The sequence below is a fragment of the Micromonospora fulviviridis genome (assembly GCF_014648395.1).
Classification (GTDB): domain Bacteria; phylum Actinomycetota; class Actinomycetes; order Mycobacteriales; family Micromonosporaceae; genus Micromonospora; species Micromonospora fulviviridis.
Window position 1 is genome coordinate 282,555 of record NZ_BMRA01000001.1, and the last position, 111,142, is coordinate 393,696.

The following is a 111,142-nucleotide window of genomic DNA, read 5'->3' on the forward strand; positions in this document are numbered from 1 at the left end:
TGCACGGGGTGGGCGCCGCGGTGCTGACCGCCGCGTTCGCCCGGGCCGGTTTCGCGACGCCCGGTGTGGTGCCCGAGCAGGCCGAGCCGGACCCGGCCTTCCCGACGGTCAACTTCCCCAACCCGGAGGAGCCGGGCGCGGTGGACAAGCTGGTGGCGCTGGCCGGCAGCACCGGCGCGGACATCGCCATCGCCAACGACCCGGACGCGGACCGGTGCGCGGTGGCCGTGCCGGCGGACGGGACCTGGCGGATGCTGCGCGGGGACGAGGTGGGCGCGCTGCTCGCCGACCACCTGATGCGGCGCGGGGTGACCGGCCTGTACGCCACCACGATCGTCTCCTCGTCCCTGCTCCGGGCCATGGCCGCGGCGCGGGGCCTGCCCTACGACGAGACGCTGACCGGGTTCAAGTGGATCGTCCGGGCCGGCGGCGGCCGGGAGCCGCTGGTCTTCGGCTACGAGGAGGCGCTCGGCTACTGCGTCGCGCCGGAGCACGTCCGGGACAAGGACGGCATCACGGCCGCGCTGACCGTGGCCGAGCTGGCCGCCGGCCTCAAGGCCGAGGGCCGGACGCTGACCGACCGGCTGGACGAGCTGGCCGCCGAGTTCGGCGTGCACCACACCGACCAGCTCTCGGTCCGGGTCGAGGACCTGCGGGTGATCTCCGACGCGATGGCCCGGATCCGGTCGGCCACCCCGACCGCCCTGCTCGGGCACCCGGTCACCGAGACGTCCGACCTGCTTCCCGAGGCGGACGTGGTGATCCTGCGCACCGACGCCGCCCGGGTGGTGATCCGCCCCTCCGGCACCGAGCCGAAGCTGAAGGCGTACCTGGAGGTGGTGGAGCCGGTGACGAACGGCGACGTCCCGTCGGCCCGCCGCCAAGCCCACGCCGCGGTGACGGAACTCCGCGGCGAGATCGCGGCGGCCCTCGGCCTCTGACCCCGGCGTCGATCAAGAGGTTTGCGTCTGGGCAACCGCTCGCCAAGACGCAAACCTCTTGATCAACCAGCCGGTCAGGGGCGCTTGCCGAGGGCGGCGTCCACCGCTTGGGCCAGAGCGGCGATCACCAGGCTGACCGAGGGGCGGACGACGCTGTCGTCCAGGCTCACCGTGCCGGAGAAGCCGGCGCCGTTGGCGATCTCCTCCAGGCGCTTGCCGGCCTCGTCGGCGGCCGTGCCGGTCAGGCCGAGCGCCGGCTCCATCCGCAGCACCGCGACCAGGGTGGCGAGCGCGGCGGTCCGCTCGTCGGGGACCTGCCCGACGGTCAGCGCGTCGGCCAGACGCTGCCGGATGTCGGCCTCCACCGAGGCGTCCGCCACGGGGTAGCGGTGCACGTGGATGAAGCCCAACTCGGTCTCGTCGACGTCCCGCACCACGCCCCGGCCGCAGAGGTCGCCGAGGATCCGGTCGCGCAGGCCGTGCCGCAGCCGCTGCACCCACGAGGACGGGGTGTGCGGGGTGTCGGCGGCGATCCGGGCGAGGACCTCGTCGGCGATCGGCTCGCCCGTCGGCGCCGGGTCGAGGACCGTCAGGTTCCCGTCGGCGTACGCGATCCGCCCGGCCAGGGCCAGCTCGACCAGCACCGCGGCGGCCATGCCGAGGTCCAGGCTGATCCGCGGCATGGTGGCCTTGCCGGTTTCGTCGTCATAGGCGAGGAGCAGCAGCTCTTCGGCGAGCGCAACACCAGTCATGGCCCGAGACGGTAGCGGCTGGGCGCACCCCGCGCACGGACTCGCCGGACGGGAGATCCGGGCGGCCCGCCGGCGCTGCCGGCGGGCCGGTCCGCGGGGTCAGAAGCGGGGCATGCCGCCGAACTGGCGGTCCCCGGCGTCGCCGAGGCCCGGGACGATGAACATCCGGTCGTTGAGCCCCTCGTCGATCGCGGCGGTGACCAGGCGCAACGGCAGGCCGGAGCGCTCCAGCCGCTCGATGCCGACCGGCGCGGCGAGGACGCAGAGCACCGTGATGTCGGTGCAGCCGCGGTCGGCGAGCAGCCGGCAGCAGTGCTCCAGGGAGCCGCCGGTGGCCAGCATCGGGTCGAGCACCAGCACCGGCAGGCCGGCGAGGTCCCGGGGCAGCGACTCCATGTACGCGCGCGGCTCGTACGTCTGCTCGTCGCGGGCCAGGCCGACGAAGCCCATCGACGACTCGGGCAGCAGGCCGAGCGCGGCGTCGGCCATGCCGAGACCGGCCCGCAGCACCGGCACCAGCAGCGGCGGGTTCGCCAGCCGGGTGCCCTCGGTGGCGGTGACCGGGGTCTGCACCGGGTACTTCTCGACGGGGAACGAGCGCGCGGCCTCGTACACCAGCATGGTGGTGAGTTCGTGCAGCGCGGCCCGGAACGACGCCGAGTCGGTCCGGGCGTCCCGCATGGCGGTCAGCCGCGCCTGGGCGAGCGGGTGGTCAATGACGTGTACGTCCACGATCGCTCAACCTACCGGTCCCGGCGCGGGCGCACCGCAGGTGCGGGCGGACCAGCGACGCCGCTCACGTGTGAGCGCCGCCGGCCGGGTCGGCGTGACCAAGATCACTCGCCCCTCGGGTGCGTAGTATTCGGGGCATGACGGCGACAGCGACGTCGGCCCGGTCGGAGCTCTCCGAGCTGGGACGATCCGAGACCGCTCTGCGGACCTTCCTGCACGGCCTGCCCGGCGTGGACCAGGTCGGCGCGGAGCAGCGGGCGGCACAGCTCGGCACCCGCTCCATCAAGACCACCGCCAAGGCCGAGGCCATCGACCTGGCGATCCGGATGGTCGACCTGACCACCCTGGAAGGGGCCGACACCCCAGGCAAGGTACGGGCGCTCGCCGCCAAGGCGCTGCGCCCCGACCCGGCCGACCCGTCCTGCCCGCACGTCGGCGCGGTCTGCGTCTACCCGGCGATGGTCCCGTACGTGGCGGAGGTGCTGCGCGGGTCCGGCGTGCACCTGGCCAGCGTGGCGACGGCCTTCCCGTCCGGCCAGGCCCCGCTGGAGATCAAGCTCGCCGACACCCGGGCGGCCGTCGAGGCCGGCGCGGACGAGATCGACATGGTGATCAACCGGGGCGCCTTCCTGGCCGGCCGCTACAAGGAGGTCTACGACGAGATCGTGGCCACCAAGGAGGCCTGCGGGGACGCCCACCTCAAGGTGATCCTGGAGACCGGCGAGCTGGCCACCTACGACAACGTGCGGCGGGCTTCCTGGCTGGCCATGCTGGCCGGCGGCGACTTCATCAAGACCTCCACCGGCAAGGTCCCGGTCGCGGCCACCCCGCCGGTGACCCTGGTGATGCTGGAGGCGGTCCGCGACTTCCGGGCCGCCACCGGGCGGCAGGTCGGCGTGAAGCCGGCCGGCGGCATCAAGACCACCAAGGACGCGATCAAGTACCTGGTCATGGTCAACGAGACCGTCGGCCCCGACTGGCTGGACCCGGACTGGTTCCGGTTCGGCGCGTCGAGCCTCCTCAACGACCTGCTCATGCAGCGCACCAAGCTGACGACCGGCGTCTACGCCGGCCCCGACTACTTCACCCTGGACTGAGCGCGATGTTCGAATACGCACCCGCCCCCGAGTCGCGCTCGGTGGTGGACATCAAGCCCTCGTACGGGCTCTTCGTCGACGGGAAGTTCGTCGACCCGACCGACGGCGGCAGCTTCAAGTCGATCAACCCGGCCTCCGAGGAGGTGCTGGCCGAGATCGCCGAGGCCGGCAGCCAGGACGTGGACCGCGCGGTCCGCGCCGCCCGCGAGGCGTACGAGAAGGTCTGGGGTCCGATGCCGGGCCGGGACCGGGCCAAGTACCTGTTCCGGATCGCCCGGATCATCCAGGAGCGCTCCCGCGAGCTGGCCGTGCTGGAGTCGCTGGACAACGGCAAGCCGATCAAGGAGTCGCGCGACGTCGACGTGCCCCTGGTCGCCGCGCACTTCTTCTACTACGCCGGCTGGGCCGACAAGCTGGAGCACGCCGGCTTCGGCGCGAACCCGCGCCCCCTCGGCGTGGCCGCGCAGGTCATCCCGTGGAACTTCCCGCTGCTCATGCTGGCCTGGAAGATCGCTCCGGCGCTCGCGGCCGGCAACACGGTGGTGCTCAAGCCGGCCGAGACCACCCCGCTGACCGCGCTGCTCTTCGCCGAGATCTGCCAGCAGGCCGACCTGCCGGCCGGCGTGGTCAACATCGTGACCGGCGCCGGCGAGACCGGCCGGGCGCTGGTCGAGCACCCGGGCGTGGACAAGGTCGCCTTCACCGGCTCCACCGAGGTGGGCAAGGCCATCGCCCGGGCCGTCGCCGGCACCCGCAAGAAGCTGACCCTGGAGCTGGGCGGCAAGGCCGCCAACATCGTCTTCGACGACGCCCCGGTCGACCAGGCCGTCGAGGGCATCGTCAACGGCATCTTCTTCAACCAGGGGCACGTCTGCTGCGCCGGCTCCCGGCTGCTGGTCCAGGAGTCGGTCGCCGACCGGGTGCTGGAGTCGCTGAAGCGCCGGATGGCCCAGCTCCGGGTCGGCGACCCGCTGGACAAGAACACCGACATCGGCGCGATCAACTCGGCCGCGCAGCTGGCCCGGATCCGCGAGCTCTCCGACGCCGGCGCCGCCGAGGGCGCCGAGCGCTGGTCGCCGCCGTGCGAGCTGCCGGACCGCGGCTTCTGGTTCGCGCCGACCATCTTCACCGGGGTCACCCAGGCGCACCGGATCGCCCGCGAGGAGATCTTCGGCCCGGTGCTGTCCGTGCTGACCTTCCGCACCCCGGCCGAGGCCGTGGAGAAGGCCAACAACACGCCGTACGGGCTGTCGGCCGGGATCTGGACCGACAAGGGGTCCCGGATCCTGTGGATGGCCGACCGGCTGCGCGCCGGCGTGGTCTGGGCCAACACGTTCAACAAGTTCGACCCCACCTCGCCCTTCGGCGGCTACAAGGAGTCGGGCTACGGTCGCGAGGGCGGCCGGCACGGGCTGGAGGCGTACCTCAATGTCTGAGCGGGTCGCGGTACGCAAGACGTACAAGCTCTTCATCGGCGGGAAGTTCCCGCGCAGCGAGTCGGGACGGTCGTATCTCGTGCAGGACTCCAACGTGTCGCTGGCCTCCCGCAAGGACGCGCGGGACGCGGTGGTCGCCGCCCGGGCCGCCGTGAAGGGTTGGGCCGGGGCGACCGCGTACAACCGCGGTCAGATCCTCTACCGGGTCGCCGAGATGCTGGAGGGCCGGCGGGACCAGTTCGTCGCCCTGGGCTCGTCCGTCGACGAGGTCGACGCGGCCATCGACCGCTGGGTCTGGTACGCGGGCTGGTCCGACAAGCTCCCCCAGGTCTACGGCGGGGCGAACCCGGTGGCCGGGCCGTACTTCAACCTCTCCGCGCCGGAGCCGACCGGAGTGGTGGCCGTGGTGGCCCCGGAGTCCCCGGCGCTGCTCGGCCTGGTCAGCGTGATCGCCCCGGCGATCGTCACCGGCAACACCGTGGTGGTGGCCGCCTCCCCGTCGGCGCCGCTCGCGGCCGTGACCCTGGCCGAGGTGCTGGCCACCTCCGACCTGCCGGGCGGGGTGGTCAACATCCTCACCGGCCGGCTGTCGGAGACCGTGCCGACGCTGGCCGCGCACATGGACGTCAACGCCATCGACCTGACCGGGGTCGCCGACGCCGACCTGGCCGCCGAGCTGGAGGTCAAGGCCGCGGAGAACCTGAAGCGGGTGCTCCGCCCGGCCCCGGCCGACCACGACTGGTCCGCCGACCCGGGCCTCGCCCGGATGACCACGCTCCTCGAGACCAAGACGGTCTGGCACCCCAAGGGCGTCTGACCGCCGTCGCCGCGGGCAGGAGTGGCCTCCGGGTCTCGGACGGCCACTCCTGCACTTTCCGGCCCTCGCGGGCGGCGCGACCGCGCCGAGCCGGTGCCGATCATGTCCCGGCACCGGCCGGGTGCGGGCCTGCCCTACCCTCCTGGGCGTGATCAACCCCTTCCCGGCCAGCGAGAGCCGGGCCGCGCGCGTCGCGCTGAGCCTGCTGGCCCTCGCGGTCGCCGTCGCCGGCACGGTCTGGCTGGTCGACCTCTCCGGCGCCGTCGCCGGGGCCCGGGCGGCGCAGCGGCACTGGCACCCGCACGGCTACGCCCAGCTCCTGTTCTTCCTGCTCGCGGTGCCGATCGGCACGCTCCTGCACACGGCGCCGGCCGCCGCGGCCGGGCTGCCGGTCCGGCGGGCGTGGGCCACCGTCGGGGCGCTCCTGGGGTACGGGGTGCTGGTCGCCGCGGTGGCCTGGGCGGTCGCCCCGCTCGCGCCGGCCCACGTCGGCGGCGGCCGGGGCGACCCGTCGGGCCTCTACCCCGCCTGGCTCGCCTGCGTGCTGCTGTCCGTGGCCGTGCTCGCCTGCGCCGGCGGGCTCTTCGTTCGGCCCACCCGGCGCGAGGACCCGCTCGACTTCCGCCCGCCCTCGGTCCGCCGCCGGGCCGGTACGGAGGCCCGCACCGACCGGGCCACCGAGCCGCGCCGCCGGGTCGGCGGGGCGCTGTTCACCACGGGCGTTCTCGGCTGGGTGATCGGAACTCCGCTGCTGATCCTGCTTCTGCTCCGCGGGCTGGCCGGCTGGGCGATGGGCTGACCCACGCCGGCCGGGGAGCCACCTACTACGCGAGGTAGGATTGTCGGGTGACTCGGCTCGGTGATCTCGAACGTGCGGTGATGGACGTGCTGTGGGACTCGGTCCCCGCCACGTCGGACGGCGTGACCGTACGCGAGGTCGCCGACGCCCTCGACGGGCGTGAGCTGGCCTACACGACGGTGATGACCGTGCTCGACCGGCTCGCCGGCAAGGGCATGGTGCAGCGCGAGCGGGAGGGGCGGGCCTGGCGTTACCGGCCCGCCGCCACCCGGGAGGCGCACATCGCCCAGCTCATGCTCGACGCCCTCGACCTCGGCGGCAGCCGGGACGCCGCGCTGGTGCGCTTCGCCCGCTCGGTGACCGGCACCGAGGCGGAGGTGCTGCGTGCGGCGCTCAGCGCCGAGGCGGGCCTGCCCGGCTCCGGGCTGACCGACCGGGTCGAGGACCCGCGGGCCGGCGGCCCGGCGCTCGACGAGGCGACGGACCGGTAGGGCGGCCGCCGTGGCGTACGCCCTGCACTTCGCCGCGACCATCCTGGCCTGCTGGCTGACCGCGCAGGTCCTCGCGGCCGCGCGGTGGACCTGGCGGGCCCCGCGGGTGGCGATCGTCTGCTGGCAGGCGGTCGGGCTGGCGCTCGGTCTCTCCGCCATGGGGCTGCCCATGGCGCTCGGCCTGGCCGCGTACGACCTGCCGACCGGGAGCGCGCTGCTGACGCTCGCCGACGATCTGGCCCACGGCACGCTGCCGGCCGGGCTGGGCGCGCCGCACCTGGGCCTCGTGGGGGTCGGTTTCGGCATCGGCGCGGTGCTGCTCACCACGACGGTGCGCAGCATCCACGGCACGGTACGGGCCCAGCGCCGGCACCGGGAGCTGCTCAGCCTGGTCGCCCGCCGGGACCCGACGGTGCCCGGGGCGCTGGTGCTCGACCACCCGAGCGCGGCCGCCTACTGCCTGCCCGGGGTGAAGCCCCGCGTGGTGGTCAGCGCCGGCACGCTGAGCCTGCTCGACCGGGCCGAGCTGGCCGCGGTGCTCACCCACGAGCGGGCGCACGCCCAGGAGCGGCACGACCTGGTGCTGCTGCCGTTCACCGCGCTCTGCCGGGCACTGCCCTGGTTCCGCTGGGTGCGGGACGCCCACGAGCGGGTGGCCCTGCTGGTCGAGATGCGCGCCGACGACAAGGCGCGCGAGCTGCACGCCGAGGAGCCCCTGGCCGGGGCGCTGCGCCGGTTCGCCGCCGCCGGGCACCGGGTCACCCCGGCCGGCACGCTCGGCCTCGGCGACCGCGACCTCGACGTGCGGGTGCAGCGGCTCATGGTCCCGGACCGGCCGCCGCGGGTGCTCGGCGCCACCGCGCTCTCCGTCGCGACCCTGCTCGTCACCCTGCCGATCTCCCTCTTCCTGAGCTGAGGGGCGGGATGCCCTCCCGGCGGGGCCACCGGACGGCATACGTAGCGAGGCTACGTGTAGGCTCGCTATGACAAGCGAGCCAACCCGTGGGAGTCGGTCATGGATCCCCTGCTCATCGCCCGCCTGCAGTTCGCCACGACCACCTCGATCCACTTCCTCTTCGTGGTGGTCACGCTCGGCCTCGTCACCCTGCTGGTCGGCCTGCAGACCGCCGGCTTCGTCACCGGCAAGCCGGTGTACGAGCGGCTGACCCGCTTCTGGGGCCAGCTCTACGTGATCAACTACGTGCTGGGCATCGCCACGGGGATCGTGATGGAGTTCCAGTTCGGGCTGAACTGGAGCGGCCTGTCGCGCTACGTGGGCAACGTGTTCGGGGCGCCGCTGGCCATCGAGACGCTGGTCGCCTTCTTCCTGGAGTCCACGTTCCTCGGGATGTGGATCTTCGGCTGGCACCGGCTGCGGCGCGGCGTCCACCTGGCCCTGCTCTGGGGCGTCGCGCTCACCGCGTACGCCTCGGCTTTCTGGATCATGGTGGCCAACGCGTGGCTCCAGCACCCGGTCGGCTACGAGGTCCGCGACGGCGTCGCCCACCTCACCGACTTCGGCGCGCTGCTCACCAACCCCACCCTCGGCTTCGCCTTCGGCCACGTGGTCTCGGCCGGCCTGGTCACCGGCGGGGTGCTGATGGCCGCGGTCAGCGCCTGGCACCTGCTCCGGCGTACACCGGACTTCCTGCTCTTCCGGAAGTCGCTGCGGCTCGGCCTGGTCACCGCGGCGCTCGCCGTGACCACGCTCCAGGGCTTCGGCTTCGCGCAGTTCGGCCCGGTCGGGGAACTCCAGCCGACCAAGTTCGGCGGCGGGGCCGACCGCGACGCGCTGGTCGCCGAGTGGACGGCGAAGTTCGGCCCGGGCGACTACACCCCGCCGGTCCTGTCCAGCGTCGGCCTCGGCTTCATGATCCTGATCGGCTTCACCCTGGGCTGCGTCTGGCTCCTGCTGCCGCTGCTCTGGCGGGACTGGATCATCCGGTGGAAGTTCCCGCTCTGGCTGGTGCTGCTCGGCGTGCCGCTGCCCTTCGTCGCGGTGATCCTCGGCTGGATCGCCCGCGAGGTGGGCCGCCAGCCCTGGGTCGCGTACGGGCTGCTGCCGACCGGGCAGGCCGTCTCGCCGGTGAGCGCCGGGTTGATGCTCACCTCGCTGATCGTCTTCACCCTGCTGCTCGGCACCCTCGCCGTCACCAACTGGGTGCTGCTGGCCCGGCACGCCGCCCGGGGCGCGCACGACCCCGCGCTCGGCCGCCCGCCCACGCCGGACACCGACCACCACCCCGACCCCGTGTTCGCCTGAGGGAGCCCGCCGTGGAACTCGCCTGGTACGCCCTGCTCGGCCTCTTCTTCGCCACCTACCTCGTGCTCGGCGGCTACGACTACGGCGTCGGCCTGCTGCTGGCCCGGGGTGCGACACCGCAGGCTCGCCGGGCCACGCTGAACGCGGTCGGGCCGTTCTTCCTCGGCAACGAGGTCTGGCTGGTGGCCGCGGTCGGCATCCTGTTCGGCGCCTTCCCCACCCTGGAGGGCGAACTGCTCTCCGGCCTCTATCCGGCCGTGCTCGGCGCGCTCATCGGGGTGGTGCTGGTGACGGCCGGGGTGCAACTGCGCAGCCGGCCGCGGGCCGGGGCGGCCCGGACGGGCTGGGACCGGGTGGTGGTGGCCGGCAGCGTCCTCGCCGCGCTCGGCTGGGGCGCGCTGCTCGGCGGGCTGCTCCAGGGCGTGCCGCTGTCCGGCGACGGCCACGTGGCCGGGGTCGGCCACCTGCTCACCCCGTTCGTGGCCGCCGCCGCGCTGGCGCTGCTCGCGCTGGTCGCCGTGCAGGGTGCGACCTTCCTCACGCTCCGGCTGCCGGCCGCCGACGTACCGTCGGTCGCCCGGCTGGCCCGCGGCCTGGTGCCGGTCGCGCTCGCCGCGGTCGCCGCCGCCACCGTCCTGGGCCTGCTCTCCGATCGGGTACGCGCCGCCGTGGGGCGCCCGGCGGTCGCCGTACTCCTGCCGTTGGCGCTGGTGGCGGCCCTGCTGGTGGCCCGCGCGGCGCTGCGCCGGGGCCGGGCCGGGGTGGCCTTCGCGGCGACCAGCGTGGCGCTGGCCCTGCCGGTGCCGCTGGTCGGCGCGGCGCTCTGGCCCCGCGTGCTGGTCTCCACCACCGACCCGGCGGCCTCGCTGACCGTGGCCGACGCGGCCGCGAGCGGGCCGACCCTGGCCCTGCTGGGCTGGCTGGCGCTGCCGCTCGTGCCGGCCCTACTAGGCTTTCAGGCGATGTGCTGGTGGGTGTTCCGGGGACGGACCGACGGTAGGGCACCGGTGTACTGGTGAACCGCCGCCCGTTCGACCCGCGTCTGCTGCGCCGGGTCCCCGCGGCCCGGCGCGACCTCGCCGTGCTCGCGGTTCTCGGCGGGCTGACCGCGCTGCTGGTGGTCGCCCAGGCCACCGCGCTGGCCACCCTGCTGGCCACCGCGATCGACGGGCGGCTGCACCGGCCGGCGCTGGCCGGTCTCCTGGCGGCCGTCGCCGCCCGGGCGCTGGTGAGCTGGGCGCAGGGCACGGTCGCGGCCCGGGCGGCGGCGACGGTCAAGGCGGCGCTGCGCGCGGACCTGCTGCGCGCGGTCGGCCGGCACGGCCCCACCTGGGTCGCCGGCCGGCGGGCCGGGCAGCTCGCCACCCTCGCCGGGCGCGGGCTGGACGCACTCGACCCCTACTTCACCGGCTACCTGCCGCAGCTCGTGCTGAGCGTGACCGTGCCGCTGGCCGTGCTGGCCCGGATCGTGCTCGCCGACTGGAGCTCGGCGCTGATCATCGCGCTGACCATCCCGCTCATCCCGATCTTCGGGGCGCTGCTCGGCTGGCAGGCGCAGGCCGCCACCGAGCGGCAGTGGCGGCGGCTGTCGCTGCTCGGCGGCCACTTCCTCGACATGGTGGCCGGGCTGCCCACGCTGCGCGCGTTCGGCCGGGCCCGCGCCCAGGTCGACGTCGTACGCCGGATGGCCGACGGGCACCGCCAGGCGACCATGAGGACGCTGCGGATCGCCTTCCTGTCGGCGCTGGTCCTCGAACTGGTCGCCACCCTCTCGGTGGCGCTGGTCGCCGTACCGGTCGGCATCCGGCTGCTCGGCGGCGGGATCACCCTCTCCACCGCGCTGCTGGTGCTGCTGCTCACCCCGGAGGCGTACCTGCCGCTGCGGGCGGCCGGCAGCCGGTTCCACGCCAGCATGGAGGGGCTGACCGCGCTGGACGAGGCGCTCACCCTCTCCGCGACCCCCGAGGCCGCCGGTCCGCACGGTGCCCGGCCGGCGCCGGACGGCCGGGGCGAGATCCGCTTCGAGGGCGTGACCGTCGCGTACGAGCGGACCACGGCGCTGCGGGACGTCACGCTCACCATCCGCCCCGGCGAGCGGGTCGCCGTCATCGGGCCCAGCGGAGCCGGCAAGACCACCCTGCTCAACCTGCTGCTCGGCTTCGTCACCCCGACCGCCGGCCGGGTCACCGTGGACGGGGTGGACCTCGCCGGGGTCGACCTCGACGCCTGGCGGCGCGAGCTGGCCTGGGTGCCGCAGCGCGCCCACCTCTTCGCCGGCTCGCTCGCCGACAACATCCGTCTCGGCGCCCCCGACACCCCGGACGCCGCGCTCGCCGGCGCGGTCACCGACGCCGCGCTGGACGAGGTGGTCGCCGCCCTGCCCGACGGGCTCGGCACCACGCTCGGCGAGCGCGGGCACGGCCTGTCCAGCGGGCAGCGGCAGCGGGTCGCGCTGGCCCGGGCGTTCCTCCGGGGCGCCCCGCTGGTGCTCCTCGACGAACCGACCGCCCGGCTCGACAGCGCCAGCGAGGCGGTCGTGCTGGCGGCCACCCGGCGGCTGGTCGCCGGGCGTACCGCGCTGCTGGTCGCGCACCGGCCCGCGCTGCTGGAGGACGCCGACCGGATCCTCCGCGTCGAGGACGGCCGGGTCACCGAGCTGAGCCGGGTACCGGCCGCGGAGGTGACGCCATGACCGACCGACCCGAGCGGGCCGTGCTGCGGCTGGCCCGGCCCTACCTGAGCCGCCTGCTGGGCGCCGGGCTGCTCGCGGCGGCCACCGAGTTCGCCGGGCTGGCCCTGATGGCCACCGCCACCTGGCTGCTCATGAGCGCCGCCGGCCGGCCGCCGCTGGACCGGCTGACCGTGGCGATCGTCGCGGTCCGCGCGCTCGCGGTCAGCCGCGGCGTGTTCCGCTACACCGAACGGCTCGCCGGGCACGACGCGGTCCTCCGCATGATCACCGACGTCCGGACCCGGGTCTTCGCCACCCTGACCGCCCGGCGGGACGCCGCCCCGCGCACCGGTGACGCCCTGAGCCGGCTGGTCTCCGACGTGGAAGCGGTGCAGGACCTGCTGCTGCGGGTGCTGGTGCCGGGGGCGGCGGCCGCCCTGGTGAGCCTCCTCGCCGTCGGCAGCGCCGCGCTGATCTCGCCGCCGGCCGCCGGCGTGCTCGCGGTCGGCCTGCTGGTGGCCGGGGTGGCGCTGCCCGTACTGGCCGCCCGGCTGACCCGGCGGGCCGCCGACGAGGTGGCCCCGCTGCGTGGCGCGCTCGCGGTGGACGCGGTCGACCTGACCCACGGCGCCGCCGACCTGGCCGCCTTCGGTGCGACCGGCGCGGCGCTCGCCGCCGCCGAGACCCGGGGCGGCCGCCTGGCCCGGCTGGAGCGCCGGCTCGCCGCGACCGGCTTCGCGGTGGACGCGGCCGGGGTGCTGGTCGGCGGGCTCACCGCCGCCGCCGTGGTGGTGGTGGCGCTGCGCGCCGGTGTCGGCGGGGTGCTGGTCGGCGTCCTGGCGGTGGGCTCGCTGGCCACCGTCGAGGTCGCCCTCGCGCTGGTCGGGGCGGCCCGGCAGCACACCCAGCTCCGCGCCGGCCTGGCCCGGGTTGCCGACCTGCTCACCGATGCCGGGGAGCCGGCGCCCACCGCCCCCGCCGCACCGGCGCCGGGCGGGCACGACGTCCGGTTCGAGGGCGTGACCGTCCGGTACCGGGAGGGAGCGGCGCCCGCCCTGGCCGGCGTCGACATCGACCTGCCGGCCGGCCGCCGGGTGGCCGTGGTCGGGCCGAGCGGCGCCGGCAAGAGCACCCTGGCCGCCGTGCTCACCGGCGCGGTACGCCCCGACGCCGGCCGGGTCACCGTCGACGGCGTGGACGTGTCCGGGTACCCGGACGAGGAGCTGCCCCGCGTGGTCGGCGGCCTGCTCGCCGAGGCGTACGTCTTCCACGCCACAGTGCGGGAGAACCTGCTGCTCGGTCGGCCCCGCGCCGACGAGGCCGAGCTGACCGCCGCCACCCGGGCGGCCGGCCTGCTGGACTGGGTGGGCGCCCAGCCGCAGGGCTGGGACACCGTGGTGGGCGAGCAGGGCGGGCAGCTCTCCGGCGGGCAGCGGCAGCGCCTCGCCCTGGCCCGGGCGCTGCTGGCCGCCCCGCCGGTGCTGGTGCTGGACGAGCCGACCGAGGGGCTCGACCCGGCGGCCGCCGACGCCGTGCTCGCCTCGGCGCTGGCCGCCACCCCGACCGGGCACTCGGTGCTGCTCATCAGCCACCGGCTCAGCGGCCTCGCCGGGCTGGACGAGATCGTGGTGCTCGACGCCGGTCGGGTGGCGCAGCGCGGCCGGCACGAGGAACTGGTGGCCCGCCCGGGCTGGTACCGGGAGCAGTGGCTGCTCCAGGAGGCCGCCGAACGCGGCTACCTCGCCCTGGCCCCCTGAGCGCTTTCCGGGGTTTTCCCCGACGCGCCCGGCCGTCCGCGGTGGCAGGGTGGTCCCATGCGGGGGTACGAGGAGATCCGCGTCGACGAGCGGCTGCGCGAGCTGGCCGGGCAGCTGCACGGCCCGGCCCGACTCAAGGCGGACCTGCTGACCGAGGCGCGGCACGCGCTGGAGGACGCCGTCGAGGCGTACCGGGAGGGTGGCCTGCCGGTCGCGGAGGCGGAGCGGCGGGCGGTGGCCGAGTTCGGCACCCCGGCCCAGCTCGCTCCCGGCTACCAGGCCGAGCTGGCCGCCGGGGCGCTGCGCGGGCTGGCGCTTCGGGCGCTGGCCGTGACGGCGGTGCTGATGGCCGGTGGCGACCTGACCTGGCGGGGGTCGAGCTGGAGCGACGGGCCCCGGCCGCCGGAGGGCTACCTGCTGCTCTCCGCGTCGCTGAACGGGATCTGGGGCGTGGTCGCCGGGCTGGCCCTGGCCGGGCTGCTGCTGGGCGGCCTCGCCGCCCGGCACGCATCGCCCCGGCTCGGCCGGCTGGCCCGCGCGGTGGGCTTCGGGCTGACCGGTGGGCTGGCGCTCGGCGCGCTCGCCGGCAGTGCCCTGTTCGGCTGGTCGGTCCAGCTCTGGGACGCCGCGCTGACCTGGCCGCCGATGATCATCGGGGCGGTGCTGGTCGGCGCCGGCTGGTTCGCCCTGGCCCGGGCCGCCCGCTGCTGGCTGCGGACCACCCTCGGACCGCGCGTCGCCGGCTGACGGCGGGGCGCGGCTCAGGCCGGGGTGGCGGGCGGCTCGTCGGCGCCGAGGAAACGGCCCACCGTGGCGCTGAACTCGCGCCACCCGGCGCGCTCCCCGGCGAGTGCCCGGCCGCCGGCCTCGGTGAGCTGGTAGGTGCGCCGCTCCCGGCCGTTGACGGTGCTCCAGTCGCTGGCCACGTAGCCGGCCCGCTCCAGGCGGCGCAGCGCCGGATAGATGGTGCCGGTGGGCAGGTCCAGCGTGCCGCCGCTGCGGGCCCGGAGCGCCTCGATGATCGCGTAGCCGTGCAGGGCGCCCTGCTCCAGCACCGCGAGCAGCAGCGCGTCCAGGTGTCCGTGCAGCGCCTGGGCCTTCATGTGTAGTAAGACTACTTGTCCGCGGGTCGGGACGCCACCGGGGTGCGGCTCCCGGCCACCCCGGGACGCCCACTAGGGTATGTGCGCAGAGTCACTCGGCGGTCGAGCATCGCCGGGTGGGCAACCCGAAAGCACACGGAGGTCAGCGTGGCCCGCCAGTCGCCCCAACGGCCCGACGCCGACGAGCCCGAGCTCGACGACACCACGGAGTCGGCCGAAGCAGACGAGGTCGAGGTCGACCGCCCGGCGGCGGACCGCGCGCTCTGGGACGAGCTGCGGATCGACCCGGTGGAGATCGCCCTGCCCGCCGGCACCGGCTTCACGCTGCGGGCCTACCGGCCGGCGCGAGAGCTGACCCCGACCGACGTCGCCGAGCGCGACCAGGACGACCCCTTCCTGGCCCGCCGCCAGGTCGTCGAGACCGAGGACGACGAGGAGGTGGTGATCCTCGACGAGGAGTTCGCCGCCCTCTCCGCCGAGGAGGACGACGAAGAGGACGCCGAGAAGCGGGCCGACCGCCGGCGCGGCAGGACCGAGGCGGCCGCGGCCGAGGACGCCGACGAGGACGAAGCCGACGAGGACGAGGACGAGGCGGACGCCGCCGGCGACGAGGAGGTGCCCGTCTTCCTCACCCACCGCGGCAAGCTGCTGCTGTTCAAGACCCCGGAGTCGCTGGTCAGTTTCATCCGTTCCGGCGCGCCCAACGACCTGTCCCAACTGGACAGCTGGAATGAACTGTCCGAACGGGTGGAACCGGCCGACATCGCCCCGTTGGACGAGGACACCTACGAGCTCGACCTGGTAGTGGAGAACCTCCGCGGCGGCCACGACGCGTGGGACCCCACGCTGTTGATCGAAGCCGGCGAGATCGCCCGTGACCTGGCGTACGCGCTGCGCCTACCGGCCGTGCTCGACATGCTCTCCGCCGGCTCCAGCCTGGACGACCTGGACGAGGCGCTGCGCGCTTCTGTCAACGGCGGAATCGGTGGATTCATGGGTCGGCGCCGGCTGAAGAAAATCGGGGCACAAACCGCAAGTTTGGGTTGGCGCACCATTGTCGGCAAGATCTCTGCTGTTGTGGACTGGCGCGACTGACCCGGAGCGGGGAGCATCAGTCTCTGGCAGAGCAAGGACCTGTGTCCCGGGAGGAGGACGACGCCGTGGCGCTCGTGCGCGTGTACTGCGGTCTGGCCTCGGCGGATCCGGCCGACCGGTCGGCTTCGGCCGGATCGGCGCTGACGTCCGCTGTGGTCGACGACGCAGGCCGTCTGCTGCATGTCTGCGAGATCGGTGACGACCCGGCTGGCTACGCCCAGCTGGTCGCGCTGCTCGTGGAGCGGTCGGGCGGGCCGAGCGGTGCGGCCATCGCGGCCGACAGCGACGACCACACGGTCACTTCGCTGCTCATCGCGGCGGGTCGGCCACTGGCGATCGCGGACGACGACTCGGTCGACGACTTCGCCGAGCGCTTCGCCGACGACGACTCGCTGGAGGAGATGCAGTCCCCGCCGGCCGAACGCCGGGCGGTCGGGCTGGCCCGGGCGCTCCAGGCCGGCGCGCTCTCCGCGGTGACCCTCCCGGCGCCGCGCGACCTCGCCAACTACAAGCAGGTCCTCGCCGCGCACGCGGCTCTGGCCAGCGGCCGGCACTCCGCCGCCGTGGCGCTGCGCGAGGTTCTCCGCGAGCTCTACCCGGCCGCGCTGCGCGCGTACCCCGACCCGGCTGAGCCGGTCTCCCTGGCCGTCCTCGACGCGCTGCCCGAGCCGGGCATGCTCGCCGGCACGGTGGCCCGGGGCCGCGAGGTCGCCGTCGCGGCGGACGCCGTCGCCGCGCACCTGGCCGCCGAGGGCGTGGCGGACGCCGACAGCATCAGCGACGCGGTGACCGCACTGCGGGTCGCCATCTCCGAGACGCCCCGGCGGGCCGCCGTCAACCGGGCGCTCACCGCCGCCGTCGCCGAGACCGTGCGGCAGGCGGTCGCCTCCGTGCGGGCCTGCGACGCCGGCTGCGACGCGCTGGTCGGCGCGCTCACCGCCCGGGTCACCACGCCCGCCCCGGCACCCGGTCGCCGGGCCGCCGCCCGCCGCGGCGAGCAGGTCGAGGAGCTGGCCCCGTCGACGCCCGCCGGGCTGCGCCCGGTGCGCCCGACCGAGCCCGAACCGGTCCTGGAGCCGGCCGCCCGGCGCGGCCGCTCCGAGCCGGCCCCGGGGCTGGTGGGTCGGCGCAGCCGCCCCGAGCCGGTCTCCGGTCCGGCCGCACCGGCCTCGCCCCGGCCGCTCGGTCCACCACCGGTGGCCCCCGCGCCGGTCGCGCCGCCGCCCGTCGCCCCCGCCCCGGTCACCCCGGCCGCCAGCCTGGGCCGGCCGACCTCCGCCCCACCCGCCCGTCCCGAGCCGACCGGCGCGCCGCTGCCGTCGCGGGTGGACGGGCCGACCAACCGGCCGATCTCCGCGCCGCCACCGCCGCCGCCCGGGATCACCCCGATCGCGCCGGCGCAGCGCGGCGCCGTGCCGCCGGCCGAGGCCGGGGAGCCGTTCCGCCCGACGCTGACCACCGCGGCGATCAACAAGGCCCGGGCCGAGCGGCAGCGCACGGTCATCCCGCCGCGGCCCAAGACCAACCAGGAGCCGCCGACCGGTGGCTTCAGCGCCACCGACCTCACCATCCCGGTGCCGACGCCCCGCCCCGGCCAGGAGTCCGCTCCCCCGGGCTCGCGGGCCAACTGGCCGCTGGTCAACACCGGCGAGGACCAGGACGACCGGGCCAAGGAGACGACCTACCCGTACGGGCGCGGCGTGGACGCGCCGAGCGACCCGGGCCGGGTCACCCCGCCCTGGCTCGCCGACGACCTGCCGCAGGAGCCGCCGATGCTGCGGCTGGTGGAGCCGCCGCCGCTGGCCGACCGGGCGCTGCGCAACGAACTGAACCCGCCGACCGACCCTGGGCTGGACACGCCGCCGCTTCGGCTGGTCGACCGCACGGAGGCCAACCGGCCGAACCGGCCGGCGCCCCGCGCCGAACTGCCCACCCCGCTGGAGCGGCGCCCCGCGCCGAAGGAGCACCGGCCACCGCCGGTCTCCGACGAGGGCGACGGCGACCTGCTGATCTTCGCGCAGGCGAAGTCCGCCTGGTTCGTCGGGCACGGCGACGAGGCCGACCTGGACTGGTCGACCACCGCGGACACCGGCTGGCAGGCGGCCGAGCAGGCGGCCCGCCCGGCCGTGGGCTCGGAGACCAAGGCCGGCCTGCCCAAGCGCGTCCCGCAGGCCAACCTGGTGCCCGGCTCGCCGCTGCGCGAGGAGCGTCCACTGCGGATCGTCCGGAACGCGGCCAGCCTCGCCGAGAACACCACCGGTTACTTCCGGGGTTGGCGGCGCGGTCAGGAGATCGGCGGCTTCGCGGTCGGCGGCCGCCCTGGCCGTGAGGCGGCCGGCGGCTGGGACTTCAGCCGGGACACCGGCGACCGCGACGACGACCGGGAGTACGAGTACCGGTCCGCGGGCTATCGGTCCTGATCGGAGTCTCGTCCCGCCCCATCTGCGTGTTCCTGCCCACACCTGGATGATTTGACGCCGGATCCGGCCGGCCGGGAGCATACCCGGCGGGCCGGCCGGCGGCGGGCGTTCGCCGGGGGCGGGAATGGCGGCTCGAATGGCGACACCGGCATTCGACTCCTCGCTACTCACCCGGCGGGGCATCCTCGCCGCGGCGGCCGGCAGCCTGCTGCTCGCCGGTTGCGGACAGCAGGGCGAGCGCCCGGCGACGAGTCCTCGGCCAGCAGTGCCCCCGGCAACCAGGACCTGGTTGTCGGCGCCAGCCTGGAACTGACCGGCCGTGGCGCCGCGCTCGGCGTGCCTCAGCAGCGGGCCCTGGAGATCAGCGCGGACGCGCTGAACAAGGTCGGCATTCCGGTCGGCAACCTGCGGCGTTCGGTCCGGGTGGAGATCCGGGACAACCGCAGCGACCCGCGGGAGGCAGCCCGGCAGGCCGCCGAGCTGACCCGCAAGGGCGCACAGGTCCTGGTCGGCGGCGCCCTGGCGGAGACCTCGACGGCCATCGCCGAGGCCGCCCAGAAGGTCAAGACGCCGTTCCTCTCGGTGGCTTCGGAGACGGCATCGTGCTGCCGCTCGCCGCGCGCACCTTCAGTTACAAGCTCACCCCGGACGCCGTCGACGTGGCCCGCCGGCTGGCGGACCTCGCCGCGTCGCAGCGGGTACGGCGGGTCGCCCTGCTGGCCGCCGACGGGCTGCACGGCGACTCCGGCGTACGGGCGGTGCGCAGCGCGCTGCGCGACGCCGGGGTGGACCTGGTCCGCACCGTCCGACTGCCCGCCACCGGACGGAGCTTCGCCGGCGCGGCCCGGCGGATCGCCACAGTGGACCCGGACGGGGTCATCGTCTGGGGCACCGCCCCGGACTCCGGCACGGCGGCCCGGGAGCTGCGCCGCGCCGACTACACGGGACCGCTCTACTTCGACGCCGGCGCGGTGGCCGCGGACACGCTCGCCGACGCCAACGCGGGCGCGGTCGAGGGCGCGTACGCCGTGCACCCGGCCTGCCTGGACACCTCCGCGCTGAGCGCGACCAGCACGACCGCCCTGGAACGGCGGACTTCAACTACCGCCACAGCCAGCGGTACGGCAGCTCCAACATCTCCGCCCCGTACGCGTCGGACGCGCTCCAGCTCATCGCCGCGTCGGCCCGGATGGCCGCGAGCCTCGACCGTGGACGGCTGCGGGCGTTCCTGCAGACCCAGTTGGCCGAGGGCATCGCCGGCGCGTACGCCTTCACGCCGAACCGCCACGGCGGCATGGAGCCCGACTCACTGGCCGTCTACGTGGTCGCGCAGGGCGCCTGGCGGTTGTACGCCTGACCGTACGACCCGGTGACCGCCCCCGCGGGACGGTCACCGGCCGGCTGCGCAGCGTACCGACCGGCGAACAGCGAGAAGCGCCCGGTGGCCGAGGGCCGCCGGGCGCTTCGTCACCTGGGTCAGGCGGGGGTGACGGCCCGCGAGCGCCGCATGGTGAGCACGTACTCGACCAGCGAGATCAGCACGTGCTTCGTCGACTCCCGGTTGCGGGCGTCGCAGGCCACCACCGGCACGTCCGGGGAGATCGCGAGCGCGTCCCGGACGTCCTGCGGGTCGTGGTACTGCATCCCGTCGAAGCAGTTGATGGCCACCAGGTACGGCAGCCGCCGGTGCTCGAAGAAGTCGATCGCGGCGAAGCAGTCGGCCAGTCGACGGGTGTCGACCAGCACCACGGCGCCGATCGCGCCCCGGACCAGTTCATCCCACATGAACCAGAACCGGGTCTGACCCGGCGTACCGAACAGGTACAGGATCAGATCGCGGTCGATCGAGATACGGCCGAAGTCCATCGCCACCGTGGTCGTCGTCTTGCCCGGCACCTGCCGGGTGTCGTCGACGCCCACGCCGGCGGAGGTCATGATCGCCTCGGTGGTCAGCGGCGTGATCTCCGAGACCGAGCCGACCAGCGTCGTCTTGCCGACGCCGAATCCACCGGCGATAACGATCTTCGCCGACGTCACGCGCCCGCTCGGGGCCGGCGGCCGGTGCGACATGTCAGAGCCTGCGAAGTCCACTCAGCACCCTCTCCAGCAGTTCAGTGCCCACCGCGTCGTCGGAGTCTTCCAAAATGGTCGGCTCGTGGACCGCGACCAGGCCGTCCGTCGCCATGTCGGCGATGAGCACCCGGGCCACGCCGAGCGGAAGCTGCATCCGCGCCGCGATCTCGGCGAGCGACTGCACGCGTCCGTCACACAGCGCGGCGATGTACTGGTGCTCACGGCCCTGGCCACCGTTGCCAGTGGCAACCGACCGGCCGCGCACCGTCGTCTCGACGAGCGCCTCCAGGGCGATCTCGAGCCGGGGGCGGGTACGACCGCGGGTCACGGCGTATGGACGGACCAACGCTCCGGTCGGCTCGTCACGATCGACCATGTCGCCGCTCACCTCCTTCGTACCCGGCACCGGCTCGCCCCGGTGGTGTTCGTCCTTGTCGTAGTTGTTGCCGCTTCTGACCCACCGGTCAGCGCGTCGTTCAGCCCATCATCCCGACAGCCGTGCGCGGCTGCGGGGTCAGAGCGTCGCCCACCCGGTCGACGAGCAGGGCCATCTCGTAACCGACCTGCCCGACGTCGCAGCTGCGCGCGGCGAGCACGGCGAAGGACGAGCCGTCCGAGATGGACATCAGGAACAGGAAGCCGTTGTCCATCTCGACGACGGTCTGCAGCACCGCCCCGCCCTCGAAGCAGCGCGCCGCGCCCTGGGTCAGGCTGACCAGGCCGGACGCGATCGCCGCGAGCTGGTCCGCGCGGTCCCGCGGAAGGTCACGGGACGAAGCGAGGAGCAGGCCGTCGGCGGAGACCGCGACCGCGTGCGCCACACCGGGCACCCGGTCGGCGAAGTTGGCGAGCAGCCATCCGAGATCCTGCGTAGTTGTCATCCTTGTTGCTCCTTCTGCCCGCTCCCGGCCACTGGGCCTGAGCCAGACTGCGAGGACTGCTGCCCGCCCGGAGTCCCCTCCGGGCCGGTGGAGTTGCTGTCGGTCGGGTTGTTACGCCCCCGCTGCACGCCCCGATGGTAGGCCGAGAGCAGACCGCGTACGCCTTCCGGCGTGCGGCGCTGCACCGACGCGGACGGCTTCTCGATGCCACCGGGCACGAGCTGCGCCATCGGCTTCCGCTTCGGCAGGCCCTTCTGAGTGGTCTCCGCGACCGGGACCTCGGTGGCCGCCGAGGCGGCCCGCCAACCGTCGTCGGCCGCGGTCTGCCAACCGGGCTGCGGCGGGGCGGCGGGCTGCCGCGTGGGCAGCGCACCGGCGTAACCCGGACGGGTTCCCCCGTTCGCCGAGCCGTTGTCGTTCGGCGCTCCGCCGGCTGTCGGAGTCTGTGCCATCGGCGTGTTACCTGTCGTCCCGGGTGGTGTCTGCTGGACGGCCCGACCGGCGGCGTCGACCTTGGCGAACTGCTGGGTCGCGGCGCCGTTGGTGGCCGCGGCCGGTGCCGCAGCCGGTGCCGTGGCCGCCTCCTCGTTGGGCCCCGGCTTGCGGGTGCGGAACCAGGCCGACTCGAGCTCCCGGAAGATCGGCAGCTCCATCGTCTCGTCCGCGTACCGCTGGCGGTTGCCCGGCTGCTGCGGCGTGGTCGGCCGCGGCGCGGGGGCCGGCGCCGGCGTCGGCGCGTTGACGGCCGGCGGCGTCTCCGGGCGGGTGACCCGGGGAAGCTCCGTCGTCATGTCCAGGCCGGCGGCGAGCCGCTCCGGCACCGCCGGGGCCGCGGCCTGGTCGGGCGCGGCGACCGGCGGCCACACCGGCGGGGCGCCGACGTGCGGCGCGGGAGCCGGCGGGGCGGGACGCGGCGGCACCTGGTTCACCGGCGGCACCGAGACCGGCTGGCCCGCGGCCGGCGCGCCCGACACCGGGTAGCCCGACGCCGGCGAGCCGGACACGGGGTAACCCGAGGCTGGCGCTCCCGACACCGGGTATCCGGAGGCCGGGGCCCCCGACACGGGGTAACCGGAGGCCGGGGCCCCCGACACGGGGTAACCGGAGGCCGGCGAGCCGGACACGGGGTAGCCGGAGACCGGGACACCGGAGACCGGCGGCAGCGGCGGCGCCGACACCGGCGGGACCGGCGGAGCGGAGACCGGCGGCGGGTTGTACGGCCGGGTCTCCGGGCTGCTCGGCAGCTGCCGCGGGATGGCCGGCTGCTGACCGGTGGAGGCCGGGTCGGCCTCGGCCGGGTTGCGCCGCTGGGGCAGCGGGTCGATCGGCTGGCCGTTCGAGCTGCGCGGGGCGAAGCCGTCACCGCCGGCAAGGGGGCCGGCGCCCGTCAGGTCGGACCAGGCCGGCATCGAGCGGCCGCCACCGGCGTTGGCCGGGGTGCCGGAGCCGTTGCGCGGCGCCGGGTCGAAGGACCGCCCGCCCAGGGTGACCTGGTTGCCGGAGGTGCCGGGGTGCCCGACCGGCGGCGGGGTGTGCGGGGCGTTGCCCAGCGCGGCCAGGGCGCCGAACGCCGGGGCGGGGCCGCCCTGCTGCGGGCCGGTGGCGACCGGGAGGGCCGGCGCCTGCTGGCCGCGGCCGGAGAGGGCGCGCGGCACCAGCACCGAGGTGGGCAGCGTGACGTCGGCGACGGTGCCCCGGTCGGCGCCGGGCCGCAGCTCGACCTTGACGCCGTGCCGGGAGGCCAGCCGGGCGACCACGACCAGGCCCATCATCCGGGAGACCGCCACGTCCACCTGCGGCGGCGTGGCCAGCCGCTCGTTCAGCTCGCGGAGCTGCTCGTGGCTGATGCCGATACCCCGGTCCTCCACGTAGAGGGAGGCGCGGTCACCCACCCGCCGGGCCTCCACCATGACGTGCGAGTCCGGCGGGGAGAAGGCGGTGGCGTTGTCGAACAGCTCGGCGACCAGGTGCACCAGGTCGTTGACCGCGTGCGCGGCGACCTCGATATCCCGGTCGATCACGCCGAACTCGATCCGGGTGTAGTGCTCGACCTCGGACTGGGCTGCGCGGAGCACGTCGATGAGGGCGGCCGGCTCGCGTTGCACACGGGTGGAGTCGGCGCCGGCGAGGACCAGCAGGTTCTCGTCGTTACGGCGCATCCGGGTGGCCAGGTGGTCGAGCTGGAACAGCTCGGCCAGCCGGTCCGGGTCCTCCTCACCGCGCTCCAGCCGGTCGAGGTGGCCGATCAGCCGGTCGACCAGGATCTGCGAGCGGCGGGCCAGGTTGACGAACATGGTCGCGACGGACGCCCGCAGGGCGGCTTGCTCGGCCGCCGTCCGGACGGCCTCCAGGTGGACGGCGTTGAACGCCTCGGTCACCTGGCCGAACTCGTCCTTGCTGCGTACCGGCAGCGGCTCGGCGATCTGGTTGGCCAGCTGCACCGGGGAGAGCTGCCCGGTGACCTGGGGGTCACGCAGCCGGGCCACCGCCTGCGGCAGGCCGTACTGGGCCACCGAGAGGGCGCCCTGGCGCAGGTCGCGCAGCGAGCGGGCCATCGAGCGGGCCACCAGGTAGGCGAAGAGGATCGCCAGCAGCAGCATGCTCAGCAGCAGGCCTGTCTGCAGGAAGACCTGGCGCTGCACGTCGGAACGAAGTTTGTCGGCCTGCTTGACCACGTCGCCGTCGAGCTTCGACTCGACGGTACGGACCAGCTTGCCCTTGCCGACCATCGCGGTGTCCCACTGGTCCGAACCGAAGGAAACGCCCGTCAGTGCCCCGGACTCGTTGGCGCTGATCTGGCCCTGGTAGGAGGACACCTCGCGCTGGTCGCCGCCGGCGACGGTCTGCTGGTAGAGCTCCTTCTCGGACTCGTTGCCGACGGCGCTGAAGGACTCGATCGCCTGCTGCTCGGCGGTGACGGTGGAGATGTAGTCCGTGCGCAGGGTCTGGTCGAGCCGGCCTCGGTCCAGCGCGAGGTGCACGACCACCCGACGCTCGGAGAGGAACTCCTTGCTGCGGGCGACGGCGGCGGCGGCGCGCATCCGGTCGCTCAGGTCGCTGTCGCCGGCGAGCTGGGTGCTCGAGTCACGGACCGCAAGCAGCTCGCCGATCAAGCCGTCGTACCCCTTGACCGCGAAGCTGCTCGACATCTTGCCGTTGAAGACCTGACTGCGGGTGCCGGACAGGTCTTCGAGGTCCTGGTCGATCCCGTCGAGGATCTTCTCCAGCGCGGGGGGCAGCTCCTCCAGCACGACGCGCTGCTGCGAGTACTGCCCCTGCGCCTTGTCGACCTTCTTGCCCGCCTGGGTGTAGACGTCGATGTGGCGGTCCTTGGCCTTCGGGTCGTCGTCGGTCAGCAGCAGCACGGCGGCGGTCCGCTCGTCCTGCAGCTTGTCGACCAGATCACCTGAGTAGGCGACCAGGTTGGCCAGGTTACCGGCCCGATTGGCATTGTTGAGCGTCTCCAGATGGTCGACCAGACCGCTGGTGCCCACGACGACTGTGGCGATCGTCGGCACGATCATGATCAGGCCGAGCTTGGACCAGATCGGCATGTCGCGGAGCCGGCTGGCCGGCCGGCGCAGACGCGACAGGAAGGAGCCCGCCGTCGTTGGCCGTTTGCTCACGTCACCGCCCTCGCATTACCGCGTCCGGCGTGCCCTGTGGGCAACGCCGAGCGACCGACCCGGCGGGTCGGACCTCCGAGATTCCATCACGCCGCCCCGCAAAGAGAAAGCCCAGGTTGTCCCTCGCCGGAGGTGTGATGAGATGTTGATGCAATTTGATAGCAATCCGTCTGGCCGGAGTCACTCAAGGTAATGGAACACCCTCACCGCGTCGTCCTGCTCGCCGGGCCCTCCGGCTCCGGAAAGTCATACATTGCCCAACGAACCGGACTTCCCGTCCTCTGCCTGGACGACTTCTACAAGGACGGCGATGACCCTACGTTGCCGCGTCGGAACGGAGAGGTGGACTGGGAGTCCCCGCTGTCCTGGGACGCGGACACGGCGGTGGAAACAATCGCCCGACTGGCCCGGGACGGCAAGGCCGAAGTGCCGGTTTATGCGATCGGCGCGGACCGGCGGGTGGCCACCCGGCCATTCGACGTCGACGGATCGCCACTTTTCGTGGCCGAAGGGATCTTCGCCGCCGAGATCGTCGCGGAGTGCCGCCGCCGGGGCCTGCTCGCCGGGGCGTACGCGCTGCGCCGTCCGCGCGGCGCGACCTTCGTCCGCCGGCTCGCCCGCGACCTGGCCGAGCAGCGCAAGGCTCCCCGGGTGCTGATCCGGCGCGGGGTGGCGCTGCTGCGCGCGGAGCCGGCGGTGCTGCGCCGGCAGACCGGGCTGGGCGCCGAGGCGGCCCGGGCCGGGCAGGTGCTGCGCCGGGTGGCCGGCCTGCTCGCCGGCCACCCGCGACAGCCGTGATCAGCCGATCAGCTTGGCGTACGCCGGCTTGATCACCTCGTCGATGATCTTCAGTCGCTCGTCGAACGGGATGAAGGCGCTCTTCATCGCGTTGATGGTGAACCACTGGAGTTCCTTCCAGCCGTAGCCGAAGGCGTCCACCAGCAGGGCCATCTCCCGGGACATCGAGGTGCCGCTCATCAGCCGGTTGTCGGTGTTCACCGTCACCCGGAAGCGCAGGTCGCGCAGCAGCCCGATCGGGTGGTCGGCGATCGACGCGGCCGCCCCGGTCTGCACGTTCGAGGAGGGGCACAGCTCCAGCGGGATGCGCTTGTCCCGGACGTACGCGGCCAGCCGGCCCAGCACCGGCGGGTTCCCGGGCGTGATGTCGTCGACGATCCGGACGCCGTGCCCCAGCCGGTCCGCGCCGCACCACTGGATCGCCTGCCAGATCGACGGCAGCCCGAACGCCTCGCCGGCGTGGATGGTGAAGTGGAAGTTCTCCCGCTGGAGGTACTCGAACGCGTCCAGGTGCCGGGTGGGCGGGAAGCCCGCCTCCGCGCCGGCGATGTCGAAGCCGACCACCCCGGTGTCCCGGTGCCGCACGGCCAGCTCGGCGATCTCCTGCGAGCGGGCCGCGTGCCGCATCGCGGTGAGCAGCGTGCCGACCCGGATGGGCGTACCCGCCTCGGCGGCCAGGGCGCTGCCCTCCCGGAAGCCGGTGACCACCGCGTCGACCACCTCGTCCAGGGTCAGGTTCTGCTCCAGGTGCTGCTCGGGAGCGAACCGCACCTCGGCGTAGACCACCCCGTCGGCGGCCAGGTCGAGCGCGCACTCGCGGGCCACCCGGCGCAGCGCGGGTCCGGTCTGCATGACCGCCACGGTGTGCGCGAAGGTCTCCAGGTAGCGCTCCAGCGAACCGGAGTTCGCCGCCTCGGCGAACCAGCGGCCCAGCGCCTCGGAGTCGGTGGTGGGCAGCTCGTGGCCGGCGTCGGCGGCCAGCTCGACGATCGTCGCGGGCCGCAGACCGCCGTCGAGGTGGTCGTGCAGCAGCGCCTTCGGGACCTTGACGATGTCCTCGTACGAGATTGCCATGCACCGACCCTAGTCACCGACCGCCGGGGCGCGGCACCGGACCGGGGCGGCTCACGGCCGCCAGCCGTACACCCGCTCGACCGTGAGGCGGAGCACCAGCCGGCCGTCGGCCACCATGGCCGCCCGGTAGTCCGCCCAGTCCGGGTGCTCGCCCCGGATCCGCCGGTAGACCTCGACCAGCTCCTCGACCCTGGCGTCGTCGTCCGCGGCGGCCGGCGGGGTGAGGTCCACACGCCCCTCGGCCACCGCGTACGCCCCGCCGTCGGGCGTGCTGACGTGGAAGCTGGCCCGCGGGTCGCGCCGCAGGTTGCGCACCTTCGCCCGGTCGCCCGTGGTGGAGCAGCGGATCAGCCCCGGCTCGGCCAGGTAGTCGAGGTTGGAGAGCTGCGGCCGCCCGTCCCGGCGCAGGGTGACCAGCACCCCGCGCCCCCGCTCGCCGAACAGCTCCCACAGCCGGGCGGTCACGCCGGCACCCGCAGCGGCGCGAGCGCGACGGCCAGCCGGGCCAGCTGGTCGAGCACCTGGTCCGCGGCCGCCTCCCGGTCCGGATCCGGCCGCAGGTCGCCGGCCTCGTCCAGCGCCTGCCGCAGGAAGACGGTCACCGCCTCGTTGACCGGCACCATGTTCAGCGTGGTCACCACCTGCTTGATCATCTGGACCGCCCGCAGGCCGCCGGAGGTCATGCCGTAGCTGACGAAGCCCACGGGCTTGTGCCGCCACTCGTGGTAGAGGTAGTCGATCGCGTTCTTCAGCGGCGCGCTGAAGCCGTAGTTGTACTCCGGCATCACCAGCACGAAGGCGTCGGCGGCGTCGGTGGTCGCGCTCCAGGACCGGGTGTGCTCGTGCAGGTAGATCCCCTCGGAGGGGTGGTGCGGCTCGTCGTGGAACGGCAGCCCGACCTCGGCGAGGTCGACCAGGCGTACCTCGTCGAAGGCGCCGTGGCGGACGGCGGCCGCGGTGAACCAGTCACCGATCCGCCGGCCGACCCGGCCGGGTCGGGTGCTGGCGACGATCACGTTCAGGCGGGGCATGGCGAGGTCACTCCTGTCGGGACGGGCCGGACCGGGGCCGGCACGGTGAGTCGGGGGACGAGGTACTGGACGAGCGGCCCGATGGCGACCGCGAAGAGCACGGTGCCGGGGCCCACGGCGCCGCCGAGCAGCCAGCCGGCGGCCAGCACGGCGAGTTCGATGCCGGCACGGGCCCGGCCGAGCGGCAGGCCGCGCGCGGCCAGGCCGGTCATCAGGCCGTCCCGCGGGCCGGGGCCCAGCCGGGCTCCGAGGTAGAGCGCGGTGGCGACGCCGTTGAGCAGGATCCCCGCGGCCAGCAGGGCGATCCGGCCGGCGAGCGACCCGACCGGTGGCAGCAGCGCCAGCGTCGCGTCCAGCGCCGGGCCGACCAGCGCGACGTTGGCCACGGTGCCGGCGCCGGGGCGCTGCCGCAACGGGATCCAGAGCAGCAGGACGACCAGGGCGACGGCGTTGACCAGCACGCCCATCGGCAGGTCGGTGCGGGCGGCGAGGCCCTGGTGGAGCACGTCCCACGAGGAGAGGCCGAATCCCGCGCGGACCATCAGCGCGACGCTCACCCCGAAGAGGACGAGCCCGGCCAGGAGCCGGACCAGCCGACCCGGCAGTTTGGTTGACATGTCATCGACCGTAGGCAGGCTTTGATGACATGTCAACAACTGGGCTATGATCGGCGCATGGACGCACCACGGTGGTTGGACGAGCGGGAGGACCGGGCCTGGCGCGGCTACCGCCGGATGCGCCGCCTGCTCGACCTGGAGCTGGCCCGGGAGCTGATGCAGGACGCGGGGCTCTCCGAGCCGGACTACGACGTCCTCTCCGACCTCTCCGAGACGCCCGACCAGCGGCTGCGGCTCAGCGAACTGGCCGACCGGATGCTCTGGTCGCGCAGCCGGCTCTCCCACCACATCTCCCGGATGCAGCAGCGCGGCCTGGTCACCCGGGAGGAGTGCGCGACCGACGGCCGCGGCTCGGTCGTGGCGCTCACCCCGGCCGGCCGGCAGGCCATCGAGGCGGCCGCCCCGGGGCACGTGGCCGCCGTCCGACGGCATCTCATCGACCTGCTCACCCCTGAGGAGATCGCGGCGCTGGGCGCGCTCACCCACCGGGTGGTCGACCACCTCGCCGGCCGTTCGACCCCGGAGGCCTGAGCGTGGACGACCGGATCCTGGCCCGGCTGCGCTGCCCGGTCTGCGCCGAGCCGCTGGCGGAGACCACCGCCGGCACCGCCCGGGCGCTCCGCTGCCCGCGCCGGCACAGCTTCGACGTCGCCCGCCAGGGGTACGTCAACCTGCTCGCCGGCCGCGCCCCGCACACCGGGGACAGCGCCGAGATGGTCGCCGCCCGCGCCGACTTCCTCGCGGCCGGCCACTACGACCCGGTGGCCGCCGCCCTGGCCGCGAAGGCCCGGGAGATCGTGTCCGGCTCGTCCCGCCCTTGCTCTGCATCCACGGACGCGGCACCGGGCGACGAGGGGTGCTGCGCCGATGGCTGCAGAGCAAAGGACGCCGCGCGGGCCCCGTCGGTCGCGGGTCCGAGCCCGACGGGCGACGGCGACGGCGAGGCGTACCCCCTGGTGGTGGACGCCGGTGCCGGCACCGGCTGGTACCTCGCGGCGGTGCTGGCGGCGCTGCCCGACGCGGTCGGCCTGGCCCTCGACGTCGCCAAGCCGGCGCTGCGCCGCGCGGCCCGGGCCCACCCGCGCGCCGCCGCCGCGCTCGCCGACACCTGGCAGCGGCTGCCGCTGGCCGACCGGTCGGCGGCCGTGCTGCTCAACGTCTTCGCGCCGCGCAACGGCGCCGAGTTCCACCGGGTGCTCGACCCGACCGGCGCGCTGCTGGTGGTCACCCCGGCCGGGGACCATCTCGCCGAACTGGTCGACGCGCTCGACCTGCTCCGGGTGGACCCGGCCAAGTCCGACCGGGTCGCCGGCAGCCTCAGCGGGCAGTTCACCGAGGAGTCGGCCGCCGAGCACCGGGCCCGGCTGGAGCTGAGCCGCACCGAGGTGGCCACCCTGGTCGGGATGGGTCCCAGCGCCTGGCACGCCGACCCGTCCCGGCTCGCCGAGCGGATCGCCGCGCTGCCCGAGCCGGTGCCGGTGACCCTCGCCGTCCGGCTCGCCGTGCACCGGCCGCGCTGACCGCCGCCGCCTCAGGTGGAGAGGTCGACCTCTTCCCAGCCCGGCGGCTCGTCGTGGTACGGCCCGCGCAGCACCACCGCCCACTCCAGCGCCCACCGGCGCTGCCCGATGGCGTTCGCGTCCACCAGCCCGGGCAGCGCCAGCCCGGCCTCCTCCGACTCCAGGTACGCCCAGTCCAGGCAGTAGTGCAGGTCGAGCAGGGCGGCCGCGTCGGCGGGGTGCTGCGGGGCGGCGAGGATCCGGGCCCGCCACTGGCCGAAGGTCTCCCCGGCCACCAGGTTCGGCATCCGCTCGACCAGCCGCTCGTCCACCGGCACCGTCGGGTCCAGCTCCTTGGCCAGCCCGAGCACCCAGGCCAGCGAGAAGAGCGCGTCGTGGTGCAGCACGAACGACCGGTGGTCGCCCTTGCCGCCCATCACGAACTGCCACTCCGGCGGGGTCACCATCTCGACGAGGTGCGACTCCAGCAGCCAGCTCATGGCCGCCTGCGCGGGCATCCCGAAGCAGCGGGCCAGGATCACGTGCAGCACCGCGATCCGGGCCTCTATCTCCCGGGTGGAACGCAGCTCGATCTCGTCCCCCGGCTCCCACACCAGCGGGAACTGCGGGGGCGGCAGCGGGAGGCCCAGCCGCGACAGCTCGTCGAGGCTCGCCTCACGAACGGCCCGGGGGTCGGGGGCGGATACGCGCACGGCTCAGGTCCCTGTCTGCTCGCAACGGCTCATCGCCGGTCGGTGGTCCCCCTTGGCCTGCGAGAATAGCGGCTCGGCGGGCACCGCACCATGACCGTAAAGGATCAGCCGATCCGCTCGATCACCAGCGGCGTCGCGGCAGGGGCGTCCGGCGCGATCCGCACCGCCCGCTCCGCCTCGGCCAGTGCGGCCGGGATCCGCTCGGCGTGCTCGGCCCGCAGCTCGTACAGGGTCTCGCCGACGCGTACCCGGTCGCCGGGGCGCTTGTGCAGCACCACCCCGGCCGGGATGCTCACCGGGTCCTCCTTGCGGGCCCGGCCGGCGCCGAGCCGCCAGGCGGCCACGCCCATCGCGTACGCGTCGATCCCCGCGACGTAGCCGTCGTCGGTCGCGGTGACCACCTCGACCTCGCGGGCCGTGGGCATCGGGGCGTCCGGGTCGCCGCCCTGCGCCCGGATCATCGTGCGCCAGGCGTCCATGGCCCGGCCGTCCCGCAGCGCCGCCTCGGGGTCGGCGTCCGGCAGACCGGCCGCGGCCAGCATCTCCCGGGCCAGCGCCAGGGTCAGCTCCACCACGTCGGCCGGGCCGCCGCCGGCCAGCACCTCGACCGACTCGGTCACCTCGACCGCGTTGCCGATGGCCAGGCCGAGCGGGGTGGACATGTCGGTGAGCAGGGCGACCGTCCGCACCCCGTGCGCGCCGCCCAGCTCCACCATGGTGCGGGCCAGCTCGCGGGCGTCGTCGACGTTCTTCATGAAGGCGCCGGAGCCGACCTTCACGTCGAGCACCAGCGCCCCGGTCCCCTCGGCGATCTTCTTGCTCATGATCGAGCTGGCGATCAGCGGGATGGCCTCGACGGTGCCGGTGACGTCGCGCAGCGCGTACAGCTTGCGGTCGGCCGGGGCCAGCCCGTCGCCGGCCGCGCAGATCACCGCGCCGACGTCGCGGAGCTGGGCGATGAACTCCTCGTTGGTCAGCGCGGCCCGCCAGCCGGGGATCGACTCCAGCTTGTCCAGGGTGCCACCGGTGTGGCCGAGGCCCCGGCCGCTGAGCTGCGGCACGGCCGCGCCACAGGCGGCGACCAGCGGGGTCAGCGGCAGGGTGATCTTGTCGCCGACACCGCCGGTGGAGTGCTTGTCCACGGTCGGCCGGGCCACCGGAGACAGGTCCAGGCGCTCGCCGCTGGCGATCATCGCGGCGGTCCACCGGGCGATCTCCGGCCCGGTCATGCCGCGCAGCAGGATCGCCATGGCCAGCGCCGACATCTGCTCGTCGGCCACCAACCCCTTGGTGTACGCGTCGACGACCCAGTCGATCTGGCCGTCGCTCAGCACGCCCCCGTCCCGCTTGGCCCGGATGACGTCAACCGCCGTGAATGCACTCATCAGATGATCTTTCCTCGTCGCTCAGGAACCGGTCCCGCCGCTCAGGCAGGGGACCAGCGGACCGGGATCTCCAGGGGCGGCTCGCCCTCGCCGGCCCAGAAGATGGTGCCGGACGCGTCCACCACGACGACGCGCGGCGTCCGGGCCAGCCCCCAGGTGATCGCCTCCGCCGGGTCGTCCCAGGTCGGGCCCTCCTCCAGCACGCCGGTCTCGGCGCCCTCGGTGTCCCCGGACGACCGCTCCCAGTACGCCGTCCAGACCTGCTGACCGGCGGAGAGGTCGGGGTGCACGAAGACCGTGCCCCGGCCCCGCCAGGCGGCCAGCCGCTCCGGCACCACCGGCAGCGGGGTCTCGCCGACCACGGCCTCGAGGTCCTCGACGCCGAACGCGTGCGGTAGCAGCTCGGCCATCCGCAGCGGCCGGCCCTTCGTCTCGATCAGGCACTCCGGGCCGCCGTTCTCCCAGAGCAGCTGCCGGCAGCGCCCGCAGGGCATGAGCGGCTCGCCGGTGGCGTCGACGCAGGACAGCGCCACGATCCGGCCACCGCCGGTGGCGTGCAGCGAGGAGACCACCCCGCACTCGGCGCAGAGCACCACGCCGTACGCGGCGTTCTCCACGTTGCAGCCGACCACCACCCGACCGTCGTCGACCAGGGCGGCCGCCCCGACCGGGAACTTCGAGTAGGGCGCGTACGCGTGCCGCATGACCTCGGTGGCGGCGGCCCGCAGCCGCTCCCAGTCGATCTCCATCACGACTCCCATTCTGCCCAATTCACGCTGATCGGTCGCGGTGGCGGCCGGAGACGACGGTGCCCGGCGGGTCTCCCCCGCCGGGCACGGTGCGTCGCGGGCGGTCAGCCCTTGATGTACGGCTTGCCGTCGGCGGCCGGCGCCCGGACCTTGCCGACCAGCCCGGCCACCGCCAGGATCGTCGCCAGGTAGGGCAGCATCGCCAGGAACTGGCTCGGGATGCTGCTGCCGATCGCGCCCAGGTAGGTGGCGAGCTGGTCGGCGAAGCCGAAGAAGAGCGCCGCGAGCAGCGCGCCGGTCGGGCTCCACCGGCCGAAGATCAGGGCGGCCAGGGCGATGAAGCCCTTACCGCCGATCATGTTCTTGGTGAACGAGTAGAGCGCCAGGGTGTAGGAGGCGCCACCCACGCCGGCCACCAACCCGGCCATGAGCACGTTGCGGTAGCGCAGCCGCAGCACCTTCACGCCGAGCGTGTCGGCGGCGGTCGGGTGCTCACCCACCGACCGGGTCCGCAGGCCCCACCGGGTACGGAACAGCGCGATGTGGATGACCAGCACCAGCAGCAACCCGACGTACAGGAAGATGTTGCCCCGGAACAGCGCCGGACCCAGCAGCGGGATGTCCTTGAGCAGCGGGATCTCCCAGTTGCTGAACCGAGGCGCGCTGTTGTACTTCGTCGCGTCGGTCTGCATCAGCCGCTCGTAGAGGAAGCCGGTGACGCCGACCGCCAGCAGGTTGAGCACGATGCCCATGACCACCTGGTCGACCAGGTAGCGGATGGCGAAGACGGCGAGCAGCAGGGAGATCAGCGCGCCGCCGATCGCGGCGGCCACCAGGCCCACCCAGACGCTGCCGGAGATGCTGCCGAACAGCGCGCCGGAGAAGGCGCCCATCAGCAACTGGCCCTCGATCGCCACGTTCACCACGCCGGACCGCTCGCAGAGCACGCCGGCCAGCGCGCCGAAGATCAGCGGCAGGGCCAGGATGAACGTGCCCCGGATGACGTTGACCAGCGGCATGAAGTTGCGGCCCTCGGGGGCGGCGGAGACCTGCCAGCACAGGAAGCTCAGCACGAAGGCGACCAGCCCGACGCCGAGCACCAGGGTGAACCAGCGCTTCGGCACCCCGGCGAGCAGGGCGGCACCGGCCGCGGCAGCGATGATCCCGAAGAGGATGGCGCCGACCGTGCCGTTGATCTCCAGGGCGGCACCGCCCTCGGTCTCGCTGAGCGTGAAGCGGGCCTGCTGGCCGGTGGCCAGCGCGCCGAACAGCACCGTGGCGAGCACGCCCAGCGCCAGCAGGACGGCGCCGGTCTTGCGGGCGCGCGTCCAGAAGCCCTCGTCGACCGCGGTCACGGCGACCTCGGGGACAGCGGTGGTGGACATGCTCACCAGCCCTTCGCGAGGCTCGTCTGCAGCCGGGCCGCGCGGGCCGCCCGGAGCTGGAAGATCGCCTTCACCATGGCCGGCGCGGCGATGAAGATGACGATGAGCGCCTGGAGCACGGTGACCAGCTCCAGCGAGATCCCGGAGTACGACTGCATCCGGTTGCCCCCGGCCTGGAGCGCGCCGAACAGCAGCGCGGCCAGCAGCACGCCCCACGGCTTCACCCGGCCGAGGAGGGCGACCAGGATGCCGTCGAAGCCGATCTGCGCGATCACCAGCGGGGTCAGCGCGTTCGCGGTCGAGCCGAGCACCATGTTCGACCCGCCGAGACCGGCCAGCAGACCCGAGATCACCATGACCAGCACGTACGTCTTGGTGACGCTGATGCCGGCGGTCCGGGCGGCGTCCGGGTTCTCGCCGACCGCGCGCAGCTCGAAGCCGAGCGTCGAGCGGTTCAGCAGCCAGGCGATGAACCAGGTGGCCAGCACCGCGACCAGGATGCCGGCGTGCACCCGCAGGTCGGAGCCGAGCAGCCGGGGCAGCTGGGCGGAGGACTCGACCGGCTTGCTGATCGCGTCCGACCGGTTCGGGTTCTGCACCCCGCTCTGGACGATGATCCAGGACAGGAAGTAGACCGCCACGTAGTTGAGCATGATCGTGTTGATCACCTCGTGGGCGCCGGTGCGCGCCTTGAGGATGCCCGGGATGAAGCCCCAGAGCGCGCCGCCGAGCGCGCCGGCGATCAGCGCGACGAGCAGGTGCACCCCGGGCGGCAGCGGCAGCGCGAAGCCGGCGACGGCGGACAGGATGACGCCGATGGTCGCCTGGCCCTGGGCGCCGATGTTGAACAGGCCGCCGCGGAAGGCGAGCGCGACCGCCAGGCCGGTGAAGACCAGCGGCGCGGTGTAGGTGAGCGTCTCCGAGATCGGGCCCATCGCGGCGGTGAAGCCGACCGCGTCCGGGTCGAAGATCGCACCCTTGAACAGGTTCGCGTACGCCTCGCTGACCACGGTCCAGCTGGCGTTGAGCGCGTCCGCCGGGCGGGCGGTGATGTAGCCGTAGGTGGCCAGCACCTCCGGGTCGGAGACGATGATCAGCACCGCGCCGACCAGCATGGCCAGAAGCACCGCGAGCACGGTCACGGTGACCGTGTTGGCCGCCCAGAGGTTGTCCAGGAAGAGCCGGCCCAGCGTGGGGCGGGGCCCCTCGGTCGGGGGCTGCTTCGTCGCGGTGGCGGGCACCGCCCGCTCGGTGTCGCCGGCGGGCGCGGACGGCGTCGCCCGGGCCTCGCTCCGCGTCTCCTGCGCCTCGGTCGCGGGCTCCTTGTCCGGGGAGCCCGACACCGGGTTCGGGTTGGTCATGCCTCGTCCTCGTTGCCAGGGCCGTCAGCGGTCGTGGTGGCGGTGTCCGGCGTGATGCCGGCCATCAGCAGGCCGATCTCCTCGCGCGGGGTGTCCGGGCCGACCACGCCGATGATCCGGCCGCGGTACATCACCGCGATCCGGTCGGCCAGGCCGATCACCTCGTCCAGTTCGCTGGAGACCACCATGACGGCGGTGCCGATGTCCCGCTCGCGGATGACCCGGCTGTGGATGAACTCGATCGAGCCGACGTCCACGCCCCGGGTGGGCTGGGCGGCGATGAAGAGCTTCAGCGGCCGGGACAGCTCCCGGGCCACGATCACCTTCTGCTGGTTGCCGCCGGAGAGGGTGCCGACCGCCGCGTCGGCCGAGGAGGTGCGGATGTCGAACTGCTCGACCCGCTCCTTCGCCGACTTCGCGATGGCGTCCGGCTTGAGCGAGAGGCCCTTGCCGAAGGGCGGCTGGTCGTAGATGTCGAGCACCAGGTTCTCCGCGACGGAGAACTCCTTGACCAGGCCGTCGACGCTGCGGTCCTCCGGGACGTACCCGACGCCGGCGCGGAGCACCTTCTTGGTCGACCAGCCGTGCACGGCCTGGCCGTCCAGGGTGACCGAGCCGGCCAGCACCGGGCGCAGCCCCATGATCGCCTCGATCAGCTCGGTCTGCCCGTTGCCCTGCACGCCCGCGATGCCGAGCACCTCACCGGCGTGCACGGTCAGGTCGATGCCGTCGACCGCGCGTACCTGCCGGTCGTCGTCGACGACCAGGCCGGCGACCTCGAGGATCGGCTTGCCCGGCTGGGCCGGCTTCTTGTCGACGGTCAGCCGGACGCTGCGGCCCACCATGAGCGCGGCCAGCTCGTCGCGGCTGGCGCTCGGCTCGGCGGTGCCGACCGTCTTCCCGCGCCGGATCACCGTGATCCGGTCGGCGATCGCCTTGACCTCGCCCAGCTTGTGGGTGATGAACACGATCGACTTGCCGGCCTCCTTGAGCGACCGCATGACCGTGAGCAGTTCCTCGGTCTCCTGCGGGGTCAGCACGGCGGTGGGCTCGTCGAGGATGAGCAGGTCGACGTCGCGGGTCAGGGCCTTGACGATCTCCACCCGCTGCTGGATGCCGACCGGCAGGTCCTCGATCACCGCGTCGGGGTCGACCCGGAGGTTGTACCGCTCGGAGACCTCGGCGACCTCGCGGCGGGCGCGCCTGCGGTCGAGGAAGCCGGTGAAGCCCCCCTTGACCTGTTCCGCGCCCAGCATCACGTTCTCGGCCACCGTGAAGACCGGCACCAGCATGAAGTGCTGGTGCACCATGCCGATCCCGGCGGCGATCGCGTCGGACGGGCCCTTCAGCTTCAGCGGCTTGCCGTCGACCAGGATCTCGCCCTCGTCGGGCTGGTAGAGCCCGTAGAGCACGTTCATCAGGGTCGACTTGCCGGCGCCGTTCTCGCCGAGCAGGGCGTGGATCTCTCCAGGCTCCACCGTCAGGTCGATGTGGTCGTTGGCGACCAGATCACCGAACCGCTTGGTGATGCCGCGCAGTTCGAGTCTCAGCGCAACCTCCTGGAGTGCGAGCGATGGTGCAGCGTAGCGGCTACGCGCCGGTCACCGCGCCGGGTGGGGGTCAGTGGGGGTGAAGGTGACCGGCCGCCCCGACGTCCCGCGGGGTCTTCCCCGCGTACGCCGAGGCGGCCGGATCGTCAATCCTGGTGCCCGCCGGCCCCGCTGCCGATGATCTCATCGCGGCGGCCGGCGGAGCGGTCACTTGGTCGGCTGGGCCTTCGAGGTGACCGTGATGGTGCCGGCGGCGATGTCCGCCTTGATCTTGTCGACCTCGGCCTTCAGGTCCGCGGGGACCTTGCTGTCGAAGTCGTGGTACGGCGCGATCGAGACGCCGTTGTTGGCCAGGGTGCCCACGAAGCCCGGCTTGGCCTGGAGCCTCTCGCCGTTGGCGGCCTTCAGCACGGCGTCCTTGACGGCGTCCGGGATGTTCTTGACGACCGTGGTGACCAGCGCCGCGCAGTTCGGGGTGCTCTCGCAGCCGTCGACGTCGACCCAGACGACCGAGTACTTGCCGCCCGAGGCCTGCGCCGCGGCGGTGGTGCCGAGGCCGGCACCGCCGGCGACCGGCATGATGATGTCGGCGCCCTGGGCGACCAGCGCGTCGGAGACCTTCTTGCCCTCGTCCTGCTTGACGAAGTCGTTGGTGAAGGAGCCCTTCTGGGCGGCCTTGTCCCAGCCGATGACCTGGACGTTCTTGCCCTTGGCCTTGTTGTAGTACGCCACGCCGTCGGCGAAGCCGTCCATGAAGATGGTGACCGGCGGGATCGGCAGACCACCGTAGGTGCCCACCTTGCCGGTCTTGCTCATCCCGGCGGCCAGGTAACCGGCCTGGAAGGCGGCCTGCGCGGTGTCGAACTGCATCGGGTAGATGTTGTCCACACCCGGGTTCGCGTCCACGATGGCGAACTGCTGGTTCTTGTTCGCCTCGGCGGCCTTCTTGGTGGCGTCCGACATCAGGCCACCGACGGCCAGGATGAAGTCGCACTTCTGGTTGACGAACCCGGTCAGGTTGACCTCGTAGTCCGCCTCGGCCTTCGACTGGACGTTCTTGATGTCGATCTTGTCGTTCTCCTTCTTCGCCTCCTGGAGGCCCTTCCAGGCCGAGGTGTTGAAGGACTTGTCATCGATGCCGCCGACGTCGGTCACCATGCAGGCGCTGAACTTCTTGCCACCGTTGCCGCCGGCGTTGTTGTCGTCCTTGGGGGCCTCACCACACGCGGCGGCGCCCAGCACGAGGCCACCCGCCACGATGGCGGAGGCGATCCGCATCCCACGCACAGAGCGCAAGACGTCTCCTTCCCATTGCACACCGCGTCGTGCGCGGTGGCAGCCCTTGCGCCGGCCTGCGGTGTGCCGCCGGCGTCCCACGTTACGGACGGGAGCGTACGCCCGCGCCCACCCACCGGCCGACAATCGTGCACGACTGTTGAACGGTCGTTACCCCTACGTAACCCTTGCGTGGGGCACGTCACGTTTGGTGCCGGTCACCCTCCGGAGAGGTGTCGCGAACGTCCGTTTCCCGAGGTCTTCCCGCTGTGCCGGAGGGCTAACGCCAGAAGACCGCCACCGCCGCGTTGACCAGCGTCAACCCGATGATCGCCAGGAAGTGCCCGCGGTTCACGGACTCCCGCTTACGGGAGAAGAAGACCATGACAAAGATCAGCAGCGCGAGCACCAACTTGGTAACAAGCTTGGCCGGTGCCGGCTCGTCGCCGTCGCGCAGCGGGGCGGCCAGACCGATTCCGGTCAGCAGCCCGATCACCGAGCCCCAGAGCATGGCCGCGTTGATCCGCAGCCGGCCGCTGACGAACTGGGCGATCGAACCGCCGAGCAGCAGCGCGAACCCGATGAGATGGACGTAGAGAAGGATCAGTCGAAGTGCTTCCACGCGGGCCATCCTCCCCCATCAACGACGCTTTGTAGTAGCCGGCCCGCCGAGGTGCCGTCATACCGTGACCTCGGCGGGCCGCCCTGCCGGCGTCGGGCTGTCCGCACCCAGCCGGGGGCTTCGGCCGCCGACGAGGACCAGGGCGAGGCCGACCAGCGCGTAGCCGGCCAGCACGGCCAGCGACCGGCCGGCGCCCGCCCCGTCGAAGAACGCGGCCGAGCGCAGCAGCGTGCCGCCCGCCCCGACCGGCAGGAGCTGCCCGACCGCGCCCCAGGGCTGCGGCAGCAGTTCGGGTGCGGCGGCGACCGCGGAGAGCGGGTTGCCGACCAGGAAGACGAGCAGCGCGCCGAGCCCGAGCCCGGCCCGGCCGAGCAGCGCGCCGAGGCCCGCCACGGTGGCCGCCGTGGCCAGCGCGAACAGCCCGATGGCGGCCGCCTCGCGCCACGCGTCGCCGGCCAGGACGCCGAGCCAGCCGTGCAGCACCGCGGTCCCGGCCAGGCCGGCCAGGCCGGCGTAGCCGAGCAGGCCGGCCAGCCGCACGGCACGGCGGGCGACGAGCACGGTGAGCAGCGCCCCGGCCAGCATGCCGGTCAGCGCCAGCGGCAGGAACCCGGCGGCGAAGCCGGCCCCGCGCGGGTCGTCCGGGTCGGCCGGCACGACCTGCACCACCGGCACGGGACGGCCGGCGGAGAGTTGCCCGGCGGCCTCGGTGAGCAGCGCGGCCACGGTCGGGCTCGCGGCCGGAGCGGTGTGCAGGGCGACCCCGTCCGGGCCGACCACGAAGGCGGCGTACACCTCCCGGTCGCGCAGCGCCCGGTCGGCCGCCGCCGCGTCCGGCAGCGTGGTCACGGCGAAGCCGCCGGGGCGGGCGGCTTCGAGCCGGGCGGCCAGGTCCGCGGTGGCGGGCGGCGGCCCGGCGACGGCGACCGGCAGGTCGCGCGGCGCGAGGTGCGCCGCGGGGGCCGCGAAGAGGGGTACGAGCAGCGCCTGCACCACCACAACGAGGCTGACGAGCAGCGCGGCGAGCGTCCAGGGCGAGCGGGACCGAAGCATCGTCATCTCCTAAAAACGAATGTTCGTTCTCTTGGGTTGAGAGTGCGCCACCGCAGCGAGATTCGTCAAGAACGAACGTTCGATTTAGAATGTGGGTCGTGCCACGCGTCTCCGAGCAGCATCTCGCCGCCCGCCGCCAGCAGATCCTCGACGCGGCCCGGCGCTGCTTCGTACGCGACGGCTTCCACAACACCTCGATGCAGGACGTGATCAAGGAAGCCGGTCTTTCGGTCGGCGCGGTCTACCGCTACTTCCCGAGCAAGAACGACCTGATCACGGCCATCGCCCAGGCGGTGATCGGCACCGCCGACGCGACCTTCGCCGACCTGTCCACGGCCGACCCGCCGCTGCCCCTGACCGGGGTGCTGGAGCGGGCGCTGACCTTCGTCGACACCCAGCTCGGCCCGGACGGCGTGCTGCCGCTGGCGCTCCAGGTGTGGAGTGAGGCGCAGCGGGACCCGGTGCTGGCCGAGTTCGTCGGGGCCACGTACACCCGGCTGCGTGGCCACTTCGTGGCCGCCGCCGGACGCGCGCGCGACGCCGGCGAGCTGCCCGCGGACGCCGACCCGGAGGCCGTCGGCACTGCGCTGTTCGGCCTGGTCCCCGGCTACTTCACCCAGCGCATCCTGACCGGCTCCCCGGACCGCACCACCTACCTCGCGGGCGTCCGCGCCCTGGTCCGGGCCACCCCCCGTCCCTGAGCCACCGCGATCTTGCAGTTCGCGCCCCGGCAGGAGGGGCGGAAGCCGCGGAACGCGGACCCGAACTGCAAGATCGCGGAGGCGAGGGGGTGCGGAGTCAGGCGAGGCGCCAGACCTGGAAGGTCGGGCCGTCGCCGGGGAGGGTCACCGCGCCATCGGCGTCCGGGCGCAGGGCGGGGGCGCCGCCGTAGACGTTCTCGGCGGCCGGGAGGCCGGACAGGCGGACCGGGGTGCCGGGGGCGCGGCGGGCCAGCATCAGCACCGCGCCGGTCGGCGCCTCGCGGAGGAAGACGAGGGTGTCCGCGTCGGCGTGCACCCAGCGCAGGCCGCCGTGCCGCAGCGCCGGCTCGTTCCGGCGCAGCGCCAGCAGCGACCGGTACGCCTCGAAGGTGCGCCGGTCCCAGCTCTCCGGCCGGTGCCACGGCATCGGGGTACGCGACCCCTCCCCGTTGCCACCGGTCAGGCCCAGCTCGTCGCCCGCGAAGACCACCGGGGTGCCCGGCATGGTGGCGAGCAGGCCGGCGGCCACCTCCTGCCGGGCCGCGTCGCCGACCACGGTCCGGATCCGGGCCGAGTCGTGCGAGCCGAGCAGCTGCCACGAGTGCGTGTACGACCGCCAGGAGATCAGCGACCGGTAGGTGTTCATGGTGGCCAGCACCGCGTCCGCGTCCCGCCGCCGCACCCCGCCGGGCGTGCCGAGGAAGTTCGGCAGCGAGCCGTCGCCCCGGCGCAGCCACGACCAGACCGGATCGGTGAAGCCGACGTAGTTCATGGTGCCGTGCCAGCCGTCCCGGTCCAGGTCACCGGTGTGGTCGTGGCCGTGCTCGGCGAGCAGCAGCCCGTCGGCCCGGGTCTCGGCGACCACCTCCCGCAGCAGCCGCGCCACCTCGTGGGTGTACGCGTCCGCGCCCCGCCGGCCGGTCATGTTCGCCACGTCCACCCGCCAGCCGTCCAGCGCGTACGGCGGGCGCAGCCAGCGGCGCAGCAGCGAGTCCTCGGCGGTGGCGAAGCGCCGGCGCAGCTCGGCGCTGCCCCAGTTGAGCTTCGGCAGCGACTTGACCCCGTTCCAGGACTCGTAGTCGGAGCCGCCGGCCACGTCGAAGTAGTACAGCTCCCGCTCGGGCGCGTGCACGTCGGAGACCGCCGCGGTGAACCACTGGTGGGCGTCGCCGGTGTGGTTGCTCGTGATGTCGCCGAGCAGCCGCCAGCCCCGGGCGTGCACCGCGTCGGCCAGCCGGGCCAGGGCTGCGTCCCCGCCGAGCAGCGGGTCGACGGTGTCGAAGCTCGCCGCGTCGTACCGGTGGTTGGAGCGGGCCGGGAAGATCGGCGTGAGGTAGACGGTGTTCACCCCGAGCCGGTCCAGGTGGTCCAGCCGCTCGGTGATCCCGTCGAGGTCGCCGCCGTAGAACTGGCGGGGCGTCTCCGGGCCGCGCCCGATCACCGGCGTGTCCCAGTCGCACGGGATCGCCCAGTCCGGCGCGGTCCGGCCGGCCGCGGCGGCCGAGCGGGCGAACCGGTCCGGGAAGATCTGGTAGATCACCGCGTCCCGGGCCCAGGCCGGCGGCGGCGCGTGGCTGACCAGCTTGAAGTCGCCGTTGTCCGGCACGTCGTGGTCGACCAGGCCGGCCGCGTTCAGCCAGCGGGCGCCCCGCGCGCCGTCGAGCAGGAAGCGGTAGTTGCTGACCGGGTTTCGGACCTCGACGTCGGCCCGCCACCACACGTCACCGCCCTCGGTGCGGTCGACCACCGCCTCGGCGAAGCGCGGCTCGCCGTCGCCGGTGGTCCGGACGTGCACCTGGCGGACGTCGGCGCCGGCCGGCACCCGGACGAAGACCGGGACGGTCTGCCCGAGCGCCGGCTCCTGCTCGGGCACGTAGGTGGCGGATCCGTCGTGGTGCGGCTGGAGGGACATGGGGATGCCTTTCGCGTCGTTGGCGACAGGGAGTGGGGCGGGCACCCGCCGCGATCGGTCACCCGACCGCGGCGGTCCGCCCGAGAACCGCTCCGGTGTACGTCAAAGACGCCCTTGCCGCAGCGTGCGCAATGGGTACGGAGTGGCACCACTCGCCTCGCCCACGACGGCGAGCGACCACCCCTCCGGCTTATCCCTTGACCGCGCCGGCCGTGAGGCCGGAGACGATGTAACGCTGGAGCAGTTGGAACACCAGCACCGTCGGGATGGCGGTGAGCAGGGTGCCCGCCGCGAACATCCCGAAGTTGTTGTTGCGCTCGCCCGCCACCAGGCCGAACATGCCGACCGCCAGGGTCTTCGACTCGGTGTTGGTGAGGAACACGTTGGCGATCATGAACTCGTTGATCGTGCCGATGAACGACAGCAGCGCGGTCACCGCCAGGATCGGCGCCACCAGCGGCAGCATGATCCGGAAGAAGACCTGGGCGTGCGTGGCGCCGTCCATGGTCGCCGACTCGTCCAGCTCGCGCGGCAGGGTGTCGAAGAAGCCCTTCATGAGCCAGGTGTTCACGCCCAGCGCGCCACCCATGTAGAGCAGGAACAGGCCCCACGGGGTGTTGAAGCCGAGCACCGGCCACAGGTCGGTGACCGTCGTGAAGATCAGGAAGATCGCCACGATGGCCAGGAACTGCGGGAACATCTGGATCAGCAGGAGCGTGAGCAGGCCGATCCGGCGACCGGCGAACCGCATCCGGGAGAACGCGTACGCCGCCAGCGAGGACAGGAAGATCGACACGAAGCTGGCCGTGCCGGCGATCAGCAGCGAGTTGAGGAACCAGTGCCCGAAGGCGGTCCGGGAGAACAGGTTGCTGAAGTTCTCGAAGGACGCGCCGGTGGGCAGCAGCTCGGTCGAGGAGAGCGTGCCCAGCGGGTTGAGCGCCGCGGAGAGCACGAACAGGATCGGGAAGAGGCTGAACACCACCGCCAGCACCCCGACGAGGTGCCGCCAGCCCACCTGGGCGAACCAGCGGTTCTTCGACCTCCCCTTCGCGTTCCGGTTGGCGACCGGGGCGTCCGCGTAGGTCGTCACGAGTACACCTCCTCCTGCTTGCGGGTACGCCGGAAGCTGATCGCCGACACCGTCGCCACGATCGCGAAGATGAAGATCGAGACCGCGGCGGCCATGCCGAACTCGGCGCCCTGGGCGCCGAAGGCCAGCCGGTAGGTGTAGGTGATGAGCAGGTCGGTGGCGCCGTTGGTCGGGTTGTCCGGCGCGAACGGCCCGCCCTCGGTGGTCAGCCAGATCGCGTTGATGTTGTTGAAGTTGTACGCGAACGACGCGATCAGCAGCGGCGAGAGCGCGACCAGCAGCAGCGGCAGGGTGACCGCCCGGAAGGACTGCCACGGGCTCGCGCCGTCGACCGAGGTGGCCTCGGTCAGCTCGCGCGGGATCGCCTGGAGCGCGCCGGTGGCCACCAGGAACATGTACGGGTAGCCCAGCCAGAGCTGCACCAGCAGCACCGCGGCCCGGGCCGACCAGCTCTGGCCGAACCAGTCGACGTCCAGCCCGAACAGGTTGTTGACCAGGCCGAAGTCGGTGTTGAACATGTCCCGCCAGACCAGCAGCATGGCGAACGACGGCATGGCGTACGGCAGGATCAGCAGCACCCGGTAGAGGTTGGTCCCGCGCATCCGGGGCGAGTGCAGCGCGAGCGCGATGGCCATGCCGAGCAGGAAGGTGAGCCCGGTCGAGCCGATCGCGAAGGCGAAGTTCCACAGCAGCGTGCCGAAGAACGGCCCGGAGATGTTCGGGTCGGTGAGCACCCGGCTGAAGTTCTTCAGCCCGACGTTCACCTTCCAGCCCTGGGTGAGCCGCTCGCCGTCGGCGGCCACGAAGGCGCCGGTCGCCGGGTCGGCGGTCCAGGTCTTGCCGGTCTCGCTGTCCTTGACGCAGTCACAGCCCGCGTCGTACGCCCGGACGGCCTTGCCCTCGTAGGCGCGGGTGAGGCCGTTGGACCGGATGGCGCCGCCGGAGGTCGGCACCACCAGGTCGGTGATCTCCTTGCTCCGGACGCTGGCCTGCCCGATGTTCAGCACGGTGTAGCCGTCGGCGGCGGTGACCTTGCCGGTGAGGCTGCTGGCCTCCACGTCGCCGGCGTCGAGCTTGCGCAGCCCGCCCGCGTCGCCCGCGAAGACCTCCTTGGTCTTCGGGTCGCTGAGCAGGAAGACCAGCGGGCCGGTGGCCGGGTCGCCCTTGGTGGCGATGGAGAGGGAGTACTCGGTGGAGCCGGGGACCTGCTTCACCGAGGAGGTCTGGATGGCGACGATCGCGTCGTCCTTGCTGCCGCGGTGGCCGTCGCCGAAGTTCGTGAACGCGGTGCTCGCCGTGTAGAGCACCGGGAAGACCTGGAAGGCGATGAGGAAGATCGTGCCGGGGACCAGGTACTTGGCCGGGATGTGCCGGCGGCCCAGGTAGAGGTAGAACAGGCCCGCGGTGGTGGCGGCGAGGATCGCCAGCCCGATCCAGTGCTCGGCCTTGATGAGCGGGAACGCCGCCCAGATCGCGATCCCGGCCACCAGGCCGAGCAGGACCACCTTGACGACGAGGCCGGTCGCGGTGATCGGCGCGTGGTTCCGCGCGGTACGGGACTTGCGCGGGAGCCCGCGGCGAACGGGCTCCCGGCCCGGGGCCTGCTGAGCAGACCCCGGGCCGGACAGCGACGTGCTCATTACTTGATCTGACCCGCGATGGTCTTGCCCGCGGCGGTGATCGTCTTGGCCGGGTCGGCGCCGCCGATGATGGCGGCCTCCGCCTTGCCGAAGGGGTCCCAGATCGCGGCCATGGCCGGGATCGCCGGGAGCACCTGGCCGTTCTTGCCGGCCTCCTGGAACTTGGCCAGGTCCGGGTCCTCGCCCTTGACCTGGTCGAAGGCGGCGGTCAGCGCCGGCGGGCGCGGCTCGGCCTTGTACAGCGCGACGGCCAGCTCGGGCTTGGTCACGTAGTTGGTGACGAACTCCTGGGCCAGGGCCTTGTTCTTGCCCTTGGCGGCGACGTAGAACGCCTGGACGCCCACGAACGGCTGGGCCTCCTTGCCACCGGCGAAGCCGGGGACCGCGGAGATGTCGTACTTGATGTTGGCCTTCTTGGCGTCGGCGATGGCCCACGGGCCGGAGACCAGGAAGGCGCACTTCTTGCCGGTGAAGGTGGCGATGGAGTTCTCGCCGGTGATGGAGCGCTTCAGCGCGCCGTCGCCCTTCTCACCGAGCTTCGCGATCTTCTGGAAGGCCGCGATCGACTCCGGCTTGCCCACGCCCAGGTCCTTCGGGTCGTAGTCGCCGTTGGCCGCGGTGCCGAACAGGTAGCCGCCGCCCGAGGTGTACAGCGGGTAGACGTGGTACGCGTCGCCGTTCTGGCCGGACTGGAGGCAGAGGATCTCGCTGGCCTTCTTCTCGGCCTTGAGCTTCTTGCCGGTGGTGACCAGTTCCTCGATGGTCTTCGGCGCCTCGGGGGCCAGCTCGGTGTTGCGGATCAGCGCGACGTTCTCGGTGGCGTAGGGGACGCCGTAGAGCTGGCCGTTGAAGGTGACGGCCTTGACGGCGGTCTCGTTGAACGCGCTCTTCTGCTCGGCGGCGAGCTGCACCGGGTCGATGGCGCCGTTCTGGACCAGGTTGCCGATCCAGTCGTGCGCGCCGACCACGACGTCCGGGCCGCTGCCCTGCTGCGAGGCGGTGACGAAGTTGGTCTGCAGGTCCTTGGAGACGGCCTGGACCTCGACGGTCACGCCGTTCTCCTTGCCGAACTCCTCGGCGAACGGCTTCAGGGCCGCGGTTCGCTTGTCGTCGGCCCAGATGACCAGCTTGCCACCGGTGGCCTTGGCGGACTCCTTGGCGGCCGGCTTGTCGCTGTCACTGCCGCCGCAGCCGGACGCGGCGAGCGCCAGGCCGAGGACAGCGACCACACCCGCGGTACGGATGCGCATCGGTACTCCTGTCGTCATGGCGGCCCGCCGGGGGAAGGGCGGTCCGCCAGTGGAAACCTCGGTAATTTCTTGCTGACCGGCGCGGGGGGTGCTGCGCCGCTGCTCTCGCATGTTGCGGGGACGTTAGCAAGAGGTTGCAGAGAATGGAAGGGCTTGCAGGAGTGTACGCAAGAACTTGCCCGTGAGCTAAAGTGCCGCCATGCGCGCTCGACTGTCCGACATCGCCCAACAGGCCGAAGTCAGCGAGGCCACGGTGTCGCGGGTGCTCAACGACCGCCCCGGAGTGGCCCCGGAGACCCGGCAGGCCGTCCTCACCGCCCTCGACGTGCTCGGCTACGAGCGCCCCGCCCGGCTGCGCAAGCGCAGCGCCGGGCTGGTCGGCCTGGTCGTGCCCGAGCTGGACAACCCGATCTTCCCGGCCTTCGCCCAGGTCATCGAGTCGACGCTGGCGCAGAGCGGGTTCACCCCGGTGCTCTGCACGCAGACCCCCGGCGGGGTGACCGAGGACGAGTACGTCGAGATGCTGCTCGACCGGCAGGTCTCCGGGATCGTCTTCGTCTCCGGCCTGCACGCCGACACCGCCGCCAACCACGACCGGTACCGGGCGCTGATCGCCCGCCCCCTTCCGATCGTCATGATCAACGGGTACGCGCCCGGCATCGCGGCGCCGTTCGTCTCCTGCGACGACGGCGAGGCCACCGAGCTGGCCGTCGCGCACCTGGTCGCGCTCGGCCACCGGCGGATCGGCCTGATCACCGGCCCGGACCGGTTCGTGCCCGTGCAGCGCCGGGTGGCCGGCTTCCGCTCCGCGATGAAGCGGCTGGTCGGCACGACCGAGGCGGAGGTCGGCGAGCTGGCCGAGCTCTCCCTGTTCGGCGTCGAGGGCGGCGAGGCCGCCGCGGGCCGGCTCATCGAGCGCGGCGTGACCGGCCTGGTCTGCGGCTCGGACCTGATGGCTCTGGGCGCGATCCGGGCCGCCCGGCAGCGCGGCCTCGCCGTCCCCGACGACGTCTCGGTGGTCGGCTACGACGACTCCCCGCTGATGGCCTTCACCGACCCGCCGCTGACCACCATGCGCCAGCCGGTCGCCGCCATGGCGGTGGCCGCCGTCCGGGCCCTGGTCGACGAGATCAACGGCCACGCCGCCCCGCACTCCGAGTACGTGTTCCGCCCGGAGCTGGTGGTGCGCGGCTCGACCGCGGTGGCCCGCCCGGCCGAGGCCGGCGGCAGCCCGAAGCGGCAGCGCGCCACCCCGTCCACCCTCGCCGTCCCCGCCTGAGCCCGTCCCGAGCCGGCGGCCCCGCCCGGTCCCCGTCATTTCTTGCGCAAGGAATGCTTGACTCTTGCAGCAGTCGGGCGGCATTCTGCTCAGACACCCTGCGCCCATCACCCACGCCCGCGCCGGGCGTCACCGTCCCGCGCCAGAGAACGGGGATCTGAACCGATGACCTCCGCCCCCCACCCCACGCCGCTGACCGCCGACGACGACTGGTGGCGGTCCGCCGTCGTCTACCAGGTCTACGTCCGCAGCTTCGCGGACTCGAACTCCGACGGCGTCGGTGACCTGGAGGGCATCCGGCAGCGCCTGCCGTACCTGCGTGACCTCGGGGTGGACGCGCTCTGGCTGACGCCGTTCTACACCTCGCCCCAGATCGACGCCGGCTATGACGTGGCCGACTACCGGGACGTGGACCCGATCTTCGGCAACCTCGGCGACTTCGACGCGATGATCACCGACGCGCACGCCCTGGGCCTGCGGATCATCGTGGACCTGGTCCCCAACCACACCTCCAGCGCGCACCCGTGGTTCACCGCGGCCCTCGCCGCCGGCCCTGGCTCCCCCGAACGCGAGCGCTACCTCTTCGCCGAGGGCAAGGGCGAGCAGGGCGAGCTGCCGCCGAACGACTGGGAGAGCATCTTCGGCGGCCCCGCCTGGACCCGCGTCCCCGACGGCCAGTGGTACCTGCACCTGTTCGACCCGGCCCAGCCCGACCTCAACTGGCGGCACCCGGAGGTGCGCGCCGAGTTCGAGGACGTGCTGCGGTTCTGGCTCGACCGGGGCGTGGACGGCTTCCGGATCGACGTGGCGCACGGAATGATCAAGGCCGAAGGGCTGCCGGACGTCGGCTTCAACTCGATGACCACCGGCCAGCGCCAGTCCGAGCTGCTGGGCAAGGGCCGGCTCCCCTACTTCGACCAGGACGAGGTGCACGACATCTACCGCGCCTGGCGACCGATCCTGGACAGCTACCCGGGCGGCCGGATGGCCGTGGCCGAGGCGTGGGCGGAGACCCCGCAGCGGCTGGCCCGCTACATCGGCCCGGACGAGCTGCACCAGGCGTTCAGCTTCGACTTCCTCGACGCCACCTGGTCGGCCGACTCGTTCCGCAAGGTGATCGACACGGCACTCGCCGAGTCGGCCATCGTCGGCGCGCCGACCACCTGGGTGCTCTCCAACCACGACCGGCAGCGGCACGTCACCCGGTACGGCGACGGCGAGGTCGGCCTGCGCCGCGCCGGGGCCGCCGCCCTGCTGATGTTCTCCCTGCCCGGCTGCGCGTACGTCTACCAGGGCGAGGAGCTGGGCCTGCCCGAGGTGCTGGACCTCCCCGACGAGCTGCGCCAGGACCCGGCGTTCCTGCGCACCGGGGAGAGCCGGGACGGCTGCCGGGTGCCGATCCCGTGGAGCGGCGAGCTGGCCCCGTACGGCTTCGGCCCGGAGGGCAGCGAGCTGAGCTGGCTGCCGGCCCCGGCGACCTGGCGTGCCCTCTCGGTGGCCGCCCAGGCCGGGGTGACCGGCTCGACGCTGGAGCTCTACCGGGCCGCGTTGCGGATCCGGCGCGAGCACCCGGCGCTGGCCGGCACCGACGGGATCACCTGGCTGGAGACCGAGCCCGGGGTGCTGGCGTTCCGCCGCACCGCCGGGGACGCGGAGCTGACCTGCGTGGTCAACATCAGCGGCGCGGAGGTGACCGTCGCCGGACACGGCCGGCCGGTCGTCGCCAGCGCCGATCTCACCGAGCGGGGCGACGGGCACGTCCTGCCGGTGGACGCAGCTGCGTGGTTCGAACGGCGCTGAGCCGGGTAACCCGCCATTGACCTGGTCGTCCGTTGTGCCCCGCGCCGACGGGCGGCTGGGCTACCGACCCCTTGTGGTGGGGGGTGAGGTGGCGCCGGCCCCTCGGGACCTCGTTCCCGAGGGGTCGGCGTCCATCTGGGACGCCGGGGTACCACAGGGTGATGACCGCACACGTGGCGCAGTACACCCTCGACATCGGTGACCTCAACCGTATGGTCGACTTCTGGTCGGCCGCCCTCGGCTACACCGTCCGCCGGGGCGACGACGGCAGCGCGAAGCTCTACCCGCCGCCCGGCCGGCCCGGCCCCACCGTCTGGTTGCAGGGCAGCGGGACCCCGAAGAACGGCAAGAACCGGCTCCACCTGGACCTGGTCTCGGACGGCGACGCGGCGGCCGAGGTCGACCGGCTGATCGGGCTCGGCGCCCGGCGCGTCGACGTCGGGCAGACCGGCACGGAGGGCTTCGTGGTGCTCGCCGACCCGGAGGACAACGAGTTCTGCGTGCTCGACGGGCCGCCGAGCTGAGCCTCAGTCCCCCCTGGCGGTGAGCAGCGCGGCGATCCGGGCGAGCCCGGCCCGCACCTCGTCCCGGCTGGGCGCGGTCACCGGCTCCGGCTCCGGCTGCCGCTCGGCGGCCAGCTCCAGCTCCTCGTCGATGACGTCCTCGAAGTCGCCGTAGAGATCGGCCTCGTCGACCCGGGCCGCCTCGTCCTCGGCGGCGATCTGCGCGGCGGCGATCTCGCCGCGGATCTCCTCGGGGGTCAGCGCCGGCAGCAGCGGCTCCACCACCGCCATCAGCTGCTCCTCGGCCACCACCGCCTCGGCCAGGGCGAGCGCGTGCGGGCGCTCGTACGGGCCGCAGACCACCGGCTCCCACTCGTCCTCGTCGCCGAGCGGGCCGAAGGTGATGATCCACGGCAGGCCCAGCATCGGCGAGTCGTCCGGCAGGTCCAGTGTCACGAGTGCGCCCACCGGCCCATCATGGTCGGTGGCGACGCGGACGTGCGCCTCATTCACGCCAACTCCCCCCTCTCCGGCGGTCCCTCTCACCCGTGCGTACCGGCGTCCAGAGCCGCACGGACCAGGGCGATCGCACGCTCCGGCGGGACGCCCAGGCGCAGCGCCTCGGCGGCGTACGCCACGGCGGCCCGGTGCAGGCGGTCGGTGGCGTCGTCGCGCCCGGGAGCCACCACGGTGCCGTGCCGGCCGCGCGTCTCCACCAGCCCGGCGGACTCCAGCTCCCGGTACGCCCGGGCCACGGTGTTCACGGCCAGGCCCAGCTCGGCGGCGAGCTGCCGGACGGCGGGCAGCCGGGTGCCGACCGCCAGCCGGCCGTCACCGATCAGCGCGGCGAGCCGCCCGCGCACCTGCTCGTACGGGGGCACCGGCGAGTCCGGGTCGATGCGGATCCGGGTGCTCATCCCGCCCCTCCCGGCGTACCCGGGTCGGTCTCCTCGTCGACCTCCACGTCCACCTCCCGCGCGGCGCCCCCCTCGGCCAGGTCCACCACCCGGCCGTAGCGGCTGGTGGCGGCCAGCGCGGCGCCGAAGAGCACCATCTGGTTGAGCAGGTAGAGATAGAGCAGCAGCCCCACGGCCGTGGCCACCACGGTGTAGGCCGGGTTCCGCTCGGTACGCACCACGTAGTAGCGCCCGACGGTGTTGAGCAGCGTGATGCCGACGGCGACCGCCAGCACGGCGGGGCGCAGCCGGCGCCGGCTCATCCGCAGCCGGGGCACCGCCACCAGCAGCGCGGTGGCCAGCACCGCGTTGACCAGCACGCTGAGCACCGCGCTGACCGTGGTCAGCCCGACCGACCCGGTGCTGCGCAGCAGGAAGCGCAGCAGCGACTCCAGCGCATCGACGGCGGCCACCGAGACGCCCAGCAGCACGAAGACCGCGACCAGCACCCCCAGGTCGACCAGGCGGCGGACCACGAGATTGCCGGGCTGCTGGTTGAACCCGTACATGAGCCGCTGCGAGGAGCGGATGGCCTCGACCCAGCCGATCCCGGTGAAGACCAGGATGACCAGACCGATCACCCCGACGGTGTTGCTGCTCTGCGCAATCTGCTGCGGGTCGAGGAAGGGCAGGTTCTCGTCCAGGAAGTCGGCCGCCGCCCTGCTGACCTCGCGGTTGTCCTGAAGGATCGTGCCGAAGATCCAGTAGCCGACCAGGGCCAACGCGAACACGGCGAAGAAGCCGTAGTAGGCGATCGCGGCGGCCAGCCGGCCGGCGAGCAGGTCGGCGTAGAGCGTCCCGGCCCGCCACACGTGGTCGAAGACCGACGACCGGTCGCGGGCCGCGTCGATGCGGCGCCCCAGCGCGGCCTCGATCCGACCGATGACGTTCACCTCGCCATCCTCGCCGAATCCCCGGCCCGGTGGAGGCAGGCCGGCCGCGTGCTCAGCTCAGCCGCCGAGGCGGAAGTCGCGGCGGGGCTGCCACCGGGTGGCCCCGCTGTGCGAGAACAGGGTGAACGCCTCCACCTCGAAGAGCGCGGAGAAGTCGGCCAGGTCCTCGTACGCCTTGTCGAGCACCTCGGGCGGCACGTCCTGGGCCACCGTGACGTGCGGGTGGTACGGGAAGCGCGCCTCGCGGTGCAGCTCGGGGGCCGCGTTGATGGCGGCGGCGAGCAGCTCGCACTCGCTGATGCCGGCGGCCACCGCCACGAAGACCACCTGGGTGACCGGCCGGAACGTGCCGGTGCCCCGCAGGTGCAGGGTGAACGGCAGGTGGGTGGCGGCCACCCGGGCCAGGTGCGCCTCGACGGCGGGCAGCGCGCGCACCGGGATCTCGGTGGGCCCGAGCAGGGTGACGTGCGCCGGGACGGCCTGCGGGTCGCCCGCCTCGATCCGCCGGCGGGTGAGCATCCCGCCCCACGGCTCGGGGATGTCGACCGCGATCCCGATCTGGATGGTGTCACCGGCGTCCGGCGACCCGTCCCTGCCATCCACGCTGCGCGCCACCCCTCCGGCCACCGACCGTCTCACCCGTTCCCGCCGTGCCCCGGGCCGCTACTCGAACCGGACCGGCGGGAAGAAGCCGATCCGCTCGTACGCGGTGCGCAGCGTCGCGGCGGCCACGGCGCGGGCCTTCTCCGCGCCCTGCGCGAGCAGCTTGTCGAGCTGTGCCGGGTCGTCCAGGTAGGCGCGGGTGCGCTCCTGGATCGGGGTGACGAACTCCCGGACCACCTCGGCGAGGTCCTTCTTCAGGTCGCCGTAGCCCTTGCCGTCGTAGGCGGCGACGAGGTCGTCGATGCTGCGGCCGGAGAGCGCCGAGTAGATGGTGAGCAGGTTGGAGATGCCCGGCTTGCCCTCGGCGTCGAAGACGATCTCGCGGCCGGTGTCGGTGACCGCCGAGCGGATCTTCTTGGCCGAGCGGGCCGGCTCCTCCAGCAGGTCGATGATGCCGGCCGGCGAGGAGGACGACTTCGACATCTTGGCCGTCGGGTCCTGCAGGTCGGTGATCTTCGCGGTGTCCTTGACGATGTGCGGGGCGGGCACCGTGAAGGTCGGGCCGAACAGCGAGTTGAACCGCTGGGCCAGGTCGCGGGAGAGCTCCAGGTGCTGCCGCTGGTCCTCGCCGACCGGCACCGCGTGGGCCTGGTAGAGCAGGATGTCGGCGGCCTGCAGGATCGGGTAAGTGAACAGGCCGACGCTGGCCCGCTCGCTGCCCTGCTTCTGCGACTTGTCCTTGAACTGGGTCATCCGGCTCGCCTCGCCGAAACCGGTGATGCAGCCGAGCACCCAGGCCAGCTGCGGGTGCTCGGGCACCTGCGACTGGACGAAGAGGGTGCTGCGCTCCGGGTCCAGGCCGACCGCGAAGAGCTGCGCGGCGGCGATCCGGCTGCGCTGCTTGAGCACCTTCGGGTCGTGCCCGGCCGTGATCGCGTGCAGGTCCACCACGCAGTAGAACGCGTCGTGGCTCTCCTGGAGGGCCACCCAGTGTCGTACCGCGCCCAGGTAGTTGCCGAGGTGGAACGAGTCGGCCGTCGGCTGGATGCCGGAGAAGACGCGCGGGCGGGCGGGTACGTCGGACATGACGGCAATTCTGTCAGCAAGCCCCGGCGGCCGTCATGACGGGCCGGCCGGTCGGGTGGGCACGGGCGGGAGCGGCGCGGTGACCTCGCGCCGGGGCTCGGGAAGGCGCGCCGTGGAGACCGCGAGGCGGGACACCCGCCGCCCGTCGAGCGCCACCACCCGCAGCAGCCAGCCGCCGGGCGGGTCGTCCGGGTCGGGTCCGCCGGCCTCGTCCGGGTCGCCGGCCACCGGCACCTCGTCGCCGGCGACCGGCAGCCGGCCGAGGGCGGCCATCACGAAGCCGCCGACCGTCTCGTACGGTCCGGCGGGCAGCGGCACCCCGGTCCGCTCGGCGAAGTCGGCCAGGTTGAGCCGGCCGTCCACCACGGCGGGCAGGCCGGCGTGGGCCGGGTCGGGCGGGGCGTCGTCCTCGTCGTGGATCTCCCCGACCAGTTCCTCGACCAGGTCCTCGCAGGTGACGATGCCGGCCGTGCCGCCGTACTCGTCGACCACCACGGCCAGGTGGTGGCCCTCCCGGCGCATCTCGGTGAGCGCGGCCAGCACCCGCTTGCTGCCGGGGAGCCGCTTCACCTCGCGGGTCAGGTCGGCGACCGTGGCGCGCGGGTCCCGTTCCGGGCGCAGCAGCACGTCCCGCAGGTGGACGAGGCCGACCACGTCGTCGTGGGTGCCGTCGATGACCGGGTAGCGGGTGTGCGGCTCGGCCCGCACCAGCCGCTCGGCCTCGGTCAGGGTGAGCCCGGTGGCGAGGAAGACCACCTCGGTACGCGGCACCATCACCTCGCGGATCAGCCGCGCGCCGGCCACCAGCACCTCGTCGATGATCCGCCGCTCGTCCGGGTCGAGCACCGTGTTGGCCGCGACCAGGTCGCGCAGCTCGGCCTCGCTGATCCGTTCCCGGCCGGCCGTCGGGCTGGCCCCGAGCAGGTCGGTGACCAGGCGGGTGGCGCCGTCGGCGGCCCGCACCACGAGGCGGGCCACGGTCCGGGCCACGGGTCCCGGTTCGCGTCTGGGCCGCCCCGACGAGCGCCGCCGGGGCCCGGGACCACCTCCCTCCCGCATGAGAAGGATGGTAGACAGCAGGCGCCGTACGCCCCGGGCAATGTTCGGATCTGTTCAATCATGAAGGATTGTGGTGGAATGGTGGGCGGCCTCACTCGCAGCCGCGGCACAGCCCGCGGCCGTAGGGTGATCACGGACGGCCGCCGCGCCACGCGGCCAGGCAGAGGAGGACCGACGTGAAACTGCTCGTCACCGGCGGCGCCGGTTACATCGGCAGCGTGGTGACCCGGATGCTGCTGGACCACGGTCACCAGGTGACCGTCCTGGACGACCTGCGCACCGGCCACCGGGCCGCGCTCGCCCCCGAGGCGACCCACGTCGACCTGCCGATCCACGAGGCCGCCCGGGTGCTCACCCCCGACGCCGGCTTCGACGGCGTGCTGCACTTCGCCGCCCTGATCGCCGCCGGCGAGTCGATGGTCCGGCCCGAGCTCTACTGGCACACCAACACCGTCGGCTCCCTCGCCCTGATCGACGCGGTCCGCGCCGCCCGGGTGCCCCGGCTGGTCTTCTCCTCCACCGCCGCCGTCTACGGCAACCCCACCGAGCTGCCCATCCCGGAGACCGCCGTCAAGGCCCCCACCAACACCTACGGGGCGACCAAGCTGGCCGTCGACATGGCGCTCACCTCCGAGGCGATCGCGCACGACCTGGCCGCCGTCTCGCTGCGCTACTTCAACGTGGCCGGCGCGTACCGGCACGACGAGCGGGTCATCGGTGAACGGCACGACCCCGAGACCCACCTCATCCCGCTCGCCCTCGAGGTGGCCGCCGGCCGGCGCGACAAGCTCCAGCTCTTCGGCGACGACTACCCGACCGTCGACGGCACCTGCGTCCGCGACTACATCCACGTCGAGGACCTGGCCCGCGCGCACCTGCTGGCCCTCGACGCCGCCACGGCGGGCCGGCACCGGATCTACAACCTGGGCAACGGCAACGGCTTCACCAACCGGCAGGTGATCGACGTGGTCCGTGAGGTCACCGGGCACCCGGTGCCGGTCGAGGTGGCCCCGCGCCGCGAGGGCGACCCTGCCGAACTGGTCGCCTCCTCCGCGCTGGCCCGCGCGGAGCTGGGCTGGACGCCGGAGAAGCCCACCCTCCAGGACATGGTCGGCGACGCCTGGGAGTTCTACCGCACGCACATCCTGGAGGACCGGTGAGCGCGAGGAGTGAGCCGGTTTTGCGAGCCCCGCAGTCGCGAACGAAGGAGGACCGGTGAGCGGTGACGTCGCGGCCCGCGCCACCGCCGGCTTCCGGCAGCGGTACGGCGGGGAGCCCGCGGGCCGCTGGGCGGCTCCCGGCCGGGTCAACCTGATCGGCGAGCACACCGACTACAACGACGGCTTCGTGCTGCCCTTCGCGCTGCCACTGCGTACCGTCGTCGCCGCGGCGGTCGCCGACGACGGGCGCTGGAGCGTCTGGTCGGAGCTGGACGACAAGCCCGTGGAGTTCGGGCCGGCCGAGGCCGACGAGCCCGGCCGGGTCGACGGCTGGGCCGCCTACGTGGCCGGGGTGGTCTGGGCGCTGCGCGCCGCCGGCCACACCGTCCCCGGCGCCCGGCTGGCCATCGCCTCCGACGTGCCGGTCGGCTCCGGGCTCTCCTCGTCGGCGGCCATCGAGGCGGCGGTGCTCGCCGCCCTGGTCGAGCTGGGCGGCCTGGACCTGCCCGCCGACCGCTGGCCCCGGCTCGCCCAGCGGGCCGAGAACGACTACGTCGGCGCGCCCACCGGCATCATGGACCAGTCCGCGGTGATCCGCGGCCGCTCCGGGCACGCGCTCTTCCTGGACTGCCGCACCGAGGCGGTCGAGCAGATCCCGTTCGACCTGGAGGCCGCCGGGCTGGCCGTGCTGGTGATCGACAGCCGCGCACCGCACCGGCACGCCGACGGCGAGTACGCGGCCCGCCGCAAGTCCTGCGAGCGGGCCGCCAAGGCGCTCGGGGTGGCCGCGCTGCGCGACGTCGCCACCGGCGACCTGGACGCCGCGCTGGCCCGCCTCGACGACGCCGAGACCCGCCGCCGGGTCCGCCACGTGGTCACCGAGGACCAGCGGGTGCTCGACACCGTCGAACTGCTGCGCGCCGGCCGGATCCGCGACATCGGCCCGCTGCTGACCGCCTCCCACGCCTCGATGCGGGACGACTTCGAGATCACCGTGCCGGAGATCGACACCGCGGTCGAGGCGGCGCTGGCCGCCGGGGCGTACGGGGCCCGGATGACCGGCGGCGGGTTCGGCGGCTGCGTGCTCGCCCTGGTCGACGCGGACGCCGCCGACGCCGTGGCGGCCGCCGTGGCCGCCGCGTACGCCGACCGCGGCTTCGCCGCGCCCGGCACGCTCACCGTCCTCCCGGCCGGCGGCGCGACCCGCCTCGACTGAGCCGCCCTCCCCGACAGAAGAAGGGTGGCCGTCCCGCTCGGGACGGCCACCCCTTTTCGATCCGGTGCCGAAGCGGTCAGCCCGCCTCGACGATCATGCCGGCGCCCACGGTCCGGTTCGTGGCCTCGTCGATGATGACGAAACCGCCGGTGGTGCGGTTGCGGCGGTACTCGTCGGCCAGCAGCGGGACGGTGGTGCGCAGCCGCACCCGGCCGATCTCGTTGAGCTTCAGCTCACCGGCCGTCTCGTCGCGGTGCAGCGAGTTGACGTCCAGCCGGTAGTGCAGCCCGCGCACGATCGCCCGGGCCGAGCGGGTCGTGTGCTTGATGGCGTACTTGCCGCCCACCTGGAGCGGGCGGGTCTCGTCCATCCAGCAGATCATCGCCTCGATGTCCTGGGCGACGGTCGGGGCGTTGTTCGGCCGGCAGATCATGTCGCCGCGCGAGATGTCGATCTCGTCGGCCAGCCGGACGGTCACCGACATCGGCGGGAAGGCCTCGTCCACCGGGCCGTCGGCGGTCTCCACCGAGGCGATCCGGCTGGTGAAGCCCGAGGGCAGCACCATCACCTCGTCGCCGGCCTTGAGCACGCCCGAGGCCACCTGGCCCGCGTAGCCCCGGTAGTCGGTGACGGTGGTGGACTGCGGCCGGATCACGTACTGCACCGGGAAGCGGACGTCGACCAGGTTGCGGTCCGACGCGATGTGCACCCGCTCCAGGTGGTGCAGCAGCGACGGGCCCTCGTACCAGGGCATGTTCTCCGAGCGGGTGACGATGTTGTCGCCCTGCAGCGCGGAGATCGGCACCACGGTCAGGTCCGGCACGTCGAGCTTCGCGGCGAACGCGGTGAACTCGTCGGCGATCTGCTCGAACACCTCCTGCGACCAGTCGACCAGGTCCATCTTGTTCACGCAGAGGACCAGGTGCGGCACCCGCAGCAGCGAGCAGAGGAACGCGTGCCGGCGGGACTGCTCGACCAGGCCCTTGCGCGCGTCCACCAGGATCAGCGCCAGGTCGGCCGTGGAGGCGCCGGTGACCATGTTCCGGGTGTACTGGATGTGCCCCGGGGTGTCGGCGATGATGAACTTCCGCCGCGGCGTGGCGAAGTAGCGGTACGCCACGTCGATGGTGATGCCCTGCTCCCGCTCGGCGCGCAGGCCGTCGGTGAGCAGCGCCAGGTTGGTGTACTCGTCGCCCCGGGCCGCGCTGACCGCCTCGACCGCGGCGAGCTGGTCGGTGAAGAGCGACTTCGTGTCGTAGAGCAGCCGGCCGATCAGGGTCGACTTGCCGTCGTCGACGCTGCCGGCGGTGGCGAACCGCAGCAGGTCCATCGGCCGGGCCGACGCGTCGGCCTCGGCCGGCGCAACAGTCTCGACGCTCATCAGAAGTAGCCCTCCCGCTTGCGGTCCTCCATGGCGGCCTCGCTGACCCGGTCGTCACCGCGGGTCGCGCCGCGCTCGGTGATCCGCGTTGCGGCCACCTCCTCGATCACCTTCTCCACCGTGTCGGCGTCCGAACGGACGGCCGCGGTGCAGGAGGCGTCGCCCACGGTCCGGTACCGGACCTGGGCCTTGAACGGCTGCTCACCGGCGCGGCCCCGGAAGAACTCGTTGACCGCGTAGAGCATGCCGTCGCGCTCGATCACCTCGCGCTGGTGCGCGTAGTAGATCGACGGCAGCGGGATCCGCTCCCGGGCGATGTAGTGCCAGACGTCCAGCTCGGTCCAGTTGGAGAGCGGGAACACCCGGATCGACTCGCCCGGGTGGTGCCGGCCGTTGTAGAGCGACCACAGCTCGGGGCGCTGGTTCTTCGGGTCCCACTGGCCGAACTCGTCGCGGAAGCTGAACACCCGCTCCTTGGCCCGGGCCTTCTCCTCGTCCCGGCGGGCGCCGCCGAACAGCGCGTCGAAGCGGTGCTTCTCCACCGCGTCGAGCAGCACCGGCGTCTGGATCCGGTTGCGCATGCCGTCGGCCGACTCGCGCACGAGCCCCTTCGCCAGGGCCTCCGGCACGCTGGCCACGATGAGCTGGAGCCCCAACTCGGCGACGCGCTGGTCCCGGTATTCGAGAACCTCGGGGAAGTTGTGCCCGGTGTCGACGTGCATCACCGGGAAGGGAATGTTGGCCGGGGCGAACGCCTTCTGGGCCAACCGGAGCATCACGATCGAGTCCTTGCCGCCGGAGAAGAGCAGCACGGGCCGCTCCATCTCGGCGACGACCTCGCGCATCACGAAGATGCTCTCCGCCTCGAGGGCGTCCAGGTGGGACACCTGGTACGCGGCGGGGGCCGTCATGACACGAACTCGATTCGCTCGGATCCGCACATCGGGATTCCAGACCTTTCCGGTCGGACTCGTGAAGAAGAACGCTCAGGCTACCCGGAATGCCGCTGCAGCGCTGCAAGCAACCGGCTGGCGAGATCCTTGCGGCAGACCAGCAGGTCCGGCAGGCGCGGGTCGGCCTCGTTGTATTTCAGCGCAGATCCGTCGATCCGGGAAGCGTGCAGTCCGGTGGCCGTCGCCACAGCGACCGGAGCGGCCGAGTCCCACTCGTACTGACCGCCCGCGTGGATGTACGCGTCGACCTCACCGGTGACCACAGCGGCGATCTTCGCGCCCGCCGAGCCCATCGGAACCAGATGCGCGCCGATGTCCTCTGCCAGATCGGACAGGAAAACCGGCGGACGGCTACGGCTGGCCGCCAACCGGATGGTCCTGCCGCCGCCCGCCGTGGCGGCCTCCAGGGTCATCGGCGGGTACGCCGGCGGGTAGTCCGTGCCCAGCACCCGGTGCTGCGCCGGCAGCCCCACCGCGCCCGCCACGAGCCCGTGCGGCGTGGGCGCGCTGCGCGACCAGAGCGCCACGTGCACCGCCCAGTCCGAGCGGCCCTCCTCGGCGAACTCCCGGGTGCCGTCCAGCGGGTCGATGATCCACACACGGTCCGCGTTCAGCCGGGACACCGCGTCGCCGCTCACCTCGGCCGTCCAGGCCAGCCGGGAACCCTCGTCCTCCTCGGAGAGCACCGCGTCCGCCGGCCGCCACTTCGCCAGCTCGGTGCGGATCAGGTCGTGCGAGACCTTGTCCCCGGCCGACTTCAGCGCCCCCGCGTCGGCGAAGCCCAGCTCCGCGCGCAGGCCCATCAGCGCCTGCCCGGCCCGCGCCGCCAACCACCGGGCGAACGCGCCGTCGATCATCGGAGGACTGCCCATGCTGTTCCCGCTCCCGTCGCCCGGCTTCGCACGCCAGAAAGGCGCAGACTACCGGGCCGGACGCGACCGACCCGGCACGCCCCGCCCGGCGCCTCAGGCGCCGTGGTAGAGGTTCTGCGTCGGCTCCACACCCTTGGTGACCACCGACTCCACGACGTCCGCCGCCCGGTCCACCAGGAACTCCAGCTCCTTGCGCTCCGCCGAGGAGAAGTCCGACAGCACGTAGTCCGCCGGATCCTGCCGCCCCGGCGGCCGGCCGATCCCGAACCGCACCCGCACGTAGTCCTTGGTGCCCAGCGACTTCGACATCGAGCGCAGGCCGTTGTGGCCGCCCTCGCCGCCGCCGATCTTCACCCGCAGCTGGCCGTAGGGGATGTCCAGCTCGTCGTGGACCGCGATCACCCGCTCCGGCGGGATCTTGTGGAACTGCGCCAGCCCGGCCACCGGGCCGCCGGAGAGGTTCATGTAGGTCAGCGGCTTCACCAGCACCAGCTTCGGGCCGCCGAAACCCAGCCGCCCCTCGGCCACCTCGGCCACCGCCCGCTTGTGCCGGCCGAACCTACCGCCCACCCGCCCGGCCAGCAGCTCGGCCACCATGAAGCCGACGTTGTGCCGGTTGCCCGCGTACTCCCGACCGGGGTTGCCCAGGCCGACCACCAGCCACGGCCCCGCCTCGTCCGTCACGCCACGTCCCTTCCGCTCTCCCCCACGACCCGCCTCCGATACGCGGACAGGCGCCCCCGGGAACCGGGGACGCCTGTCGCACAGCCTGCGGGCCGATCAGGCCTCGGTCTTCGGCTCCTCGGCAGCCGGCTCGCCCTCGGCCGGAGTGCCCTCCGGGCCCTCGGCGGTCTCCTCGCCGACCTCGGCCTCGGCCTCCTCCTCGGCGACCTCGATCTCGGGGAGGGTGGCCTCGAGCTGCTCGGCGGTCGGGGCGGCGGTCACCGAGGCGACCGGCATCTCCGAGTCGGCGGCCAGCTCGACACCGGCCGGCAGCTCGACGTCGGCGGCGGTGATCTGGGTGCCGGCCTCGGCGCCCTCGATCGACGCCTCCAGGTGGTCCGGCACCTTGGTGGCGTCGGCGGTCACCGAGAGGGTGTCGTGGTCGTGCACGATCAGGGTGTCCTTCGCGGCCTCACCGGTCAGCTGGACCGGGACCTCGACGGTGACCTTCTCGCCGCGGCGGACCAGCAGCAGGTCCACGTGCTCGAAGGTGTCCTTGATCGGGTCACGCTGGATCGCCTTCGGCAGCGCCAGCACCTGGGTGCCGTCGCTCACCTCGATAGCGAAGAGCTGGTTCGCGCCGCCCTTGCGGATCGCGGCGGCGAACTCACGCGCCGGAAGCGCGATGTGCTTGGGCTTCTCGCCGTGGCCGTAAAGCACGGCGGGCACCTTGCCGGCCCGGCGGGTACGACGGGCACCACCCTTGCCGAACTCGGTACGGGGCTCGGCGCTGATCTTTACCTCGGACACGGGGAAACTCCTGATGCTTCGCGCGGCGGCTTGTCGTCTGGCGGTGCTGGGCGAGGGGCTCGCTGGGGCTCAAGGTCATGAACGACCGCCCGGAGCACCGCGTCGATGACGGCGCCTCCGTGCGGTGCTTTTCAGCAGCCCGCCGGGCACCCTCGCCGTGGCAACCGCACCAGTCTACCCGAGCGATTTCCGAGCCATCCGGCAGTCCCCGCATCATCGCCGGCCACACCTCACCGGCCGACTTTTCCCGCCGGTGGCGGCCGTCCGGAACGGCCGCCACCGGCGGGCGCCGGAACTAGCTCAGGCCACCGAAGAGGGTGGTCACCGAGCCGTCGTCGAAGACCTCCCGGATCGCCCGGGCCAGCAGCGGGGCGATCGACAGCACGGTCAGCTTGTCGAGCTGCTTCTCCGGCGGCAGCGGCAGCGTGTTGGTCACCACGACCTCGCTGATCGGGCTGTTCTTCAGCCGCTCGGTCGCCGGGTCGGACAGCAGCGCGTGGGTGGAGGCCACCACGATCTCCGCCGCGCCCGACTCCTTCAGGATGTCGGCGGCCTTGGTAATCGTGCCACCGGTGTCGATCATGTCGTCGACGATCAGGCAGACCCGGCCCTCGACCTCGCCGACCACCCGGTTCGCCACCACCTGGTTCGGCTTCAGCGGATCCCGCGTCTTGTGGATGAAGGCCAGCGGGCAGCCACCCAGCCGGTCCGTCCACCGCTCGGCCACCCGCACCCGGCCCGAGTCCGGCGCCACCACCGTCATGGGCCGACCCGCGTACTTGTGCTCCACGTACTCGGCCAGCACGTCCATGGCGAACAGGTGGTCCACCGGGCCGTCGAAGAAGCCCTGGATCTGCGCGGTGTGCAGGTCCACGGTCAGGATCCGGTTCGCGCCCGCCGTCTTCAGCAGGTCGGCCACCAGCCGGGCCGAGATCGGCTCCCGGCCGCGGTGCTTCTTGTCCTGACGGGAGTAGGGATAGAACGGCAGGACCACGGTGATCCGCTTGGCCGAACCACGCTTCAGCGCGTCGACCATGATCAGGGTCTCCATGACCCAGGTGTTGACCCCGTGCGTCACGGACTGCACCACGAAGGCGTCCGAACCGCGTACCGAGTCCTTGAAACGTACGAAGATCTCACCGTTGGCGAAATCGTACGAGTCGGAGGGGGTCGGCGCGACGCCGAGCACCTCACCGATCTCCTTGGCCAGCTCCGGAAAACCCCGTCCGGAGAAGAGCATCAGGCTCTTGCGGTTTTCGGCGACGATGCTGCCCATGGGCCCGTCTGCTCCCGTATGTCGGTGGTTCCCGGCGGCGGTGAGCCGGGGACTATTCGGTTGCAGTATCCCCCGCGTTCACCGGTCCTCCCACGGTCTCCGGCCCCCCGTGGATTCAGTCACCTTCGCTTGCGGCTCCGGTGGAGTCCGACGCACCCTCGCGGGCCCGCTGCGCCGCCTCGGCAGCCGCCGTGCCGGACCGCTTGCGCAGCACCCAGCCCTCGACGTTGCGCTGCTGACCCCGGGCCACCGCCATGGCGCCCGGCGGCACATCCGCGATGATCACCGAGCCGGCCGCCGTGTACGCCCCGTCGCCCACCCGCACCGGCGCCACGAACATGTTGTCCGCCCCGGTACGCGCGTGACTGCCGATCGTGGTGTGGTGCTTGCGCACACCGTCGTAGTTGACGAACACCGTCGCCGCGCCGATGTTGCTGTGCTCGCCGATCGTCGCGTCCCCCACGTACGACAGGTGCGGCACCTTCGAGCCCTCACCGATCGCGGCCTTCTTCGTCTCCACGAACGTGCCGACCTTCGCCTTGCGGCCCAGCCGCGACTCCGGCCGCAGGTACGCGTACGGCCCGACGCTCGCCTCCGGGCCCACCTCGGCGCCCACCGCGTGGCTGCGCACCACGCTCGCGCCCGCGCCGACCGTGGTGTCCACCAGCGTCGTGTCCGGACCGACCAGCGCACCCGCGCCGACCACCGTCGCGCCCTGGAGCTGGGTGTTCTGGTCGATCACCGCGTCCCGCTCGACGGTCACCGTCACGTCGATCCAGGTGGTGTGCGGGTCAAGGATGCTCACCCCGGTCCGCATCCAGCCCTCGTTCACCCGGTCCCGCAGCAGCCGCCGCAGCGCGGCCAGCTCGACCCGGTCGTTGCAGCCCAGCGTCTCCACGTGGTCGGCGGCGCAGTGCACCGCCACCGGCTCCCCCGCGTCCCGGAGCAGGCCGAAGACGTCGGTCAGGTACTCCTCGCCCTGGTCGTTGTCGGTGGAGAGCTTGCCCAGCGCGTCCCGCAGCCGCGCCACGTCGAACGCGTAGATGCCCGCGTTGATCTCCCGCAGCGCGCGCTGCTCCGGCGTGGCGTCACGCTCCTCGACGATCTGCGCCAGCCGCCCCTGCGCGTCCCGCACGATCCGGCCCAGGCCGGTCGGGTCGGGCACCTCGGCGGCCAGCACGGTCGCCGCCGCGCCGGCGCCCTCGTGCGCCTCGACCAGGGCCGCCACGGTCTCCGCCCGCAGCAGCGGCACGTCCCCGTTGATCACCACGACCGTGCCGGCCGCCTCCGGGACCGCGTCCAGCGCGATCCGGACCGCGTGGCCCGTGCCGAGCTGTTGCGCCTGGAGCACCGGGGTGGCCCCCGGGGCGATCTCGGCCAGGTGCGCGCCCACCTGGTCGGCGCCGTGGCCGACCACGACCACCGTGCGGTCCGCGCCCAGCGGCGCGGCCGCGGCCAGCACGTGACCGAGCAGGGTACGACCGAGCAGCGGGTGCAGCACCTTGGGCAGGGCCGACTTCATCCGCTTGCCCTCACCGGCGGCGAGCACGACAACGGTGCGGAGGTGGGGCTGGGGCACGACGTGGCTCCCGTCGGGACGGCGACAGTCTCGCGGCCATGCTAACCACGCGAGCGGACGCAAACAGCAGAAGCTCCCGGGAGAGGATTCGAACCCCTATAATCAGGACCAAAACCTGACGTCCTGCCATTAGACGACCCGGGAAGGTCGAAAACGGGCAAACGGCAGCCCGTCCGGCGGCTGCCCTACACCTTACCGGTCGCCAGGTGGATCCTCATCGGTCATTCCCTTCATGATCCCTTCGATCCTCCAGTAGACCCGGCTCGCCCCGACGACGTGGATCGTCAGGCAGCCGCGGTAGTCGTCGCCGACGTTCTTGCGGGTGGTGAGCGGCCGGTGCCGCTTCAGCGAGGTGCGCTGGAACCGGTCGGGTGGCACCTCGACCAGCGCCGCCCACCAGCGGACCGCCGCCACCGCGTCAGCGGTCTCGTGGATGCTCACCCGGTAACGCCGGTCGGCCGGCGGCACGCCGAGCGCGTCGAGGAAACGCAGGAAGAGCGTCACCAGCATCGGATCGCTGTTCACGAACTTGATCCGACAGTCGTGCGGACGCCACGGCTTGGCCTTGCCGCCCTCGCACCAGTAGATCGCCGCGCCGATCAGCACGAGTTCGCGGTAGCGCAGGTGACGCACCCAACGGGCGGCCGCCGCGACGGTCTCGGCCCGGGCCGCGTCGCGAGCGGCCCGGTGCCCGCTCCACTGGTCGTCCGCGCGGGCCCGCTGACCCGCCCGGCGTCGCCTCAGCACCAGCTCCGGGTCGAGCGGCAGGTGCCGGGTCCAGAGGTAAGCGGTCGACTTCGACACCCGCAGCCGCGACGCGATCTCGCCGACCGGGCAACCCTCCCGCCGCAGGATGAGAGCCTTCGCGTACAGCTCCGGCTTGCGTCCACGGTAGGGAGGGAGGCCGGTGGCGGGAGGCTCACGGTCGGTCACGTCGGCAGGTTAGGACGGACGTACGACAGGTCGTCCATTGACGGATCGACGTGTCCGCTGCGATCTAGCACGCTCCTGGTTACGGTGACGTAGGCGTAGCCCGTACCACTGGGAGGTGCCATGTCGACCACCCTGACGGGCCCGGACAGCGGGCCGAAGCCGCTGACCCAGGGCCACCAGTCCCCCGGCATCCTGATCGCACTCTGGGCCTTCGTGGTCGTTCCGTTCCTCGCCCTGCTGGCCGCCGTGCCGGTGGCCTGGGGTGGCTGGTTGGGCTGGACCGACCTGCTGGTGGCCGGCTTCTGGTACGTGCTGTCCGGCCTCGGCATCACCGTCGGCTACCACCGTTACTTCACCCACGGCTCGTTCAAGGCGAAACCCTGGCTGCGGGCCGTCCTGGCGGTGGCGGGTTCGTTCGCCGTGCAGGGCGAGATCATCCAGTGGGTGGCCGATCACCGGCGGCACCACGCCTTCTCGGACCAGGAGGGCGACCCGCACTCGCCGTGGCGGTTCGGGGAGAGCATCGGTGGGCTGACCAAGGGGCTGTTCCACGCGCACGTCGGCTGGCTGTTCAACCGGGAGCTGTCGAACCGGCAGCGGTTCGCCCCGGACCTGCTGGCCGATCCGATCACCCGCCGCGTCGACCGGCTCTTCCCCGTGCTGGTGGTGGTCTCGGTGCTCGGGCCGGCGGCGATGGGCGGGTTGCTCACCGGGTCGTGGCAGGGCGCGCTGACCGCGTTCTTCTGGGGCGGGCTGGTCCGGATCGCGCTGCTGCACCACGTCACCTGGTCGATCAACTCGGTCTGCCACGTCTACGGCGAGCGTCCGTTCGCGGTGCGGCAGGGTGATCGGGCGTCGAACTTCTGGCCGTTGGCGTTGCTGTCGTTCGGGGAGAGCTGGCACAACCTGCACCACGCCGAGCCGACCAGCGCGCGGCACGGGGTGCTGCGCGGGCAGGTCGATCCGTCGGCGCGGGTGATCTGGCTGCTGGAGAAGGCGGGCGCGGCCTGGTCGGTGCGGTGGCCGAAACCGGAGCGGATCTCGGCGAAGCTGGTGGAGCCGGCGCAGGTGCGCGGCGGGCCGGCGCGGTAACCGGTCGATGGGCGCGGGGCGGGTTTGGCAGGATGGGCCGGGTGACCGACGTTCCCGGCAGCGACGCCAGCCCCGCCCGCAGGCGGGCCGTCCCGGCGGCGAAGCCTTCCCGGGTACGGATGTCCGCGACCCAGCGACGCGAGCAGTTGATCTCGATCGCCCGGCAGATCTTCGCCGAGCGCGGGTTCGACGCCACGTCGATCGAGGAGGTGGCGGCTCGGGCGAAGGTCTCCAAGCCGGTGGTCTACGAGCACTTCGGCGGCAAGGAGGGTCTCTACGCCGTGGTGGTGGACCGGGAGGTCCGCTCGCTGCTGGACCGGATCACCACGGCGTTGACGGCGGGGCATCCGCGGGAGCTGCTGGAGCAGGCGGCGTTGACCCTGCTGACCTACATCGAGGAGGAGACCAGCGGGTTCCGGGTGCTGGTCCGGGAGTCGCCGCTGATGTCGGCGACGGGCAACTTCAGCAGCGTGATGAACGACGTGGCGCACCAGGTGGAGCACATCCTGGGTGCGGAGTTCTCCAGCCGGGGCTACGACCCGAAGCTGGCGGAGCTGTACTCGCAGGCGCTGGTGGGCATGGTGGCGTTGACCGGGCGCTGGTGGTTGGAGGTGCGCAAGCCGCGGAAGGAGACGGTGGCGGCGCATCTCGTGAACCTGGCCTGGAACGGCCTGTCGCACCTGGAGGCGAAGCCGGGTCTGATCACGGTCCGCAAGCGGGGCTGAGCCGGGCTCAGCGGTGAGCCTCCGCGATGGGGTGTTCGCGGCGGCGCCGTTCGTCCGCGGCGTGCTCGTCGGTGCCGACCTTGTCGTAGAGGCCGGTGGCGAGCAGGACCAGCCCGAACACCAGCGAGATGAGAACGGTCGCCATCGAGAAGTTGAGGAAGTTCGCCGAGGTCTGGAGCACGGCCATCATGAGGATGCCGGTGACCAGGAAGACCACCCCGGCGGTCAGGTTCATGTAGTGGCCGAGGTTGCCGCGGCGGGACGCGCCGATGATGAGGAAGGCGCCGAAGACCACGGAGACCAGCGCGAACGCCAGGTTGGTGCGGAGGCCGAGGGCCGTGGTGTTCTCCCGGCTGAAGAGCCCGTCGCCCCAGGTCTCGAAGACCCCGTAGACGCCGAAGACCAGGATGTAGAGGCCGATGAGCCCGGACAGCACCCGGTAGAGCGGCCGGGCGGGGTGGTTCACCGGGATGTGCGCCATGGGAGCCTCCGGTCTGGTGACTGATTTGGCGCAATTGTCCCCCGCGCGGCCCGCTCCCGTCCCCGGAAAACGCCGAAGGCCCGGCGGATGCCGGGCCTTCGGGTATGGCTGGGGTCAGAGGACCAGCCGGGCCTTCTGCCAGGCCTCGTGCTCGTCGTCGGTGCCGACCTTGCCGTACATGCCGGCCATCAGGAGCACCAGGGAGAGGGTGAGCACCACGATGTCGGTCAGGATCGAGAAGTTGAAGATGTTGGCGTCGGTGTGGAGGAACGCCAGCTCGGCCAGGCCGAGGACCATCAGGACGTAGGCGAGCCACTGGTTGATCGCCACATCGAGGTTGCGGCCGATCACGGTGCCGAGCAGGATCGCGGCCCCGAGCAGGATCGCGAGCATCGAGAAGCCGAGGTTGGTGCCCTGGCCGAGGACCTTGGTGTCGTCCTGGGCGAGGACGTCGTTGCCGGCGCTGGCGATGATGCCGAGCACGCCGAACACGACGAAGTACAGACCAACGAGCCCGCCGATCGCCCGGTAGACAGGCCGCGCGGGGTGGTTGACGGGGGTGTGGGCCATCTCTGCGTCTCCAAGACCGAACGGGAAAGGGGTCGCCTGCGATTGTCCCGTACGCCCGTCAGTGACGCCGCACACCCCCCACCCGGTCGGGCTCAGCCGGCCGGCAGCTCCTCGGCGAGGGCCAGCCAGGTCTCCTCGGTGCGGTCCCGCTCGGCGCGGACCTCCTTGAGCTGGGCGTCCAGCTCGGCGACCCGGGCGTAGTCGGTGGCGTTCGCGGCGAGCTGCTCGTGCAGCGTCGCCTCCTTCTGCTCCAGCTTGGCGATCTGCCGCTCCAGCCGGCTGAGTTCCTTCTTCGCGGTGCGTACCTCGGCGGCGGACAGGCCCTCGCGGGCCGGGGCGGCCGCGGCCGGGGTGAGGTCGGCGGGCGCCGGGCCGCCGCCCGCCGCGGCGCGGGCCAGGTACTCGTCGACCCCGCCGGGAAGGTGCACCAGCCGGCCGTCGCCGAACATCCCGTACGCGACGTCGGTGACCCGCTCGATCAGGTAGCGGTCGTGGCTGGCCACCACGATGGTGCCGGGCCAGGAGTCGAGCAGGTCCTCCAGCGCGGCGAGGGTGTCGGTGTCCAGGTCGTTGGTGGGCTCGTCGAGGAGGAGCACGTTGGGCTCGCCGGCGAGCAGCCGCAGCATCTGGAGCCGGCGGCGCTCGCCGCCGGAGAGGTCGCTGACCGGGGTCCAGAGCCGCCGGTCGTCGAAGCCGAAGACCTCGGCAAGCTGGGCAGCGCTGATCTCCCGGTCGCCGAGTTGCACCCGCCGGGCCACCTCCTCGACGGCTTCGAGGACGCGCAGGTGGCCGGGGAGTTCGGCGAGTTCCTGGGAGAGGAACGCGGGGCGTACGGTCTGCCCGGCGGCGAACCGGCCGCCGTCGGGGCGGGTCACCCCGGCGAGCATCCGCAGCAGGGTGGTCTTGCCGGCGCCGTTGCGGCCCAGGATGGCGACCCGGTCGCCGGGGCCGACCTGCCAGGTGGTGTCGTGCAGGATCTCCTTCGGGCCGGCGTGCAGGGTGACCTGGTCGAGGTCGTACACCTGCTTGCCGAGCCGGGCGGTGGCGAGCCGTTGCAGCGACATGGTGTCGCGGGGCTCCGGCACGTCGGCGATCAGCGCGTTGGCGGCGTCGATCCGGAACTTCGGCTTGGAGGTCCGGGCGGGCGGGCCCCGGCGCAGCCAGGCGATCTCCTTGCGGAGCAGGTTCTGCCGGCGGGCCTCGGTGGCGGCGGCGACCCGCTGCCGCTCGACCCGGGCCAGGGTCCAGGCGGCGAAGCCGCCCTCGTAGGCCCGGACGGTCTGGTCGGCGACCTCCCAGGTGGTGGTGCAGACGGCGTCGAGGAACCAGCGGTCGTGGGTGACCACGACGAGGGCGCCCTTGCGGGTGACGAGGTGCCGGGCCAGCCAGTCGACGCCGCCGACGTCGAGGTGGTTGGTGGGCTCGTCGAGGATGAGCAGGTCGGCCTCGCGGACCAGCAGGGCGGCGAGCGCGACGCGGCGGCGTTCGCCACCGGACATCGTCCCGACCGCCGCGTCGAGGCCGAGGTGGGGCATGCCGAGGCCGTCGAGGATGGCCCGGACGCCGGCGTCGCCGGCCCACTCGTGCTCGGCGCCCATGCTCTCGCCGAGCCAGGCGGTGCCGAGCACCACGTCCCGGACGGTGGCCTCGGGGGCCAGGGTCAAGGTCTGCGGCAGCCAGGAGACCCGCAGGTCGCGGCGGTGGGTGACCCGGCCGTCGTCGGGCTCCTCCTGCTTGGTGAGCAGGCGCAGCAGGGTGGACTTGCCGGCGCCGTTGAGGCCGACGACCCCGACCCGGTCGGCGTCGTCGAGGCCGAGCGAGACGTCGGTGAGCAGTGGCCCGGCGGCGCCGTACCCCTTGGACACCCGGTCCAGGTTGACGATGTTGGCCACGGACCCACCTTTCATGATCAAAGGCGCCCCGGTGCCCGGGACGCCCACCTCAAGGGTACGCGGACCGGGCCGGCGGGGCCGGCGGGGCTCAGACGATGCGGGCGCCGGCGACCGGGCCGTGCGCGACCCGGGCCTCCCGGCAGACGCCGGCTGCCGTGAGGTCGGCGGCGATCCGCCCGGCGTGTGCCTCGTCGGTGGCGAGGAAGACGCAGGTCGGGCCGGAGCCGGAGACGAGGCCGGCGAGCGCCCCGGCCGCCTCACCCGCCTTGAGCGTCTCGGCCAGCGACGGGCGCATGGTCAGCGCGGCGGCCTGGAGGTCGTTGCCGAGGGCGGCGGCGAGCACCCGCGGGTCGCGCTGGCGCAGCGCGCCGAGCAGCCCGTCGGTGCTGCCCAGCGGCTCCCCCGCGGTGCCGGCGTCGCGGAGCCGGTCCAGCTCCCGGTAGGCGGCCGGGGTGGAGAGGCCACCGTCGGCGACGGCCACCACCCAGTGCCAGGAGGTGGGGCGGGCCAGCACCGGGCTGACCGCCTCGCCCCGCCCGGTGCCGAGCGCGGTGCCGCCGTGGATCAGGAACGGCACGTCGGAGCCGAGGTCGGCGGCGATCCCGGCCAGTTCGTCGCGGGACAGCCCGGTGCCCCAGAGCGCGTCGCAGGCGACCAGCGCGGCGGCCGCGTCGGCGCTGCCGCCGGCCAGCCCGCCGGCGAGCGGGATCTGCTTGCGCAGGTGCAGCCGGGCGTGCGGCAGGACGCCCGCGTAGCCGGCGAGGGCGTGGGCGGCCCGGATCACCAGGTTGGTGTCGTCCAGGGCCAGCTCGCCGGCGCCCTCGCCCTCCATGGTGAGGGTCAGCGTGTCGCCCCGGCGGGCGGTCAGCTCGTCGTAGATGGAGATCGCGTGGTAGACGGTGTTCAGCTCGTGGTAGCCGTCCCGGCGCAGCGGCCCCACCCCGAGGTGCAGGTTGACCTTGGCCGGCACCCGCACCTTCACCGGGCCGCTGGCCCCGCGCCGCTGCCCGTCCTCGTCGTCCGGTCGCCAGGCCTCGGTCACGGGGCGATGTCCCGAGGGCGCAGGCGGATGTCGAACGGCTTCTGCACGGTCAGCTCCTCGGCGGGGTCGGGCAACGGCGCCAGCCTAACGGGCGGCGGCCGGAGCGGTCGGGGCCGACGCGGCGATGGCGGCGAACTGCTCCACGGTGAGTGACTCGCCGCGGGCGCCGGGGTCGACGCCGGCGGCGGTGAGCGCCGCGGCGGCCCGGTCGGCGCCGCCGGCCCAGCCCGCGAGGGCGGCGCGCAGGGTCTTGCGGCGCTGCGCGAACGCCGCGTCGACCACGGCGAAGACGGCCTCCCGGGGTACGTCGGCGCGGGGCGGCTCGCGCCGGGTGAAGGCGACCAGCCCGGAGTCGACGTTCGGCACCGGCCAGAAGACGTTCGGCGGGACCTTGCCGGCGGCCCGGGACCGGGCGTACCAGGCGAGCTTGACCGACGGGATGCCGTACACCTTGGAGCCGGGACCGGCGACGAGCCGGTCGGCGACCTCCTTCTGCACCATCACGAGGCCGTGCCGCAGGGTGGGCAGCTCGGCGAGCAGGTGCAGCACCACGGGCACGGCCACGTTGTACGGCAGGTTCGCCACCAGCGCGGTCGGCGCCGGGTCGGCCAGCTCGGCTGCGGTGACCCGCAGCGCGTCGCCGGGGTGCACGGTGAGCCGGGCGGCGTCCGGGCCGGCGAAGCGGGCGGCGGTCTCCGGCAGCGCGGCGGCCAGGGTGGGGTCGAGTTCCACGGCGTGCACGTGCGCGGCCACCGGGAGCAGGGCCAGGGTGAGCGAGCCGAGCCCGGGGCCGACCTCCAGCGCCACGTCGTCCGGGGCGAGCCCGGCGGTGGTGACGATCCGGCGGACGGTGTTGGGGTCGTGCACGAAGTTCTGGCCGAGCTTCTTCGTCGGCGACACGCCGAGCCGCGCGGCGAGTTCCCGGATCTCCGCCGGGCCGAGGAGACCGGTCACGCCGGGCATCCTTTCACCACGGCCCGAACGCGCGCTCGCCGGTCGCGGAGATCGCCGCGCAGAGCTCGTCGAGGTCGGTCCCGGTGGTGTCGGCCAGGAACCGGACGGTCAGCGGGATCAGGTACGAGGCGTTGGGCCGCCCCCGGTGCGGCATCGGGGTGAGGTAGGGCGCGTCGGTCTCCACCAGCAGCTGCCCGGGCGGGGTGACCGCGGCGGCCTCGCGCAGCGCCGTGGCGCTGCCGAAGGTGACCGTGCCGGCGAAGCTGAGCAGGTAGCCACGGCGGACGCACTCGCGGGCGAAGTCGGCGTCGCCGGAGAAGCAGTGCAGCACCACGGTGTCCGGCGCGCCCTCGTCGTCGAGGATCCGCAGCACGTCGGCGTGCGCGTCCCGGTCGTGGATGACCAGCGCCTTGCCGTACCGCTTGGCGATGGCGATGTGCGCCCGGAAGCTCTCCTCCTGCGCGGCCCGCCCCTCGTCGCCGGTGCGGAAGAAGTCCATCCCGGTCTCGCCGATGCCGCGGACGCGGCTCCGGCCGGCGAGGGCCTCGATCTCGCGCAGCGCCTCGTCCAGGTCGGCCAGGCGGGGCGCCTCGTTCGGGTGCAGCGCCACGGTGGCCAGCACCGCGCCGTAGCGCTCGGCGACGTCGGCGCTCCACCGGGACGACTCGACGTCCACGCCCACCTGCACCAGCCGGTCCACGCCGACGCCGGCGGCCACCGCGATCGCCGCCGCCACCGGGTCGTCGGCCGGACCGCCGGGCACGCCGGCCTCGCTGACGGTGATGTCCAGGTGGGTGTGGCTGTCCAGCACGGGAACCGCCAGCGCCTCCGGGGCGGGCGGGAACTCGCCGGCCCGGCGGGCGGCGCGCTGCTTGCGGGTTTCGGTCTGCTCGCTCATCGCGGCCAGCATCACACACCGCCACCGGCCGGCGTTTCCGGACCGCCACCGACTGTTCACGTGCGCAACATCTGTCGCGCCTACGGTCCGGGGCGTGACCGTCACTCCCCAGGCCAGCGGGGCCGCCTCCGAGCGGACCGGGCTGCGCGTGACGTACGACGGCCGCGTCCACCCGGCGGAGGAGATCGCCCGGGGCGCGGCGTACGAGCTGTTCAGCGCCGAGGAGGCGCCCGGTTTCGAGTGGGCGCCCCGGCCCGGGGTGGCCTACCCGTGGCGGAGGTTCGTGCACGTCACCGAGGTGAGTGCCGTGCACGGTGCGGCCGAGCCGACCGAGGACCTCGACCCGCCGCTGCTGATGCCGCTGCACCGCGAGCACGGCTGGGCGTACCTGCACCAGCTCAGCCAGCAGCCGGGGGCGGCCGGCGACCCGACCCTCGCGGCGGTGCGAGGCTCGGCGCTGATCCGGCCGGGCACCCGGATGGTGAAGGTGCTCTCCGCCCGCCAGCTCGCCGGCTACGTGCGGGGCTGGCTGCCGCACGGCTTCTGCCACCGGGAGCACGACGTGGCGCACCTGCGCACCCCGGCGGGGATGGCGGTGCTGCGCGGCGACTCCGAGGGCGGTGACGTGGCGTACGCGCTGCGCTGGCGCGCCACCGACCCGGCCGACTACGACGTGCCGGTCGGCCCGGCGCACCAGGGGCTGACCGCGCTGCCGCCGCGGGACCGGCTCGGGCCGCCGGTGCTGGGCACCGGCTTCGTGCCGAGCAACGCCCAGCTGATCCCGGAGTTCGTGACCCGCGACTTCGCCGACCTGCCGATGCCGGCGAACGCCGCCCTGCTCGCCTACCCGGCGGAGGGTGTGGAGGTGGTGCTCTACACCTACCAGGCCGAGCAGCGGGGCTGGCTGCGCATGGTCGGCCCGCAGTGGCGGCACCTGCTGGCCGCGGTGCCCGGCCTCTCCCCCGACCAGGAGTACGTGCCGACCGGCGACGCGCCCCGCTCGACCCAGCTCGTCGGCGCCTACGGCGGCGCCGAGTACGAGGCGGTGGCCGACCTGCCAGGCGGGTTCCGGGTGCTGGCCATGACCCGGGCGGCCCGGTACCCGGTCGACTCGGCGGCGCGCCGGCTCCGCTACGCGGCCTGGCGCGGGGTGCCCTGCCTGGTGCTCTGGGAGGAAGCGGGCTGGCTGCGGCTGCGGCTGTGCCGGCCGGATCCGGACGCGGTGACCACGACCGGGGCGCAGTGCCACGAGCGGGGCGTCTACGAGACCTGGGCGCCGGGCGCCGAACTCACCGACGACCGGGTGGTGGACCTGCCCTACCGGACGGCATAACCCGGACCGGGTCGGGAAAGCGCGGGCGTCCTAGACGCACGCAAGGGGAGAGCCCGACATGCCTTTCGTCACCGTCGGTACGGAGAATTCCGCACCCATCGACCTCTACTACGAGGATCACGGCTCCGGCCAGCCGATCGTCCTGATCCACGGCTTCCCGTTCAACGGGGCGACCTGGGAGAAGATGTCCGGCCCGCTGCTCGCGGCCGGCTACCGCGTGATCACGTACGACCGGCGCGGATTCGGCAACTCCGCCCAACCGGCGTTCGGCTACGACTACAACACCTTCGCGGCCGACCTCGACGTGCTGATGACCGAGCTGGACCTGCGCAACGCGATCCTGATCGGGCACTCGATGGGCACCGGCGAGGTGACCCGTTACCTGGGGGCGTACGGGTCGGACCGGGTGGACCGGGCGGTGCTGATGGCCCCGTTGGCACCGTTCCTGCTGAAGACGGCCGACAATCCCGAAGGGGTCGACAAGAGCCTGTTCGACGGGTTCCAGGCGGCCATCATCCAGGACCGGTTCGCCTACCTGACCCAGTTCTGCGACGCGTTCTTCAACTACAGCGAGAACAAGGGCAAGTGGGTGAGCGAGGAGGCGTACCGGGCACACTGGCAGATCGGGGCCCAGGCGTCGGCGAAGGGCACCTACGACTCCGTCGACGCGTGGCTGACGGACTTCCGGGGCGACCTGCCGAACATCAACATCCCGGTGCTGATCATCCAGGGCGACAAGGACAACGTGCTGCCGTTCCCGGTGACGGGCCAGCGGTTGCAGAACATGCTGTCCGACTGCCGGCTGATCACCTTGAAGGGGGCGCCGCACGGCACGCCGTGGACGCACCCGACGGAGGTCAACCAGGCGATCATGGAGTTCATCGGCGCGCCGAAGATGGCCCGCGCCTGACCCACCGACGACGGCGGCCCCGGGGTGTGTCCCCGGGGCCGCGGTCGTGGTCGGTCAGCCGGCCAGCCGGGCCAGCTCCTCGTCGACGATGGACGGGTCGAGCTTGCGGAACACCGGCTTCGGCGCCGCGAGCGGCCGGCCCGCCTCCAGGGGTACGGACTCCCAGCGCGCCCCGACCGTGTAGTCGCCGGTCAGCACCGGGTACGCCGGCCCGCCGTCGAGGTCCTCGACGTCCTCGAGCACCGGCATCGGCGCGTGCACCCCGGTGCCGCCGAGCAGCTCGTGGACCTTCTGCGCGGAGTGCGGCAGGAACGGGGTGAGCAGCGTGTTGGCGTCGCTGACCACCTGGAGGGCGACGTGCAGGATGGTGCCCATCCGGGGCTTGTCGTCCTCGCCCTTGAGCTTCCAGGGCGCCTGCTCGGACAGGTACTTGTTGGCCTCGGCGACGACCTTCATGGCCTCGCCGATGGCCTGCTTCTGCCGGTGCCGGGCGATGAGGTCGCCGACGGTGGCGAAGCCCACCTTCGCGGTCTCCAGCAGGGCCTGGTCGGCCTCGGTGAGCCCGGCCGGGTCGACCGGCGGGATCGCGCCGAAGTTCTTCGCGGCCATCGAGACCGACCGGTTGACCAGGTTGCCCCAGCCGGCGACCAGCTCGTCGTTGTTGCGGCGGAGGAACTCCGACCAGGTGAAGTCGGTGTCGTTGCTCTCCGGGCCGGCCGCCGCGATGAAGTAGCGCAGGGCGTCGGCGTCGTACCGCTCCAGGAAGTCCCGCACGTAGATGACCACCTTGCGGGAGGAGGAGAACTTCCGTCCCTCGATGGTCAGGTACTCGCTGGAGACCACCTCGGTGGGCAGGTTGAGCCGGCCCAGCTCGCCCGGCTCGCCGTCGCGGGAGCCCTCGCCGGAGTAGCCGCCGAGCAGCGCCGGCCAGATCACCGAGTGGAAGACGATGTTGTCCTTGCCCATGAAGTAGTAGCCGCGGGCGTCCTTCCCCTCGGCGTCGGCGGACCACCACTTCCGCCAGGCGTCGGGGTCGCCGGTGCGGCGGGCCCACTCGATGGACGCGGACAGGTAGCCGATGACCGCGTCGAACCACACGTAGATCCGCTTGTCGGGCCGGTCGCGCCAGCCGTCGAGCGGGATGGGCACACCCCACTCCAGGTCCCGGGTGATGGCCCGGGGCTGGAGGTCGTCGAGCAGGTTGCGGGAGAAGCGCAGCACGTTGGGCCGCCAGCCCTCCCGGGTGTCCAGCCACTGCCGCAGCGCGTCGGCCAGGGCGGGCAGGTCCAGGAAGAAGTGCTCGGTCTCGACGAACTCCGGCGTCTCGCCGTTGATCTTCGACTTGGGGTTGATCAGGTCGACCGGGTCGAGCTGGTTGCCGCAGTTGTCGCACTGGTCGCCGCGGGCGCTGTCGTAGCCGCAGATCGGGCAGGTGCCCTCGATGTAGCGGTCGGGCAGGGTCCGGCCGGTGGACGGGGAGATCGCCCCGGTGGTGACCTTGGGGACGATGTAGCCGTTGCGGTGCAGACCCTCGAACAGCTCCTGCACCACGGCGTAGTGGTTGCGGGTGGTGGTCCGGGTGAACAGGTCGTACGACAGCCCCAGCGCCCGCAGGTCCTCGGCGATCACCCGGTTGTACCGGTCGGCCAGCTCACGCGGGGTGACCCCCTCGGCGTCGGCCTGCACCTGGATCGGGGTGCCGTGCTCGTCGGTGCCGGAGACCATGAGCACGTCGTGACCGGCCATCCGCATGTACCGGGCGAAGACGTCGGAGGGAACGCCGAATCCGGATACGTGGCCGATGTGGCGCGGGCCGTTGGCGTAGGGCCAGGCGACCGCGGCGAGAACGTGACTCATGAGCGCCAAGCCTAGTGATTGCCGCGGGCTACCCGCGAACCAATAGGGCGCGTCCCACCAGCCAACCCCGGCCGTACGTCCGATTTGTCGCCGACACGCGGCCTGAGCTGCCCGGCTGGCCCGGTCCGCCGGTGTGAAATGAACGGCGTGACCAGCAGACCAGCGGCGCCCGGGCCGGCCGGGCCCTCCGCGCCGGCGGCCGGGGAGGCCGCGCGGCGGATCCCGGCGCGCGGCGCGTCGGTCGCCCCCCAGCCCCGGCTGGACCCGGCCGACCCGCCGGTGGAGGTGGAACCGACCACCGGGGCGCCGGTCGACGCCGTTCCGCGCCGGGTGCCGGTCCGGCAGCCGCGCTGGCACCGGCGTTCCGCCCCGGCGGACGGCGGGACCGCCTGGGCGCCGATCGAGGAGGTGCACTGGGACGGCACCCCGCTGCGGGAGGAGCCGCGGCGGGCCGCCCGCTGGCCCGGCCGCCGGTCGGCGTCCCGGCGCGAGCGGCAGGCACCTCCCCCGGACCCGGTCACCGGCCTGTCCGTGCTGCTGTCGTTGAGCCTGCTGGCCGCGTTCTTCGCCTGGGTGAGCGCGGGGCCGTTGTGGCTGGCCGTGGGCCACGGGACGAGCGGCACGGCGGTGATCACCGACTGCACCGGCGGCGGGCTGACCCAGCGCTGCCGAGGGCTCTTCCTGGCCGACGGCCAGCGCTTCCTGGCCCACGGTGTCCGGGTCAGCGGAGTCCCGGCCGAGCGCAGCGCCACCGGCTCGGTGCTGCCCGCCCGGATGACCGGGCCGACCGGCCGGACCGCGTACGCCGACGCCGGCGCCGGCCGGCACCTGCGCTGGATGCTCGGGCTGCTGCTGGTGGCCGGCTGCGCCACCGGGATCGCCCGGTGGACCGGCGCGACCCGGCTGCCGGACCCCCGGCAACGCCGCTGGGCGGTGGGCGTCGCCCTGGTCGGCCCGCTGCTGATCACCGTCGGCTTCCTGGGGGCGGCCTGGTAGCGACGCCGGGAGGGGATCCTCCGTTCAGCTGTGCACGACCGTGTAGACCTCGCGGCGGCGCAGCCCGAACTCGGTGGCGACCTCGGTGATGGCGTCGCGCCGGGACAGGCCGGCCGCCTCCCGCGCGGCGACGGCGGCGCGCAGCGTGTCGTCGTCCGGCCGGACGGCCGCGGCCGGCGGTGCCCCGGCCACGACCATGGTGATCTCGCCGCGCGGCTCGCCCGCCGCGGCCCACTCGGCCAGCTCGCCGAGCGGCCGGCGGACCACCTCCTCGTACGTCTTGGTCAGCTCCCGGCAGAGCGCGGCGGGCCGGTCCGGGCCGAACGCCTCGGCCAGGTCGGCCAGCGCCCCGGCGATCCGGTGCGGCGCCTCGAAGAGCACCAGGGTGCGCTCCTCGGCGGCGAGCGCGCGCAGCCGGGACCGGCGGGCGCCGGGCGTCCGGGGCAGGAAGCCCTCGAAGCAGAACCGGTCGCACGGCAGCCCGGACAGCGCCAGGGCGGTGGTCACGGCGCTCGGCCCGGGGGCCGCGGTGACCGGGATCCCGGCGTCGAGGGCGGCCCGGACCAGCCGGTAGCCGGGGTCGGAGACGCTGGGCATGCCGCCGTCGGTGACCAGCGCGATCGTGTAGCCGGCGGCGAGCACGTCGACCAGTTCCGGGGTGCGGCGTTCCTCGTTGCCCTCGAAGTAGGAGACGATCCGGCCCGGCACGGTCACCGCCAGGTCCCGGGCCAGCCGGGTGAGCCGGCGGGTGTCCTCGGCGGCGACCACGTCGGCGGTGGCGAGCACCTCCCGGAACCGGGCGGACGCGTCGGCCGGGTTGCCCAGCGGCGCGCCGAGCAGCACCAGGCGGCCAACCTCGGACATTTCACCCACGACGTGCGCTCCTTCATCGACGGCCGTACCAATCTCGGAGACGACGGGCGCCACCGGGCACCTTCGCAGCCTACGATCGCCGGGTGACGAGTGCGTCGACAGCACAGAGCGCGAACGCGGGCGGGTCCGCCGAAGAGCCGACCGCCGCCGACCGGGCCACCGGCCCCGCGACGAGCGGCGGCCGGAGCCGGATCCCGGCCGTCGTCCGGCGACGGCTCGACACGGTCGACGCCCGCCTCGGCCGGGGACAGGCCTGGCTGGCCACCGGGGTCGTGGTGGCCATCGCGGCGATCCTGCGCTTCGTCGGGCTGAGCGGCCCCAACGGCAAGATCTTCGACGAGATCTACTACGCCCGCGACGCGTACGGGCTGATCGACCGCGGCGTCGAGTGGAACTACAAGGACAACGGCCCGTCGTACGTGGTGCACCCGCCGCTGGGCAAGTGGCTCATCGGCCTCGGCGAGTGGGCCTTCGGCTACCAGGACGCGGAGACGAAGATCTCCGTGCCGGGGCACCTGATGACCACCGCCCCCGAGTTCGGCTGGCGCTTCGCGGCGGCGATCGCCGGCACCCTGTCGGTGCTGCTGCTGGTGCGGATCGGCCGGCGGATGTTCCGGTCGACGACGCTGGGGTGCGCGGCCGGGCTGCTGCTCGCCCTGGACGGCTTCCACTTCGTGCTCTCCCGCACCGCGCTGCTCGACATCTTCCTGCTGCTGTTCGTGCTGGCCGCGTTCGGCGCCCTGGTGCTCGACCGGGACGCCCGGCGGCGGCGCTGGGCCCGGGCGCTGGAGGCGGGGCTCGACCCGTCGCTGCCGGGGCGGGCCGGCCGGCCGCCGTCGACCTGGCGGGACTGGCCGTGGTGGCGGCTGGCCGCCGGGGTGCTGCTCGGCTGCGCCTGCGCGGTGAAGTGGAGCGGCCTCTACTTCGTCCCGGCCTTCGCGCTGCTTGTGCTCCTCTGGGAGGTCGGCGTCCGCCGCTCGGCCGGGGTCCGCCGCCCGTGGCGGGACGCCCTGCTGGACGAGCTGCCCTGGCTCCTGGCAGCCGGTGTGCTGATGGTCGTCACCTACGTGGTCACCTGGTCGGGCTGGCTGCTCGGCGACGACGGCTACTACCGACTGGCCAGCCGCTACCCGAACACCCCGGGGCTGAGTGACGCCCCGGTCATCGGGCCGCTCATCAACCTGTGGGAATACCACAAGGCCGCGTACGGGTTCCACACCCAGCTCGACGACCCGCACAAGTACCAGTCGTGGCCGTGGCAGTGGCTGCTGCTGGGACGGCCGGTCGCCTTCTACTGGTCCGGCGACGGCAACTGCGGCGCGCCCAGCTGCGCCTCGGAGATTCTGCTGCTGGGCACGCCTCTGCTCTGGTGGTCGTTCCTCCCGGCGCTGGCCGCGACGGTCTGGCTGGGACTGGCGCGGCGGGACTGGCGGGCCGGGGCGATCCTGCTCAGCGTGGCCGCCGGCCTGCTGCCCTGGTTCTGGTTCGCCCTCGACGGCCGGACGATGTTCTCCTTCTACGCCGCGCCGGCGGTGCCGTTCCTGGTGCTCGCGGTGGTCTACGTGCTCGGCGCGATCGTCTCGCCCGCCCCGGCCGCCGGCACGGCGGCGCCACCGAGCCCCGAGGACGCCTCCGACCGCCGGCTGGTGGGCGGGATCATCGCGGGCGCGTACGTGCTGCTGGTCGCCCTCTGTTTCGGCTACTTCTACCCGATCTTCGTGGGTCGCCTCATGGCCTACGCGGACTGGTCCGCCCGGATGTGGCTGGACGGCCGCTGGATCTGATCCGGCGCCGCGCCGGCGGGTCGGAAAACCGGTTGCGATCACGGGCCGACCCATTTGCCGACGGCAGGAGCCGGGCCGGGGCACGAAAAAGCGCGCCCCGATCGCCTGCCACGGGGGAAGCGGGCGATTGGGGCGCGCAAGACAGAGCTTAACCACAGTGCGGCACTGGCACAACGGGTCGAGCCGGGTCAGATTTCCGACGAATGCGCCACCCCACAAAAGGTTTACATCGGGCACCTCACGGTGGGTCACGCAGCGGAAACATTACGAATTCCTTACTATCCGCCGCCGCGCGCACGAGCCGCCACACAACTCCTGATCATGGCGCCTGTCGCATCGACCAGTGTAGATCATCCGACCCGGATGATCTTCCATTGTGGATCTCACTACACTTCGCCCGGTGATCAACAAGAGACGATCGGCGGCCGTCCTTCTCGGACTGCTGGCGACGACCGCGCTGATCGGTCCGCCGCCCGCCGCGGCCGACGACGAGACCGCCGAGCCCCCCGCCGAGCCGCCCAAGGTCGAACTGGTCCTGGACGTCAGCGGCTCGATGCGCGCCCGGGACATCGACGGGCGCAGCCGGATCGCCGTCGCCCAGCAGGCGTTCAACGAGGTGGTCGACGCGCTGCCGGACGAGACCCAGCTCGGCATCCGGGTGCTCGGGGCCACCTACCGGGGCAAGGACAAGAAGCAGGGCTGCCTGGACACCCAGCAGATCGTGCCGGTCGGTCCGGTGGACCGTACGCAGGCCAAGGCCGCCGTCGCCACGCTGCGCCCGACCGGCTTCACCCCGGTGGGGCTGGCGCTCCGCTCCGCCGCGCAGGACCTGGGCACCGGCAGCACCGCCCGCCGGATCGTGCTGATCACCGACGGCGAGGACACCTGCGCCCCACCCGACCCCTGCGAGGTGGCCCGCGAGCTGGCCGCCCAGGGCACCAGGCTGGTCGTCGACACGCTCGGCCTGGCCCCCGACGAGAAGGTCCGCCGGCAGCTGCTCTGCATCGCCGGCGCGACCGGCGGCACCTACACCGCAGCGCAGAGCGCCGACGAGCTGACCGGGCGGATCAAGCAGTTGGTGGACCGGGCCCGGGACACCTACACCGCCACCCCGACCGTGGTGGGCGGGTCGGCCGCGTGCGACAACGCGCCGCTGCTCGCCCCCGGTGTCTACACCGACCGGGAGGCGTTCGCCGAGCACCGCTGGTACCGGGTGCCGGTCCGGCCCGGGCAGGAGCTGCGCGCCTCGGTGAGCGTCGCGCTGGACCGGCCGGTCAACCCCGACTACGGCGTGCTGCTGCGGGCCACCGCGTCCGACGGGCGGGAACTCGTCCGGGGGGTCGACGCCGGCAGCGGCCGTACCGACGTGGTCTCCGCCGGGCTGCGCTGGTCGGCCGCCGAGGAGGCGAGCCCCGCGCCGGCCCCGAGCGGGGTGCAGCCGGCGCGGACGGTCTGCCTGGTGGTCAGCAACTCGTTCGCGCCGCGCCCCGGCACGCAGGTCGCCCCGGGCATGCCGGTGGAGCTGACCGTGGACGTGGTCGCCGCGTCCCCCGCCCCGGACGGGCCGGACCTCGGTCGGGGCTGGGCGCTGCTGCTCCTGCTCACCCTGGCCGGGCTGGTCACCGGGCTGGTCGCCGGGCTGCTCACCCGCTGGTGGGTGGCCACCTGGAGGGAGAACTGAGGATGCGTACGCTGATCCGCTCCGCGGCGGCGCTGGCCGCCGCCGGGCTCGCCTTCACCCCGGGGGCCGCCGCGGCGGCGCCGACTCCCTCGCCGGGCGCGGCCACCGTCACCAAGGCCGGCACCTCGTTCCTGACCGCCACCGCGATCACCCCCGGCCAGCCGGTCCGGGTGGGCGCCTCCACCGGCGACCACCTCTACTGGTCGTTCCGCGCCGAGGCGGGCCAGGTCCACGAGGTCACCGCTACGGTCTCCTTCGCCAAGGCGCGCACCGGCGCGTCCACCTGGACCGTCGACGTCTTCGACGGGCTGCGCCGCCGCCAGGCGTGCACGGCCGGCGCGCAGACCCCGACCGCGGCGGCGACCGCGACCAGCGTCGCCCCCGGCTGCACGCTGCGCCGGGTCCGCCCCTGGGCGGAACCGTGGTCCGGCGACCCGCTGCCCGGCACCTACTACCTCCGGCTCTCCGTCACCGACCTGCCCGAGCCCGACCTGGGCCTGCCTGTCGAGGTCGACCTGCTGGTCGGCGCGGACGCCGAGGGCGGCGGGTCGGGCGACGACGGGGAACTGGAGGCGCCGCTGGTGCCGAACACCAGGGCCGGCCAGGTGCTCACCGCCGAGCCCGCCCCCGAGCCGGTCGCCGAGGAGGAGGGCGGCCTCACCGGCTGGCTTCCGGAGCCCGGCTCCCGGTGGGTGTGGACCAGCGTGGGCGGCGTGCTCGCCGCCGTGGCGGGCGTCGTGGGCTTCGCGCTCACCCGCCGGCCCCGCCGCCCCTGAGCCCGCGACCGGTGGCCGCCGTGAACCCGACGCGGCGGCCACCGGAAGCGCGGGTCAGAAGGTACGCGGGCCGCGCGGCACCCAGCCGATGAAACGCTCCTGGAGCGAGGAGACCGGGGCGGCGCGCAGGTCCTGCGAGGCGGCGGCCAGGCAGGAGCCGAGATAGACGCTCAACGAGGCGCGGTCCACCTGGTACTCGTCCAGCAGTTGCCGACGTTTGGTGGCGCAGGGCCAGTCGTCGCCACAGGAACCACAGGTCCAGTCGGGGGTCACGGGGGCGTGCTCGCCCGGTCGTGATTCCGACGCCTTCGCGCCAGACGTCATCGGCCGATCCTCTCGTCAACGGACGCGTGCTTGTGGACGGTCGCCTCCCCGCAACGACCCAACAGCGCCCCGAAACGCTCCGGCGTTACACGGTTGCGGTACGTTTCCGCGTCATGCGGGACCTTCTGCCGCCCGAGGTCGCCGTGGCGGTGGCCGCCGCCGCGGACTGGACCGGCGCGCTGCTCCCGGCCGAGCGGGCCTGCCTGGGCGAACGCGCCGTGACCAGCCGCCGCCGGGACTTCACGGCCGGCCGGGTCTGCGCCCGCCGGGCGCTGGCCGGGCTCGGGCTGCCGGCCACGCCGGTGCCCGCGGCCCCCGACCGCGCCCCGGTCTGGCCGGCCGGCGTGGTCGGCGCCATCACCCACACCCGGGACTACTGCGCGGCCGCCGCCGCCCGCGCCACCGAGGTCCGCGCGGTGGGCCTGGACGCCGAACGACACCGGGACCTCACCCCGGGGGTACGCCGGAAGGTCTGCCTGCCCGAGGAGGAGGCGGACCTGGCCCGGCTGCCCGCCGGGGTGGCCTGGCCGACCGTGCTGTTCAGCGCCAAGGAGACCGTCTACAAGGTCTGGCACCCGCTCGTCGGGACCTGGCTGGACTTCGCCGACGCCCGGATCACCCTCGACCCCGACGCGGGCACGTTCACGGCCCGGATCGCGCCCGCCCGGCTCGCCGCCGCTCCCGTGACCGATCCGCCGCCGTCGATAGCCGGTCGGTTCACGGTGGACGCCGAACTGGTGCGCACGGCCGCCGTTCTGGTACCCCGGTGAGGGCCTGACGGTCGCGTTGCCGGCGGCTTGTACCGTCGTGCCGACTGACGATCTCGAAGGTGCCCAAGGAGTACGGTGAGCCACCCTCAGCCTCCGTTCGGACCGCAGGACCCGAACCAGCAGCCTCAGGAACCGCCGACCCAGGCGTTCCCCACCGCGCCGATGCCGCCGGTGTCCGGCAGCCCGTACGCGCCGCAGCCGCCGGTCTCCGGCGCGCCGCAGCCGCCCACCTCGGGTGCCCCGTACCCGCCGCAGCCGGCCCCGGGTGGTGGCTACCCGCCGGCTCCGGAGTCGCCGTACGCGCCGCAGCCGCCCACCTCGGGGGCGCCGTACCCGCCGCAGCCGCCGACCTCCGGCGCGCCGTACCCGCCACCGGGCGCCGGGCAGCCGCCGTACCCGCCGGCCGGGGGCGCGGCGTTCCCGCCGCCGCCCGGGCAGTACCCGCCGCCCCCGGGCGAGGCGTACCCGCCGACCGGGCCGTACCCGCCCGCGCCCGGGCAGTTCGGCCCGCCGGCCAAGAAGTCCAACAAGAACGTCTGGATCACCGTCGGCATCGTGGTGGCGGTCATGCTGCTGCTCTGCTGCGGCGGCGGCATCTTCGCCATCTACAGCGGCGCGAAGAAGACCAAGGACGCCATCGACAACCTGCCCACCCCGGGGGTCACGTACAGCAACCCGGTCGACGACTCCCCGACCGGCGGCACCTCGGCGACGCCCGATCCGGGGAAGACCGACAGCGAAACCTTCAACATGCCGTCCGGCGACACCCTGATCGTCAACGACGACGACGGCACCGTCGAGATCACGGTCGGCAACTTCCGGACCAAGGACAAGGCCTGCCAGGAGTTCATGCCGGCGCCGAAGAACGGCATGTACCTGATTGCCGACGTGACCGCCGAGGTCACCAAGGGCACCGGCTCGATCAACCCGTTCTTCTTCAAGTGGGTCGGCTCCGACGGCGCCGAGGAGAGCGGCGTCGGCGGCGCCTTCTCCGGGTGCGGCAAGCTGATGGGCTCGGGCAACAACCTGCCCACCGGCAGCAAGCGCAGCGGCCAGCTCATCTTCGACGTCAAGGACAGGAACGGCACGCTGGAGTACGAGCACCACCTGCGTACCGCGGGCTCCTGGAAGCCCTGACCCGCGACGCCCTCGCACGCGGCGGAGGCCGCCCGGCTTTCCGGGCGGCCTCCTTGTCTGTTCGGACATTTCCATGTGCGAACGTCGGCGACGCGCCGATAGGAAGAACGGATGGCCCACGAGACGACCATCCCGCTGCTGCCGTGCCGGTCCCTGGACGACGTCGGACCCTTCTACCAGGCACTCGGCTTCGAGGTCACCTACCGGCAGGCGCGACCCAACCCGTACCTCGCGCTGCGCCGCGAGGATCTCCACCTGCACTTCTTCGGGATGCCCGAGTTCGACCCGGCCACCTCGTACGGTTCCTGCCTGGTCGTGGTGGACGACCTCGTCGCAATCCACCGGGACTTCGCCGCCGGCATGCGAGCGGCCTACGGCAAGGTGCTCGTCTCCGGGGTGCCGCGGATGACCCGGCCGCGGGTGCGGAAGAACTACGACGGGCACGGCGGCTTCAGCATCGTCGACCCCGGCGGCAACTGGATCCGGTTCGTGGCCCGCACCGCGCCCCCGGCCGGCGACGGCGTGACCGGGCGGCTGGCGCGGGCACTGGAGAACGCGGTGGTGCAGGCGGACTCGCGTGGGGACCACCGCCAGGCCGCCCGGATCCTCGACACGGCACTGTCCCGGGCGGAGGCAGCCGACGACCCGGTCGTCCATGTCGAGGCGCTGGCCTACCGGGCCGAGCTGGCCCTGGTGCTGGACGAGCCGGCGGTTGCCCGGGAGTTGTTGGAGCGGGCGGGGTCGGTTCGGCTGGGCGAGGAGAGCCGGGAGCGGCTGGCCGCGACGCTGCGGCACGCGGCGGAGCTTGCCGCGGACCTCGATTAACCACATGGGCCGCGGCCCGCACCAGCCGGCGAGCCTCGGGTTTCAGCGCCCGAGGGCCGGGGACGCCGCTGGCGGTGGGGCGCGACGGCGCCCACTGGCGACAGGGGAGGCGGCATGAGCGTCGAACGGGCGAAGGACGACCTCGAGGATCTGGCCGGCCCGGCCCGGGCCCGGTTGGGCGACATGACCCGGGACGAACGGTCCGAGGCGGACGAGGTGCGGCGCCAGGACGAGATCCGGGGCAAGCGGCCCGGTGAGCACGTCCAGCAGGACGCCCGGGACGCGCGGGACGACTTCTCCGGCTGAGGTGTCCGGTCTCGCCCGGCCCCGGTGGCGAAAACCCACCGGGGCCACCGCCCCGTGAGCGGCTGACGGTTCGCGACCGGTCGCCGGTCCGCCCTGCACCCGGCTGACCAGCGTTTCCGGTGAGCCGGACAGCGGATAGCAACTCGTCGCTCCGGGCAACCGCTTTCTGCAGCCCTGCCGGGGCGCTCGGAAGGACCAACTCCGGGACGTTGATGCGCTGCAAGCGAAGTGCGACGGACAGTCGACTCAGGTGGCGAGCCGCCTGAGGTTGCAACTCAGAAGCGACGACTGACCGGACCGCCGGGCCTATCCGCGCCCGGCGGACTCACCTCGTCGGCGGTAGGAACAGGTGTCCGTGCCAGGCGCCCCGGGCGGTACGCGCGGCCACCGTCACCCAGGCCGCCACCAGCAGGCCGTACAGCAGCACCGCGAGGGTGGTCAGCATGGCCGAGCCGGACCGGGTGGCCAGTCCGGTGACTCCGGTGACCAGCGTGCCGACCGGGAAGGTGAAGCTCCACCAGGTGAGCGAGAAGGGCAGCCCGGCGCGCGCGGTGCGTAGTGTGATCGCGGCCGCCAGGGCCAGCCAGACCAGGGCGAACCCCAGCACGGGTACGCCGTAGAGCACGGCGAGCATCTGCGCCCCGGCCGCGTACGGTTCGGGGAGCACGCCCTCGGCGGCCCGGCCGAGCAGGTGCGCCGCGGTGATCGACTGGCCGAGCGGCCCCAGCACGATCCACAGGGTGGGGACCATCCGGGCGGCGCCGACCCGGTGGACGACCAACCGGTTCCAGAGCTGCGGCAGGATGACCAGGGTCGCGACCAGGCTGACGCCGAACATCGCGTAGCAGGCGATCACCAGGTCGAGCCGGGGCTGCCCGGCCGGCAGGTGCGGCACGAGCAGCGCGCCGTTCGCGGCCGAGACCATCGGCGGCACCACCGGCATCAGCCAGCCGCCGAACGCGGCGTCCGGCCCGATCCGGTGCCGGGTCATCATCAGGTACGGGATCGCCACCGCGGTCAGCAGGCCCAGGCCGGTCCCGACGCCCCACAGCAGGAGGTCGACCGCCACGGCGGCGGACTCCCCGATCAGCGTCGGCCCGAGCAGCAGCGCACCGCCACCCACGGTCATCAGCGCCATGGGCGGCGCTCCCCAGAACTGCGCCATGACCGGGTCGGCGGCGTACCCGAGCGCGGTCTCCCGGTCCCGGCGCAGGTGCACCGCCCAGCCGGCGACCAGCGCGACGAGCAACGCCGCCGCCGCGAGCCAGACGACGGTCGCGACGAGCCGCAGCCCGGGCAGGTGCACGGGCAGACCGGCGGCGGCGGTGGCCACGATCCCGGTGCCCATCACCGAGGCGAACCAGTTCGGGCCGAGGTGGGCGGCGGTGTCCGGGCGACGCGGCAGGACGGGCGGCTGGTGCAGGCTGTTCATACGCCAACCCTCGGACCGCCGGGGCCGACCCGGTAGGCGGCGATCCCCTACCGAGCCATAACCTCTGCCTATGCCTCTGCCGCCGCAGGTGACCGACCTGAGCAGCCTCGACCTGCTGCTCTCCGTCGCCCGGCTCGGCAGCATCGGCCAGGCCGCGGCGGAACACCGCATCTCCCAACCGGCGGCCAGCGCCCGCCTCCGCCACCTGGAACGCCGGCTCGGCCTGACCCTGCTGCACCGCACTCCGCGCGGGTCCACCCTCACCCCGACCGGCGCGCTGATCGCCGACTGGGCCCGCACCGTGGTGGACGCGGCCGACTCGTTCGCCGCCGCCGTGCAGGCGCTGCGCGTCACGAAGGAGAGCCGGCTCACCGTGGCGGCCAGCCAGACCGTCGCCGAATACCTGCTCCCCGCGTGGCTCGTGGCACTGCGCGTACGCCAGCCGGACCTGGCGGTCACGCTCCAGGCCGCCAACTCCGCGGACGTGGCCGCCCGCCTCCTCGCGGACCGGGCCGACCTCGGCTTCGTCGAGGGTCCCGACCTGCCGGGCGGGCTCGACGCGGACACCGTGGCCACGGACCGGCTCACGGTGGTCGTCGCCCCGTCCCACCGGTGGGCGCGCCGGCGGCGCGGCATCACCCCGGCCGAGCTGGCCGCCGCGCCGCTGGTGGCCCGGGAGGCGGGCTCGGGCACCCGCCGGGCGTTGGAGAGCGCGCTGCGCGAGCGGGGGGTCGGCGAGTTCGCCGCGCCGGTCCTCGAACTCTCCTCGACGACGGCGATCAAGCACGCGGTCGGGGCGGGAAGTGGACCGGCCGTGCTCAGTTCGCTGGCGGTCAGCACCGAACTGGCCGCCGGCGCGCTGGTCGCGGTGCCGGTCGACGGGCTCGACCTGCGCCGCCGGCTGCGGGCGGTGTGGCCGGCGGGACGGCAGCTCACCGGGCCGGCGCGGGACCTCCACTCGATCGCCCGACGGCACGGGTGACCCGGGGCGAGCGTGCCCGGGGCTCTCGCACGCGGATGGACGAAACGACCGGCGGCCCTATGGTGGGCTGATGATCCTCGCCGATTTCGCCGGTTCCTGGTGCGGCACCAACGGCTTCCGGTTGATGCCCGCCGACCCGCTCGCCGGGTCGCCCGCCACGATCACCGTGACGACGGCCGCCGGTGGTCACCTGACCTCGGTCGCCTACTCCTGGGCACACCCGGACGACGGGCCGCAGGACGGCCTGCTCGTCGTCGGGGCCGGCGACCAGGAGGGCGCACTGGTCGCGGTGTGGGGCGACTCGTGGCACCAGCAGCCCACGCCGATGTCGTTGACCGGAGGCCCGGGACCCGACGGGACGTTCGAGCTGAGGGGCGAGTACGGCGGCGGCTGGGCGTGGCGGATCGTGTTCGACACGGCAGACGCCGAGCGTCTGCGCATGCGGATGGACAACGTGATCCCCGCCGACCAGGCCACCGCCGAGATGCCCGCCGGGCCGTATCCGGTCATGGTCGCCGAGGTCAGCCGCGCCTGACCTCGGCGCCGCTCACCCTGTCACTCGGGCGCCGTCCGCACGTGGGTGGTGAGGGTGCCCTCGTCGTCGAGGACGTGGAACATCACGCCCGGCGGGTCGGTCAGGTCGGCCGTGTTGGCCCACGTGAGCTCGTCGGTGGTGGTCCACGGCATGCGGGTCGTGGACACCACGCCGGGCGCCGCGAGCAGCGGCCGACCGGCGAACGACCCCGCGGCGGCATCGTGGGCGTGTCCGCAGAGGACCGCGGCCACCCCGGGGGCCTGCTGAACTATCGCGGCGAACTCGTCGGCGTTGCCGAGCCGGATGCTGTCGACCAGCGGGTTGTGCAGACGGATCGGATGGTGGTGCAGCCCGACGACGACGGGCGCGTCAGCCTCGGCCAGGACCCCGCGCAGCCATTCCAGGGTCTCGGGAGCGAGCCGACCGTCATCGCGGCCGGGGATGGTGGAGTCGCAGAGAGCGAACAGGACGTCACCCACCCGGTGAAGCTGGTTGATCGGCGCGTCGCCGTCGGTTCCCAACAGCACGTTCCGGTACGCCGACCGGTCGTCGTGGTTGCCGGGCAGCATGAGCACCGGAACGTCGGCGACGAGTTCGGCCTTGACCTCCTGGTACTCCGAGATCTCGCCGTGGTCGGCCAGGTCACCGGAGACCAGGATCATGTCGATGTCGCAGCCACGCAGGTAGCGCATCACCCGCCGGGTCCGGGCGAGGGCGCGTTCACCGCCGTCGAGGTGGGTGTCGCTGATGTGCGCGATGATCATCATGCACCGATGGTGCGCATCGCCGGGCCGCCGCGGTAGCACCAATCGCCCTCGGGTGGTCCGGTCATCGCACCATCAGCAGCGGCGTGCTTCGCGACCCGAGCGCCGGGCAGTGACCGGCAGGGCATCGTTGCTGGCCCGCTCTAGAGTCCAGCCGTGAACCGTCGACGGCCGAGCCGAACCCTCCTGCGGCTGTTCTCGATGTTCGGCCTGGTCTTCGCGATCGCGCTCACGGCGCTGGCGACCTGGTCGATGGCGGACGACCGTCGCGGATCAGAGACGGTCGCCAAGGTGCTGGACGTCGAGCATCGCGGAGCGAGAACCTTCCTGACGGTTCGGTACACCACGAGTCATGGCGAGGTGTGCCAGGCGGACTTCCGCGTCTCGGTCGACGCGAACCGGGCCGTGAGCACCGGCGACCGCATCCGCGTCCGTCACGCCAGGAGCGACCCGTGCCTCAGAGTGCGTGAGGTCGGCGATCAATCCGGCTGGCTGATCATCCTCGTCGCCGTGGCACTCCTGATCACGTTCGGCATCCTGACCTACCTCTCGTGGCGTCGGCCCCGCCCACCGCTCCCACTCCGATACGCGGGCATGCCGTAGCGACACGGACGAGGTCGGCTTGAGCCGGGTCCGCCGGCAGCCTGCCTGTCGACTGACGCGCGACGCGTCCGCCAACCGATCCGCGCCCACCTCAGCGCGTTGACCGCGGCAGATCCGGACGTGCCGAGGTACTCGTAGCCGATGCCGGCCAGGGTGCGTCGCAGAATCCGGGCTCGTGGCGGGAGCGAGCGGATGACGAGGGTCTGGGTCAGCCTGGGGCAAGGAGGCAGAACTCGTTGCCTTCCGGGTCGGCGAGGACCGTCCACGGGATATCGTGATCCAGGTCGATGGCGGCAGCGCCAAGCGTCCGCAGCCTGGCCGCCTCGGCCTCCGGGTCGTCACCCGGGTATGGGCGGACGTCGAGATGGACGCGGTTCCACACGGTCTTCACGTCGGGTGTGCGGATGAACTGCAGATATGGACCGACGCCCTTGGCGGAACGCAGTAACGCGTTGTGGTCGGTCACCTCGTGCAGCGTCCAGTCCATGGCCTTGCCCCAGAAGCCGGCCATGGCTCGCGGATCGGCGCAGTCGACCACTACCGCGGCGATCGGTCCGGTGTCTCGGTAGAGCGGTCGGGGGTCCAGCACGCAGAACTCGTTGCCCTCCGGGTCGGCCATGACCGTCCATGGCACGTCGCCCTGGCCTACGTCGGCGGATGTTGCGCCGAGATCCTTCAGGCGCGTGACCACCTCCGCCTGATGGGCCGCCGAGGTGGTGGCGAGGTCGACGTGCACGCGGTTCTTCACCGTCTTGGGTTCCGGGGAAGCGATGAGGTCGAGGCAGACGGCGACGGGGTCGGGGTAGACGAAGCCCTCAGGTTCGAGGTTGGTCACGCCGGGGCCCTCGCTGGAGACTCCCCAGCCGAGCGCCTCCGCCCAGAAACCGCCCAGCGCGGAGTCGTCCCGAGCCTTCATGTTGACCTGAACAAGCCGCGTTGCCATGCCGACGATGCTAGCCGCAGTCCTGCACATCAAGATCAGCCGTACTTGTCTCGGCATGAGAGGAGGTTGCGACGCCGTGAGCTGCTGTACAAGATCAAAAAGGCCGTCTCCCACCACGGGAAACGGCCTTCGAACTGGGTGGAGCTGAGGGGATTTGAACCCCTGACCCCCTCGATGCGAACGAGGTGCGCTACCGGTCTGCGCCACAGCCCCTCCGCTGGCGTACCAGCGTCGGTCCCACCCGGCTTGCACCGGGCGGGCCGGCGACAAGGCTAACAGGTTCCGCGCCTCCGAAGCGAACCACCCCGCCGCCCGAGCAGATCTTGGAGGGAAAAGGCCCCCAGAGGGGCCCAAACCCTCCAAGATCCACGGCGGAGCTCAGGCGGGGGCGTAGGTCAGGTTGAGGACGCCGCTCTTGAAGGTGGCGCTGTCGAGCAGGCGCAGGGGGCAGGTCGGCGTGTCCTCGAAGAGGCGCTGGCCGCGTCCCACGGCGATCGGGTGGACCAGCAGCCGCAGCTCGTCCAACAGCCCGTTGGCCAGCAGCCACCGGACCGTCGTGGCGCCGCCCGACATGGCGATCTCCTCGTCGGTCTGCTCCTTGATCTCCCGCAGCCGCGCCGCGACCTGGTCGGAGTCGCCGGAGATCAGGTGCGAGTTCTGCCAGGTCGTCTCGGTGAGGGTGTTGGACAGCACGTACTTCGGCACCGAGTTGATGAACGACGCGAAGTCGATGTCGTCCCCGGTCTGGTTCGGCCAGTACTCCGACCACTCCTGGTACTGCGTGCGCCCCATCAGGAACGCCGTGGTCGCCTCCACCCCGCGGCCGACGGCGGCGCCCATCTCGTCGTCGAAGTAGGGGAAGTGCCACTGGTCGGGCCGCTCCACGACACCGTCCAGCGAGATGAAGAAGTTCGACACGATCTTGGCCATCACGGGCTCCCCTGTCCGCGGCCGGCTCCGCACCGGCCCTCACCAACCCGTCGGACGAGACCCGCCGGATTCGACAACACCGGCAGAAAAACTTTTTAGGCGCCCCGCCCGCTCTGGTACGGCCGCCCCCGCAGGCCACCCGCCCGGCGGTAGGAAACCGAGCCGCCGCTCGCCGCGGGCGGCAGGTCCGCGGGCCGGTCCAGCCCCATGGCGGTACGCCGGACCGCCTCGCGCTGAGCCGCCAGCCGGCGCTGCGCCTCCCGCCGGGCGGCGGCACGCCGCGCCTGCTCGCGGCGCACCTCGGCCTGGCGGGCGGCCAGCCACGCCGCCTCCCGGGCCTCCGCGCGCCGCCGCCGGCGCTCGGCCAGGGCCCGCTGCCGCAGGTGTACGACGTACGCCACGAGCAGGGCGCCGGTGACCGAGACACTGATCCAGAACCCGGGGCTGACGAGCACCACGCCGATCAGTTCGACGAAGTTGAGCAGCAGCAGCGCGGCGAGCACCCGGCGCCGGCGGTAGATCGCCGGGGTGTGCTGCCGGCGCTTCGGCGGGTGCCGTCGGCGGGACCTGGCCGGGGCGGGCTGCACCGACCGGAGCCGGCCCGAGCGACGGCGGGCGGGCGGCGCCGACACCGGCCGGGCGAGACCACCCGTACCGGAGTCTTCACTGAGGGTGACGACGAGGGAGCGCGGCGGGTGCACCGGCCGCCGTCCGGGCACGGTGCGACGCCGACGGCGGCGCTGGAGCACCCGGGCCGTCGACTGCGCCCGCTCCGCCACTAGCCGCTCGGTGGCGTCGTACCGGCGGACCAGCGCCGGCGCGAGGGCGAGCAGACCGGCGGCGGCGAGGACGGCGAGGAGCACCGAGGTCGGCACCCTCACCCCTCCCGTCACCAAGTTCGGGGCGAGCGCCACACGACCGCAACTTCTTCCGTCGCCCGTCGTTTACGGCGCAGATCGTGCGGGCAGGCAGCGCTTGCCACAGCTTGCAGTTACTTGAGGTTACGGGCCGCCGACCCACTTCACCGTGCGCCGCGCCGGGCGTGGCGGGTGGGACGCTTCACCCGCGCTTGTCACGTACGCGGTGCCACCGGGCCAGCAGGCCGCCCTCGGCGGCCACTTCCTCACTGGTCATCGCGTATCCGATGTGGTCCCGCCAGGCGCCGTCGATGTGCATGTAGCGCACGTGGTAGGCCTCCTCGCGGAAGCCGAGCTTCTCCACCACCCGGCGGGACGGCTGGTTCTCCGGCCGGATGTTGACCTCGATCCGGTGCAGCCCGCCGGGGCCGAACGCGTGGTCCACGGCCAGGGCCACCGCCGTGGGGATGACACCGCGACCGGCCACTCGGGAGTCCACCCAGTAGCCCACGTAGCCGGAGCAGAACGCGCGCCGCACGATGCTGCCCACGTTGAGGTGGCCGACCAGCCGCTCCTCGCCGTTCTCGCGCAGGCAGACCGCGAACGGCATGCCGTCGCCGGTCCGCGCGGACCTCCGCTGGTCGGCGTGGACGTAGCGGAACGCGGACGGCGAGTTCGTCTCGTCCCAGCTGCCCGGCAGGTGGGACTCCCAGGGGGACAGCCAGGCCCGGTTGGCCCGCCGGATCTCCGACCAGGCCAGCGCGTCGGATCGCCGGTACGGCCGCAGCACCACCGGACCGTCCACCAGCACCGCCGGCCATCCTGGCGGCCGTCGGAACCAGCTCACCGGCGCCGATCCAACAGGAGCACGTCCACCGTGGAACCCGCCGCCGCAGTGGTGACCCGCTCGCCGAGGACGAGCAGCCCGTTCGCCTCGGCCAGGCCGGACAGGGTGAACGGCCCACCGGCGAGCGGCTGCACCGTGTAACCCCCGCCGCGCCGCTCGGCGACGTGCGCCGGGCGGAACTCGCGCAGCCCCACCGGGGACGAGACCGTCTCCAGCAGGTGCGCCCGGACGCTGGGCCGGAACACCGGCTCGGCGCCGGCCAGCAGCTGGATGGCGGGACGGGCCAGCACCTCGAAGCCGATCAGCGCCGCGCCGGGCTCACCGGGAAGACACACCACCGGCACCTCCTCGGCGCCGACCGTACCGAATCCGAGGGCCGTTCCGGGATAGAGGGCGACCTCGCTGAAGGTGACCGGCCCGGCCCGGCCGCCCTCCTTGCGGGACAGGATCCGGCGGACCATGTCGCCGGGGCCGGTGCCCGTGCCGCCGGTGGTGATGATCAGGTCGGCCCGCAGGGTCTGGTCCTCCAGCAGGCCGCGCAGCGCCTCCGGGTCGTCGTCGCAGATCCCGACCCGGTACGCCAGCGCGCCCGCCTCGGCCGCCGCGGCGGTCAGCGCGTGCGAGTTGGTGTCCACCACCTGGCCGGGCTGGCTGCCCCGGCCCACGTCGACCAGCTCGTCGCCGGTGGCCACGATGACCACCCGCGGGCTGGGCCGGACCACCACGTGCCCGATGCCGGTGGCGGCGAAGACCGCGACCAGGGCGGGTGAGACGTACGTGCCGGCGCGGGCGAGCAGCGTGCCGGTGGGCAGTTCCTCGCCGGCGCGGCGGACGCCGTACCCCCGCTTGGGGGCGCGGAAGATCTCCACGGCGGCCATGCCCTGGTCGGTCCACTCCACCGGGACGACCACGTCCGCGCCGATGGGCAGCGGCGCGCCCGCCGCCACCGAGAAGCAGGAGCCGGGGGTGAGCCGCACCGGCCGCCAGCTCGCCGCGCCCAGGTCGCCGACCACGTTGAGCCGGATGCTGCGACCACCGGGGATACCGGAGGGGGCCGGGACGTAGCCCGGCCCCCGGCTCCCTCCGGAGATGTCCTCCCAGCGCGCGGCGTACCCGTCCACCGCCGCCTGGTCGAAGGCGGGGTACGAGTGCGGCGCGACCACGTCCTCGGCGAGGACGTTGCCGTACGCCTGGGTGAGGTCGAGGTCGAGCGGAGGCAGCGCCCGTAACCTGCGCAGCACGCTGCCCAGGTAGTCGGCGAGCGGCGTCAACTCGTTCGCGGCCGCCTCGGCGTCGGCCGTCGCCGTCATGTACGGGCACCGCCGGACGCGTCACGGATCCCGTTCAGGATGGCCGCGCTGACGGTCTCGTCGCCGTTGTTGACGAACTCGGTGAGCCACTTGCGGAACTCGGCGCCCAGGTCCTCGCGCTCGACGGCGATCTGCACGACGGTCTGGAGATAGCCGAGCGGCATGCCGGTGTCGTAGCGGGTGCCCCGGTAGACGATGGCGTGCACCGGCACCCCCTCGTTGCGCAGGATCTCCATGGCGTCGGTCAGCTGGATCTCGCCCCCGCTGCCCGGCTCGGTGCGCCGGATCGCGTCGAAGATCTTCCCCGGGAGCACGTACCGGCCGAGGACGGCGAGGTTGCTCGGCGCGTCCTCCGGCTTCGGCTTCTCCACCATGCCGGTGACCTTGACGACCTCGGCGAGGTCGCCGAACTCGTCACCGGCCGGCTCGACGGAGGCGATGCCGTAGCGCGAGGTCTCCGCCGGGTCGACCTCGAAGAAGGCCAGCACGATGCCGCCGGTGCGGGCCTGGAGCTCCAGCATGGCCGGCAGCAGCGGCTCGGACGGCTTGACGAACTCGTCGCCGAGCAGCACCGCGAAGGGCGCGTCGCCGACGTGCGACTCGGCGTACCCGACGGCGTGGCCGAGGCCGAGCTGCTCGGGCTGGCGGCAGGTGTAGATCTCGGCCAGCTCTTCGGGGCGGCGTACGGCCTCCAGCAGGTCCGGCTTGCTCTCCAGCCGCGCCTCCAGGTCGGGCCGGCGGTCGAAGTGGTCCACCATCGACGTCTTGCCGCGCCCGGTGACCAGCAGCACGTCGGTCAGACCGGCCTGGGCGGCCTCCTCGACGATGTACTGGAGCACCGGCCGGTCGACGACCGGCAGCAGCTCCTTGGGGACCGCCTTCGTGGCCGGCAGGAACCGGGTGGCCAGGCCGGCGGCCGGGATGACGGCCTTGACCGCGCGGGAGCGACCGGTCGCGGCGGTCGCTGAGGGGCTCGCTGAGTGCTCCGACATGTCGCGAGACTATCGGCCACGGCTCTGCCGCGGCGGGTGAGGACCGGAAGACGCGCCGCCCTGTGCGACCGGCGCGGCGTCCACGGCGCCGGCCCGGGGCAGTCCGTCGGGCGGGCTGACGGCCGCCGCCACCACGGGGATCTCCTCGGTGGGGACCGGGTCGGGGGCCTGGGCCAGCCGGTAGCCGTCCCGGCCGGCGGCCTTGGCCGCGTAGAGCGCGTCGTCGGCGGCGTCGAGCACCTGCTGGCCGCCGGCCGCGTGGTCCGGGTAGACGGCGATGCCGATGGAGACGGTGACGGGCACCCCGATGGGCTCTCCGTTGTGCCCCTCCACCCGCACCGGCTGGTCCCGTACCACCGAGCCGAGCCGCTCGGCGACGATGGTGGCGCCCCGGGCGTCGGTCTCCGGCAGCAGCACCACGAACTCCTCGCCGCCCTGCCGGAACGCCAGGTCGACCTCGCGGATCTCGCCGCGTACCCGGCGGGCGAACTCGACCAGCACCGCGTCCCCGGCGGCGTGTCCCCAGGTGTCGTTGACGTCCTTGAACCGGTCCAGGTCGAGGGCGAGCACGCTGAGCATCCGGCCGAACCGGTTGGCGCGTTCCACCTCACGCCGGATCGACTCGCGCAGGTAGCGGTAGTTCCACAGGCCGGTCAGAGCGTCGGTCAGGGAGAGCCGCTGCGCCTCCTCGTGCACCCGGACGTTCTCCACCGCCACCGCCGCGTGGCCGGCGAAGGTCCGCAGCGTGACCAGGTCGCCGTCGTCGAACTCGTCCGCCCCGGGCCGGTCGTAGAGGGCCAGCACACCGAGCGCCCGCGAGCCGGGGTCGTCGGACGACGGCTCCAGGTCGCGGCGCGGCTTCAGACGCGCCGAGCTGAAGCCGTCGGAGTCGGCTGGGGGGTGGCCGGGCCGGTCCGGGCCGCCGCGCGGTTCCGCGCCGCGGGGCGCGGCGAACGGCACCGCCACGTACGTCTCGCAGGACGGTTCCCCCGTCGGCGGGTCCGCCGGCTCCCACCGGCCGCGCAGCGGCTCCCCGGTGGCGGCCACCGTGCCGAGCACCCCGGCGCCGACCGGCACCCGCAGCGTCGAAGGATCGGCCGGGTCCTCGGTCGGCCAGCGCCCGTCCAGCCCTTCGACGCACTGGCCGACCAGCACGCCGTCGTCGTCGAGCAGCAGCACCGCGCCGGCCCGCGCGCCCGTGGCGGCGATCGCGCTGTGCAGGATCACCCGCAGGATGCGTTGCAGGTCGTGGGTGCTGGCCAGGGTGTCGCCGAGCACGGCCAGGTGGCCGCGGAGCTGGTCCCGGCTGCTGGTCAGCGCGGCCACGTAGCTGCCGGTCTCCCGGGTCATCCGGTTGAAGGCGCTGGCGAGCCGCCCGATTTCGTCCCGGCTGCGGACCGGCACCCGGGCGGTCAGGTCGCCGTTCGCCACCCGGTCCACCGCGCCGGCCAGCTCGACCAGTGGCCGGGTGGTCACCCGGGCCAGCCGCCAGGCGGCCAGCACGGCCAGCAGGGCGGCCAGCACCACCGCGCCGACCAGGGCGGCGTAGAGGCCGGGCGGGCGCTCCCCCGGCACCGAGAGCACCAGCGGCAGCGGCTGGCCGGGGGACGGGCCGACCCGGCGCACGTACCGGCCGCCGGCGGTCCCGGTCACCCGGTCCCCGTCCGCCTCGCGGGCGGCGGCCAGCACCGCTGCGCGTACCTCCCGGTCCTCGGTCGTGTGGGTGATCCGGCCCGGGTCGTCGAGGAGGGTGACCTCGACGCCGGTCACGGCCGCGAGCCGCGCCACGAAGGCCGGGTCGACGGGCTGCGCGGCGGCGACCGTGCCCAGGTCGGCACCGGCGGGGTCGCGGATCCGGACCCGGGCGGCGAGCGCGCGGACCGGGCCGGTCGCCGCGTCGGCGGCGCAGTCCTGCCAGGGCCCGGCCGGGCCACCGATGGTGGCGTAGCTGGTCCGGCCGGCGGTGTCGGCGATCTGCACGGCGGCGGCCAGGCCCCGGCCGACCACCTGGTCGGCCGCGCGGGGCCGGGCGGCCGGGTCGGCGACGAGCGCGACCGCGTCGGCCGCCGCGCGAAGCTGTTGACAGAGGGCGTCGACGGAGGTACGCACCCCGGCCGCCGCCAGGCCCAGCCGCTCGGTGGCGCGACCGCGGTCGACCGCGCTCAGGGTGGAGCCGACGAAGAACGCGCCGAGCAGGACGGGGCCGAGCACCACTGTGAGGAACGCCGCCGTCAACCGCCCGCGTAGCGTCAAGCTTCCCCCCGGAAGTTCCGCGCCCCTCCCTGCGATGCTGACACAGAGCGACCGGGAGGCAAGCGTTGCGTCAGGAGTGTTGCGTGCCGGAATTTTCTGATGGAGCGGATGAGGCCAAGCGGGACCTGCGGATCACCCTGCTCGCCCACCGCCGGTCGCTGCCCGCGCCGCGCCGGGCGGAGGCCGCGGCGTCCGTCCAGGCCGAGCTGGCCGCCCTGGTACGCCGGCTGCGCCCCGCCCGGATGACCGCGTACGTGCCGGTCGGCTCCGAGCCGGGCGGCAGCGACCTGCCCGCGGTGCTGCGGGCGGCGCTGCCGGCGGCGGCGGAGCTGCTGCTGCCGGTGCTCCTCGACGACCTCGACCTGGACTGGGCGGCCTACACCGGCCCGGAGTCGCTGCGGGCCGCCGGCCGAGGGCTGCGCGAGCCGACCGGCCCGCCGCTGGGGAGCGCGGCGGTGGCCGGGGCCGACCTCGTGGTGGTGCCGGCGCTGGCGGTGGACCGCCAGGGCTTCCGGCTGGGCCGGGGCGGCGGCTCGTACGACCGCGCGCTGGCCCGGGTGCCCGCCACGGTCCCCACGGTGGCGCTGCTGCACGACGGGGAGCTGGTCGAGGCGGTACCGGCCCAGCCGCACGACCGGCCGGTGCGCTTCGTGATCACGCCGGACGGCGGGCTGGTGGCGGTGCCGGATGTGGCCCGGGGCGCTTCCGCTGGACGAACCCGGGTTCCATGACGCACCATTGGCACTCGAATCCGTCGAGTGCCAACCGGCCGTGCCAAGATCCGGAGGAGAACGTGCCCACGTACCAGTACGCCTGCACCGCGTGCGGCCACCAGCTCGAGGCGGTGCAGTCCTTCTCTGACGCGCCGCTGACCGAGTGCCCGGCGTGCGAGGGGCGGCTGCGCAAGCTCTTCAACTCGGTCGGCATCGTGTTCAAGGGCTCCGGCTTCTACCGCACGGACTCCCGTTCGTCCGGTTCCGACAGCGCCACGAGCACCGCGAGCAAGCCGGCGAAGTCGGAGTCGTCGTCCGGCGGCTCGTCCGGCGGCTCCGCGACCGGGTCGAGCAACGGCTCGTCCGCCGCGTCGTCCAGCTCGACCTCCGGCTCGTCGGCCGGCAAGGCGCCGGCGGCCAGCAGCTCCTCCTGACCTCGTCAGCCTCCCCGGAAAGTGGTCATCCCGCGCGGATGGCCACTTTTCGCGTTTTCCGGCTGTTTCCCTGTCGGCCCGGGCGCTTGTCCACAGGCCGGCCGGTTTTCCACAGGCCGGCGGGTTTTTCCACAGGTGAGCCGGCTGGGGCGGCGGCCACCGTCGGCTGCCGCCTAGCCTGCCCGCGTACCGGTCGGATCGGTGGCGGGAGGGCGACGTGGCGGGTGGGGAGGCATCGCTGCGGCCGGTGCGCTGGCGCGGGCTGCCCCAGGGCCGGACGCTGCTCCGGGTGGCGCTGGTCGCCGTGCTGCTCGGGCTGGCCGCGGCCGTCCTGAAGACCCCGGCCGGCTGTCCGCCGGGTGCGGTCCCGGCCGTGGCTCCGACCCCGACCGGTGGCACCGGGGCTGTCGGCGCCCCGGCCGGCGGAGGCGTCCCGCCGGGTGGTGGCGTCCCGGCGGGTGGTGGCGTCCCGGCGGGTGGTGATCGTCGTGCGGCTGCGCTTCCGCTGCCGGCCGGGGCGGTCGGCGTGCCGATCCGGCTGGCCGAGCCGGCCGCGCTCGCGGTGCTCCGGCCGGGTGCCCGGGTCGACCTGCTGGTCGTGCCGGGCGGTGGGGCGGCGGGCGCGGCCACCCTGCTCGCCCAGCGGGCGCTGGTGCTGGACGTGGTGGGGGCCGCCGGGGCGGTCGACGGCTCCTCGGCGCTCTACCTGGCGCTCCGCCCCGAGCAGGCCCAGCGCGCGGTCGGCCTGCCCGAGGGCAGCCGCTTCGCCGTGGTGGTCCGCGAATGACCCGGCTCGCGCCGGAGGCGCGTCAGTCCCAGTGCGGGGGGCGCTCGGCGAGCAGCCAGTCCTCGTTGCCGGACGACCGCTCACCCCAGCCGCGGTCGGTGTCGTCGGTGGTCTGCTCGGGCAGCACCACGAAGTCTTCGCTGAGGTCGACCACGCGGTCGTCGTCGCCGCGCGGGACACGGATGCCGGGATCGCTCACGAGCGGCAAGGATACCGCCGGCAGGGGAACAGTTCGACCGTCGTGGCGTGAACGCCGGGCAAGGTGAGCCGCAAGGGTGCGGAAGACCGGGGTGAGCGCGGTGGCCCTGCCCCGCCGCGTCGGGCGGCCGACCGGCCGGGGCGTTGGTAGCGTCGGACGACGTGACGACGCCGAGCGGTGGCAGCCCCGAGGACAAGACCTGGCGACGCCCGGACCAGCCGGCCGGCGAGGCCCCGGCGCCCGACATCCACCAGCCCGGCACGCGCGGTTCGGGGCCGGCCGCGCGCAGCGACCAGCCCGCCGGCTCGGCCTCCGGCGCAGGCGAGACCGCCGGCTCGATCTCCGAAGCGGCCAGGAACGCCGGCTCAACCTCCGACGCAGCCGCGACCACCAGCTCGACCTCGGATGCAGCCGAGACCGCCGGCTCGGCCTCCGGCGAACCCGAGCCCGGCGGCGTGGCCGAGACCGCCGGCGTGGCCGAGCCCGGCGGCGAATCCGAGCGTGCCAGCTCGACCGCCGGTGGGGCGGAGCCCGGCTTGGCCTCCGGTGCTGCCGGCACCGGTCCAAACCCGGAGGCCAGCCCCTGGTCGCGCGAGGGCCACACCGACAGCCCCTGGGCGAGGCCCCGCCAGGGTGCCGCCTCAGCCGGCGAATGGTCCGGCCCGGCCCCGTCGACCGGCGGCTGGCCCGGTCAGGCCGCCCCGGCAGGCGCGTGGTCCCAGCAGGCAGCCCCGGTCGGTGGGTGGCCGCAGCAGGCCGCCCCGGCGGGTGGCTGGGGCCCCGGCGGCGCGCCGGCTGGATACACCGGGCCGCCGCCGACCATCCCGCCGCCGCCGGGCTGGCGGCCGCCGGTGCACGTGCGGCCCACGCCGCCCCGTCAACTCCCGCCGCAGGACATGGCCGCCATGGACCAGGCCGAGGGGCGCGCCCAGCGGCTCACCTACGGCATCGGCGCCGTCGTCGGCGTCGTGCTGGTGCTGCTCACCTGCCTGCTCTGCTCGCGCCTGCTCTTCTGAACCGGCCGGCGCGGCCGATCCGAGCGCGCCGGCCGACCCGGGTCAGACGATGCCGCTCCAGACCATCTTGGCTCCGCTGTCACCGGTCAGGTAGACGTACACGAGCGCGAAGACAGCCAGCACGAGCACCACTCCGGTGAGCACCAGGGGCAGCCAGCGGGGGAGGTCGCGGGTCCGGGGCAGGCCGCTGGTCACCAGCAGCAGCAGGAGCGCCGCGACGGCCAGCCCGACGGTGAACCAGAGCAGGTTCTCGCCGTACTCGGAGTGTTCGTGGATCTTCTGGAGGCCCTCGGGCGGGTAGCCCCGCTTGCGGAGCACCTCCTCCAGCTCCTCGCCGGACTCCGTCGCCACCCAGGCGACGATCGGGGTGAGCACGGCGAGGACCGCCACCGCCCAGCCCATCCGGGGCCGCCAGCGGGGCAGCACCCCGTACGCGATGGAGAGCAACGCCAGCAGCGGCACCAGCACCACGGCGGCGTGTACGACCAGGACGTGGCCCGGTAGGCCGTTGACTTCCCTGAACACCGACACCTCCGGCGAGTGGACGGGATCGCGCGGTAAGCGTACGACGGGATGATCCGCCGTCGCGCTTGCGTACATCGACCCACGCACGTGTCCCCGGTGCGGTTCACCTGTGGCCCGGGCCACCCGCGGTCACGCTCGCTTGTCGGCCCGGAGGCACCGTGCTGTCATGGACGCATGTCCACTGGTGAGGAGCTGCTCCGGTCGAAGGGCCTGCGGGTCACCCGACCGCGCCTCGCCGTGCTGGACGTGCTCGCCGCCGGTGGTCACCTGGAGGTCGACGAGATCACCCGCCGGGTCCGCGAGCGCCTCGACTCGGTCTCCACCCAGGCCGTCTACGACGTGCTCGGCGCGCTCTCCCGGGCCGGGCTGTCCCGCCGGATCGAGCCGGCCGGCAGCCCCGCCCGGTACGAGGCCCGCGTCGGGGACAACCACCACCACGTGGTGTGCCGGGGCTGCGGCGAGATCGCCGACGTGGACTGCGCCACCGGCGACGCCCCCTGCCTCGACCCGAACGTCTCGCACGGCTTCGAGGTGGACGAGGCGGAAGTGACCTTCTGGGGCCTCTGCCCGGCCTGCCAGGCCCGCCGCTCCGCCGACGACTGACGGCCGCCGGCCGGGAGACGGCCTGGTCCGCCCGGCGCGTGGCACTCTTGGGCGGTGGATTCCGATGACCTCGGCCTGTTCGGTCCGGGATCGGTCACGTGGAAGGTGCACGAGGAGCCGATCCTGATCGTCGCCGGCCTGCGTTCGCTCTACCTCCAGGCGCTGCACCCCCGTGCGATGGCCGGGGTGGCGCAGAACAGCAACTACAAGACGGACGCCTGGGGCCGGCTGATCCGCACGGCCACCTACGTGGCGACGACGATCTACGGCACCACGGCCGAGGCAAAGGCGGCCGGCCGGCGGCTGCGTACGCTGCACGCCCGGATGCGGGCCACCGACCCGTTCACCGGCGAGCAGTTCCGGATCGACGACCCCGACCTGCTGCGCTGGGTGCACGTCACCGAGGTCGAGTCGTTCGTGAGCACCGCACGGCGGGCCGGGCTCGCGCTGACCGACGACGAGGTGGACGGCTACTACACCGAGCAGCGCCGGGCGGCGGCCCTGGTCGGGCTGGACCCGGACGAGGTGCCGGGCACCGCCGCCGAGGTGGCCGACTACTACCACCGGATCCGCCCCGAGCTGCGGATGACCAAGGAGGCGGCCGAGACCGCGCTCTTCCTCACCGCCCCGCCGATCCCGTGGAAGCTCAGCCTGCCGGTGAAGCTCGGCCTGCACCTCGGCCCGCCGCGCTGGGCGTACCTGGGGATCGCCGGCACCGCGCTGGCGCTGCTGCCGGCGTGGGCCCACCGGCTGTACGGCGGCCTCGGCCTGCCCACCACCGCGCTCTCGGCGGACCTGAGCGTCCGCGCGTTGCGCCTGGCCCTGGCGGCGGTGCCGCGCCGCTACCGGGAGGGCCCGTTGCAGCAGGCCGCCAAGGAGCGCGCCGCCCGCCACGCCGCCGCCTGACCCCCGCCCGGGCCGTGCGGGGTGCTCACTCCGGCTCGGCGGGGCGCTCCACGGCCGCCCACGGGTCCTTGCCGGGGGCCTGCGCGCCGGCCGGGCAGGTGCGCCGGTAGTCGCACCAGCCGCAGCGCGGCCCCGGCTCGGTGGGGAACGCCTCGTCGGGGTCGGCGCCGCCGGCCACGGCCCGCTCGGCGGCCATGATGTCCCGGGCGGTGTCCTCTGCGCGGGTGAGCTGCCGCTGCAACGACTCCGGGCTGTGCTCGTGCGCGGCGACCGTGCCGGTGGGCAGGTGGTGCAGCTCGACCCGGCGGCACGGGCGGCGGAACACCCGCTCGGCCGCGTACGCGTAGAGCGCGAGGGCCTGCGAGCCCCGCGCGTCGTCGCTGTCCAGCCCGGTGCGGCCGGTCTTGTAGTCGACGATGACCAGCTCGGGACGGCCGTCGGGGCCGGGGCGCGAGTCGATGCGGTCGGTGCGGCCGTTGAAGGCGAGCACCGCGGTCTTCACCGCGACCACCCGCTCCACCCCGACCGGCTCGTCGGCCGGGTCGAGCCCCGCCACGTAGGACTCCAGCCAGGACAGCGCCCGCCGGAAGGCGTCCCGCTCCTGCTCGTCGTCGCGGTAGCCCTCGCGGACCCACGTGCCCTTGAGCAGGGTGCCCAGCACCTCGGGGCGGCGGCGGTCGGGGGCCAGCGCGTACCAGTTCTTGAGGGCGGTGTGGACGCTGGCGCCGAGCGAGTTGTGCGCCCACGGCGGACCCTTGGGCGGCGCGGGGCGGTCCACGTACGAGTAGCGGTAGCGGCGGGGGCAGTCGACGTAGGCGCCGAGTTTGCTGGGGGTGCAGACAAAGAGCCGTTCCGGCATGCCCTCGAAGCCGAGCTGCTCGGACTGCTCGGCGCGGGGCCGGGGTGGTCGGCCGCCGGTGGGTCGCCCGGTCGGGGAGGGTCGTCGCACGCCTGAGATCCTGCCACCCGAGTACGACAGCGCCGCGACGGCTCAGCTCATGGTGAGGTACTGCGTGACGAACGCGGCGATGGCGTCGGCGATGAGCTGCACGGCGATGGCGGCCAGCAGCAGGCCGGCGATCCGGGTCAGCACCTCGATCCCGCCCGGCCGGAGGACCTTGACGATGCCGCCGGAGAAGCGCAGCACCACCCAGACCGCGACCATGACCGCGACGATCGCGGCGGCGATGGCGAGGTAGTCGGTGAAGCCACCGGCCTGCTGCACGAAGAGCATGGTGGCGACGATGGCACCGGGGCCGGCCAGCAGCGGGGTGCCCAGCGGCACCAGCGCGATGTTGGAGGTGGCCTGCTGGTTCGGGTCGTCGGACTTGCCGGTCAGCAGCTCCAGGGCGACGAGGATCAGCAGCAGCCCGCCGGCGGCCTGCAACGCGGGCAGGTCGACGTGCAGGTAGGCCAGGATCGTCTGGCCGGCCACGGCGAACACCACGATCACCCCGAGCGCCAGCGCGACGGCCTGCCAGGCGGCCCGGTTCCGGTCGCGGGCGGCCAGCGGGCCGGTGAGCGCGAGGAAGATGGGCATCATGCCGGGCGGGTCGACGATCACCAGCAGGGTCACGAAGACCTCGCCGAAGAGCTTGAGATCCACCCGGACACGGTAGCCGCGCGGCCGGAACGCTTCAGCCTGAAGCGACCGGGGTCACCCCCCGGGCCAGCTCGACGATCCGCTCGTACGCCTCGATCCCCGTGGTGTACGCGCCGAGCCGGACGGTCTTGTGCGTGCCGTGGAAGTCCGATGATCCGGTGACCAGCAGCCCCAGCTCGGCGGCGAGCGCGCGGACGTGCTCCCGCTCGGCCGGGCTGTGGTCCTCGTGGTCGGCCTCCAGGCCGGCCAGCCCGGCTTCCGCCAGCTCCACGATGAGCTCGTCGGGCACGATCCGGCCGCGCCGGCTGGCCCGGGGGTGGGCGAAGACCGGCACCCCGCCGGCCGACCGGACCAGTGCCACCGCCCGGAACACGTCGATGTCCTCCTTGGGCAGCCGGTACCGCTCCCCCAGCCAGCGCGGCCCGAACGCCTCGGTGGTGGTGGCGACCAGCCCGGCCCGGATGAGCGCCTGGGCGATGTGCGGCCGGCCGACGGTCCCGCCGGCCGCGCCGGCGAGGATTTCGGACCAGCTCACCTGGATGCCGTCGGCCTGGAGCAGCCGCACGATGCGCTCGCCGCGCTCCTCCCGGGCGCGCCGGACCCGGGCCAGCTCGGCGGCCAGCTCCGGCTCGGTCGGGTCGAAGAGGTACGCGAGCAGGTGCAGCGGGATCGCCGGCTCGACGCCGAACCAGCGGCAGGAGAGTTCGGCGCCGCGGACCAGGGTGAGCCCGGGCGGCAGGGCCTCGACCGCCGGCTCCCAGCCGGCCGTGGTGTCGTGGTCGGTGAGCGCCACGACGTCGAGACCGGCCTCGGCGGCGGCCCGGACCAGCTCGGCGGGCCCGAGGGTGCCGTCGCTGGCGGTGGAGTGGGTGTGCAGGTCGATCCGGGCGGCGGCGCTCACCCCGCCGACGCTACCGCCCCGCCCGGTCAGGAGCGGGTGTCGCCCACCACCACGGGCCGCTCGCCCGGGGCCACCCCGTCGAGCACCGAGGCGGTGGGGGCCTCGCCGGCCAGCACCCGGTCGGGCCGGACCCGGACCAGGCCGCCGGTGGCGTCGACGTGCAGGGCGGCCCCGCCGCGGGTCCAGGCCACCACCCCGGCGACCGCCGGGCCGGCCGGGTGGTTCGCGGCGGCGGACCCGAGGTTGGCCAGGTCGACCAGCAGGGCGCTCCGGCGGGCGGCGTTGAGCAGCAGCCACCGCCCGTCGGCGGAGACCCCGCCGAGGCCGTCGGTGGCCAGCCCTGACCCGCAGCCGGTGCGGACCGGAGTGAGACCGCGGGCCGGGTCGAGCAGGGCCACGCAGGGCTGCCGGGGCGTGCCGACGGAGACCAGGCCGACCACCCGGCCGTCGGGCAGCGCGCCGTAGACGGCGAGCACGTCCGGGTTCGCCGCGCCCGGCACCCCGCCTTCCGCCCGCCGCCAGACGCTGACCCCGCCCCGGTCGGGCTGCCGGACCAGGACGGCGTCGCCGGCGAAGCCGACCGGCGTCGCCCCCGCCGGAACCGGCGCCCGGCTGCCGGCCAGGAGTTGGCCGCCGACCACGGCGGCGGCCTGCAGGTAGGGACCGTCGCGCCAGGCGACCTGCCGCCCGTCGGGGGAGACCACCACGGCGTCCGCACCGGCGAGCAGCACCTGCGGCGCGCTGCCGTTGGGCGGCACCCACCAGAGGGTACGGCCGGCCGGGGTGACCGCCGAGGTGACCAGCCAGCCGCCGTAGTCGGGGACCCGCTGCGCCCGGTCGACGCCGCTCACCCCGGTCAGTTCCCGGCGCTCGCCCCCGCTGGTGTCGAGCCACGAGCCGACGATCAGGTCCAGCTCGGCGCGGACCGGGCCCTTCCCGGGCGCCGGGTTGGAGGCGGTGGGCAGCGGTGAGGCCGAGAAGCCGCTCGGATCACCGAGGACCACCGTCGGCGTGCCGCCCTGCCCGCCAGGGCCGCCGAGCTGGGCCATGCCGGTGGTGACCAGCACGGTCGCCACCCCGGCCAGGGCGAGCCCGGTCAGGGTGCGACGCCGTCCGGTGCGCCGGGCACGCCGGAGCACCGCGCCGGCCGGGTCGGCGGCGAGCGGCCGGGGCGCGGCGACGCGGCCGGCCAGCGTCTGCCGCAGCGCCCGCTCCAGCTCGTCCTCGGTCACGGGGAATGGACGCTCCGGGCCGCCCGTCCGGTTGTCGTAGGAGTTCGGCGTGCGCGTCATCGGGACTCCACCGGCACGGACGCGACGGTTCGTGCCGGGGTCACGTCGCCGGGACGCACGGCCGGCCGGACCACCGGCGGCGCCGGGGCGGGCGGCGGCGCGGCGGGCTGCCGGAGCACCCGCGGCGGGGTACGCGGCGCGGGCGGCGCGGCCTTCTCCTCCGGCTCGACCGGCAGGCCGAGGGCGGCCTCGGAGCCGAGCCGGCGGCGCAGCGTGTTCAGCGCCCGGGAGGTCTGGCTCTTCACGGTGCCCGGGGAGATCTCCAGCAGCGCGGCGGTCTGCGCCTCGGACATGTCCTCGTAGAAGCGGAGCACCAGCACGGCCCGCTGCCGGGCCGGGAGCGCCTGGAGGTGCCGCCACAGGGCGTCCCGGTCGAGCTGCTGCTCGATCTCGTCGACCCCGGCCCGCTCGGGCAGCACCTCGGTCGGGCGTTCCCCGTGCCACCGCCGGCGCCACCAGCTGGTCGAGGTGTTGACCAGGACCCGGCGTGCGTACGGCTCGAGGGCGTCGATCCCGCCGAGCCGCTTCCAGGCCAGGTAGGTCTTGGTCAGCGCGGTCTGGAGCAGGTCCTCGGCCGTGGCCCAGTCACCGGCCAGCAGGTACGCGGTGCGCAGCAGGGCACCGGAGCGGGCCGCGACGAACTCGCGGAACTCCTCCTCCAGCGGGTCCCTGTTCGCCACGCTCACCTCCGCACCCGGTCCTGCCTGGCAGGCTCCCACGCCGGACGGGGCCGGGTCGACGGCAAATGGTGCGCAGTTCCTCCGATGTTCGGACGAAAAGTTTCAGGCGCCGTCGTCGGCCTTCGCCTCGTCGGCCTCCTTGCCCAACCGCGCCTCGACGGCCTGCGGCTCGTACATCTCTTCCACGACGCGCAGGTAGAGCTCGTTCGGGTTGGGCAGGTTCTTGATCTCGCGGAGCGCCTGCTCCTGGCCGGCGGACTCCAGCACGAAGGTGCCGTAGTTGAGCGCGCGGCCGGTCGGGGTCTGCTCGTACTTCATGTCGGTGACCCGGACCAGCGGCATCATGGCGACCCGGCGGGTGATGATCCCGTTGACCACCATGACCCGCTTGTTGGTGAGGATGAAGCGGTCGTACCACCAGTCGGCGACCCGCCAGGCGACCCAGCCCATCACGGCGAACCAGAGCAGCACCGCGACGGTGGTCAGCGCCCCGACGTCGCGCCCGGCCAGGAAGCCGGAGAGGTAGCCGAGCACGAAGGTCGCCGCGATGCCGATGACGATCGGGGTGGAGAGGTGGATCCAGTGCCGCTTCCACTCGCCGCGGTAACGCTCCGTGGGGAAGAGGTAACGTGCGACCAGCGAGCTGGGCTCGTCCTCCAGCGGCAGCACCCGGCGGGGGGCCATGCCGGAGGCGTCGGCGCGCAGGCCGGCCAGCTCGTCCTCGGAGATCTGCGGGTTCTGGTAGCCGGCCTCCGGGTCGCGGATCCAGGCGCGGCCGGACCGCCCCTCCCCGGCGAACCCCGGCCCGTCACCGAAGGCGGCGTCGTCCGAAAGGGAGGGACCGCCGCCGTAGCCGGATCCGGAGCCGTAGCCCGGGCCGTCGTCGGGGTCGATCCGGGGGATCGGCTCGGTGTCGCGCTCCCGGCGCTCCCGGTCGGGGTCGTCGGGGTCGAAGGGTGGACCGGAGGGGCTTCCCATCGGCGGCTAGGCGACCAGGTTGGTGAAGAAGTCGCCGAAGCCCTGCGCGATGTCCATGATGCCGCCACCGAGAGACTTGAACACGTCGGCGGCGGAGTTCGGCCGGTAGGCGACGAAGAAGATCAAGAATGCGATGCCGGCCCAGGTGAGGACCTTCTTGACCATAGCGGGCCATCCTCTCGCGCGGAGCCGGGTCCGTTTACCGCAGCGGCACCCAGAGTATCAGTATGGTGTCGTAGAGTGAATATCTGCGTCTGTACTCCGACTCGCCCGTGCCGGCCGGTCAGGCCCGCCCGTGCAGGTACGGAGATGGTGCGCCGTACACGAGTTCGGGCGGTGTCCACTCGGTGAGGTCGTGCAGCACGACTTCTTCCGCGAGGAGGTGACCCGCACTCGCCGGCCAGGCTATCGCATGGAGCCACATTCCCCGAGCCTCGCCGGCGTACGCGCTTCGATCCGTCGGCGAATTCACGAGCCACAGTGGAGTGGGATGGCCCCCCACCCGGATCTTGGCGTGCGGCACCCGCTCGGGATGACCAGGGCCGGGATCGGTGAGCGCCTCCGCCACCTCGGGCCCCGGATCGGGCCCGGGCAGGCCGGCGAGGCGGGAGCCGAGCCCGACACCCGGCTCCTCGGCGACGAAGAGCAGGTCGGCCGGTCCACCGTCGAGCGGGGCCGGACCGGCGCAGGCCACCGCGGTGGCGCGCACCCCGGAACGGTCGTCCCCCACCCAGGCCACCCCGGTCAGCGTCCACCCGGTGGGCAGCGGCCACGGGCACCAGAGCGGCACCCCGGGCCGCCCGGCCGGATCGGCGTCGGCGGCCACCCGCTCCACGACACTCGCCATGATCTCGGCACCGATGTGCTCCGGCACGTGCAGGGGCGGCACCGGACCGCAGCGCAGGCACCGGTACTCACCGTGCATCAGGTCCGGCTCCCGGACCGGCCCCGCACACCTGGGACAGCTCACCGCGACACTCACCACCTCACCGTCACCCCGGACCGGCGGGCCGTCAAGCGGAGCGGCCGGATCGGTCACTCCGGAGGCGGTCCGGCGTACGTCCGGATCCAGGCGTGCATGGCGATCCCGCTGGCCACGCCGGCGTTGATCGAGCGGGTCGAGCCGTACTGGGCGATCGAAAAGAGCTGG

Annotated in this window: 111 protein-coding genes, 2 tRNA genes and 3 pseudogenes (2 of these 116 only partly in view); 47 read left to right on the plus strand and 69 right to left on the minus strand. The window is 73.6% G+C overall.

The window, feature by feature from the left end; genetic code table 11:
- On the plus strand, positions 1-941 hold the 3' portion of the coding sequence (locus IEY96_RS01305) for a phospho-sugar mutase (protein ID WP_189192956.1). The gene continues 724 nt to the left of window position 1, outside the view; 941 of the gene's 1,665 nt are visible here — the last part of the coding sequence; the start codon falls outside the window, past its left edge; the stop codon is at positions 939-941.
- 74 nt (positions 942-1,015) lie between these two features.
- Here the strand turns inward: IEY96_RS01305 and IEY96_RS01310 are convergent, their stop codons facing one another.
- Both IEY96_RS01310 and upp read right to left on the minus strand, forming a co-directional pair.
- Entirely contained in the window at positions 1,016-1,693 is a 678-nt protein-coding gene (locus tag IEY96_RS01310; protein ID WP_189192957.1) for a GOLPH3/VPS74 family protein, read from the minus strand.
- Positions 1,694-1,792: 99 nt separating this feature from the next.
- The gene (upp, locus tag IEY96_RS01315; protein ID WP_189192958.1) at positions 1,793-2,425 is read right to left on the minus strand and encodes a uracil phosphoribosyltransferase; all 633 of its coding nucleotides are present in this window, start codon (positions 2,423-2,425) and stop codon (positions 1,793-1,795) included.
- Between the two features lie 137 nt (positions 2,426-2,562).
- Here upp and deoC point away from each other — a divergent pair, with 137 nt between their 5' ends.
- The 11 genes from deoC to IEY96_RS01370 all read left to right on the plus strand — a co-directional run bounded on the left by deoC (position 2,563) and on the right by IEY96_RS01370 (position 14,503).
- Entirely contained in the window at positions 2,563-3,522 is a 960-nt protein-coding gene (gene deoC / locus IEY96_RS01320; RefSeq protein ID WP_148426442.1) for a deoxyribose-phosphate aldolase, read from the plus strand.
- A gap of 5 nt (positions 3,523-3,527) precedes the next feature.
- On the plus strand, positions 3,528-4,958 hold the full coding sequence (locus IEY96_RS01325; RefSeq protein ID WP_189192959.1) for an aldehyde dehydrogenase family protein: 1,431 nt from the start codon (positions 3,528-3,530) through the stop codon (positions 4,956-4,958).
- The gene (locus IEY96_RS01330) at positions 4,951-5,775 is read left to right on the plus strand and encodes an aldehyde dehydrogenase family protein (protein WP_189192960.1); all 825 of its coding nucleotides are present in this window, start codon (positions 4,951-4,953) and stop codon (positions 5,773-5,775) included. Before IEY96_RS01325 ends, IEY96_RS01330 begins: the two co-directional genes overlap by 8 nt.
- Before the next feature lie 148 nt (positions 5,776-5,923).
- Complete coding sequence (locus IEY96_RS01335) at positions 5,924-6,574, plus strand: hypothetical protein (RefSeq protein ID WP_189192961.1); 651 nt, start codon at positions 5,924-5,926, stop codon at positions 6,572-6,574.
- 47 nt (positions 6,575-6,621) lie between these two features.
- A complete protein-coding gene (locus IEY96_RS01340) occupies positions 6,622-7,065 on the plus strand; it encodes a BlaI/MecI/CopY family transcriptional regulator (protein WP_189192962.1) in 444 nt (147 codons plus the stop codon).
- A 10-nt stretch (positions 7,066-7,075) separates the two neighbouring features.
- On the plus strand, positions 7,076-7,981 hold the full coding sequence (locus IEY96_RS01345; protein ID WP_189192963.1) for a M56 family metallopeptidase: 906 nt from the start codon (positions 7,076-7,078) through the stop codon (positions 7,979-7,981).
- Between the two features lie 99 nt (positions 7,982-8,080).
- Entirely contained in the window at positions 8,081-9,328 is a 1,248-nt protein-coding gene (locus tag IEY96_RS01350) for a cytochrome ubiquinol oxidase subunit I (RefSeq protein ID WP_189192964.1), read from the plus strand.
- Positions 9,329-9,339: 11 nt separating this feature from the next.
- Complete coding sequence (locus IEY96_RS01355) at positions 9,340-10,347, plus strand: cytochrome d ubiquinol oxidase subunit II (protein WP_189192965.1); 1,008 nt, start codon at positions 9,340-9,342, stop codon at positions 10,345-10,347.
- On the plus strand, positions 10,344-12,020 hold the full coding sequence (gene cydD, locus IEY96_RS01360) for a thiol reductant ABC exporter subunit CydD (RefSeq protein WP_189192966.1): 1,677 nt from the start codon (positions 10,344-10,346) through the stop codon (positions 12,018-12,020). Before IEY96_RS01355 ends, cydD begins: the two co-directional genes overlap by 4 nt.
- Complete coding sequence (gene cydC / locus IEY96_RS01365; RefSeq protein WP_189192967.1) at positions 12,017-13,756, plus strand: thiol reductant ABC exporter subunit CydC; 1,740 nt, start codon at positions 12,017-12,019, stop codon at positions 13,754-13,756. Before cydD ends, cydC begins: the two co-directional genes overlap by 4 nt.
- Before the next feature lie 57 nt (positions 13,757-13,813).
- Positions 13,814-14,503: a permease prefix domain 1-containing protein gene (locus IEY96_RS01370; RefSeq protein WP_189192968.1), complete on the plus strand. Its 690-nt coding sequence runs from the start codon at positions 13,814-13,816 to the stop codon at positions 14,501-14,503.
- Between the two features lie 14 nt (positions 14,504-14,517).
- Here the strand turns inward: IEY96_RS01370 and IEY96_RS01375 are convergent, their stop codons facing one another.
- Positions 14,518-14,859 (minus strand): PadR family transcriptional regulator, encoded by a 342-nt coding sequence (locus tag IEY96_RS01375; protein ID WP_107079633.1) that lies wholly within the window; start codon positions 14,857-14,859, stop codon positions 14,518-14,520.
- A gap of 108 nt (positions 14,860-14,967) precedes the next feature.
- Between IEY96_RS01375 and IEY96_RS01380 the strand changes: the two genes are divergently transcribed.
- The 5 genes and pseudogenes from IEY96_RS01380 to IEY96_RS32470 all read left to right on the plus strand — a co-directional run bounded on the left by IEY96_RS01380 (position 14,968) and on the right by IEY96_RS32470 (position 19,731).
- Positions 14,968-15,954 carry a SatS C-terminal domain-containing protein gene (locus IEY96_RS01380; protein ID WP_189193572.1) on the plus strand — a complete coding sequence of 329 codons (987 nt, stop codon included), beginning with the start codon at positions 14,968-14,970 and terminating at the stop codon, positions 15,952-15,954.
- 41 nt (positions 15,955-15,995) lie between these two features.
- Positions 15,996-18,374, plus strand: coding sequence for a transposase (locus IEY96_RS01385; RefSeq protein ID WP_189192969.1), 2,379 nt, complete (start codon positions 15,996-15,998; stop codon positions 18,372-18,374).
- A 336-nt stretch (positions 18,375-18,710) separates the two neighbouring features.
- Positions 18,711-18,944, plus strand: a pseudogene (locus tag IEY96_RS33075) (ABC transporter substrate-binding protein); the annotation flags it as partial.
- An 89-nt stretch (positions 18,945-19,033) separates the two neighbouring features.
- Positions 19,034-19,366, plus strand: a pseudogene (locus IEY96_RS33080) (ABC transporter substrate-binding protein); the annotation flags it as partial.
- Positions 19,367-19,563: 197 nt separating this feature from the next.
- A complete protein-coding gene (locus tag IEY96_RS32470) occupies positions 19,564-19,731 on the plus strand; it encodes a hypothetical protein (RefSeq protein WP_229791337.1) in 168 nt (55 codons plus the stop codon).
- A gap of 119 nt (positions 19,732-19,850) precedes the next feature.
- Here the strand turns inward: IEY96_RS32470 and IEY96_RS01395 are convergent, their stop codons facing one another.
- The 4 genes from IEY96_RS01395 to IEY96_RS01410 all read right to left on the minus strand — a co-directional run bounded on the left by IEY96_RS01395 (position 19,851) and on the right by IEY96_RS01410 (position 24,954).
- Positions 19,851-20,444, minus strand: coding sequence for a GTP-binding protein (locus IEY96_RS01395; RefSeq protein WP_189193573.1), 594 nt, complete (start codon positions 20,442-20,444; stop codon positions 19,851-19,853).
- A gap of 1 nt (position 20,445) precedes the next feature.
- Positions 20,446-20,823, minus strand: a complete 378-nt coding sequence (locus IEY96_RS01400) for a DUF742 domain-containing protein (protein ID WP_189193574.1) — start codon at positions 20,821-20,823, stop codon at positions 20,446-20,448.
- 100 nt (positions 20,824-20,923) lie between these two features.
- Positions 20,924-21,328: a roadblock/LC7 domain-containing protein gene (locus tag IEY96_RS01405; RefSeq protein ID WP_013283992.1), complete on the minus strand. Its 405-nt coding sequence runs from the start codon at positions 21,326-21,328 to the stop codon at positions 20,924-20,926.
- Positions 21,325-24,954 carry a sensor histidine kinase gene (locus IEY96_RS01410; RefSeq protein ID WP_189192970.1) on the minus strand — a complete coding sequence of 1,210 codons (3,630 nt, stop codon included), beginning with the start codon at positions 24,952-24,954 and terminating at the stop codon, positions 21,325-21,327. The genes IEY96_RS01405 and IEY96_RS01410 overlap by 4 nt, the downstream gene beginning before the upstream one ends.
- A 342-nt stretch (positions 24,955-25,296) precedes the next feature.
- Between IEY96_RS01410 and IEY96_RS01415 the strand changes: the two genes are divergently transcribed.
- The gene (locus IEY96_RS01415; RefSeq protein ID WP_229791338.1) at positions 25,297-25,752 is read left to right on the plus strand and encodes an ATP-binding protein; all 456 of its coding nucleotides are present in this window, start codon (positions 25,297-25,299) and stop codon (positions 25,750-25,752) included.
- Here IEY96_RS01415 and IEY96_RS01420 read toward each other — a convergent pair whose 3' ends face one another.
- The 4 genes from IEY96_RS01420 to yczE are packed head-to-tail and all read right to left on the minus strand — an operon-like array spanning position 25,753 to position 28,474.
- Positions 25,753-26,826, minus strand: coding sequence for an adenosine deaminase (locus tag IEY96_RS01420; protein WP_189192972.1), 1,074 nt, complete (start codon positions 26,824-26,826; stop codon positions 25,753-25,755).
- A gap of 51 nt (positions 26,827-26,877) precedes the next feature.
- Entirely contained in the window at positions 26,878-27,291 is a 414-nt protein-coding gene (locus IEY96_RS01425; RefSeq protein WP_189192973.1) for a PPOX class F420-dependent oxidoreductase, read from the minus strand.
- On the minus strand, positions 27,288-27,857 hold the full coding sequence (locus IEY96_RS01430; protein WP_189192974.1) for an NADPH-dependent FMN reductase: 570 nt from the start codon (positions 27,855-27,857) through the stop codon (positions 27,288-27,290). The genes IEY96_RS01425 and IEY96_RS01430 overlap by 4 nt, the downstream gene beginning before the upstream one ends.
- On the minus strand, positions 27,845-28,474 hold the full coding sequence (gene yczE, locus IEY96_RS01435; protein ID WP_373293493.1) for a membrane protein YczE: 630 nt from the start codon (positions 28,472-28,474) through the stop codon (positions 27,845-27,847). Before yczE ends, IEY96_RS01430 begins: the two co-directional genes overlap by 13 nt.
- A gap of 57 nt (positions 28,475-28,531) precedes the next feature.
- Between yczE and IEY96_RS01440 the strand changes: the two genes are divergently transcribed.
- Positions 28,532-29,005, plus strand: coding sequence for a MarR family winged helix-turn-helix transcriptional regulator (locus tag IEY96_RS01440; RefSeq protein WP_189192975.1), 474 nt, complete (start codon positions 28,532-28,534; stop codon positions 29,003-29,005).
- 2 nt (positions 29,006-29,007) lie between these two features.
- The gene (locus IEY96_RS01445; RefSeq protein ID WP_189192976.1) at positions 29,008-29,994 is read left to right on the plus strand and encodes a putative RNA methyltransferase; all 987 of its coding nucleotides are present in this window, start codon (positions 29,008-29,010) and stop codon (positions 29,992-29,994) included.
- 11 nt (positions 29,995-30,005) lie between these two features.
- On the opposite strand, the gene IEY96_RS01450 is transcribed toward IEY96_RS01445, so the two are convergent.
- The 9 genes from IEY96_RS01450 to IEY96_RS01490 form a co-directional block, all read right to left on the minus strand.
- Positions 30,006-30,686 carry a DUF4272 domain-containing protein gene (locus IEY96_RS01450; protein ID WP_189192977.1) on the minus strand — a complete coding sequence of 227 codons (681 nt, stop codon included), beginning with the start codon at positions 30,684-30,686 and terminating at the stop codon, positions 30,006-30,008.
- Positions 30,687-30,790: 104 nt separating this feature from the next.
- Positions 30,791-32,071 (minus strand): thymidine phosphorylase, encoded by a 1,281-nt coding sequence (locus tag IEY96_RS01455; protein WP_189192978.1) that lies wholly within the window; start codon positions 32,069-32,071, stop codon positions 30,791-30,793.
- 41 nt (positions 32,072-32,112) lie between these two features.
- Positions 32,113-32,832: a cytidine deaminase gene (locus IEY96_RS01460; RefSeq protein ID WP_189192979.1), complete on the minus strand. Its 720-nt coding sequence runs from the start codon at positions 32,830-32,832 to the stop codon at positions 32,113-32,115.
- 92 nt (positions 32,833-32,924) lie between these two features.
- Positions 32,925-34,205 carry an ABC transporter permease gene (locus IEY96_RS01465; RefSeq protein WP_189192980.1) on the minus strand — a complete coding sequence of 427 codons (1,281 nt, stop codon included), beginning with the start codon at positions 34,203-34,205 and terminating at the stop codon, positions 32,925-32,927.
- Between the two features lie 2 nt (positions 34,206-34,207).
- Positions 34,208-35,566, minus strand: a complete 1,359-nt coding sequence (locus tag IEY96_RS01470) for an ABC transporter permease (RefSeq protein WP_189192981.1) — start codon at positions 35,564-35,566, stop codon at positions 34,208-34,210.
- On the minus strand, positions 35,563-37,116 hold the full coding sequence (locus IEY96_RS01475) for an ABC transporter ATP-binding protein (protein WP_189193576.1): 1,554 nt from the start codon (positions 37,114-37,116) through the stop codon (positions 35,563-35,565). The genes IEY96_RS01470 and IEY96_RS01475 overlap by 4 nt, the downstream gene beginning before the upstream one ends.
- A gap of 207 nt (positions 37,117-37,323) precedes the next feature.
- Positions 37,324-38,394 carry a BMP family lipoprotein gene (locus tag IEY96_RS01480; protein ID WP_189193577.1) on the minus strand — a complete coding sequence of 357 codons (1,071 nt, stop codon included), beginning with the start codon at positions 38,392-38,394 and terminating at the stop codon, positions 37,324-37,326.
- Between the two features lie 277 nt (positions 38,395-38,671).
- Complete coding sequence (locus IEY96_RS01485; protein WP_189192982.1) at positions 38,672-39,013, minus strand: hypothetical protein; 342 nt, start codon at positions 39,011-39,013, stop codon at positions 38,672-38,674.
- A 57-nt stretch (positions 39,014-39,070) separates the two neighbouring features.
- Complete coding sequence (locus IEY96_RS01490) at positions 39,071-40,066, minus strand: hypothetical protein (protein ID WP_189192983.1); 996 nt, start codon at positions 40,064-40,066, stop codon at positions 39,071-39,073.
- 98 nt (positions 40,067-40,164) lie between these two features.
- On the opposite strand from IEY96_RS01490, the gene IEY96_RS01495 reads away from it, so the two are divergent.
- Positions 40,165-40,767, plus strand: a complete 603-nt coding sequence (locus IEY96_RS01495) for a TetR/AcrR family transcriptional regulator (RefSeq protein WP_189192984.1) — start codon at positions 40,165-40,167, stop codon at positions 40,765-40,767.
- 97 nt (positions 40,768-40,864) lie between these two features.
- Here IEY96_RS01495 and IEY96_RS01500 read toward each other — a convergent pair whose 3' ends face one another.
- The 4 genes from IEY96_RS01500 to IEY96_RS01515 all read right to left on the minus strand — a co-directional run bounded on the left by IEY96_RS01500 (position 40,865) and on the right by IEY96_RS01515 (position 46,659).
- Positions 40,865-42,679 carry a glycoside hydrolase family 13 protein gene (locus IEY96_RS01500; RefSeq protein WP_189192985.1) on the minus strand — a complete coding sequence of 605 codons (1,815 nt, stop codon included), beginning with the start codon at positions 42,677-42,679 and terminating at the stop codon, positions 40,865-40,867.
- Positions 42,680-42,869: 190 nt separating this feature from the next.
- Positions 42,870-43,769 (minus strand): sugar ABC transporter permease, encoded by a 900-nt coding sequence (locus tag IEY96_RS01505; protein ID WP_189192986.1) that lies wholly within the window; start codon positions 43,767-43,769, stop codon positions 42,870-42,872.
- Positions 43,766-45,409, minus strand: coding sequence for an ABC transporter permease subunit (locus tag IEY96_RS01510; protein WP_189192987.1), 1,644 nt, complete (start codon positions 45,407-45,409; stop codon positions 43,766-43,768). Before IEY96_RS01510 ends, IEY96_RS01505 begins: the two co-directional genes overlap by 4 nt.
- Entirely contained in the window at positions 45,409-46,659 is a 1,251-nt protein-coding gene (locus IEY96_RS01515) for a sugar ABC transporter substrate-binding protein (protein WP_189192988.1), read from the minus strand. The genes IEY96_RS01510 and IEY96_RS01515 overlap by 1 nt, the downstream gene beginning before the upstream one ends.
- A 199-nt stretch (positions 46,660-46,858) precedes the next feature.
- On the opposite strand from IEY96_RS01515, the gene IEY96_RS01520 reads away from it, so the two are divergent.
- The 3 genes from IEY96_RS01520 to IEY96_RS01530 all read left to right on the plus strand — a co-directional run bounded on the left by IEY96_RS01520 (position 46,859) and on the right by IEY96_RS01530 (position 50,262).
- Entirely contained in the window at positions 46,859-47,938 is a 1,080-nt protein-coding gene (locus tag IEY96_RS01520) for a LacI family DNA-binding transcriptional regulator (RefSeq protein WP_189192989.1), read from the plus strand.
- A gap of 165 nt (positions 47,939-48,103) precedes the next feature.
- Positions 48,104-49,738 (plus strand): glycoside hydrolase family 13 protein, encoded by a 1,635-nt coding sequence (locus IEY96_RS01525; RefSeq protein ID WP_189192990.1) that lies wholly within the window; start codon positions 48,104-48,106, stop codon positions 49,736-49,738.
- Positions 49,739-49,899: 161 nt separating this feature from the next.
- Positions 49,900-50,262: a VOC family protein gene (locus IEY96_RS01530; RefSeq protein ID WP_189192991.1), complete on the plus strand. Its 363-nt coding sequence runs from the start codon at positions 49,900-49,902 to the stop codon at positions 50,260-50,262.
- A gap of 3 nt (positions 50,263-50,265) precedes the next feature.
- On the opposite strand, the gene IEY96_RS01535 is transcribed toward IEY96_RS01530, so the two are convergent.
- The 6 genes from IEY96_RS01535 to IEY96_RS01560 form a co-directional block, all read right to left on the minus strand.
- Complete coding sequence (locus tag IEY96_RS01535) at positions 50,266-50,709, minus strand: hypothetical protein (RefSeq protein WP_189192992.1); 444 nt, start codon at positions 50,707-50,709, stop codon at positions 50,266-50,268.
- A 74-nt stretch (positions 50,710-50,783) separates the two neighbouring features.
- Positions 50,784-51,158, minus strand: a complete 375-nt coding sequence (locus IEY96_RS01540) for a GntR family transcriptional regulator (RefSeq protein WP_189192993.1) — start codon at positions 51,156-51,158, stop codon at positions 50,784-50,786.
- On the minus strand, positions 51,155-52,090 hold the full coding sequence (locus IEY96_RS01545) for a YihY/virulence factor BrkB family protein (RefSeq protein WP_189192994.1): 936 nt from the start codon (positions 52,088-52,090) through the stop codon (positions 51,155-51,157). The genes IEY96_RS01540 and IEY96_RS01545 overlap by 4 nt, the downstream gene beginning before the upstream one ends.
- Before the next feature lie 57 nt (positions 52,091-52,147).
- The gene (locus IEY96_RS01550; RefSeq protein ID WP_189192995.1) at positions 52,148-52,729 is read right to left on the minus strand and encodes a 2'-5' RNA ligase family protein; all 582 of its coding nucleotides are present in this window, start codon (positions 52,727-52,729) and stop codon (positions 52,148-52,150) included.
- Positions 52,730-52,753: 24 nt separating this feature from the next.
- Positions 52,754-53,779: a tryptophan--tRNA ligase gene (gene trpS, locus IEY96_RS01555; RefSeq protein WP_091314292.1), complete on the minus strand. Its 1,026-nt coding sequence runs from the start codon at positions 53,777-53,779 to the stop codon at positions 52,754-52,756.
- A 33-nt stretch (positions 53,780-53,812) separates the two neighbouring features.
- Positions 53,813-54,838, minus strand: coding sequence for a hemolysin family protein (locus IEY96_RS01560; RefSeq protein WP_189192996.1), 1,026 nt, complete (start codon positions 54,836-54,838; stop codon positions 53,813-53,815).
- A 230-nt stretch (positions 54,839-55,068) separates the two neighbouring features.
- Between IEY96_RS01560 and galE the strand changes: the two genes are divergently transcribed.
- Positions 55,069-55,998, plus strand: a complete 930-nt coding sequence (galE, locus tag IEY96_RS01565) for a UDP-glucose 4-epimerase GalE (protein ID WP_229791386.1) — start codon at positions 55,069-55,071, stop codon at positions 55,996-55,998.
- Positions 55,999-56,053: 55 nt separating this feature from the next.
- Complete coding sequence (galK, locus tag IEY96_RS01570; RefSeq protein WP_189192998.1) at positions 56,054-57,214, plus strand: galactokinase; 1,161 nt, start codon at positions 56,054-56,056, stop codon at positions 57,212-57,214.
- A gap of 76 nt (positions 57,215-57,290) precedes the next feature.
- On the opposite strand, the gene cysN is transcribed toward galK, so the two are convergent.
- The 9 genes and pseudogenes from cysN to IEY96_RS01615 all read right to left on the minus strand — a co-directional run bounded on the left by cysN (position 57,291) and on the right by IEY96_RS01615 (position 65,681).
- Positions 57,291-58,595 carry a sulfate adenylyltransferase subunit CysN gene (gene cysN, locus IEY96_RS01575; RefSeq protein ID WP_189192999.1) on the minus strand — a complete coding sequence of 435 codons (1,305 nt, stop codon included), beginning with the start codon at positions 58,593-58,595 and terminating at the stop codon, positions 57,291-57,293.
- Complete coding sequence (gene cysD / locus IEY96_RS01580; protein ID WP_189193000.1) at positions 58,595-59,506, minus strand: sulfate adenylyltransferase subunit CysD; 912 nt, start codon at positions 59,504-59,506, stop codon at positions 58,595-58,597. Before cysD ends, cysN begins: the two co-directional genes overlap by 1 nt.
- Before the next feature lie 80 nt (positions 59,507-59,586).
- Positions 59,587-60,420 carry an inositol monophosphatase family protein gene (locus IEY96_RS01585; RefSeq protein WP_189193001.1) on the minus strand — a complete coding sequence of 278 codons (834 nt, stop codon included), beginning with the start codon at positions 60,418-60,420 and terminating at the stop codon, positions 59,587-59,589.
- A gap of 93 nt (positions 60,421-60,513) precedes the next feature.
- Complete coding sequence (gene pth, locus IEY96_RS01590; RefSeq protein ID WP_189193002.1) at positions 60,514-61,104, minus strand: aminoacyl-tRNA hydrolase; 591 nt, start codon at positions 61,102-61,104, stop codon at positions 60,514-60,516.
- A 96-nt stretch (positions 61,105-61,200) separates the two neighbouring features.
- Entirely contained in the window at positions 61,201-61,893 is a 693-nt protein-coding gene (locus IEY96_RS01595; protein ID WP_189193003.1) for a 50S ribosomal protein L25/general stress protein Ctc, read from the minus strand.
- Positions 61,894-62,188: 295 nt separating this feature from the next.
- Positions 62,189-63,169, minus strand: coding sequence for a ribose-phosphate diphosphokinase (locus IEY96_RS01600; protein WP_091260632.1), 981 nt, complete (start codon positions 63,167-63,169; stop codon positions 62,189-62,191).
- 52 nt (positions 63,170-63,221) lie between these two features.
- A pseudogene (gene glmU / locus IEY96_RS01605) lies at positions 63,222-64,748 on the minus strand (bifunctional UDP-N-acetylglucosamine diphosphorylase/glucosamine-1-phosphate N-acetyltransferase GlmU).
- A gap of 73 nt (positions 64,749-64,821) precedes the next feature.
- Positions 64,822-64,892, minus strand: a tRNA-Gln gene (locus IEY96_RS01610).
- A gap of 48 nt (positions 64,893-64,940) precedes the next feature.
- Positions 64,941-65,681, minus strand: a complete 741-nt coding sequence (locus IEY96_RS01615; RefSeq protein WP_189193005.1) for a resolvase — start codon at positions 65,679-65,681, stop codon at positions 64,941-64,943.
- A gap of 120 nt (positions 65,682-65,801) precedes the next feature.
- Here IEY96_RS01615 and IEY96_RS01620 point away from each other — a divergent pair, with 120 nt between their 5' ends.
- Together IEY96_RS01620 and IEY96_RS01625 are read left to right on the plus strand one after the other, a co-directional pair.
- Positions 65,802-66,773 carry an acyl-CoA desaturase gene (locus tag IEY96_RS01620; protein ID WP_189193006.1) on the plus strand — a complete coding sequence of 324 codons (972 nt, stop codon included), beginning with the start codon at positions 65,802-65,804 and terminating at the stop codon, positions 66,771-66,773.
- A 41-nt stretch (positions 66,774-66,814) separates the two neighbouring features.
- Positions 66,815-67,498, plus strand: coding sequence for a TetR/AcrR family transcriptional regulator (locus tag IEY96_RS01625; RefSeq protein WP_189193007.1), 684 nt, complete (start codon positions 66,815-66,817; stop codon positions 67,496-67,498).
- A gap of 7 nt (positions 67,499-67,505) precedes the next feature.
- On the opposite strand, the gene IEY96_RS01630 is transcribed toward IEY96_RS01625, so the two are convergent.
- The 6 genes from IEY96_RS01630 to IEY96_RS01655 all read right to left on the minus strand — a co-directional run bounded on the left by IEY96_RS01630 (position 67,506) and on the right by IEY96_RS01655 (position 73,347).
- Complete coding sequence (locus IEY96_RS01630; protein WP_189193008.1) at positions 67,506-67,979, minus strand: DUF4383 domain-containing protein; 474 nt, start codon at positions 67,977-67,979, stop codon at positions 67,506-67,508.
- A 114-nt stretch (positions 67,980-68,093) separates the two neighbouring features.
- Positions 68,094-68,549, minus strand: a complete 456-nt coding sequence (locus tag IEY96_RS01635; protein WP_189193009.1) for a DUF4383 domain-containing protein — start codon at positions 68,547-68,549, stop codon at positions 68,094-68,096.
- A gap of 92 nt (positions 68,550-68,641) precedes the next feature.
- The gene (locus IEY96_RS01640) at positions 68,642-70,441 is read right to left on the minus strand and encodes an ABC-F family ATP-binding cassette domain-containing protein (protein WP_189193010.1); all 1,800 of its coding nucleotides are present in this window, start codon (positions 70,439-70,441) and stop codon (positions 68,642-68,644) included.
- A gap of 88 nt (positions 70,442-70,529) precedes the next feature.
- Positions 70,530-71,483, minus strand: a complete 954-nt coding sequence (locus tag IEY96_RS01645) for a 4-(cytidine 5'-diphospho)-2-C-methyl-D-erythritol kinase (protein WP_107075488.1) — start codon at positions 71,481-71,483, stop codon at positions 70,530-70,532.
- Positions 71,484-71,567: 84 nt separating this feature from the next.
- Positions 71,568-72,437 carry a 16S rRNA (adenine(1518)-N(6)/adenine(1519)-N(6))-dimethyltransferase RsmA gene (rsmA, locus tag IEY96_RS01650; protein ID WP_189193011.1) on the minus strand — a complete coding sequence of 290 codons (870 nt, stop codon included), beginning with the start codon at positions 72,435-72,437 and terminating at the stop codon, positions 71,568-71,570.
- Between the two features lie 13 nt (positions 72,438-72,450).
- Entirely contained in the window at positions 72,451-73,347 is an 897-nt protein-coding gene (locus IEY96_RS01655; RefSeq protein WP_189193012.1) for a TatD family hydrolase, read from the minus strand.
- An 82-nt stretch (positions 73,348-73,429) separates the two neighbouring features.
- Here IEY96_RS01655 and IEY96_RS01660 point away from each other — a divergent pair, with 82 nt between their 5' ends.
- Positions 73,430-74,668: a hypothetical protein gene (locus IEY96_RS01660; protein WP_189193013.1), complete on the plus strand. Its 1,239-nt coding sequence runs from the start codon at positions 73,430-73,432 to the stop codon at positions 74,666-74,668.
- A 58-nt stretch (positions 74,669-74,726) separates the two neighbouring features.
- Positions 74,727-75,578: an alpha/beta fold hydrolase gene (locus IEY96_RS01665; protein WP_189193014.1), complete on the plus strand. Its 852-nt coding sequence runs from the start codon at positions 74,727-74,729 to the stop codon at positions 75,576-75,578.
- Between the two features lie 54 nt (positions 75,579-75,632).
- On the opposite strand, the gene metG is transcribed toward IEY96_RS01665, so the two are convergent.
- The gene (metG, locus tag IEY96_RS01670; protein WP_189193015.1) at positions 75,633-77,435 is read right to left on the minus strand and encodes a methionine--tRNA ligase; all 1,803 of its coding nucleotides are present in this window, start codon (positions 77,433-77,435) and stop codon (positions 75,633-75,635) included.
- Positions 77,436-77,573: 138 nt separating this feature from the next.
- On the opposite strand from metG, the gene IEY96_RS01675 reads away from it, so the two are divergent.
- Positions 77,574-78,431, plus strand: coding sequence for a hypothetical protein (locus IEY96_RS01675; protein ID WP_268247132.1), 858 nt, complete (start codon positions 77,574-77,576; stop codon positions 78,429-78,431).
- 24 nt (positions 78,432-78,455) lie between these two features.
- Here IEY96_RS01675 and rsmI read toward each other — a convergent pair whose 3' ends face one another.
- On the minus strand, positions 78,456-79,295 hold the full coding sequence (gene rsmI / locus IEY96_RS01680; protein WP_373293508.1) for a 16S rRNA (cytidine(1402)-2'-O)-methyltransferase: 840 nt from the start codon (positions 79,293-79,295) through the stop codon (positions 78,456-78,458).
- Between the two features lie 92 nt (positions 79,296-79,387).
- Between rsmI and IEY96_RS01685 the strand changes: the two genes are divergently transcribed.
- From IEY96_RS01685 to IEY96_RS01695, 3 genes are all read left to right on the plus strand, one after another.
- On the plus strand, positions 79,388-81,088 hold the full coding sequence (locus tag IEY96_RS01685; protein ID WP_189193017.1) for a dolichyl-phosphate-mannose--protein mannosyltransferase: 1,701 nt from the start codon (positions 79,388-79,390) through the stop codon (positions 81,086-81,088).
- Between the two features lie 400 nt (positions 81,089-81,488).
- The gene (locus IEY96_RS01690; RefSeq protein ID WP_189193018.1) at positions 81,489-82,769 is read left to right on the plus strand and encodes a VWA domain-containing protein; all 1,281 of its coding nucleotides are present in this window, start codon (positions 81,489-81,491) and stop codon (positions 82,767-82,769) included.
- A 2-nt stretch (positions 82,770-82,771) separates the two neighbouring features.
- Positions 82,772-83,545 (plus strand): peptidase, encoded by a 774-nt coding sequence (locus IEY96_RS01695; RefSeq protein ID WP_189193019.1) that lies wholly within the window; start codon positions 82,772-82,774, stop codon positions 83,543-83,545.
- Positions 83,546-83,599: 54 nt separating this feature from the next.
- Here the strand turns inward: IEY96_RS01695 and IEY96_RS01700 are convergent, their stop codons facing one another.
- The gene (locus IEY96_RS01700) at positions 83,600-83,818 is read right to left on the minus strand and encodes a hypothetical protein (protein WP_373293494.1); all 219 of its coding nucleotides are present in this window, start codon (positions 83,816-83,818) and stop codon (positions 83,600-83,602) included.
- Positions 83,819-83,982: 164 nt separating this feature from the next.
- Between IEY96_RS01700 and IEY96_RS01705 the strand changes: the two genes are divergently transcribed.
- The 4 genes from IEY96_RS01705 to IEY96_RS01720 all read left to right on the plus strand — a co-directional run bounded on the left by IEY96_RS01705 (position 83,983) and on the right by IEY96_RS01720 (position 86,907).
- Positions 83,983-84,639: a 4'-phosphopantetheinyl transferase family protein gene (locus tag IEY96_RS01705; RefSeq protein ID WP_189193021.1), complete on the plus strand. Its 657-nt coding sequence runs from the start codon at positions 83,983-83,985 to the stop codon at positions 84,637-84,639.
- 75 nt (positions 84,640-84,714) lie between these two features.
- Positions 84,715-85,776, plus strand: coding sequence for a DUF4352 domain-containing protein (locus tag IEY96_RS01710; protein WP_189193022.1), 1,062 nt, complete (start codon positions 84,715-84,717; stop codon positions 85,774-85,776).
- 111 nt (positions 85,777-85,887) lie between these two features.
- Positions 85,888-86,601 carry a DUF8817 family protein gene (locus IEY96_RS01715; RefSeq protein ID WP_189193023.1) on the plus strand — a complete coding sequence of 238 codons (714 nt, stop codon included), beginning with the start codon at positions 85,888-85,890 and terminating at the stop codon, positions 86,599-86,601.
- A 114-nt stretch (positions 86,602-86,715) separates the two neighbouring features.
- Positions 86,716-86,907 (plus strand): general stress protein CsbD, encoded by a 192-nt coding sequence (locus IEY96_RS01720; protein ID WP_107078801.1) that lies wholly within the window; start codon positions 86,716-86,718, stop codon positions 86,905-86,907.
- A gap of 325 nt (positions 86,908-87,232) precedes the next feature.
- Here the strand turns inward: IEY96_RS01720 and IEY96_RS01725 are convergent, their stop codons facing one another.
- Entirely contained in the window at positions 87,233-88,339 is a 1,107-nt protein-coding gene (locus IEY96_RS01725) for a TDT family transporter (protein ID WP_189193024.1), read from the minus strand.
- A 70-nt stretch (positions 88,340-88,409) separates the two neighbouring features.
- Between IEY96_RS01725 and IEY96_RS01730 the strand changes: the two genes are divergently transcribed.
- Positions 88,410-89,321, plus strand: a complete 912-nt coding sequence (locus IEY96_RS01730) for a LysR family transcriptional regulator (protein WP_189193025.1) — start codon at positions 88,410-88,412, stop codon at positions 89,319-89,321.
- Positions 89,322-89,391: 70 nt separating this feature from the next.
- Entirely contained in the window at positions 89,392-89,856 is a 465-nt protein-coding gene (locus tag IEY96_RS01735) for a DUF1579 family protein (protein WP_189193026.1), read from the plus strand.
- Between the two features lie 20 nt (positions 89,857-89,876).
- Here IEY96_RS01735 and IEY96_RS01740 read toward each other — a convergent pair whose 3' ends face one another.
- Complete coding sequence (locus tag IEY96_RS01740) at positions 89,877-90,623, minus strand: metallophosphoesterase (RefSeq protein ID WP_189193027.1); 747 nt, start codon at positions 90,621-90,623, stop codon at positions 89,877-89,879.
- Positions 90,624-90,776: 153 nt separating this feature from the next.
- Between IEY96_RS01740 and IEY96_RS01745 the strand changes: the two genes are divergently transcribed.
- Positions 90,777-91,223 (plus strand): DUF3592 domain-containing protein, encoded by a 447-nt coding sequence (locus tag IEY96_RS01745; RefSeq protein WP_189193028.1) that lies wholly within the window; start codon positions 90,777-90,779, stop codon positions 91,221-91,223.
- Between the two features lie 208 nt (positions 91,224-91,431).
- Here IEY96_RS01745 and IEY96_RS01750 read toward each other — a convergent pair whose 3' ends face one another.
- The 8 genes from IEY96_RS01750 to IEY96_RS01785 form a co-directional block, all read right to left on the minus strand.
- Positions 91,432-92,166, minus strand: coding sequence for a VOC family protein (locus tag IEY96_RS01750; protein ID WP_189193029.1), 735 nt, complete (start codon positions 92,164-92,166; stop codon positions 91,432-91,434).
- Between the two features lie 139 nt (positions 92,167-92,305).
- Positions 92,306-92,379: transfer RNA gene (locus IEY96_RS01755), tRNA-Ala, on the minus strand.
- A gap of 165 nt (positions 92,380-92,544) precedes the next feature.
- Complete coding sequence (locus IEY96_RS01760; protein WP_189193030.1) at positions 92,545-93,096, minus strand: dihydrofolate reductase family protein; 552 nt, start codon at positions 93,094-93,096, stop codon at positions 92,545-92,547.
- 95 nt (positions 93,097-93,191) lie between these two features.
- Positions 93,192-93,977, minus strand: a complete 786-nt coding sequence (sepX, locus tag IEY96_RS01765) for a divisome protein SepX/GlpR (RefSeq protein WP_189193031.1) — start codon at positions 93,975-93,977, stop codon at positions 93,192-93,194.
- A gap of 178 nt (positions 93,978-94,155) precedes the next feature.
- Complete coding sequence (locus IEY96_RS01770) at positions 94,156-94,764, minus strand: GNAT family N-acetyltransferase (RefSeq protein ID WP_189193032.1); 609 nt, start codon at positions 94,762-94,764, stop codon at positions 94,156-94,158.
- Positions 94,765-94,796: 32 nt separating this feature from the next.
- Entirely contained in the window at positions 94,797-96,110 is a 1,314-nt protein-coding gene (locus IEY96_RS01775; RefSeq protein WP_189193033.1) for a molybdopterin molybdotransferase MoeA, read from the minus strand.
- The gene (locus IEY96_RS01780; RefSeq protein ID WP_189193034.1) at positions 96,107-97,102 is read right to left on the minus strand and encodes a UTP--glucose-1-phosphate uridylyltransferase; all 996 of its coding nucleotides are present in this window, start codon (positions 97,100-97,102) and stop codon (positions 96,107-96,109) included. Before IEY96_RS01780 ends, IEY96_RS01775 begins: the two co-directional genes overlap by 4 nt.
- 9 nt (positions 97,103-97,111) lie before the next feature.
- A complete protein-coding gene (locus IEY96_RS01785; protein WP_189193035.1) occupies positions 97,112-99,355 on the minus strand; it encodes a diguanylate cyclase in 2,244 nt (747 codons plus the stop codon).
- An 83-nt stretch (positions 99,356-99,438) separates the two neighbouring features.
- Here IEY96_RS01785 and IEY96_RS01790 point away from each other — a divergent pair, with 83 nt between their 5' ends.
- From IEY96_RS01790 to IEY96_RS01800, 3 genes are all read left to right on the plus strand, one after another.
- Positions 99,439-100,086 (plus strand): 5-formyltetrahydrofolate cyclo-ligase, encoded by a 648-nt coding sequence (locus tag IEY96_RS01790; protein WP_189193036.1) that lies wholly within the window; start codon positions 99,439-99,441, stop codon positions 100,084-100,086.
- Positions 100,087-100,148: 62 nt separating this feature from the next.
- Entirely contained in the window at positions 100,149-100,502 is a 354-nt protein-coding gene (locus IEY96_RS01795; protein WP_189193037.1) for an FmdB family zinc ribbon protein, read from the plus strand.
- Positions 100,503-100,719: 217 nt separating this feature from the next.
- Entirely contained in the window at positions 100,720-101,289 is a 570-nt protein-coding gene (locus IEY96_RS01800) for a flagellar biosynthesis protein FlgA (RefSeq protein WP_189193038.1), read from the plus strand.
- Positions 101,290-101,311: 22 nt separating this feature from the next.
- On the opposite strand, the gene IEY96_RS01805 is transcribed toward IEY96_RS01800, so the two are convergent.
- Entirely contained in the window at positions 101,312-101,497 is a 186-nt protein-coding gene (locus tag IEY96_RS01805; protein ID WP_107079836.1) for a hypothetical protein, read from the minus strand.
- A gap of 152 nt (positions 101,498-101,649) precedes the next feature.
- Between IEY96_RS01805 and IEY96_RS01810 the strand changes: the two genes are divergently transcribed.
- A complete protein-coding gene (locus IEY96_RS01810) occupies positions 101,650-102,504 on the plus strand; it encodes a hypothetical protein (protein ID WP_189193039.1) in 855 nt (284 codons plus the stop codon).
- Between the two features lie 42 nt (positions 102,505-102,546).
- Here IEY96_RS01810 and IEY96_RS01815 read toward each other — a convergent pair whose 3' ends face one another.
- Positions 102,547-103,029, minus strand: coding sequence for a DUF2231 domain-containing protein (locus IEY96_RS01815; protein WP_189193040.1), 483 nt, complete (start codon positions 103,027-103,029; stop codon positions 102,547-102,549).
- A 174-nt stretch (positions 103,030-103,203) separates the two neighbouring features.
- Here IEY96_RS01815 and IEY96_RS01820 point away from each other — a divergent pair, with 174 nt between their 5' ends.
- Complete coding sequence (locus IEY96_RS01820) at positions 103,204-103,632, plus strand: Fur family transcriptional regulator (protein WP_189193041.1); 429 nt, start codon at positions 103,204-103,206, stop codon at positions 103,630-103,632.
- Positions 103,633-103,686: 54 nt separating this feature from the next.
- Complete coding sequence (locus IEY96_RS01825) at positions 103,687-104,538, plus strand: oxygenase MpaB family protein (RefSeq protein ID WP_189193042.1); 852 nt, start codon at positions 103,687-103,689, stop codon at positions 104,536-104,538.
- Between the two features lie 25 nt (positions 104,539-104,563).
- On the opposite strand, the gene IEY96_RS01830 is transcribed toward IEY96_RS01825, so the two are convergent.
- The 9 genes from IEY96_RS01830 to IEY96_RS01870 all read right to left on the minus strand — a co-directional run.
- On the minus strand, positions 104,564-105,397 hold the full coding sequence (locus IEY96_RS01830) for a RecB family exonuclease (protein WP_229791387.1): 834 nt from the start codon (positions 105,395-105,397) through the stop codon (positions 104,564-104,566).
- 132 nt (positions 105,398-105,529) lie between these two features.
- The gene (locus IEY96_RS01835; protein WP_189193044.1) at positions 105,530-106,144 is read right to left on the minus strand and encodes a MarC family protein; all 615 of its coding nucleotides are present in this window, start codon (positions 106,142-106,144) and stop codon (positions 105,530-105,532) included.
- 31 nt (positions 106,145-106,175) lie between these two features.
- Positions 106,176-107,042, minus strand: coding sequence for a PHP domain-containing protein (locus tag IEY96_RS01840; RefSeq protein WP_189193045.1), 867 nt, complete (start codon positions 107,040-107,042; stop codon positions 106,176-106,178).
- 26 nt (positions 107,043-107,068) lie between these two features.
- On the minus strand, positions 107,069-108,334 hold the full coding sequence (locus tag IEY96_RS01845; protein WP_189193046.1) for a TolB-like translocation protein: 1,266 nt from the start codon (positions 108,332-108,334) through the stop codon (positions 107,069-107,071).
- Positions 108,331-109,014 (minus strand): SigE family RNA polymerase sigma factor, encoded by a 684-nt coding sequence (locus IEY96_RS01850; RefSeq protein ID WP_189193047.1) that lies wholly within the window; start codon positions 109,012-109,014, stop codon positions 108,331-108,333. Before IEY96_RS01850 ends, IEY96_RS01845 begins: the two co-directional genes overlap by 4 nt.
- Before the next feature lie 102 nt (positions 109,015-109,116).
- Complete coding sequence (locus IEY96_RS01855; RefSeq protein WP_189193048.1) at positions 109,117-109,992, minus strand: PH domain-containing protein; 876 nt, start codon at positions 109,990-109,992, stop codon at positions 109,117-109,119.
- Positions 109,993-109,998: 6 nt separating this feature from the next.
- Positions 109,999-110,157: a hypothetical protein gene (locus tag IEY96_RS01860; protein WP_013283898.1), complete on the minus strand. Its 159-nt coding sequence runs from the start codon at positions 110,155-110,157 to the stop codon at positions 109,999-110,001.
- A gap of 118 nt (positions 110,158-110,275) precedes the next feature.
- Positions 110,276-111,031, minus strand: a complete 756-nt coding sequence (locus tag IEY96_RS01865) for a DUF6758 family protein (RefSeq protein ID WP_373293495.1) — start codon at positions 111,029-111,031, stop codon at positions 110,276-110,278.
- Positions 111,028-111,142: the final stretch of a TrmH family RNA methyltransferase gene (locus IEY96_RS01870; RefSeq protein ID WP_189193050.1), read on the minus strand. The gene runs 509 nt beyond the window's last position; 115 of the gene's 624 nt are visible here — the last part of the coding sequence; its start codon lies off the right edge, out of view; it ends in the stop codon at positions 111,028-111,030. Before IEY96_RS01870 ends, IEY96_RS01865 begins: the two co-directional genes overlap by 4 nt.

What these genes read in the sequence shown, in the direction of transcription:
- IEY96_RS32470 (WP_229791337.1), top strand. Translation starts at nt 19,564, where the DNA reads ATGGCCGCGAGCCTCGACCGTGGACGGCTGCGGGCGTTCCTGCAGACC.
- IEY96_RS01740 (WP_189193027.1), bottom strand. Translation starts at nt 90,623, where the DNA reads ATGATGATCATCGCGCACATCAGCGACACCCACCTCGACGGCGGTGAA.
- IEY96_RS01455 (WP_189192978.1), bottom strand. Translation starts at nt 32,071, where the DNA reads ATGAGTGCATTCACGGCGGTTGACGTCATCCGGGCCAAGCGGGACGGG.
- IEY96_RS01730 (WP_189193025.1), top strand. Translation starts at nt 88,410, where the DNA reads ATGCCTCTGCCGCCGCAGGTGACCGACCTGAGCAGCCTCGACCTGCTG.
- IEY96_RS01830 (WP_229791387.1), bottom strand. Translation starts at nt 105,397, where the DNA reads ATGCCGGAACGGCTCTTTGTCTGCACCCCCAGCAAACTCGGCGCCTAC.
- IEY96_RS01675 (WP_268247132.1), top strand. Translation starts at nt 77,574, where the DNA reads ATGAACGGCGTGACCAGCAGACCAGCGGCGCCCGGGCCGGCCGGGCCC.
- IEY96_RS01325 (WP_189192959.1), top strand. Translation starts at nt 3,528, where the DNA reads ATGTTCGAATACGCACCCGCCCCCGAGTCGCGCTCGGTGGTGGACATC.
- cydC (WP_189192967.1), top strand. Translation starts at nt 12,017, where the DNA reads ATGACCGACCGACCCGAGCGGGCCGTGCTGCGGCTGGCCCGGCCCTAC.
- IEY96_RS01775 (WP_189193033.1), bottom strand. Translation starts at nt 96,110, where the DNA reads ATGACGGCGACGGCCGACGCCGAGGCGGCCGCGAACGAGTTGACGCCG.
- IEY96_RS01695 (WP_189193019.1), top strand. Translation starts at nt 82,772, where the DNA reads ATGCGTACGCTGATCCGCTCCGCGGCGGCGCTGGCCGCCGCCGGGCTC.
- IEY96_RS01510 (WP_189192987.1), bottom strand. Translation starts at nt 45,409, where the DNA reads ATGAGCACGTCGCTGTCCGGCCCGGGGTCTGCTCAGCAGGCCCCGGGC.
- IEY96_RS01440 (WP_189192975.1), top strand. Translation starts at nt 28,532, where the DNA reads ATGGACGCACCACGGTGGTTGGACGAGCGGGAGGACCGGGCCTGGCGC.
- IEY96_RS01330 (WP_189192960.1), top strand. Translation starts at nt 4,951, where the DNA reads ATGTCTGAGCGGGTCGCGGTACGCAAGACGTACAAGCTCTTCATCGGC.
- IEY96_RS01490 (WP_189192983.1), bottom strand. Translation starts at nt 40,066, where the DNA reads ATGCTTCGGTCCCGCTCGCCCTGGACGCTCGCCGCGCTGCTCGTCAGC.
- IEY96_RS01375 (WP_107079633.1), bottom strand. Translation starts at nt 14,859, where the DNA reads ATGAAGGCCCAGGCGCTGCACGGACACCTGGACGCGCTGCTGCTCGCG.
- IEY96_RS01820 (WP_189193041.1), top strand. Translation starts at nt 103,204, where the DNA reads ATGTCCACTGGTGAGGAGCTGCTCCGGTCGAAGGGCCTGCGGGTCACC.
- deoC (WP_148426442.1), top strand. Translation starts at nt 2,563, where the DNA reads ATGACGGCGACAGCGACGTCGGCCCGGTCGGAGCTCTCCGAGCTGGGA.
- IEY96_RS01845 (WP_189193046.1), bottom strand. Translation starts at nt 108,334, where the DNA reads ATGACGCGCACGCCGAACTCCTACGACAACCGGACGGGCGGCCCGGAG.
- IEY96_RS01530 (WP_189192991.1), top strand. Translation starts at nt 49,900, where the DNA reads ATGACCGCACACGTGGCGCAGTACACCCTCGACATCGGTGACCTCAAC.
- IEY96_RS01470 (WP_189192981.1), bottom strand. Translation starts at nt 35,566, where the DNA reads ATGACCAACCCGAACCCGGTGTCGGGCTCCCCGGACAAGGAGCCCGCG.
- IEY96_RS01465 (WP_189192980.1), bottom strand. Translation starts at nt 34,205, where the DNA reads ATGTCCACCACCGCTGTCCCCGAGGTCGCCGTGACCGCGGTCGACGAG.
- IEY96_RS01370 (WP_189192968.1), top strand. Translation starts at nt 13,814, where the DNA reads ATGCGGGGGTACGAGGAGATCCGCGTCGACGAGCGGCTGCGCGAGCTG.
- cysD (WP_189193000.1), bottom strand. Translation starts at nt 59,506, where the DNA reads ATGACGGCCCCCGCCGCGTACCAGGTGTCCCACCTGGACGCCCTCGAG.
- IEY96_RS01855 (WP_189193048.1), bottom strand. Translation starts at nt 109,992, where the DNA reads ATGGGAAGCCCCTCCGGTCCACCCTTCGACCCCGACGACCCCGACCGG.
- IEY96_RS01760 (WP_189193030.1), bottom strand. Translation starts at nt 93,096, where the DNA reads ATGGCCAAGATCGTGTCGAACTTCTTCATCTCGCTGGACGGTGTCGTG.
- IEY96_RS01705 (WP_189193021.1), top strand. Translation starts at nt 83,983, where the DNA reads ATGCGGGACCTTCTGCCGCCCGAGGTCGCCGTGGCGGTGGCCGCCGCC.
- IEY96_RS01540 (WP_189192993.1), bottom strand. Translation starts at nt 51,158, where the DNA reads ATGAGCACCCGGATCCGCATCGACCCGGACTCGCCGGTGCCCCCGTAC.
- IEY96_RS01635 (WP_189193009.1), bottom strand. Translation starts at nt 68,549, where the DNA reads ATGGCCCACACCCCCGTCAACCACCCCGCGCGGCCTGTCTACCGGGCG.
- IEY96_RS01420 (WP_189192972.1), bottom strand. Translation starts at nt 26,826, where the DNA reads ATGGCAATCTCGTACGAGGACATCGTCAAGGTCCCGAAGGCGCTGCTG.
- IEY96_RS01860 (WP_013283898.1), bottom strand. Translation starts at nt 110,157, where the DNA reads ATGGTCAAGAAGGTCCTCACCTGGGCCGGCATCGCATTCTTGATCTTC.
- IEY96_RS01720 (WP_107078801.1), top strand. Translation starts at nt 86,716, where the DNA reads ATGAGCGTCGAACGGGCGAAGGACGACCTCGAGGATCTGGCCGGCCCG.
- IEY96_RS01430 (WP_189192974.1), bottom strand. Translation starts at nt 27,857, where the DNA reads ATGCCCCGCCTGAACGTGATCGTCGCCAGCACCCGACCCGGCCGGGTC.
- IEY96_RS01400 (WP_189193574.1), bottom strand. Translation starts at nt 20,823, where the DNA reads ATGGTCGATCGTGACGAGCCGACCGGAGCGTTGGTCCGTCCATACGCC.
- IEY96_RS01515 (WP_189192988.1), bottom strand. Translation starts at nt 46,659, where the DNA reads ATGCGCATCCGTACCGCGGGTGTGGTCGCTGTCCTCGGCCTGGCGCTC.
- IEY96_RS01560 (WP_189192996.1), bottom strand. Translation starts at nt 54,838, where the DNA reads ATGCGGGAGGGAGGTGGTCCCGGGCCCCGGCGGCGCTCGTCGGGGCGG.
- trpS (WP_091314292.1), bottom strand. Translation starts at nt 53,779, where the DNA reads ATGTCCGACGTACCCGCCCGCCCGCGCGTCTTCTCCGGCATCCAGCCG.
- IEY96_RS01600 (WP_091260632.1), bottom strand. Translation starts at nt 63,169, where the DNA reads ATGGGCAGCATCGTCGCCGAAAACCGCAAGAGCCTGATGCTCTTCTCC.
- IEY96_RS01480 (WP_189193577.1), bottom strand. Translation starts at nt 38,394, where the DNA reads ATGCGGATCGCCTCCGCCATCGTGGCGGGTGGCCTCGTGCTGGGCGCC.
- IEY96_RS01350 (WP_189192964.1), top strand. Translation starts at nt 8,081, where the DNA reads ATGGATCCCCTGCTCATCGCCCGCCTGCAGTTCGCCACGACCACCTCG.
- IEY96_RS01715 (WP_189193023.1), top strand. Translation starts at nt 85,888, where the DNA reads ATGGCCCACGAGACGACCATCCCGCTGCTGCCGTGCCGGTCCCTGGAC.
- IEY96_RS01500 (WP_189192985.1), bottom strand. Translation starts at nt 42,679, where the DNA reads ATGTCCCTCCAGCCGCACCACGACGGATCCGCCACCTACGTGCCCGAG.
- IEY96_RS01750 (WP_189193029.1), bottom strand. Translation starts at nt 92,166, where the DNA reads ATGGCAACGCGGCTTGTTCAGGTCAACATGAAGGCTCGGGACGACTCC.
- IEY96_RS01735 (WP_189193026.1), top strand. Translation starts at nt 89,392, where the DNA reads ATGATCCTCGCCGATTTCGCCGGTTCCTGGTGCGGCACCAACGGCTTC.
- IEY96_RS01585 (WP_189193001.1), bottom strand. Translation starts at nt 60,420, where the DNA reads ATGGGCAGTCCTCCGATGATCGACGGCGCGTTCGCCCGGTGGTTGGCG.
- yczE (WP_373293493.1), bottom strand. Translation starts at nt 28,474, where the DNA reads ATGTCAACCAAACTGCCGGGTCGGCTGGTCCGGCTCCTGGCCGGGCTC.
- IEY96_RS01665 (WP_189193014.1), top strand. Translation starts at nt 74,727, where the DNA reads ATGCCTTTCGTCACCGTCGGTACGGAGAATTCCGCACCCATCGACCTC.
- IEY96_RS01620 (WP_189193006.1), top strand. Translation starts at nt 65,802, where the DNA reads ATGTCGACCACCCTGACGGGCCCGGACAGCGGGCCGAAGCCGCTGACC.
- galE (WP_229791386.1), top strand. Translation starts at nt 55,069, where the DNA reads ATGCTGCTGGACCACGGTCACCAGGTGACCGTCCTGGACGACCTGCGC.
- IEY96_RS01630 (WP_189193008.1), bottom strand. Translation starts at nt 67,979, where the DNA reads ATGGCGCACATCCCGGTGAACCACCCCGCCCGGCCGCTCTACCGGGTG.
- metG (WP_189193015.1), bottom strand. Translation starts at nt 77,435, where the DNA reads ATGAGTCACGTTCTCGCCGCGGTCGCCTGGCCCTACGCCAACGGCCCG.
- IEY96_RS01780 (WP_189193034.1), bottom strand. Translation starts at nt 97,102, where the DNA reads ATGTCGGAGCACTCAGCGAGCCCCTCAGCGACCGCCGCGACCGGTCGC.
- IEY96_RS01460 (WP_189192979.1), bottom strand. Translation starts at nt 32,832, where the DNA reads ATGGGAGTCGTGATGGAGATCGACTGGGAGCGGCTGCGGGCCGCCGCC.
- IEY96_RS01520 (WP_189192989.1), top strand. Translation starts at nt 46,859, where the DNA reads ATGCGCGCTCGACTGTCCGACATCGCCCAACAGGCCGAAGTCAGCGAG.
- cysN (WP_189192999.1), bottom strand. Translation starts at nt 58,595, where the DNA reads ATGAGCGTCGAGACTGTTGCGCCGGCCGAGGCCGACGCGTCGGCCCGG.
- IEY96_RS01395 (WP_189193573.1), bottom strand. Translation starts at nt 20,444, where the DNA reads ATGTCGCACCGGCCGCCGGCCCCGAGCGGGCGCGTGACGTCGGCGAAG.
- rsmI (WP_373293508.1), bottom strand. Translation starts at nt 79,295, where the DNA reads ATGTCCGAGGTTGGCCGCCTGGTGCTGCTCGGCGCGCCGCTGGGCAAC.
- IEY96_RS01310 (WP_189192957.1), bottom strand. Translation starts at nt 1,693, where the DNA reads ATGACTGGTGTTGCGCTCGCCGAAGAGCTGCTGCTCCTCGCCTATGAC.
- IEY96_RS01725 (WP_189193024.1), bottom strand. Translation starts at nt 88,339, where the DNA reads ATGAACAGCCTGCACCAGCCGCCCGTCCTGCCGCGTCGCCCGGACACC.
- IEY96_RS01655 (WP_189193012.1), bottom strand. Translation starts at nt 73,347, where the DNA reads ATGCTGGCCGCGATGAGCGAGCAGACCGAAACCCGCAAGCAGCGCGCC.
- IEY96_RS01525 (WP_189192990.1), top strand. Translation starts at nt 48,104, where the DNA reads ATGACCTCCGCCCCCCACCCCACGCCGCTGACCGCCGACGACGACTGG.
- IEY96_RS01405 (WP_013283992.1), bottom strand. Translation starts at nt 21,328, where the DNA reads ATGACAACTACGCAGGATCTCGGATGGCTGCTCGCCAACTTCGCCGAC.